The following is a 114109-nucleotide window of genomic DNA, read 5'->3' as shown; positions in this document are numbered from 1 at the left end:
TGGCGTCGAGCTGCATGCGGCGGGCCTATCGATCGAAAATTCCGATCGATATTACCGTGTTTCAGGTCGGCCCGCCAGAACCTGTAAACTTGGTTCCGGCTGGGCCTCCGGCGCCGGCTTGCGCCACGGCTCCCCCTTGAACCATGCGACGACATAAGCGGTCAGCGCCAGCAGGACGAAGCCCGTAAGGTTGACCGCTGCGGTCGTGAAGAGGGACCGCCCGAACTCGTCCAGCAACATCCCGGCGATGCGCGCCAGCACCATCGAGGTGACGAAAACCGCCAGCGCCTGCTGCCCCACCTTGCGCAGCACCGCGAAGGGCGCGGTATGTAGCAGGTGTTCCCGGCCTAGGAAGGCGCAGCGCAGCAGATAAGCAATGGCCAGGAAGTGCAGATAGCGCAGGATGCCGAAGTCCGTCTTCTCGAAGCCCCAGAGAAGCGCCGTGCTGACCTTGCCGATGATCTCGACGTTGGTCCAGATCGGCGACCAGTTCATCGCCACCATGAAGACGAGGTAGGCGGCTGACACCGCGATCAGGCGCCTGTCCGATGCCGGCGGCTTCAGCCAGCCCGAGGCGAAGGCGAAACCCGTGAAGAAAATGAGCTGCCAGCCGAAGGGGTTGAAGAACCAGGGCCGATCCGACCACCACTCCGCCGGCAGGTCGAAGCCGAACGCCCGGTTGGCCGCCCACAGCAGCGGCGGTGCCAGCAGCGCGGCGTAAGAGTGCAACCGGCGCAGCGCCATCAGGGCCGGCAGCATCGCCAGGATCGCCGTGTACATCGGCAGTATGTCGAAGTAGTTCGGCACGTAGGTCAGGCTGAACAGGCCGAACAGCCCCTGCATCGGCTCCTCGAAAAACGGGTAGAGATTCAGCTGGCCGACGTAGTCGCGTTCGAAGTACCAGCTTCCCGCCGCGACCGTGGCCGCCACGAACAGAAACAGCCCGATCTGCGCCCAGTAGATCTGCCAGCATCGGTACAGCACGCGGGCCGCACCGATAGCGAAGCCGCGGCGGACGAACATGCCGCCGAACGCCACCGCCGATGCGAAGCCGGAGCAGAAGACGAACCACTCCGCCGCGTCGGAGGGGCCGAAGCGGGCTGGTATCCAGTCGTTCCACGGGTTCGCGTGGACGTGGGCGATGAAGATGATGAACATCGCCACGCCGCGGAAGACGTCGATACGCACGTCCCGCGCCCGCCGCTGCCCGTTCGGGGCATGCTGCCCGCTTGCCGGCCGATGCACCTGGCTATCTCCCTACCCCAGTGAGACAGCGCGTAAAGTGGCGACGAACGGGCCGGAAAGCAAAGGCGACGTTTGCCTGCAGACTTATGCGTACTGCAGCGACTGTCCGACGCCGCTTGCCCGCGCCTTCTCCAGCATCGCGTGGCCCAGCGCGATGTCGGAAAGCGACAGGCCGCGATGCCAGAACAGGGTCGTCTCGTTCGCGCGCTCCCGGCCCGGCTTCTCGCCGACCGCGATCTGGCACAACTCCGCGTGCAGGTTCGCCTCGCTCAGCTTGCCGCTTTCGACATGGGCGCGCAGGGAGCCCAGCTTGCCGCCCTTGCACTGGCCCCAGTCGTCGACGACGATCTTGTCCATCACATCCGTCAGCGACAGCTCCACCGCCGACATCGTGCCGTAGGGCACGACGAAAGCCCCCGGCTTCACCCATTCGGTCCGGAACAGCGGCTCGGGCTGCGTCAGGCGCGAGGCTTCGACCATCACGTCCGCACCCTCCAGGCAGGCCTGCCAGCTGTCGACCGCACGCACCGGCTTGCCCAGATCCCGGCTCAGGCGGTCGGCGAAGCCCTGCCGGCTATCTGGGCGGCGGGAGTGGACCCGGATTTCGTCGAAATCATAGAGGCGGTCGAGAAGCCGCACGTTCCAGTACGCCGTCCCGCGCGCGCCGACATGGCCCAGCACCCTGGCCGTCTTCGGCCCCAGGTACTTCGCGCCCAGCGCGGTCAGCGCGCCGGTGCGCATCTCGGTAATGGCGGTGGCATCCAGAAGCGCGACCGGCATGCCGGTGCGCGGGTCGAACAGGTTCAGAAGCGCCATCTCCGAAGGCAGGCCCATCTTGTAGTTGTCGACGTAGTCACCGACGATCTTCACGCCAGCCAGGTTCATCGGCGCGATATAGCCGCGCAGCACGTTGAAGTGTCCGTTGAACGCCGGGTCCGGCTCAAGGTGGACGCGCGGCTCGATCACCGTCTCGCCCCGCCCCTGCGCCACCAGCCCCCTCTCAACCGCCGCCAGGATGTCGTCGTCGCTCAGCCCCAGCCCGTCGATATCGGGGCCGTTGAGATAGGTGAAACCGAGATCGTGCATACCCTCTACGCCGCCTCCCCCAAGAGTTCGGCCACCACCGTACGGTAGCCGTCCAAAACCTCGCGCTCAGCCTCGTGCCGTCGGTCCCTTACTACCCAGCGGCCGCCCGCCATGACGTCGCGCACCGGGTTCTCGTTTCCGGCAAAGACGACGGCGTCCAGCAACTGCTCGTCCGTCCGCCCCGCCAGCGTCGGAAGGCCGTCGTCCAGTACCACCAAGTCCGCCCGGTAGCCCGCCGCCAGCCGGCCTATGGGCCGGCCCAGCGCCTGCGCCCCGCCGGCCAGCGCGCCATGTACGAGCGTCGCGCCGACGGAGCCGCCGTGGGCCTCGGTCTGCAGGACATTGCGCTGCTGCGCGAACAGGCGCTGGCCGTATTCCAGCCAGCGCAATTCCTCCACCGGACTGATCGAGATATGGCTGTCGCTGCCGATGCCGAAGCGGCCCCCGGCGGCCAGGAAATCGGCGGCCGGGAACAGCCCGTCGCCCAGGTTCGCCTCGGTCGTCGGGCACAGGCCAGCAACGGCGCCAGTCGCGGCCAACCGCCGCACCTCGTCTTCCGTCGTGTGGGTGCAGTGAACGAGGCACCAGCGCTCGTCCAGCTCCGCGCCGCCGTCCAGAAGGTATTCGACCGGACGCTTGCCCGTCCATTCGTTGCAGGCGTCGACCTCTGCCATCTGCTCCGCGACGTGAATGTGGATCGGCGCGCGCGGATCGAGGCCGTTCAGCCCCGACAGCACATCGCGCAGCGTTTCCGGCGTCACGGCGCGCAGCGAATGCGGCGCCAGGCCGACTCTCACCTGCGGATCGTCGGCGGTCGCCTCGCGTACCTTGGCGATCAGGCGCAGCAGGCGTTCCGGCTCGTTCAGGAAACGCCGCTGCCCCGCGCCGGCCGGCCTGCCGCCGAATCCCCCATAGCCGTAAAGCACCGGCAGCAGCGTGCAGCCTATGCCACTGCGCCGCGCCGCCGATAGCACGCGCCAAGCCATCTCCGCGACGTCCTGGTACGGCAGGCCCTCGGGATCGTGGTGCAGGTAGTGAAACTCGCCGACCGAAGTATAACCGGCCTTCAGCATCTCGAGGTACAGCTGTGCGGCGATGGCCTCCACCTGTTCCGGCGTCAGGCTTCCGACGAAGCGATACATCACCTCGCGCCAGGACCAGAAGCTGTCCTCGCCGGCCGCGCGTTCCGCCAGACCTGCCATCGCGCGTTGGAAGGCGTGGCTGTGCAGGTTCGGGATTCCCGGCATGACGGGTCCGGCAAGCCGCTCCGCCCCGTCCCAATCGGCGCCGGGCGTGACGGCGAGCAGTTCGCCCTTGTCGTCGATATCGAGGCGGACGTCGCGCGCCCAACCATCGGGCAGAAGCGCGCGTTCGGCGAAAAGCTGCTGCATGGCGAAATCCATTGCGTCGCACTGGCGCTGGAGCTTAAGGGGGATGGTCGGTCGCCACAACCGCGCGACTGAAGGCGGATGGGCGGAACCGCGTGATTGGCCGGGCTTAGGAGGCTGCATGATGTGGGATGTACTTTGGCTGGATGCGCGCCTTGCCACGATGACGGCCGGCGGCCGGCCCTATGGCATGCTTGAGGACGGCGCGATTGCCGTGCAGGACGGTCGCATCGCCTGGATCGGCCGGCACGACGACCTTGAAGGCCCACCCGCGGCGCTGGCAAAGCAGGTGCACTGGATCGACGGCCGCTGGATCACGCCGGGCTTCATCGACTGCCACACGCACCTCGTCTATGGCGGCAATCGTGCGCGCGAGTTCGAGCAGCGGCTCGAGGGCGCCAGCTATGCCGAGATCGCGCGCGCCGGCGGCGGGATACTTTCCACCGTCCGCGCCACGCGGGAAGCGGATGACGCGGCCCTTTACCGCGACGCCGTCCCGCGCCTGAAAGCGCTGATGGCCGAGGGTGTTACGACGGTCGAGATCAAGTCGGGCTATGGCCTGGAAAGCGCGGCCGAGGCCCGTCAACTCAGCGTCGCCCGGCGGCTCGGCGAAAGCTTCCCGATCGAGGTGATCACCACCTTCCTGGGCGCGCACGCCCTGCCCCCGGAGTTCGAGGGCGATGCCGATGGATATATCTCCTACGTGATCGAGACCATGTTGCCCGACGTGGCGGAAACCGGGCTTGCCGATGCCGTCGACGCGTTCTGCGAAACCATCGCCTTCACGCCCGAGCAGACCGAACGCGTTCTGTCCGCCGCCCGGCGCCACGACCTGCCCGTGAAGCTGCACGCCGACCAGTTGTCCGACCTGGGCGGCGCGGGTCTCGCCGCGAAGTACGGCGCGCTCTCGGCGGATCATGTGGAATACACGAGCGAGGAGAGCGTCGCCGCAATGGCCAGGGCCGGTACGGTCGCCACATTGCTGCCCGGCGCGTTCTACTGCCTGCGCGAAACGCAACAGCCGCCTGTCGCCGCCTTTCGCCGGGCGGGCGTGCCGATGGCGCTCGCCACCGACAGCAACCCCGGCAGCTCGCCGGTGACGTCCCTGCTGCTGATGCTGTCGATGGGCTGTACGCTGTTCCGCCTGACGCCGGAAGAGGCGCTGGCCGGCGTCACCCGCAACGCCGCCCGTGCCCTTGGTCTTGCGGACGACCGTGGCACGCTGGAGGTCGGCAAGCGCGCCGACCTCTGTGTCTGGGATATCGACCACCCGGCGGAACTGGCCTACCGGGTCGGCTTCAACCCTCTGGCCTATGCCGTAAAGGACGGCCGCGTGCGGCAGGTATAAGACGCTGCCTACCCTTTCGCCTGCGCCAGCGCCCAGTCCCGCGCGGTCTCAAGCATGCGCCGCAGTACCGGTCGGATGCCGTCCGCCAGATCCTCGCGGAACGTCCACGGCGGCGCCTCGTCCATATAGGTCGCCTGCGACAGCTCAAGCTGGACGGCATGCGTGTTCTCGTCCGGGCGGCCATAGCTCTTGGTGATGAAGCCGCCCTTGAAGCGGCCGTCGACGACGTGGGAGATGCCGGTTTCGGCCTCCGCCTCGCGTGCCACCTCGGCAAGCCGGGTCAGCAGCCCGTCGGCGCAGGACGTGCCGCCCCGGCTGCCCAAGTTCAGATCCGGCAGCTTGCCGTCGAAAAAGCGCGGCACGTGGCTGCGGATCGAGTGCGCATCCCAAAGCACGGCGATGCCGTAGCGGTCCTTCGCCTGCAACAGCAATTGGGCCAGCGCCAAGTGGTAGGGCTGCCAGTAGTCGCGACGGCGCGATTCGATCTCCGCCTCGCCCGGTGTCTGGCCTTCGGCATAGATCGGCGCCTCTTCGAAAGTCGTCGTCGGGCACAGTTCTGTTTCCGGCGCGCCCGGATAGAGTGGCGCACCGTCGGGCGGGCGGTTCAGATCGACGACGTAACGGCTGAAGGTCGCCGCGATACGTGGAATGCTGAGGTCGTCCAGGATGTCGGCATAAAGCCGGTCTACGTGCCAGTCGGTGTCGGGAACGCCGCGCCCGGCCTCGGTCATGCGGTCGGCGACCTCTGCCGGAATCAGCGTGCCGACATGCGGCATCGATACAACGAGCGGCCCGTCGCCCTGCACGATCCGGTAGACCGACATCCTCTCCTCCCTGCTTTCGCGAAACGGCGCGCAGACTGCGCGAGGCCGGCATCGCTGTCCAGGGTGGACAATGCGGCCCCGGAGTCCAATTCATCGTCAGGAGGTCTGGATGCGGCGGTATCTTCTCTTGGCGGCGATATTCACGGCAGCTTTCGGCGGCACGGCGGTGGCCGGCATGGAGCGTTTCCTGTGGGAGAAGCGGCCACTCGTGATGACGGTACCCAGGGCGGATAACGCCGCCTATGGCCAGCAGCTAGAGGTCGTCGCAAACCACGCCGAGGGCTTTGCAGAGCGTGACATGGTGGTGATCGCCGTTGTCGGCGATGAACGCGTCGAAGTCGACGGCCGGTTAGCGGCGGACCTGAATGGCGGCGACATTCGGCGACGGCTGAATTTGCCGCAAACACGCTTCGAAGTGGTGCTCGTCGGGAAGGATGGGGCGGTAAAACGGCGCTCGACCCAGGCGATCCCGGCAAACGTGCTGTTCCAAACCATCGACGCCATGCCGATGCGTCAGCGCGAGATGCGCCGAAGCGGGGATGGCAAGCCGGATGACTAGGGCCAGGTTCCATACCAGCCCTATAAAGACATTCTCATCGGATCCGAAAGCTGGTTCAGGGCGCCCACAGGGCCGGCTGGAGCCATGGCTTCGGAACGGAAAGCTTGCCCCGGCAAGGTGGTTCGGCGCCGCGGAGGCTGATCGACTGCCATGCTCCGCGCCATTCCGCCGGCAGGGGATACGGCGGCGCGACAACAGTCTCGGGCACAAAACCCAAACGCCCGTAGTAAGCGGGGTCGCCGAGCACGTAGACGTGGGACACGCCGGCATCTTCCAGCCGTTGCAGGCCGGCGCGGACGATCGCGCTGCCGATCCCCTGTCTCTGTCGGGCAGGGTCGACGGCGAGCGGGCCCAAGAGCGCAACCTTGTCACTGCTGCCGGCAATGTCGCATCTCGTGAGGATGACATGCCCCACCAGAGTCGAGCCGATGAGGCCGGCGAGCGACGAAGCGACCTGCGCTTCCTGCAACAACGCCCTCACCAGAGGCAGCAGATCCTCGTCCGGGAAAGCGTCCCGATAGACGGCCTCGATCAAGGCCAGATCGCCCGGCACGGTCTCACGGATTTCGATGCTTTCCATCAATTCCCGCCATATCCGTCGCCGCAGCCGCTACCATCCGAGTGTTACTCGCGAAGCCGAGCTTTCGCCACTGCCTTATCACAAGCGGATCGCCTTCAACGGAGCGGTGGCAATCCGCATCTAATTGGCGGACGGCGATTCGAACAGGGCCATCGCGGACGCCGCGGGGCCCGCAAGCAATGGGAGCCGGGCGGTCCCCGGCCACAACGACGAGAATGATGCAGCGGCTACGCTCTTACCTCGAAGACACGACGCGCCGGCTGGTCCAGGCAATCGGCCGAATCAAGCGGCATCGAAACCCCTGGGTGCGACGCGGGGTGGCGGGGCTGCTCATTCTCGGCGGTTTGTTGGGCTTTTTGCCGGTGCTTGGCGTGTGGATGCTGCCGCTGGGGCTGATCATCCTGTCCGACGAGGTAAGCTGGCTTCGCCGGTTCCGGCGGCGTGTCCATGTCTGGCTGCTGGCCCGCTATCGGCGGGTGCGCAAGCCGTCATAGCCGATACACCGACAAAGTCCGCGAGGGGCAACCGGCCGGCGACAGGCATCCGCCCCCCAAAGCCACCATCGCCAGCCGGTCCTAGCGGCCCCTGCCCGCTACTCGTTCATGACCAGCGTGTAGTCGTAGCGCTGACCCGCCGCCACCTCGATGGTGTGGGTGATTGCCGCGTTGCCGTGGCGAACCTCCACCTCGTACCAGCCCTCACGCAGCATCAGGTGCGGTCGATCGTCCTTTACACTGGCAATCGTCGCGCCTTTCTTTTCGCCGCGCGCATAGCGGCGTACCTCCCACATCATCGGCGCGCGGACGGCCGGTGCACCGATACGCGGAACCAGGCTGAGCTCGACCTCGCCGGCATTCAGGTTGATCATCTGTCGCTGCGATGGAGCATCCTCGACCCGGATGTCCTGCACGCGCCGCGCCGAACCATACTCGGCAACGATGCGATATTCGCCCGGCTGCAACGCCACCTCGGCAGGAGCGGCAGCCCTGCGTGCGATCACGCCTTTCGAGCCTCCGTCGTTCAGCGACCAGATCGCGAACTTCACTTCGTCGTTGATCGGCGCCCCACCCTTGGCGATGACGGCGTCGAGCCGGACGGTGCGCGTTTGCGCCTCAGCCGGATTGATGACACCAAGGACAATGCCGGCGGCCAGCGTCGGTGCCGCGGCCACCGCCGCCACGTTGGCGGCGCGAAGGAGGACCCGCATCTTGGAAGCTCCTGTTTTTGCCCAATTTTGAACAAAAGGGTTAACAGGTATTATAATAACAGCTTGGTTATTTACAATACGTGAACAAGCGCCGCTGATGCATACAAAGGCACCGGACGCGATGGCATCGCGCCCGGTGCTTCAGGGAGGTCGACGAAGTCGACAGGGAGACGGTTGAAGCGGACTAGAACAGTCCCTCGATCCAGCCGTTTTCGTCCAGATGAATGCTATTCGCCGACGGCACGCGCGGCAGGCCTGGCATCGTCATGATCTCGCCGCAGATCACCACCAGGAATTCCGCACCGGCGGATACCCGCACCTCACGGATCGGCACCACATGGCCGGTGGGCGCGCCCTTCAGGTTCGGGTCGGTGGAGAAGGAGTACTGGGTCTTCGCCACGCAGATCGGGAAGTGGCCGTAACCCTGCTCCTGCAGCTCGCGGAATCGCTCGCGCACCTTCTTGTCGGCAATGATGTCGTCGGCGCCGTAAAGCTGCATGGCGATAGTACGCATCTTATCCCACAGCGGTACGTCGTCGCTGTAGAGCGGCGCGTACTGATCCACGCCGGCCTCGACAAGCTCGACCACCTTGTGCGCGAGCTCTTCGGTACCGGCGGAACCGTCGGCCCAGTGGCTGCAGACAATGGCCTCAACGCCAAGCTCGCGGCAGTATTCCTTCACCGCTTCCATCTCGGCATCGGTGTCCTTCGAGAAACGGTTGATGCCGACCACCGCCGGCACACCGAACATTTTCACGTTGCGCACATGGCGGCCCAGGTTGGCGCAGCCCTTGCGCACCGCCTCGACATTCTCCTCGCCGAGGTTGTCCTTGGCGACGCCGCCGTGCATCTTCAGCGCGCGAATGGTGGCGACCACCACCGCCGCGTTCGGCTTCAGGCCAGCCTTGCGGCACTTGATGTCGAAGAACTTCTCCGCGCCCAGGTCGGCGCCAAAGCCCGCTTCTGTCACGACGTAATCGCCGAGCTTCAGCGCGCTCTTCGTGGCCATGACGGAATTACAGCCGTGCGCGATGTTCGCGAACGGACCGCCGTGGATGAAGGCCGGGTTGTGTTCCAGAGTCTGCACGATGTTCGGCATCAGCGCGTCGCGCAGCAGCACGCTCATCGGGCCATGGGCCTTGAGCTGCTTGGCGGTGATCGGCTGCTTCTCGCGGGTGTAGCCGACGACGATCTTGCCGAGCTTGTCTTCGAGATCCTGCAGGTCGCGGGCCAGACAGAAGATGGCCATGACTTCCGAGGCGACGGTGATATCGAAGCCGTCCTCGCGCACGAAGCCGTTGCCGGGACCACCCTGCCCCACCGTGATGCTGCGCAGCGCACGGTCGTTCATGTCCATGACGCGCCGCCAGGCGATCCGGCGCAGATCGAAGTTCAGCTCGTTGCCCCAGTGAATGTGGTTGTCGATCAGGGCCGACAGCAGGTTGTGGGCCGAGGTGATCGCGTGGAAGTCGCCCGTGAAGTGGAGATTAATGTCCTCCATCGGCACGACCTGGGCATAGCCGCCGCCCGCGGCGCCGCCCTTGACGCCGAAGCACGGACCCACCGAGGGTTCGCGCAGGCAGATGGCCGTCTTCTTGCCGATCCGGTTCAGGCCGTCACCCAGGCCGACCGTCGTCGTGGTCTTGCCCTCGCCCGCCGGCGTCGGCGTGATCGCGGTCACGAGGACGAGCTTGCCGTCCTTCCGCCCCTCGATCGACTTGAGGTAGTCGTACGACACCTTGCCCTTGTATGGGCCGAACTCGAGAATGGCGTCGCTTGGAATGTCGATCTTCGCCGCCACGTCCTTGATGTGGTTCAGCGTCGCCGCGCGGGCGATTTCGATGTCGCTCATCTCCCAGGCGTCCTCAGTGGTTTTAGCTTCAACATAAGACGAGTGCCGGCCCCCAACCGGCGGAGGATGGCGTGCACGCTAACCTGCGCCCGGAACCTGCGATGTCCCAATACCGACGGGCATGGCAACCAAATCCGTCACGCCGCGCGACGCATGCCGCAAACCTCTAAATCTTCCGGCTTTCCGGCGGGATTCCGACCTGCCAGGACAGCCGTCCGATCTCCCGATGCAGCAGGTCGAGGTTGGAATCGCGCACCGTCGGAAGCTGGTAGCGCGCCCGCTTGACGGCGGTGTAGTCCAGCGTCCCGACGATCAGTTCCTCCCCGCCGTCGGCCTGCGCGACCGTCGTACCGAAAGGATCGATGATCCGGCTACCGCCCCAGAAGCACAGGCCTCCCTCGTTCACCGCGAGATTCGCCACGACAAGCGGCATTCCGTACATCATCGCGTAAAACTCGAGCGCGAGGCGCCAGTTGTTCGGGTTCGAGAACTCGCCGGAAACGACATCCTCGGCCGAGGCGATTGGCACCATCAACAGGGTCGCGCCGTGCACGGCAGCAAGGTGAACCAGTGCGGGATTCCAAAGGTCGGCGCAGATCATCGTCGCCGCGCGCCAGGGGGTGTGCTCCAGCCGGAAGGTTTCGATATAGCGGCCTTCGGCGTAATGCTTCTCCTCCTCCAGATGGCCATAGCTGGCGAGGTTCAGCTTACGATGGATGAACTCGATCTTGCCGTCGCGCAGCGTGATGGCGGAGTTGTGGAACTGCGCGGCCACGCCCTCCTCGACGAAGCCGAAGGTCGTCCACATCGGCCCCGTCGCCGAGGCGATCTCGTGCATCAGCGGGTGGTCCCGGTCGATGGCCAGTTCGACCGCCTGCGGGCCGACCGAATAGCCGGTCATCGATAACTCGGGGAACACAAGCAGATCGACGTCCTGCTCGCGCGCCCTGGCGATATACTCCAGATGCTTCTCCTTGTTCGCGGCGACATCGCCCAGTTCCGGCGCGATCTGCGCGACCGCAACCTTGATCTTTTCCGCATGCGCCATGGCGGCCTCCCCTTGCATCGGCGGCTCACACATGCGGGCCCGGCCCGTATGCGCGCGTGCCGATCCGCGACTTGGTTTGTCCAATCATCGTCATTCATTTCCTGAATTGCGCCAATAGCGCCGCGGCCCGTCGAAACGAAGCCAGCCGATGTCGCGTCTTGCGCATAAGGCCTCTCCGGCGGGGATTACAGATCGTCGGAAGACACCGCGACGGAAAGCGCACCGGCCGTATGCGCGGTGCGCCGGCCGGGTCGGCCACCCTGGCCCGTCAAGCAACAGTGAGGCAGAAAATGGCGCTTCCCAGCCACGTCAAATACATCGTCATCGGTGCCGGCATCCACGGCCTGTCCACCGCCTGGCACCTTGCCGAGGCGCTGGAAGCCAAGGGCAAGGGCGGCGGCGAGGATATCCTGGTCATCGACAAGACCTCGATCGCGGCCGGGGCCAGCGGCATCGCCTGCGGCGTCGTGCGCAACAACTACTATCAGCCGGCGATGCGGGAACTGATGGCGCATTCCGTTGAGGTCTGGGAAAGCGATCCGAAGGCGTTCTCCTACCATCCCGTCGGCTACATGCAGATCAGCCCGGAGAGCATGCGCGAGGACGTCGGCTCGATCTACGAACAGCAGCGCAAGATCGGCTATATTAGCGAGTTCATCGAGGGCGCGGCCGACAGCCAGAAATACATGGAAGGCATCTTCCACGACTGGCAGGCCAAGGGCATCACCTCGGTCCTGCACGAGAAGAAGGGCGGCTACGCCAACAACACGAAGTCGATGTACGGCCTGGCCGGCAAGGCGGAGGCCAAGGGCGTTCGCATCCTCACGGGCGTTGCCGTGACCGGGTTCCAGACCGGCCACAACTCCAATGCCATCACCGCTGTCGAAACCGACAAGGGCGTGATCGAGTGCGATCAGATCGTCGTCGGCGTCGGCCCCTGGGTAAAGCAGATCTGGGACATGCTGGAACTGCCGCGTTCCGTGGATATTCTGGGCCGCGACGGCCAGATGCACCGCGACATCGGCATGTGGACCTACTGGGCGCTGCAGGAAGGCACGCTCGGCGTCGATCCTGACCTGCAGAAGACCAACTCTGGCGACTTCCCGCCGGTGATCCACGTCGATACCGACGCGCCGCTCTATTCGGACGTCGACGGCTCTCTCATCACCGACAAGATGTGGGGCATCTATTACAAGCCCGACCTCAACTTCGGTGGCATTCAGGGCGGCGCCATGCCGCACAAGGTGGAGCGCGACGCCGACGAGGTGCGCGTCGATCCCTATGGCCCGGACTCGCCGGAATTCATCGTCGACGACCACTTCGCGCACTTCTGGTGCTCCGCCCTGGCGTTCTGCCAGAAGCGCTTCGAAGGCCAGATCGTGAAGTGGAAAAACGAGCCGTCCGGCGGCCTCGGCTGCTTCACGCCCGACAGCTTTCCGGTGTTCGACCGCTTCCGCGAGAACGTCTACATCATCGCCGACTCGAATCACGGCTACAAGATGATTGGCGTCGGCAAGCTGGTGGCGCAGGAGTTGGTGAACGGCGAAAGCGAACTGCTGAAGCCTTTCCGCTTCTCCCGCTACGAGAAGGGCGAGCTGCACCCGACGAGCCACAGCCCCTTCCCCTGGAGTTGAGTCCGCCGAATGACCGGTCGGGCGGTTGTGCCGTCCAGCCGGCGCGGGCATCATGCGTGGCCGGTTCCCATCGGGGGCACAAACCAAATAAAAGGGAGGAGCGGCCATGAAGCTCATGGAGCACGAGAACGTCACCGCCACCGACGTCGAACTCGAACCCTCACCCGACGGCACGATGCATCACATCCTCATCGTGCATACCAACCTGCCGCTCATCGAATCAGAGCCGAATTACGACGAAGACAAGCTGACGCAGATGCTCAAGGACATCCAGGCCTGGATGCGCGAGCACACCAGCTTCCACTGCGCCCGCATCCGTCACCGCAGTTGAGCTAGTCCGCCGGCACGTCCGCCGCTGCCCCAAGCGTGCGCGGGCGGGGCAGCGCCAGGGCGGCCGCCGCGACTGCCGCCGCCAGCGCGGCCAGGACCGCAAAGAGCATTTCGAAGCCGGCGCCGTGAAGGCCGGCAACCAGCGGAACGGCCAGTGCGCTGACCCCTAGCGATACAACGTACTTCACCGAATAGACGCGGGCGCGCCACGCGCTTGCCGCGTGCCGGGCGACAAGCGCGTCGTGGATTGGGATCTCCCCGAAAACCGAGGCCATCATGAAAAGGGCCAAAATCACCAGCGCGCCCCCCTCGCTGATGCCTGCAAGCAGCAACAGCGGGACCTGCACCGTAACCACGGCCACGAACACCGGCTTGATGGCGCGGCGGTCGATCAGCCAGCCGACGCCAATTTGCGCGAAAGCCGCGCCCGTCAGCACCACGCCCGCCAGCGCGCCCACGGTGATGAGGTCGATCGATCCGCCGCCAAGGCGCGCCTCGAACAGCTTCGGCAGGACGACTGTCGTGGCGTGGAACACCAAACCACCGGCGAACGCGGCAACCGCGAGGACACCGATCAACCGCCACTGCCCGGCACGGTCGAGCGGCTCCGCCGGCGGCGTCGGTTGCGGCTTGGCCGCCGGCCGCCCCTGGCGGCGCGCTAGGAGGAGCAGACCGCCGTAGGCAACCCCGGTCATCCCCGCCACCACGGCCGGCACGGCGAAGGCGGCACGCCAGCCGTACACCTGTGCCAGCCCACCCGCAACCAGCGGCGCGGCCGCAACGCCAAGATTCCCGAAGACGCCATTGATACCGAGCGCGCGGCCAACCTTCTCGCGGCCCTCGACCACCATCGCGATGCCGACGGGGTGGTAAATCGCGGCGAACAGGCCGATCAGGCCTAGGCCAAGCGTAAGCATCCGGGCTTCCGCCGCCACGGCCGTCACCCCGGCGCCCAACGCCAAGCCAAGGAAAAAGATCGCAAGTAGGATCTCGCGCGGCACCCGGTCGCCCAGCCAGCCCGCCGGCAGCGTGGCGGCACCGAAGGCCAGGAACGCCGCCGTCGACGGCAGTAGAAGCTCGCCGTAGGCGCCGCCGAACTCGCGTTCCAGGGCCAGCACGACGGTGGGATGCAACAGCAGGAATAGGTGCGTGTAGAAGTGGCCGAGGTTGAGAACGGCGAATCGAAGGCCGGTGGCAGGCATGGACAGAGGCTTCCCGATTTCCGTGGCGGCGGACACTCTGCCATTTCACGTTGCGGCCGGCTTGCGCTAACCCGTCCATTGATGTCGGCAATCGGCCAACCCGTCCCAGCTTTCGACGAATCGCGCCTGAATGTTCCGCGCGCGCTGGTCGCCTATGCGGGCGACTATCCGGCCGGTCATCGTACCGGGCGCCACCATCACCGGCGTCATCAGTTCGTCCACGCCATCGGCGGCGTCATGACCGTGGACACCGAGGTGGGACGATGGGTGGTTCCGCCGAACTTCGGCGTCTGGGTGCCGGCCGGCATGCCACACGAACTGACGATGCACGGAAAGGTGGCACTGCGAACGCTTTATATCGAGCCAGCCGCGCAAACCGACTTCGGCCAAGCTTGCGGCGTGCGCCAGGTACCGCCCCTGCTCCGGGAACTGATCCTGCGGGCGATGAAGCTGCCGTCGCTCTACGACAAAACCGGCAAGGACGGGCGGCTCGTCGCCATCCTCTTGGACGAGGTCGCGGACAGCCCGGAAGCTCCGCTCCACCTGCCCTGGCCGGAGGACGCCCGCGCCGCCCGCGTAGCGGGCGCCTTGCAGGATTCGCCGGAAGACGGGCGGACACTGACCCAATGGGCTCGGCGTGTTGGGGCTGGAGAACGCACTTTGGCAAGGCTCTTCGCGCGGGAAACCGGGCTGGGATTCCGCGCCTGGCGGCGGCGCCTGCGCCTCTTGCATGCGCTGCGGCGACTGGCGGAGGGCACCGCGGTGACGACCATCGCCCTGGACTGCGGCTATCAGAGCGTCAGCGCCTTCGTCGCCACCTTTCGGCGGGAATTTGGCGTAAGCCCTGGCCGGTACCTTACGAATATAGAAAAATCCGGGTCATAATGTCGTATTTGAAGAATAACCCGCAGAAATTCTAATTACGCACGGCGGCATGACGTCTTGGGTTCGAGCGAATGCTCTCACCCTTTCCCTCTTCCCAGCTTCCATGCGACCATTATCCGTTCAGGGGGAGCTGATTGGTCGTGGTCGATTTCCTGCTTGCCACCTTCGTGACCTTCTTTGTGGTTGTCGACCCGCTGGGAGTCGCGCCGATCTTCGTCGGTCTGACGGCACACGACACGGCGCAGGAGCGACGCCGGCAAGCCAAGCTTGGAACCGGCATCGCCGCGGGCGTGCTCCTGGTCTTCGCGTTGGGCGGGGAGCCGCTGCTGCGCCTTCTGGGCGTCGGCTTGCCGGCGTTCAGGATTGCCGGCGGCCTACTGTTGCTGCTGCTGTCCATCGAGATGGTGATGGCCCGCCACTCGGGCCTGCGCATGACCACGGAGAGCGAGGAGCAGGAAGGCGAGCGCAAGGCGGACATCTCGGTCTTTCCACTGGCCATCCCACTGATTGCCGGGCCGGGGGCGATCACCTCCGTCGTGCTGCTGATGGGCGCGGCCTCGGGCGACTATCTGCGCCAGGGGCTGGTGCTCGCTGTCCTGGCCGTCGTGCTGTCAATCATGCTGTTGTGCCTGCTGGCGGCGACGACGTTGATGCGTGTGCTGGGCCTTACCGGCATCAACGTGGTGAGCCGCGTCCTAGGCCTCGTCGTCGCGGCCGTGGCGGTGCAGTTCATGATCGACGGCCTGCGCACCATCGGCGTGATTGCCGGTGCGCCCGGCATCGGCTGAAACAATTTCGCGACCTCAGTAGTCTTCCGACGGCCGGGCGATCAGCGAGTACCACGCGCGCTCTCCGGCCCGCGCCTCGATCACGTGCCGGACGGTCTTGCCGGCAAAATCGACGCGCACCTCGTACCAACCGTCGGAGAGCAGGATCGTCGGCTTGTCGCCGACCGTTTGCGTGACCAAGCGCCCAGCGCCCTTGCCCGGCACGTAATGGTGCACCGACCACGTCAACGCCTCGCTGACCGGCGCCGCCCCCATGATCGGCAGCAATTCGAATGCCACCTCGCCGGCATTGAGGTTCAGCACGACTTTCTCGCGCGCGCCGGCGCCCACCTGGATATCCCGTATCGAGCGCGCGCCCTGATAGAGCACGACGACACGATACTTTCCCGGATCGAGATCCACCTTGGCGGGCGTCGCATGCCGGCGCGCCACCATCTGGCCGGGCCTTCCGCCCTCAAGTTCCCATACCGCGATCCGCGCGCCGTCCCAGAGCGCATCGCGTCCTTCGCTCACGACCGTTTCGACCCGCAGGATGCCCCGGCCCTCCGTGGCCTCGACCGGTGACTGCGGATACGCGGTGGCAGCAAGGACCGCGGCCGCAAAGGCTGCATGCTTGAGGATGGCGGTCATTGGCAGGTTCTCCCTGAAGTCGCGATAACGGTGAGTCGGCACGGCATACTATAGTGTTCCGCCCCGAGATGAGTGGCGGACTCGCCTCCATTGACTTACGCCCCGCGCGTCGCCTCGGCAACCCGCTGGGTGGACGTTCCTGCGTCGAATTCTGCATGGAGAGCGGTATCGTTGCTGCCTATATTCGTGTTGCCGGGAACCGGGGACTGCAGATGAACGCGCCGAACGACACCAAGGCCATTGCCGCCGCCAGCAGCCGAATCCGCTGGCCCTGGCTGCTGTTCGGCCATGGCTGCGTCGCCCTGGGCGCGGCGGGCGCGGTGCTGCCGCTATTGCCGACAACACCTTTCCTGCTGCTGGCCGCCTGGGCCTACGCCAGATCCTCTCCGCGCCTGCGCGCCCGCCTATACGCCCATCCCCGTTTCGGGCCAGCCTTGCGGGCGTGGCAGGAGCAAGGCGCGATCTCCCGCCGGGGCAAGACCGCCGCGGTCGTGGCGATGGCAGCGTCCTGGGCATTGGCTGTGTGGACGACGGGGCATCCGGCCGTGCCCTGGATCATGGGCGCGGTGGCGGTCTGCGTCTCCACGTTCGTCCTGTCCCGGCCGAGCCCGGTGCGCAGCCCGGCAGAGTGACAGGCCCCCTCGCCTCGCCCCCCCTACATCGGCAGGCTCTCGTCCATCGACAGCAGCGAGGCGTTGCCACCCGCGGCCGTCGTGTCGATGGTTAGCGTCCGCTCAGTCGCGAAGCGCAGCATATAGTGTGGACCGCCGGCTTTCGGTCCGGTGCCGCTGAGCCCTTCGCCGCCGAACGGCTGGACGCCGACGACGGAGCCGATGGTGTTGCGGTTGACATAGCAGTTGCCGACCTTGATCCGTCGCGAGATATGCTCGACCACGTGGTCGATGCGGGTGTGGATGCCGTGCGTCAGGCCGTATCCCGTCGCGTTGATGGCGTCGATCACCTTGTCCAGGTGCCCGCCCTGATAGCGCACGACGTGCAGAATCGGGCCGAACACCTCGCGCTGCAGGCGGTTGATCGAGTCGATCTCGAACGCCCCCGGCGCCACGAAAGTGCCGTTGGCGCACTCCGGACCCAGTTCCAGCCGGCGGATCGTCCTGGCCTGATTCGCCATCGCCTTGGCGTGACCTTCCAGCATGTCGCGCGCCTCGCTGTCGATCACTGGCCCAACGTCGGTGGATAACAGCGCGGGGTCGCCGACCTTCAGTTCGTCCATGGCACCGGCCAGCATGTTGATCATCTTGTCCGCCACATCGTCCTGCACGAACAGCACGCGCAGGGCCGAGCAGCGCTGTCCGGCGCTGGCGAAGGCGGAATAGAGGACGTCGGCCGCTACCTGCTCCGGCAGGGCGGAGGAGTCGACAATCATGGCGTTCTGTCCGCCGGTTTCGGCGATGAACGGCAGGATGGGGCCGTCACGCTCGGCCAGCTTGCGGTTGATCAGCTTGGCCGTCTCGACCGAGCCGGTGAAGGCCACCCCGGCGATGCGCGGATCGGCGATCAGCGGCGCGCCCACGCCCGGCCCGTCGCCCGGCAGCAGATGAAGCGCGTCCTGTGGCACGCCGGCACGATGCAATATCCGCACCGCCGCCGCCGCGATCAGGGGCGTCTGCTCGGCCGGTTTGGCGATGACGCAGTTGCCGGCCGCCAGCGCGGCCGAAACCTGACCGGTGAAAATCGCCAGCGGGAAGTTCCACGGCGAGATGCAGACGAAGGTGCCGCGCCCGCGCAGGTACAACTCGTTGCGCTCTCCCGTCGGCCCCGGCATCACTTGCGGCTCGCTGAAGTTCCGCTCGGCCTGGACGGCGTAATAGCGCAGGAAGTCCACGGCCTCGCGCACCTCGGCCACGCCGTCGGGAATCGACTTGCCCGCCTCGCGCGTGCACATCGCCATCAGTTCACCCATGCGCGATTCCATGTCGTCGGCGGCACGTCGCAGGATGTCGGCGCGCCTCGCGGCGGGGGTGTTGTCCCAGTCCCATTGCGCCCGCTCGGCACGGGCCAGCGCCTGCTCGATGGTGTCCTGATCGCTCCAGGTCACCTCGCCGACAACGCGCGTGTTGTCGGCGGGATCCATCACCTGCTGCGACGCCGCCTTGCCGTCGCGCCGGGCCTGTCCGCCGACAATGGGCGTCGCCTCCCAGGACTGGGCGGCGGCGCGGTCCATCTCCTTGCCCAGCGCCGCGAGCGCCTGCGGGTCGGAGAGGTCGACGCCGCGCGAGTTCACCCGCCCCTCGCCATAGAGGTCGCGCGGCAGCGGGATGCGCGGATGCCGGATCTGGGTCTGGCGCTTCACCGCCTCGATAGGGTCGGCGACAATGTCGTCGATGGGCACCCGCTCGTCCGTCACGTGGCTGACGAAGGAGGTGTTGGCGCCGTTCTCCAGCAGCCGGCGCACCAAATAGGGCAGCAGGTCCTCGTGCCCGCCGACCGGTGCGTAGATGCGGCACGGCAGGCCGTGGGCGGCCGGATCGACGACCTGGTCGTACAGCGGCTCGCCCATGCCATGCAGGCGCTGGAACTCGAAGTCGCGGCGGTTGCCGGCGGCCTCCAGCACGTAGGCCACGGTGTGCGCGTTGTGCGAGGCGAACTGCGGATAGATCGCGTCCTCCGCGTCCAGCATCCGCTGCACGCATGCCAGATAGCAGACGTCGGTGTTCATCTTGCGCGTGAACACCGGATATTCCTCCAGCCCGCGCTCCTGGCAATGCTTGATCTCGGTGTCCCAGTAGGCGCCCTTGACCAGGCGGACCATCAGCTTGCGCCCGTGCCGCCGGGCCATGTCGGCCAGCCAGTCGATCAGCGGCGCGGCGCGCTTCTGATAGGCCTGCACCGCCAGACCGAAGCCCTGCCAGTCCTTCAGCTCGGGGTCGCCGGAGATTGCCTCGATCACGTCGAGGGAGATGTCCAGGCGCTCCGTCTCCTCGGCGTCGATGCACAGGCCGATGTCGTGCTTCGCCGCCGCCAGGGCGATGTCGCGCATGCGCGGCAGCAGCTCGGCCATCACCCGCTCTCGCTTTGCGAACTCATAGCGCGGGTGCAGCGCCGACAGCTTCACCGAGATTCCCGGCGCCTCGATCGGCCCGCGTCCCTTCGCGGCCTTGCCGATAGCCTCGATGGCGGCGAGGTAGGAGGCATAGTAGTCGTCGGAATCCGCCATCGTCCGCGCCGCCTCGCCCAGCATGTCGTAGCTGTAGCGGTAGCCCTTCTTCTCGCTGGCCCTGGCGCGGTCCAGCGCCTCGTCGATGTTGCGGCCCATGACGAACTGCCGGCCCAGGATGCGCATGGCCTGCCACACCGCGCTGCGGATGAAGGGCTCGCCCGAGCGGTGGATCAGCCGGCGCAGCACGCGGGCATAGTCGCGCCGCTCCTCGCTCTCCAGCCTGACGACGCGGCCGGTCATCATCAGCGCCCAGGTGGAGGCATTGACGAACATCGATTCCGAGTGTCCCAGATGCGCCTCCCAGTCGGCGGTGGCGATCTTGTCCTTGATCAGCGCATCCATGGTCTCGCTGTCGGGCACGCGCAGCAGCGCCTCGGCCAGGCACATCAGCACGATGCCCTCCTTGGAGGACAGCTCGTACTCGTGCATGAACGCCTCGATGCCGCCGGGGTTGTGCTCGTCGCGCACGCCCTTCACCAGTTGCCGGGCGGTCTCGGCGACGCGCTCGCGCGCCTGGGCGGAAAGCTCCGCCTCGCGCAGGCGCTGGCGCACGACGTCGGCCTCCTCGGCGCGATAGGCGTCGCGTACCGCCTTGCGCAGCGCTCCGGCCTCGGCGAGTTGCGGATCGATGATCATCGCTTCTGCTCCCTGCCCCATGCATGTTCGCGGGTGCGCCTCGTCAGATATGACGATAGCAGATGGCGGAACGCATGTTTCTCTTTGTTTACGGCCATCAGCAATTTAAACTCCGATAAATCTGGTTATTGATAGATATTTCTCCTGCTATGAGCGCGAAAGATAGAGGACTTGACCACATCGATCTCGCCATCCTGCGGGCGTTGCAGGGGAATGGCCGGCTGACCAACGTGGAGTTGGCCCGCCGTGTGAACCTCAGCCCCACGCCCTGCCTGGAACGCACGCGGCGGCTGGAGCGCGAGGGCTACATCGCCGGCTATGCCGCGCTTCTGGACCGCACCAAGCTGGGCGCGGCAATGACGGTGTTCGTCGAGGTGGAACTGGACCGCACCACCCCCGACGTCTTCGACCGCTTCAAGGAGGCGGTGACCGCCCGGCCCGAGGTGCTGGAGTGCCACCTGATCGCCGGCGGCTTCGACTATCTGGTCAAGGTCGCGCTTTCCGACATGGACGCCTACCGCGACTTCCTGGGCGGCGTCCTGGTCTCCATGCCCGGCGTCAAGGCGACACACACCTACGTTGTGATGGAAGAAGTCAAGGCCACGACCGAGGTACCGTTGCCCGACGCGCCAGGGTGAGCGGTCGTCAGGGCCGCGCTACGTGCCAGACCCCGTCGACGCCGTCGCCCCGGACGTCGGCGGGCTTGGAATCGCCGACGTAGAGGTAGAGAGGCTCGCCGTCATAGGCCCACTGCCTGGAGCCGTCCGGGCGGGTAATCGGTGTAAAGCCGTCGAATCCTTCCGCCTCGCTGGACGCATGCAGCGGCGGCCAGGCGGCGGCGCAGAGTCCGGTGCAGTTCGAGGTGCCAGGGGTATCCTCGTCATAGGTATAGAGGGTCATCCCCTCCGGCCCGACCAGCACCTCGCCGACGCGCGTCTCCCGGCTTTGCCCAAGCTGCGTCGGCGCCACGCTGGGCCCGGCACAGCCGGCCAGCAGCAAGGCCACCACCGAGGCGAAAGCAACATCGCGGCCGGATTTCACGGATAGGGCTTGCATCGAATCACCTCCCGAAACCCTGGAGATCTCTCTATTCGTCCGGAATCGATAGGTGGGAAGCCGTGGCATGATTTACAGGCGGAACATGGCATTCGCGAGAATGTGATGGCGGGGGCAAGGTGCGCTCGCAAGCGACGCGGCCGAAAGTCCTGCGATGGTCGGCGTTAACCGACTCTCTGCCATCTTCCCCCCTTACCGAAAATCCCGGCTCGGATACACCACTTCCGGCCCTGGCCGCTTCACCTCGTCGGCGCGGGCGAGCGCGTTGGTAAAGCCCGGCGCCTCCAGGGCGGCGAGGCGGGCGGTCAGGTCCGTTACCCGTTCGGCCACCACGTGGATGACGAGGCCGTCGCGCTGGACCTTGCCCGTTACCGCGAGCAGGCTTCCCTGGAGGAAGGGGCGGCGGTAGGTTTCGAAGACCTTGGGCCACAGCACCACGTTGGCCACGTCCGTTTCGTCCTCGAGCGTGGCGAAGATGACGCCCTTGGCGCTACCGGGGCGCTGGCGGACCAGGACGAGGCCGGCGACCGTCAGGCGGCTGTCGTTCTCCGCCTCCCACAGCGCCTCCGCCTTGACGACGCCCTCGGCCGCCAGGCCCTCGCGCAGGAAGCTCAGCGGGTGCCGGCGCAGGGTGAGGCGCAGGCTGGCGTAGTCGTCCACCACCTGCTCGCCCGGCGCAATGGCGGGCAGCGTCACCGCCGGCTCCTCGCCCATCTCCTCGGCATTGGCGGCGGCGAAGAGCGGCAGCGGCGACTCGTCCGGCAAACCCTTCACCGCCCAGAGCGCGTGGCGCCGGTCCAGCCCCATCGAGGCGAAGGCGTCCGCCCGCGCCAGCGCCTCCAGCGCCTTCGTGGACAGCCCCGCCCGCCGCCACAGCGCCAGCGGGTCGTTATAGCCATTGCCGCGCGCCGCCTCCACCGCCCGGCCCGCCGCTTCGCCAAGCCCGCTCACCTGCCGCAGGCCCAGGCGCAGCGCCTGGCCGTCCGTGCTGTGGCCCGGATCGGCCGGCTCCAGCGTGCAGTCCCAGTCGCTGCGGTTGACGTCCACCGGCCGCACCTCCACGCCGTGCCGGCGGGCGTCGCGGACGATCTGCGCCGGCGCGTAGAAGCCCATCGGCTGGCTGTTCAGCAGCGCGCAGGCAAAGGCGGCGGGATAGCGGTGCTTCATCCAGGCCGAGACATAGACCAGCAGCGCGAAGCTGGCGGCATGGCTCTCGGGGAAACCATAGGTGCCGAAGCCCTCGATCTGCTTGTAGCAGCGCTCGGCGAAGTCGCGGTCGTAGCCGCGTTCGACCATGCCCTCGACCAAACGATCCTTGAAGTGATGCACGGTGCCGTGGCGCTTGAACGTGGCCATGGCGCGGCGCAGCCTGTCGGCCTCGCTGGGCGTGAAGCCGGCGGCGACGATGGCGATCTGCATCGCCTGCTCCTGGAATAGCGGCACGCCCAGCGTCTTGCCCAGCACCCGCTCCAGGTCGGCGCTGGGATAGGTCACCTTCTCCTCGCCGCTGCGCCGGCGCAGGTAGGGGTGGACCATGTCGCCCTGGATCGGGCCGGGGCGCACGATCGCGACCTCGATCACCAGGTCGTAGAAGTCGCGCGGCTTCAGGCGCGGCAGCATGGTCATCTGCGCCCGGCTCTCCACCTGGAACACGCCCAGGGAATCCGCCCGGCACAGCATGTCGTAGACGCCGCGCTCCCCGTGCGGCACCGAGGCCAGGTCATGGCGCCGGCCGTGATGCCGGGCGATCAGGTCGAAGCCCTTACGGATGCAGGTCAGCATGCCGAGCGACAGGACATCGACCTTGAGCATGCCCAGCGCCTCCAGGTCGTCCTTGTCCCACTCGATCACGGTGCGATCCGCCATCGCCGCGTTCTCGATCGGCACCACCTCGCTCAACGGCCCGCGCGTCATGACAAAGCCGCCGACGTGCTGCGACAGGTGGCGGGGAAAGCCCTGGATCTCGTCGATCAGCGCCAGCGTGCGCAGAAGGCGCGGGTCCTCGGGGTCGAGGCCCAGCTCCCGCACCCACTCCGCCGTACCGCCCTCCCCCTCGCCGCGGCCCCAGACACCGCCCGAAAGCGCGGCAACGGTGTCCTGGCCGAGGCCCATCGCCTTGCCAACATCGCGGATTGCCGCGCGCCGGCGGTAGCAGATCACCGTCGCCGCCAGCCCCGCGCGATCGCGGCCGTACTTGGCATAGACGTACTGGATCACCTCCTCGCGGCGCTCGTGCTCGAAATCGACATCGATGTCGGGCGGCTCACCGCGCTCGGCGCTGACGAAGCGCTCGAACAGCAGATCCAGCTTCGAGGGGTCGACCGCGGTAATGCCCAGGCAGTAGCACACCGCCGAATTGGCCGCCGAGCCGCGCCCCTGGCACAGGATCCCGCGCGAGCGGGCGAAGCGCACGAGGTCGAACACCGTCAGGAAGTACGGCGCGTAGCCAAGCTGCCGGATCAGCGCCAGCTCGTGCTCGATGGTATCGCGCACCTTCTCCGGCACGCCGCCGGGATAGCGCGCCTTCGCGCCCCGCCACGCCAGGAACGCCAGTTCCTCCTGCGGCGGGCGGGCGCGGCCGGCCGTCTCCTCCGGGTACTCGTAACGCAGTTCGTCCAGGGAGAAGTTGCAGCGGGCAACGATCTCGTCCGTCCGTGCCAGGGCGTCCGGGTGCCGCGCGAACAGCCGCGCCAGCTCCGCCGGTCCCTTCAGGTGACGCTCGGCATTCGCGGTCAGGCGCAGGCCGGCGGTGTCGATGGTGCAGCCATGGCGGATGCAGGTGAGCACGTCCAGCAGCGGCTTGCGCCCGGCGTGGTGCATCAGCGCGTCGCCCAGCGCCACCAGCGGCACGCCCGTCCGCGCCGCCAGATCGGCCAGCGCGGCCAGCCGCCGCGTGTCGCGCCCGTCCAGGCGCACTCCGGCGCCCAGGTAGCACGCGCCCGCGAAGGTCCGCGCCAGCTCCGCCAGCTTTTGCGCGAACGCCGCGCCCGGCGCCGGCGTCTCGGGCGGCACGACGATGGCGACCTGCCCCTCGGTATGGGCTGACAGATCAGCCATGTGGAGGATGCAGTTGCCCTTCTCCGCCCGCCGCCGGCCCAGCGTCAGCAGGCGGCACAGCCGGCCATAGGCGGCGCGGTCGGTTGGATAGCAGATCACCTCCGGCCCGTCGCGCGGCACGATGCGCGCGCCCACCAGCAGCGCCATCCCCTGCCGCCGCGCCGCGACGTGCGCCCGCACCGCACCCGCCAGCGTGTTGCGATCTGCCACCCCGATCGCCGTCAGGCCCAGCGCCGCCGCCCCCGTCACCATCTCCTCCGGGTGCGAGGCGGCGTGCAGGAAGCTGAAGTTCGTGGTGACGGCAAGCTCGGCGGTCATGGTTCCGTGTGGGTGATCTTCCGGTTGCACACGCCAAAAAACCCTCGATCCCCCCTCACCCAAAAACACCATGCAGATACCACTGCCCGGCGGTGCGCATGAGCCAGTAGCGCCGTCCCTCCGCCGTCTCCACGCGGAAATAGTCGCGGACTTCCGCCGCCTCCCGCCACCATTCGGGAGAGAGGCGCTCCGGCCCCTCGGCGGCGGCGGTGCGGTGGCGCAGGCGGCGCCAGCGGAACCGCGCCGGCGGATGGTCGGGCAGCAGGGCCGTCGCCTCCACCGGCTGCGGCCGAGCCAGCAGGCGCACGGGACGCGGCGGCACATCCGGCCAAGTGGCGGCATCGCGTGCGAAGGGCGGCGCGGGGCGGACCGCGCGTTCCGGCAAGCGGCTTCCATGGGGGCGCGGACGGGTGACGGTTCCCGCGCCCAGCCGGTTCTCCAGCCGGTCGATCAGGCTTGCCAGATCGCCGCCGCCTTTCGCCGGTGCCGGGCTATCCGCCGCGCGGCCCAGGCCGAGTTGCAGCGCGCTCAGCGGCTCCACCGCCGTGGCGGCCAGGGTCATCACCTCCACCCCGAAGCCAGGGTCAAGATTGTCCAGATGCTCGGCGAACAGACGCTTCAGGTGGTCGGCGTCACGGCTGGCCCGGCTGGTGCCCAGGCGCACGGGTTGCAGCGTCCCGTCCACGCGATACAGCGTCAGCTCCAGCCGCCGCGCGCCCTGCTGCGCATCCTCCAGTCGGCGGCACAGCGCGACGATCAGCTCTTCCACCATCGCCGCCAGGTCGGCGCGCACGCCGATGGGCTCGCCGAAGCCGCGCCGGACGTACAGTGGCGGAACCGGGGTCAGCGGGTCGATCGGCTCCCTGGCCCGGCCCAGCGCCTGATCCAGCCGCCGCACCACCTCGCGCCCCGCACGCGGCGCCAGCGTGGCCGTCGGCAACGCAGCCAGGTCGCCGACGGTGCGAAGGCCCAGGCGGTGCAGCAGCTCGCCCTCGGCCGCGCCAAGACGCAGGGCCACTGGCGGCAGCGGCGCCAGGACCGCGCGCTCGTCTCCCGCCGGCACGGTCAGCGTCGGACACGTGTCCGTCGTCGCGAAGCGGGCCAGCGCCCAGGCCGCGCCCGGCGTTCCGGCCATCGCCGCCCGTGCGCCCAGCCCCAGGCGGCGCAGGCGGCACACCAGATCGGCCAACATCGCGTCCTCGCCGCCGAAGAGATGGGCGCAGCCGGTCGCGTCGATCAGCACGCCCGCCGCGCCGCCGCCATCATGCGCGCCGTCCGGCGCGGTCCAGGGGCTGTAGCGTCCGCACCAGTCGGCCAGACGCCGCAGCGCCCGCGCGTCGGCGGCCGGATCGGCCGTCGCCATGCGCAGCCCCGGCAGTTGCGCCCGCGCCTCCGCCAGCGGCAGGCCCGGACCCAAGCCGGCGGCAGCCGCGCGGGCGTCGACGGCAAAGAGCACCTGCCGCCCGTTCTCTCCCGCAACCAGGGCCAGTGGCCTGGAGCAGCTTCGCGATTCAGGAGATCGCGACGCCCCCAGCCGTTGCAGCCGCTCCGTCGCGAAACGGGGCAGCCATAGCGAAATCACCCGTCGCATCGTCCCACTCCACCTCGAAATCCGCCGGATGCCCGCCGCGCACGCGCAGCAATTCCAGCCGCCAGCGCGGCCGTCCGGGCAGTGCGGCCACCGCGCCCGCCGCGCCCGGCAACGCCCCGACCCGCCAGCGCGTCGCGGCGGTGCTGGACACCTCTCGCCCGCGCGGCGCCACCGAGGGGCGCAGCAGCGACAGCGCGGTCATGCCCCCGGCCTCGGCCCCGAGTTGCAAGCGCCGGGCGGCGACGCGGTCCAACGCCCGAACCTCGCCCACCACAGCTGCCAGGTCGGAGCAGCGAAGGCCTTCCTCCATCGCCCACAGCACCGTGGCGTCGTCGCCCGCACGCGCCAGCAGCAGGCGATCCGGATGGACACCGAAGGCGGCAAGACCCGGCGGGTAGAGGTCCTGCCGCCGGGCGATCCATAGCACCGGCCCGGAAACCCGGCGCAACAGGTGTCCCAGGATCGCCAGGCAGAAGCCCGCGGCCGGGCCGTCGTCCCAGTCCGCGCGCCCGGGAACCACCTCGTGCAAAGCCGCGCGCGCCAGGCCACCGCCCGGCAGGGCATCGTCCAGCGCCGCCGCGCCCGTGGAAAGCACCGGACGACGCTCCGCCGCCTCCCCACGCTCGATCGCCCGCACCCGTTGGCGCAATCGACCCAGGCCGGGCTTGCCGCTGTCATCGCTCATCACACACCTCACGTTCGAGGTTTGTTTTGTTCTTGTTTCGTTCTAAATTCGAGATACCGGCGAGTCAAGCCGCCGCCCGCCCCCTGGACAGCCCGTGGAACCTGGGGCAGCATCGCCGCGTCATGGCGAACACCCGGCCCGATCCGATTGAAAAGACCGACACCGCCGAAAAGGCGGACCCGCTCACGCCGCATGGCGGGTTCGCGGATCTCGTCGGCTATCGAATCGGCGATTGGGAATCCGGGCACGCCGAAGTGATCCTCGATGTCGAGGCGCGGCACCTGAACCGTAGTGGCGTGGCGCACGGCGGGGTGATGTCGACGCTGATCGACGCCGCCTGCGGCTATTCCGGCTGTTACTGCACCGTGCCCGGCAACGCCCGGCGGGCGATGACGCTGCAGCTGACGACGCAGTTCCTGGGGCAGGTCCGGCACGGCGACACCCTGACCGCGACGGGCCGCGTCGTCGGCGGCGGGCGCAGCGTATTCTTCGCCGACTGCGAGGTGCGTACCGCCAAGGGCGAGCTTGTCGGCCGCGGCGAAGGTGTCTTCAAGTACCGCCGGGGCAGCGAGACGCCAGAGGGGCTGCCAGCCCGCCAGACTCACGGTTAAGGGCTTGCCTTCCCGCCCGCCGCCCCCACATGCCGGTGGTTCGCCGTCGTCACCGCCAAGCAGCGCAGGAGGCGTCGATGCCGCGCAACCGGCCCGTCACGCGCAGCGATATCGAAACTATCGTCGGCAACCTCGAAGATGCCCGGATTGCCGAGATCATTGCCAGCAAGACGACCATCGCCGAGCTCATGGAAGCCCGCCAATGGGTGCTGAGCAACGATACGCCGGGCATCCATCGCCAGCGCAGCGCGCGGGTCAATCGGTTGTGCGAGATCCTCGACAGCGCAATGCCGCAGGACGAGGACGGCTAGGGCGGCCACCGCGCATCGCGCCGGCCCGGCCTAGCGCCCGCGGAATATCGGCTTCTCCTTCGCCAGGAACGCGCGCACGCCTTCCCTGTAGTCCTCGCTGTCGCAGAGGCGGGCGGGTGCGTCCAGTTCCGCCTCGCTCAGCCGGGCCGGGTCCATCAGCCGGCGGGCAAAAGCCTTGTGTTGACGCGCGGCCAGCGGCGCGCCCGAGGCGATCCGCCGGGCCGTCGCGTAGACCTCGTCGGCCACCACGTCATCCGCCACGACGCGGGTCGCCAAGCCCTTGACGAAGGCCTCCTGCGCCGTCCAGACGCGCCCTTCCAGCAGCAACTCCAGCGCCGCCGCCCGGCCCACAAGTTCGATCAGCTCTTCCAGTTCCGGCAAGGCCAGCATGTGTCCCAGACGCTTGACCGGGATGGCGAATTGTGCGCTCTCGCCCGCGATGCGCAGGTCGCAGAACATCGCGATTTCCAGCCCGCCGCCCATGCACGGCCCCTGGATAAGAGCGACCACCGGATGCGGACAGTCGCGCAATCCATGGAACGCGGGCACCATCTCGCTGTTATAGGCGCGGGCCTGCTCGGCCGAATACCGGTGCCGTTCGAACTCGGCAATGTCGGCGCCCGCCCCGAAAGCCTCGCCGCCGGCGCCGCGCACGACAACGCAACGAAGGGAATCGTTGTGCCCCACCTCTTCCATGACCTCGGCCAAACGCCGCCACATGGCCAGGTTGCACGCGTTCCGGCGCTCGGGCCGGTTCAGGGTTACGGTGGCAATATCGGAATCGACGTCCAACAGAACAGGATCGGTCATCACAGCCTCGCACCGGTGATGGCGGACTGCTCCATACCATGCCGGCGCGGCGTTTGGAACGCGCGGGGGCGACGCCCGCAGGTCGGTTGGCCGACGCCTGCCCCGCCATCGATGACGCGGCGCGAAATCCGGCCTTCAGACGCGGGCCCGCGAAAGGTACTGCAACAGCCCCTGGACGATGATCGTCACCTGCGCCTCGCTGGTCTCAAGATCGCGTGCAATCTCGGCCCGTGAACGCCCGTCCAGTACGGCCCGGAGTACCTTCATGTCCCGACGAGAGAAATCCAGCACATTGATCATACCTAATTGGTATCTAAAAATGTCCAGTTGTCCAGACTTTTGAGAGACTCCTATACATGATTGTGATCAAAAAACAGGCTGAGGCAAAAATTCCGCCTCACATATGAATAACAAATATACATTTGTTGCCCCTGTTTATACAGCAAATATCGAATATACAGTATGGATTTTCGCTTATGAATAGAGCGGACGGGACGAATATCCCGAACTGGTATTGCGTCCCGTCAAAGACATCCCGCTTTCGCTGTAACAGTACTTCTAGCCTCCACCTGAACGTGAAACGCATGATCCTCCGCCCGTCCGAACCTCGGCTTGCATTGCAGCGCAGCGCGCGGAAGTATGGCGGTGCAGCAAGGGGACTTGAGACTGAAGGGGCGCAATCGAAGATGTCTTGTACCGACGGCACCTCGGCCGGGCGGCGGACCGGGTCCGTCAATCACGGCCGCACTCGCGTCAACCTGGCCCTGCAGGGCGGCGGGGCGCATGGCGCATTCACCTGGGGCGTGCTGGACCGGCTGCTGGAGGAGCCGGATCTGGATTTCGCCGGCATTTCGGGCACCAGTGCGGGCGCGATCAACGCCTCGCTCTTGGCCTATGGGCTCGCGCTTGGCGGCCGCACGGCAGCGCAGCAGAAACTGACGCAGTTCTGGCGCCGCATCGCCGCGCTCACAGCGATGAGTCCGATGCAGCCGACTGCCATCGACCGCTGGTTCGGATTCGGCAAGCTGCAGTTCTCTCCGGCGTATTGGGCGCTTGAACTGTCTTCGCGACTGTTTTCGCCGTACGACTTCAATGCATTCGACGTCAATCCGGTGCGCGAGACGCTGTCGCAGTGCATCGACTTCGACGTTCTCCGCGACATCAACGGACCGCCGCTTTTCATCAGCGCCACCAACGTGCGCGAGGGGCGCGTCAAGATCTTCCGCCGACCCGAGATGAGCCTGGAGGCCGTCCTGGCCTCCACCTGCCTGCCGTTCCTGCACCGCGCCGTGGAGATCGAGGGGGAGGCGTACTGGGATGGCGGCTATCTGGGCAATCCGGCCGTCCTGCCGCTCTACGAGGAGACCGACTGCCGCGACATCCTGGTGGTGCAGGTCAACCCAACGACCGTCGACGAGGTGCCGACGACCGCGCAGGACATCTTCGATCGGATGAACACCATCACCTTCAACGCCGGCCTGATGCGCGAGCTTCACGCCCTGCAGACGGCCGTGCACGAGGCGCACGAATGCGATAACGAGGAGCCGGTCCGCCTGCACCGCATCCATGGCGACGACGCCCTTCGCGGCCTCGGTGTCTCCTCGAAGCTCAACGCGGACTGGCGCTTCCTGCGCCACCTGCGCGATGTCGGCCGCGCCACGGCTGAAGACTGGCTGAGCGAGCACCGCCCCGCCCTCGGCCAGCACTCGACGCTGGAGCCGATGGCAATGTACGTTTAGGCCGCTGCCGCGGCACGGCGCGGCAAGGAGACATATTTCGACATCCAGTCTTACAATTTTTCAATGAATTTCTCTCAAATACGTTGACGTTAGAGAGAAGTTTCGACTACCGTCCACGTGCATTCACCATTCTTGCGAGGAGCCATGTGGCGCGTCTGGTGGGGCCGCCCCACGGCCCGCTTATTTAGCACCGCCTTGAAAGTCGGGTTGACCGCCGGCCTATGCACTGTCGGCTTCGGAGCGGCGGCGGCACAAATGATTTACACCCACTACCCGAAGCCGGGCGAAACCTTCGTTAACGGCTGCCTGACCCTTCCCTTGCATGCCGCCCCGACAGCTCTCAGCAAGCAGATCGGGATGGCCGAATTGGGCGGGCGCTTCGAGGTAATAGGTTTGGCGGGAGAATACGTCGTCCCGGAGTCCATGCGGCTGAGTGACTCGGACCCGATATACGCCACCGGCAAGCAAACATCCCACGAGGCCACTGCACAGACGGGGCGCGAGAAAAACGTCGCGTATGCCTGGATAGAGGTGAGGCATAAAGGTGAGGCGGCATTTGCGTCGTCGCGCTGCCTCATTGGTCCGGGTTTGTACGAACAACAAACCTTCGAGGATGCCAATCGCAAATTCAAGTCGGCACGCATGGGCTCGACCGGCAAGGGCTTCAATGTCAGGCCGGTTTTGGGCCGGGGCGGCAAGGAGATCGGCGGGAACATGGCCCATGCCGACGCCGATGCCGAAAGCCTGCGCCGGCTGATCCAGCGCCACGCCACCAGCGATCCTCATGAGGCCTTTGCAGGTTTTCGCATGCGGGGCGGCCTCGGCGAGTTCAACGCAAGGGCCGCACCCGAATGGATACTGACCAATCCCGCTGCCGACAAGCATGAGTTGAGGGAACTGCTGAAATGAGGCGCCGCGCAGGACAGCTTTGCCTGGCGGCCGCACTTGCCGCCGTCGCCAGCCTGAGTGGTTGCAAGACGATGGAAGATGCAACGGAGACAGTGAAGTCGTCGCTGGACTCGGCGTCGGAAACCCTCGACGCGAGCTTTGCCGAGATGGACAAGGATATACAGGATGAACTGGACTTCCTGGAACAGCGCATCGGACCGAGCGACGAGTATGTCTTCGGCTACAATTGGGCGGCAACGTTCCTGGGTGCGGCGCCGCTGTACAAACCCGGCCACCCTTTCAACGATTATCTCCAGAAGGTTGGCACCACCGTCGCGCTGGGCTCACACGCACCGTATTCCTACAAGGGACTCGTTTTCGCGATCCGCAATGACGACGGCTTCAACGCCGCGGCCTTTCCGAGCGGAATCATCATGATCAATCTCGGCGTTCTCCAGGCAGTTCATAGCGAGGACGAGCTTGCTGCGGTGCTGGCGCATGAGATTGCCCATCATGAGTTGCGGCACAACATGCTCAGCGTTGCCCAGGGCAAGTCACTAACCATCCTCGACGCATTGATAAAGGACGAGTCTCAGGATGGCAGCGATCTCATGGAGACTATGACCCTGGGCTACAATCGGCAGCACGAGTTGGAAGCGGACCGACGCGGAGCTGAATTACTACGCATGGCCGGCTATGACCCATACGCGCTGGTCCGGGTCTTGGAGGCCCTGGAGAACAAGAAGGGAAGCCTTGGAGGCCGCAACTACCCGAAGGCCCGCCCCGTTCTTCTCCGGAAGCATCTGCGCTTCATAGGGGCCGACACGCCGGCCGACATCCCTGATATCCGTAATGCCCGCTTCCAGAGGGCGGTCGAAGGCTTCGTGAAGCCTGGCGACGAGGCCCGCATCGCCGAAACCGCCGAAGCCAGTTCGCAAAGAGACTGACCCGGCGCACCATTCCGGCAAGCCGCATCGTCGGCGTGAATATAGGAGCACTCGCAAATGCCGGAGGGGCGACACAACGATCCGAGCGAAACGCCCGGCGTGGAGGCGTGGCTGCGCCGGCAATGGTATGTCTATCTAGTCGAACGGGCTTGGATTCCGACGAAGAGTAGGGCGGCCCTCCTTGCCAAGGGCACCCTTTCACGCCTTTTCTTCCACCGGCGACGGATCGGCCGCCACGTGGGCGATGTCCGGTACGAACTGGAAATCCCGCCACTGCGTTGGCTCGACGTGCTGCGTAGACATGTCCTGTCTGTTGCGTTCCTAACCGCGTTCGGCAGTGCCGCCATTATCATCTATCCCCAATACGAGATGAAGGCGCAGCGCGAACAGGAAATCGAGAACATGCGTGACCACTTCAAGGAGGTCGCGCAGATGATCTATTTCCGCGATGGCAACACGACCGTTGCAAAGGAGCTTATAGAGAAGGCCGAGGGATTCGACCGTCAAATCCGCGCGATGGATAGCGACCTAAAATATCTATCCGCTTTCATCGACGGGATGGACGTCGTCTACAGGTTGCTTAATCTTGATCGCCAGTTGACGAACAAGGAGCGGAACGCCGCGCATCGCGCTCTTGCGTCGGCTGAAACTCTGATCCGGATCAAGCCGGAGGCACCGGACGGCTATCTGCTGCGCGGCCAGGTCTTCATGGCGCTCGACCAACTCGAACAAGCGCGCAAAGCACTCGACACCGCATACATGAAGGCCGACCGGGAAGGCACGCCCGTACGCAAGGCGCTTGCGTCCTGGCGGATCGCGATGGTGATCGTCGAAAAGGCCCTTGAGGGAAATAGCTGGAATATCCGTGAGGCTCACGCGGCAAGAGCACTGTCCCGTTTGCATGAAGCTGTCGACATCTTTTCGGCAGTGGATGCACGTAATACGGATGATGATTACAAAACGAAGGTCGCAACGAAATGGCCTTATATGACAATCGGCAACATATATCGCGACCTCCTTTATGATTACGACAATTCGATCGAGTATCATAAGAGGGCTTTGAAAGCTGATCCGAATTTCGCCATGGGATATTTTAACCTTGGCTTGGCTTATCTCGACAAGGCGAACGAGATGCGTGTTTCCACCGCGACGAAGCTTAAGCAGACGGTCAGCAGCGGCTCGGAGAATTCGTCCGATCCAAAGTGGAAACGCGAGAATACGTATGGACTTGCCCGAAAAGCATTCAAGCAGGCAATCAGGGCAAACCCCGGACGGCGGGAAGGCTATTATGGCCTAGGCATGCTATACGGCTCGCAGAACAAATATCCGATCGCCCTTCGGTATTTCGACAAAGCCATCGCCAGGGACAAGTGCGAGGAGGCAAGCATCACTGTCAGGGCGACTTCATCCGGACAAAAAGGTTGTTACTTGAAGGCGCTCAAGTATCGCGCAATTTCAAGACTGGATATGGGTGGGGAATATGATGAAGCCCTTGCGGATCTTGACGCGGCCATCCGGATACAGCCCGACGATGCGGAGTTGTACGTCTACCGCGCTCGCCTCTATGTCCGGCAGCAAAAGCTGGCACAGGCGAAGACCGATGTCGAGTTCGCCACCGCCCTTGGTGGGGCAGGCCATATGCTCCCGCTCACCGAGGCCGAACTGATGCTTGCTTTCGGGCGCTCGGACACAGCCATCGAGAAGGCGGAAACGGCTATCAAAATCGCGCGGGAAGATCACGGCTGGCCCAGCCTGCCCGAGGCCCACGAACTAATGGCTCGCGCTCACCTGAAAGCTAAGAGAATGAAGCAGGCGCGAAAGAGCCTTGACCTCGCTGTCTCAAAAGCTAGTTACCGACCTGAACGGTTTTATCTCGCACGCGGATGCCTTCGGCTATTGGAGTCCAAAGAGAGCGCCGCACTGACGGACTTTCGCAAGGCCTTGGATTGGAACGGCACCTACCGCCCAGCAGTCTATGCGCGGCGGCTGGCAATGACAGACCTGGAAAAGTCAAATGACGATAGCCGGATCATCCTACCGACCGGTGTGAACATGACCAGCTTCTGGCGCCTTCGCGATCCCTACTACCAACTCTGCCGCAGGGCGAATGCGACCCGGGTCGCCGACGTCCCACGCTCTTCTCTCAAGCGCCACTAAAGGCGGCGCGCAGTTCACGCGCCGCGGATTTCGGATCCTCCGCCGCGCAAATGGCAGAGACGACGGCGATGCCTTCCACGCCGCTGTCCCGAAGCGCGACGGCGTTCGCGGCCGTGATTCCGCCGATGGCGACGGCGGGCAGAGCGACGCGGCGGCGCAGGGCCGCGACGCCATCGGGCCCAATGGCGCTCCCGGCATCCGCCTTGGTCCCCGTGGCGAAGGCCGGGCCTATACCGATGTAGTCGACCAGCGCGGGGTCCGCGGTCTCGGCCTCGTTCTCGTCGCCAACGGAGAGGCCCAAAACCATATGCTCGCCGACCAGCCGACGGGCATCCGCCGGCGGCATATCGTCCTGGCCCAGGTGAACCCCGTCGGCACCGGCGGCCAGCGCGACGTCCACGCGGTCATTGACGATCAGCGGCACACCGCGCGGGACGAGCAGCACCTTCAGCCGCTTCGCACGTTCCAGCATGGCCCGAGTCGACGCGTTTTTCTCGCGCAATTGCACTAGGGTGACACCTCCGGCAACGGCGGCCAGCACCACCTCTTCCAGCGGACGCGAGCCCGTATCGCCCGCGCCGACCACGAGATACAGGGAGAGGTCGGGGACTTGCCGGGTCATCCGTCGATACTCGCCATCCGCTGCAGCGTGTCTTTATCCATCGAATCCAGCGCATCCAGCAGCCGCCAGCGCAGGCTGCCCGGCCCCTCCGCGTCCACGGCGGCGCACTCGCCGGCAACGCCATAAATCGCCAGGGCATGGGTGGTGGCCTCGGTCGCGTCCGCGCAGACGGCAAGGCAGGCGGCGACCAGGCCGCTCAAAGCGCAGCCCATCGCCGTCACCCGCGCCATCATCGGCACGCCGTTGGCAACGGCGAACAAGCGCCGGCCGTCCGTGACGTAATCGATGCTGCCCGTGACCGCCACCGTGGTGCCGCATCGCGCCGCCAGCTCGCCGGCCGCGTCCAGCGCTTCCAGCGAATCGACGGAGGTATCCACGCCGCGCACGGCGCGCCCCGCCGCCACCCCGGCCAGCGCCAACACCTCCGAGGCGTTGGCGCGGATCACCGCCGGCTCCAGCTCCGCCAGCCGGCTTGCCGCATCGTTGCGGAATACCGTGGCGCCGACGCCGACGGGGTCCAGCACCCAGGGCATGCCGAGTTCCCCGGCCTTCACGGCGGCCTGCGCCATCACGTCGACGGCCTCCGAGGTCAATGTGCCGATATTGACGACCAGCGCATCCGCCGCCGCCACAACCTCGTCCACCTCCTCGGGCGCATGCGCCATTAACGGCGACGCCCCGGCCGCCAGGAGGACGTTGGCCGAGAGGTCCATCCCCACCAGGTTCGTTATACTGTGCACAAGCGGCGCCTGCTCGCGCAGGGCCGCCAACGTCCCGCCGACGTCCGCCATCCCGTCCTTCCACTCGCGCTGGCACGAAGAATTGCACAAGCGCTTCGCCGGAGAAAGTGGCAGAGCGCGTTTGCGCTGGCCATGGCAACGGCTGTAAGACATGCCTGCACGATCCGAAGGAGCCCGCATGTCCGATACGCCGCCCAGCGAAACCGCCCTCACAACGGCCCGCATCCTGATGGAAATCGACGCCGTGCTGTTCCGCCCGCACGAGCCGTTCACGCTGACGTCGGGCCGCAAGAGCCCGGTCTATGTCGACTGCCGGCGCATCATCTCCTTCCCGCGAGCACGGGCGAAGCTGATGGAGCTGGCGGTCGAGACGCTGGTAAGCGAAGCGGGATACGAAAGCCTGGACGCTATCGCGGGCGGCGAAACGGCCGGCATCCCCTTCGCCGCGTGGATCGCCGAGCGGCTTGGCCTCCCCATGGTGTACGTACGCAAAAAACCTAAAGGCTTCGGTCGCAACGCTCAGATAGAAGGTGAACTGCCCGAGGGCGCGCACACCTGCTTGGTGGAGGACCTGGCCACCGACGGCGGCTCGAAGATCAACTTCGTGGATGCGCTGACAACTGCCGGGGCCGAGGTTCGTCACGCCTTCGTCGTGTTCCACTACGGCATCTTCCCGCAAAGCACGCAGGTGCTGGCGCAGCGCGGCGTGAAGCTGCACGCGCTGGCAACATGGTGGGATATGCTGGCGGTGGCCGAGCAGCAAGGCACCCTGGATGCCGAGGGTCTGCGCGCCGTACGCGGCTTCCTGGAAGCGCCGGAGGACTGGACGCCCGGCGCGGCGTAAGGTGCCCGGCGGTCGCAAGCCAAGGCTTCGCGCATCCGGCCGTGTCGGTTACGATCCTGCCAAGACGGCACACCGACGCGAGCATGGAGCAAGCGAAAGCGATGCCACGCCTTCTTGCAACCCTGGCGGCGGCGCTGTTTTGCGCCCTGGCAACGCCCGCCAGTGCGGAACGCGGAACAGCTGGCGGGGCGGGAACGCTGACCATCGGAATCACGCAGTTTCCCGCTACCTTCCATCCCACCATCGATGCGATGCTGGCCAAGAGCTACATGCTAGCCCTCGGCCGGCGGCCGATCACCGCATACGATCCGGACTGGCGGCAGATTTGCATGCTGTGCAGCAAGCTGCCGACGATCGAGAACGGACTGGCGGAGAAAGAGGAACTGCCGGACGGCAGCGAGGGCATCGCGGTCACCTACAGCTTGCATCCGGATGCCACGTGGGGCGACGGCGAGCCGGTCACCAGCGAAGACGTGCGCTTTACCTGGGAAGTCGGCAAGCATCCGAAGTCGGGCGTCGCGGCCGGCGAGATCTACCGCCGTATCCGGGAAATCGAGATCCACGACGAGCACACCTTCACCGTCCACGTCGACCGGGTCACTTTCGACTACAACGACTTCGCGCTCTCCATCCTGCCCGCCCACCTGGAGCGGGAGGTGTTCGAGGCCGACCCGGCACAATACCGGAACCGAACCACTTTTGACGCCGAGCCGACCAATCCGGGCCTCTACTTCGGCCCCTACAGGATGGTCGAGGTGACGCAAGGCGCCCGCGCGGTGTTCGAGCCCAACCCGACGTGGTACGGGCCGGCCCCGGCCTTCGACCGGATCGTTGTGCGGGTGATCGAGAACACGGCGGCACTTGAGGCAAACCTGCTCTCTGGCTCCATCGACATGATCGCGGGCGAGCTGGGGCTCAACATCGACCAAGCACTGGCCCTGGAAAAGCGCCACGGCGAGCGATACGAGTTCATCTACCAGCCCGGCCTTGTCTACGAGCACATCGACTTCAACCTGGACAACCCGATCCTGGCCGATCGCAAGGTCCGTCACGCGCTGGCCTATGCCGCCGACCGGCAGGCGATCACCGAACAACTCTTCCAGGGCAAGCAACAGGTCGCGCACAGCAGCGTCAGCCCGCTGGATACCGTTCACACCGAGGACGTGCCGAAATATCCCTATAAGCCGGATAAGGCGGCGAAGCTGTTGGACGAGGCAGGATGGAACCGCATGAAGGGCGGCATCCGCCACAATGCGAAGGGTGAGCCGCTGCGCCTGCGCCTGATGACAACGGCTGGCAACCGCACGCGCGAACTGGTGCAGCAGGTGCTGCAAAGTCAATGGCGCCAAGCAGGCATCGACGTGCGTATCAAGAACGAGCCGGCGCGCGTCTTCTTCGGCGAGACGGTGACCAAGCGGAAGTACGGCGGCATGGCGATGTACGCTTGGCTGTCCTCGCCGGAGAGCGTCCCGCGCTCCAGTCTGCACTCCGACATGATCCCGAGCGAGGAGAACGCCTGGTCCGGCCAGAACATTCCGGGCTTCGCGAACGAGCGCATGGACGCCCTGATCGACCGGACGGAGCGCGAGCTGGACCCGGAAAAGCGCAAGAAACTCTGGGCAGAGATACAGCAACTCTACGCCAGGGAGCTTCCGGTCCTCCCGCTGTTCTGGCGGGCGCAACCTTTCGTCCTGCCGACATGGCTGACGGGACTGGAGCCGACAGGCCACCAGTTTCCCACCACACTGTGGGTCGAGGAGTGGGGCCGCAAGGCCGGCGGATGAGTACGCGCACGATCCGGACGCGAATACCTGGGCCGGAGCCGGTCGCCCGATGCTGAGCTACGTGATCCAGCGGCTGTTCGAATCGCTGCTGGTGCTGTTCGTCATGTCGTTTGTCATCTACGCCCTCATCGGCCTGATGCCGGGCGACCCAATCGACCTGATGATACAAGCCGACCCCAACCTCACACCGGCCGACCAGCAGCGGCTGAAGGCGCTCTACGGCCTCGACCGGCCGTTGGTGGAACGCTACTGGAACTGGCTTCAGGGCGCACTGCAGGGCGACTTCGGCTATTCGCGCCTCTACTCCCGACCGGTGCCGGAGGTGATCTGGCCGCGGCTCGCGAACACCGTCCTGCTTCTCGGTCTGTCGCTGCTGCTGGCCCTGCTGATCGCCCTGCCCGCCGGCGTTGCCGCGGCGACCCGGCCGGGCTCGCTGCTGGATGGCGCGGTCAACCTGACGGCCTTCGCCGGCATCTCGGTGCCGCCGTTCTGGCTGGCGATCCTGCTCATTATACTGTTCGCGGTGACGCTGGGCTGGTTTCCGGCCGGTGGAATGGGGGAGAGCGATGCCGGCATCGTCGAGCAGGCGCGCCATCTGGCCTTGCCGGTCCTGGCGCTGACACTGTCGCGGATTGGCGGAATTATCCGCTATGTCCGCGCCTCGATGATGGAGGCACTGCGCCAGGACTACGTGCGCACCGCCCGCGCCAAGGGGCTTTCGCGCCGCCGCGTCCTGATCAGCCACGCGCTGCGCAACGCGATGATCCCGGTGGTGACGATCCTGGCACTCGACATGGGCATGCTGTTCTCGGGCGCGCTCATCACCGAGACCATCTTCGGCTGGCTCGGCATGGGCAAGACCATCTTCGACGCCATCATGGGCAACGACTACAATCTCGCGCTGATGGGCCTGTTGTTCGCAACAGTGCTGACGCTGGCGGCGAACCTGTTGGCGGACCTGGCCTATGCGTGGCTGGATCCGAGGATTGCGTACCGATGAGCGGGATTGCTCGGAGGTATGGCGGGAGCCCCCTCACCCTGTCCCTCTCCCCCGACGCGGGGGAGAGGGAACGAGAATTGCGCCTGCCCTGCTACACGGCCGAGATTCCTCAATGTATCGGTTGTCGTCCCCTCGCCCCCGCTTGCGGGGGAGAGGGACAGGGTGAGGGGGCACGTCGCCGATGAGCGGGACCGCCCCTGCCCGGCTCAGCGCGGAGGCGAGCCGTGCCATCGGCCCGTCCGGATCGCCGCTCAGGCTGCTGTGGCGGCGGTTCCTGCGTCACCGGCTGGCACTCACCAGTCTGGCGGTGCTAATCGTACTGGCGGCCGCTGCCCTCGCCGCGCCGCTGGTGGAGGCCTGGACACCGCTCAACGCGACCAAGGTGGATTTGATGGCCCGCTCCGCGCCGCCGTCCTGGGCGCACCCGCTCGGCACGGACGAACTGGGGCGGGACCTGCTGCTGCGGCTGCTTTACGGCGGGCGGGTGTCGCTGGCCGTCGGCATCTCGGCGGCGTTGATGGCAGCCGTAATCGGGACCGTGATCGGCCTGGCGGCGGGCTATTTCGGCGGAACGCTGGATTCGATCCTGATGCGGATCACCGACGGGGTGATCGCCCTGCCCTTGCTGCCGCTCCTGATCGTGCTGGCCGCCGTGGATTTCACCAAGCTGGGGCTGCCGGCGGCCTTGATGGAGGGACCGCAGGGCAGTCTTTACCGTATTGTCTTCCTTGTTGCGCTTGTCGGCTGGAACACGGTGGCGCGCCTCGTGCGCGGGGCGACGCTGTCGATGAAGGCGCGGGAGTTCGTCACCGCCGCGCACGCGCTAGGCGCCGGCAACACGCGGGTGATGCTGGTGCACCTGCTGCCGAACGTCGCCTCGCCGATCATCGTCGCGACGACGCTGTCGGTGGGCAACATCATCCTGCTGGAAAGCGTGCTCAGCTTCCTGGGCCTGGGCATTCAGCCACCGATGGCCTCGTGGGGCAACATGCTCACAAACGCGCAGGAATTGATATATTCCGCGCCAATGCTTGCGGTGTGGCCCGGCCTGCTGATCTTCGTCACCGTGATGGCCTTCAACTTCCTGGGCGACGGTCTGCAGGACGCGCTCGATCCCCGGGCAGGCGAAGGCCATCAGGTGCGATAATTAGCCGTCAGTGGCTCATGATGACCGGAACGGTCATGTGCTCCAGCACGCTGCGTGTGGCACCGCCCAGCACCAGCTCGCGCAGGCGGCTGTGGCCGTAGGCGCCCATGACGAGCAGGTCGCTGCCCTCGTCGGCAAGGCGGGAGAGAATGGTGTCCCCCGCCTCGATGTCATGCACCTCCAGGTGCTGCACTTCCACCTTCACGCCGTGGCGCGCCAGGTGAAGCGCGATGTCGGCACCAGGATTCTCGCCGTGGCGGCGTTGGCTCTTCACCGGGTTGACCGCCAGCAGGTCCACCTTCTCGGCCTTTTGCAGCATTGGCAGCGCGTCGTTCACGGCCCGCGTCGCCTCGCGTCCGGCGTCCCAGGCCACCATCACCTTGCGGCCCAGCACCACGTTGCCGTTCTCCTTTGCGGCACCGATGTAGGGCACGACCAACACCGGGCGGCCACAGCCAAGCGTCACATCCTCGACGAGGTCGCGCGTGCCCTCCGGCGTATCGTCGGGGTCCACCTGCCCGAGGATGGCAAGGTCGGCGTATCGGGCGTGCATGCCCACCTCATCGGCGATGGCATTCACCGGCACGCGCGCCGTCCTGGTCTCGTAGGAGACGCCGGCACGCTTGGCCTTCTCCTCGAAGTCTTCCACCACCTCGCGGGCACGTTCTTCCTCGCGGGAGAGATATTCCCGCGTCAGGTGCTGTGGCATGTCGGCCCAGCCGGGAAGCTGGAACTCGCCCATGCAGTAGAGTGCGCTCAGGTGCGCCCCGCAGCGTGTCGCCAGTGCAAGCGCGGCCTCGATGCGCTTGGCGCAGGCCTTGGTGTTGTCGATGTGCAATAGCAGGTTCTTGTAAGCCATCTTGCTCCCCCTTCCATTCCCGCCAGTGTCCGCGGGGTCTTCAGGGAGTTTCGGCCCAGCCGCCAATCGCTTCATTGATTTTCATCAACCCGACGAGTTGCATGCGTGGCATGGGTACGGCTTTTCCGGTAACAGGCTTTAAAGGCAAAGCAACCGCTCGGGGGGCTGGGGCATGACGCAGGCAACGGAGCGCATCCATCCGGTGGTTCTGGCCGGCGGTGGCGGAACAAGGCTTTGGCCGCTGTCCCGGCAACTTTATCCCAAGCAGTTCTTCCCGCTGCTGGGCGAACAATCGCTGTTGCGGGACACCCTCGACCGCGTCGGCGACCACCAGCGTTTCGCCGCGCCCATCGTCGTTTGCAACGAAGAGCATCGCTTTCTGGTGGCGGAACAGCTTCGCGCCGGCGGCGTGAGCGGGGAGATCGTTCTGGAGCCATATGCCCGGAACACCGCGCCTGCCGCCTGCATCGCGGCACTGCACCTTGTAGAGCAGGAGCCGGAGGCCGTGATGCTGATGCTGCCCTCCGATCACGCGATCACCCGGCCCGACGCTTTCACTGACTCTCTCGCGCAGGCCGAGGCGGCGGCGCGCGCCGGCTGGCTCGTGACCCTCGGCGTCGCACCAAGCCGGGCGGAGACGGGCTATGGCTACATCCGGCTCGGCGGCGAGTTGCCCGATGTGCCTGGCTGCGCACACGTCAAGCACTTCGTCGAGAAGCCGGACAAGGCCACGGCCGAGAGCTACCTGGCGAACGGAAACTATCTCTGGAACAGCGGCATGTTCCTGATGTCCGCCCGGACGTTGTTGGACGAGATAGAAGGGCTGCGACCCGAAATCCTGGATTCCTGCCAAGCCGCACTGGCTGGTGCCGCGCGGGATCTGGACTTTCTGCGGCTCGACGCCGCTGCATTCGAGGCCAACCCCGGCATCTCGCTCGACTACGCGGTGATGGAACGCACAGCGCGGGCCGCGGTGGTATCCATGGACGCTGGCTGGAGCGACGTCGGCTCCTGGCAATCCCTATGGGAGGTGCTGGAAAAGGACGACGCCGGCAACGCGATCGCCGGGGACGTCGTCGCCATGGGCACTCGTGGCTGCCTCCTGCGCGGGGACGACCGGCTCCTCGCGGCGCTGGGCGTGTCCGATCTGGTTGTAGTGGCAACCGACGACGCGGTACTCGTCTGTCCGCGCGAGCGGGCGCAGGACGTGGGCGGGCTCGTGGCCGAGTTGAAGCAGCGGGCACGCCCGGAAACGCAGACGCACAGCCGGATCTACCGGCCCTGGGGCAGCTACCGGGATGTCGACCTCGGCCCCAACTTCAAGGTGAAGCGCCTGACGGTCGCGCCCGGCCGCCGGCTGTCGCTGCAACGCCACCGCCATCGCACCGAGCACTGGGTCGTCGTCCATGGCCAGGCGGCAGTCACCTGCGAGGGCCGGACTCTGCGGCTTGGGCCGAACGAGTCGACCTATATCCCGCGCGGCGCCGCTCACAGGCTGGCCAACCCCGGCAGCGAGCCGCTGCACGTAATTGAGGTGCAGTCGGGGGACCACTTGCACGAGGATGACATAGAGCGCCTCGACGACGCCTACGGCCGCACCTGACCAGCGCTCGCAGCAAGCTATTTTCTTGATATTTATACTACTTATTATTGTCATCTTGCGGATGGCCTTCGTTCGTATTATACAAGCCACAGCCGAGCAATATGAAAATTGCACTGTTATTCAACGTGAATTAGGAGATCGCCATGCGCTGGCTCCTTTCCATCGCCGTCGCCCTTGGCCTGGCGGCGACTGTGTCCACGGCCCAGGCGGCCTCGCCCTTGGTCGATGCCGACTGGCTGCACGACAACCTGGGGCAGTCCGACCTCGTCGTCCTTGACGTGCGCAACGCCATCGACGGCGGGTCGCGCGAGATTTACGAGCAGGGCCATATCCCTGGCGCGGTCTACAGCAACTATCTGGAGGACGGCTGGCGGGTCGAGCGCGACGGCGTGCCCGGCCAGCTTCCGCCGATTGCCGACCTTGAGAAGCTGATCGGCGGTCTCGGCATCGACAACGACGACCATGTCGTGGTCACTGCCGGCGGGACCAGCGCCCTCGACATGGGCAGCGCGACGCGCGTCTACTGGACGTTCAAGGTGTTGGGCCACGAAGAGGTTTCCGTCCTGAACGGCGGCCACAAGGCCTACGCCGCCGCCTATCCGCTGCAAACGGGCTGGAACGCGCCCGAGGCGACTGAGTTCGCCGGCCAGTTCCAGCCGCAGTATGTCGCGACCCGCGAGCAGGTGGCCAAGGCCGTGAAGTCCGGCGTCACGCTGATCGACAATCGTCCGCACGCCCAGCACATCGGCGCCAAGAAACACCCGAAGGCCGCAACGCCCGGTACCATTCCCGGCGCCAACAACGTCGAGGAAAGCAAGCTAACGGTGAATGGCGGCACCTTCGTCGACGCGGAACAGCTTGGCGCGCTATTGTCGGAAGCTGGCGTCGAAAGCGGGGGTGAGCAGATCACCTTCTGCAACACTGGCCACTGGGCATCGCTCGGCTGGTTCGCGCAGTCCGAGATCCTGGGCAACAAGCAGGCCCGGATGTACGACGGCTCGATGACCGACTGGACGAAGCATGGCCAGCCCGTCGAGGTAAAGGCGGACTAAAGGGCCTCACGACGTAAACGGACCGAAGCGATGACCGCCGCCGACACCACACTGCACGCCCCGACACGCACCGAACCGAGCCAGCCACGAATGAACCGGACGGTGATCGTGGCCGCGCTCACCCTGCTCGCGGCCGGGGCGGCCGCCGCTTTCGACGCCGCGGGACAGCGGATGGCCGTGCTGTACCTGATCGGCGGCGGCTTGGGCATCGCCCTCTATCATGCGGCCTTCGGATTCACCGGAAGCTGGCGGGCGCTGCTGGCCGACGGGCGCGGTGCGGGCGTGCGGGCACAGATGGTGATGCTAGCCGTCGCCTCGGCGATCTTCCTGCCAGCGCTGGCGCAGGGCAGCCTGTTCGGCCAGGGCGTGGTCGGCTCCGTGGCGCCCGTCGGTGTGTCCGTGATCGTCGGCGCCTTCGTCTTTGGAATCGGCATGCAGCTTGGCGGCGCCTGCGCGTCGGGGACGCTGTTCACCGTCGGCGGCGGGAGCACCCGCATGATCGTGACGCTCGTCTTCTTCCTGGTGGGATCGCTTCTTGGATCGCTACACATGCCGTGGTGGCTGCAACAGCCCAATGTAGGCGCGATTTCCCTGATGCGGGAACTGGGTCTCTGGGGCGCGCTGGCCTTGCAGTTGGCCATATTCGCGGCGATTGCAGGGGCGACCGTGTGGCTGGAACGGCGCCGCCACGGGCGGCTGCTGCCGACGAGCCCTTCCCTCGGCTTCTCCTGGCGGCGGCTGCTCGCCGGTCCCTGGCCAATGGTGATGGGCGGGTTGGCGCTCGCGCTGTTGAACGCGGCCACGCTCGCGGTGGCCGGGCATCCCTGGAACATCAGCTTCGGCTACACGCTCTGGGGCGCCAAGGCAGCAGCGGGCCTCGGCATCGATGTGGGAAGCTGGACCTTCTGGAGCTGGCCGTATCCCAAGCAGGCTCTGGAAGGCCCGGTCTTTGCCGAGACGACCTCGACGATGAACTTCGGCATCATCGTCGGCGCACTGCTCGCTGCGGGCCTCGCCGGCCGCTTCGCCCCGGCGCGGCGCATTCCCTGGAAATCGGCGCTTGCGGCCGTTATCGGCGGCGTGCTGATGGGCTACGGTGCGCGTCTCGCCTTCGGCTGCAACATCGGCGCCTACTTCTCTGGCATCGCCTCGGGCAGCGTGCACGGCTGGCTATGGCTGGTGGCGGCGCTAGCCGGAAACTGGATCGGGGTCAAGCTACGCCCCCTCTTCGACATGGCGGTCGAGCGCGCGAAGTAGCTGCCTTGCGTCAAGGCGTGTGCGCGGCCATGAAGCTGTCGACGGCAGCGCCGACGGCACGCTCGATCCGCTCGGGCGCTGGTGTTGGATCGACGGCGAACAGCGCGCGGATCTGCATGAAGCCCAGCAGCATCCCGTAGAACTGCTCGGCCGCAAGGCGGCTGTCCGGCACCCGCAGGCGGCCCTGGCCGTCCAGCTTTGACAGGTAGCACGCCAGCGTCTCGATCGCGCGACGCGGGCCCCGTTCGTAGGTCAGGCGCCCCAATTCCGGCTGGCGCGGCACCTCGGTCACGACGGCGCGGTGCAGTCCGAGCGACGACGGCGACAGCACGATATCCAGGAAATGGCGGCCGAGTTCGGTGAGAGCGGTACGCGGCGATTGCGCCGACAGTTCCTCGGCATTGAGCGACAGCAGCAGGCAGTCAGTGCGCGCGTCGACGATGGCAGCGAACAGCGCTTCCTTGCTACCGTGATGGTGGTATAGCGTCTGCTTGGAAACACCGGCCTCCCGCGCGATGGCGTCCATACTGGTCCGGCTGTAGCCGCGCGTCATGAACAGCCGCTCGGCCGCGGCCAGAATTTGCGTCTCCTTCGCTTCCCAGCGCGTTGAGCACTGCTGTGTATCCACTGTCGTCACTCGTACTCTCCCGATGGCTGCCATGCCGGTATTGTATGGCTCCCGGCAACACACTGTTGCCGCGGGCACGGCCTTGAAGTCACGGCTGGTGCAGCCATCTCCTGGTCATCCAAATTAGGGACTAGACTGTACAGTCCATTTCGAGTATCCGCCGGATGCTCGCTTGTCAAACGGAACGGATGAATCTGATGGCGCGAAGGCTTGGTGCGGCCGCGGCGATGCTCGCGGCATTTGCTTTTGGAGCGGTGGCCCTCGGTCCCGCGGCGATGCGCCCGGCGCAGGCACAAGGCCAGGGTCAGGGCGTGCCGGTGGAGGTCGCTCAGGTGACGACGGACACGGTAATCCAGGAGGCCACCGCCGTCGGCACCCTGCTCTCCAACGAATCCGTTATCATCCGCCCTGAAATCGCGGGACGCATCGTCGACATCCGCTTCGAGGAAGGCGAGCCGGTGGAGAAGGGCCAGCTTCTCTTCAAGCTGGATGATTCCGTCTATCAGGCCGAACTGGCGGACGCGGAAGCCCGGCTGGAACTCGCCCGCCGCAACATGCAGCGCGCCAGGGAGCTATTCAAAAAAGGCGCCGGCACCGCACGCAACCTGGATCAGGCGGAGTCCGAGTTCCAGACCGCGACCGCGGCGGTCGAGCTTGCCAAGGCGCGGCTTACCAAGACCACGATCGAGGCGCCCTTCGCCGGAATCGCCGGGCTGCGCAAGGTCAGCATGGGCGACTACGTCACCGCCGGCCAGGACATGGTCAATATCGAGGATATCGATCCGCTGAAGGTGGATTTCAGCATCCCGGAGCGCTATCTCGGGGCTCTTAAGATCGAGCAGACGGTGCGTGTCACTGCCGACGCCTTCCCCGGCGACACCTTCCAGGGCAAGGTCTACGCCACCGACCCGCAAATCGACACGGGCGGGCGCAGCATCCGCGTGCGCGCGCTGATCCCGAACGACGATCGCATGCTGCGCCCCGGCCTGTTCGTGCGGGTGCGCCTGCAACTCGAACGGCGGGAGAATGCAATCCTGATACCCGAGCAGGCCCTGGTGCCGCGCGGCGAGGACCGCTTTGTTTTCAAGGTGGTGGACGGCAAGGCGGCCCAGACCAAGGTCGAGATCGGACAGCGGCGCTTTGGCCACGCCGAGATTCTTTCCGGGCTGGAGCGCGGCGACATCGTCGTGACCGCCGGTCAGCTCAAGATCCGCGACGGCGCCCCGGTTCAACCGGTCAACCAGACCGGCATCCGGGATGACGCCGCTCCCGGCACGCTGGAACCCGGCGACGGCGATGACGAGGAGAGCTAGGGCATGAAGATCTCGGAGCTCTGCGTAAAACGGCCGGTCTTCGCGACCGTCCTCAGCCTTGCCATCGTGTTGGTGGGGCTTGTCAGCTACGACCGCCTGACCGTGCGCGAATATCCGAAGATCGACCCGCCGGTGGTCAACGTCGAGACCACATACGCAGGCGCCAGCGCCGAGATCATGGAATCCCAGGTGACCCAGGTCCTGGAGGAGTCGCTGGCCGGCATCGAGGGCGTGGACTTCATGTCCTCCACCAGCCGGCAGGAGCAGAGCCAGATCAACGTCACCTTCGAACTGACGCGGGATCCCGAGGGTGCGGCCGCGGACGTACGCGACCGCGTCAGCCGTGTGCGCGACCGCCTGCCCGATGAGGTGGACGAGCCGGTCATTCAGAAGGTGGAGGCCGACGCGCAGCCGATCATCTACCTCGCCTTTTCCAGCGACCAGCATTCGCCGATGGAGATCACGGATTACGCCGACCGCTACGTCAAGGACCAGCTCCAGACGCTGTCCGGCGTGGCGCAGGTGCGTATCTTCGGCGAGCGTATGTACTCCATGCGCATCTGGCTCGACCCCGAGCGGCTGGCCGCCTACGACCTGACGCCGCAGGACGTGGAGGACGCGCTGCGTCAGCAAAATGTCGAGATCCCGGCCGGCCGCATCGAAAGCCAGGAACGCGAGTTCACGATCCTCTCGGAAACCGATCTGAAGACGCCGGATCAGTTCAACCAGATGGTCCTGAAGCAGGAGAGCGGCTATCTGGTGCGCCTGGAGGACGTCGGCTATGCCGAGCTTGGCCCGCGCGACGAACGACGTGTCGTGCGCTTCAACGGCGAAAGCGCCATCGCGCTGGGCGTGGTCAAGCAGGCAACGGCCAACCCCCTTGACGTTTCCAAGGCGGTACGCGCCGCGCTGCCGCGTATCTCGGAGATCCTGCCAGAAGGCATGAAGGTCGAAGTCGCCCACGACAAGTCGGTCTTCATCGAGGAATCGATCAACAACGTCTACAAGACCATCGGCGAGGCGGTGGCACTCGTCATCGCCATCATCTTCTTGTTCCTGCGCTCGCTGCGCGCCACACTGGTGCCGCTGGTTACCATCCCCGTTTCGCTGATCGGCGCCTTCGCGCTGATGGACGTCTTCGGCTTCTCCATCAACACGCTGACGCTGCTGGCCATGGTGTTGGCCATTGGCTTGGTGGTCGATGACGCCATCGTCATGCTGGAGAACATCTACCGCCACGTGGAGCGGGGCATGCGCCCGCGCGACGCGGCGATCAAAGGGGCGCGGGAGATCGGCTTCGCGGTCATCGCCATGACGATCACGCTGGCCGCCGTCTATGCGCCCATCGGCTTCATGGAAGGCACGACCGGCCGCCTGTTCACCGAGTTCGCGCTGACGCTTGCGGGGGCGGTGATCGTCTCGGGGTTCGTTGCCCTCACCGCCTCGCCGATGATGAGCGCGCTGCTGCTAAAGCAAGAGACGCAGCACGGGCTGTTCTACCGCGTGATCGAAAGCGGACTGCGCGGGCTGACGGGTGGATATACGGCAGTGCTGCGCGGGGCATTGAAGGTGCGGCCGCTGGTGATCCTGGTCGGTCTTGCCGTGGCGGGCAGCGCTTATTTCTTCTTCAACCAAATCGATTCCGAGCTGGCGCCTTACGAGGACCAGGGCACCGTCCTGGGGGTCTTCCAGTCGCCGCAGGGCGCCACCATCGACTACACCGACAAGTGGGCACGGGAGCTTGAGGCCATCTACGCCGAGAACCCGAATATCGCGCGCTATTTCGTGGTATCGGGTTTCCCGATCGTTTCGCAGGGCGTGTCCTTCATCAAGTTGCCGCCCTGGTCCGAGCGCGACATTACCCAGCAAGACCTTGCCAAGCAGCTTCAGCCCAAGATGTTTAGTGTACCGGGCATTTTGGCGTTTCCGGTGAACCCGCCGCCACTGGGCGGAAGCTCCCGCGACAAGCCGGTCGAGTTCGTCATCATGACCTCTCAGCCCTACGACGAGTTGAAGGGCATGGCCGACACGCTGAAACTCGAGGCGGAAGAGAACCAGGGCCTGCAGAACGTGGAGTCCAGCCTCAAGCTCAATACGCCGCAGCTCAAAGTGCAGGTGGACCGCGACAAGGTGGCGGATGTCGGCGTGCCTGTGGCCGTTCTGGGCCGGACCCTGGAGACCATGATGGGCGGCCGGCAGGTGACCCGCTTCAAGCGCGAGGGCCAGCAGTACGACGTCGTCGTGCAGGTGGCCGACGTGGATCGCGCGACGCCCGACGATCTGCGCCGCGTCTATGTCCGCGGACAGAGCGGCGAGATGATCCAGCTCGCCAATCTGGTGGACGTGCGCGAAACCGTGGCACCGCAGGAGCTCAGCCACTTCAACCAGCTTCGCTCGGCCCGCATCACGGCAAATTTGGCCGAAGGTTATTCACTCGGAGAGGCGTTGACCTTCCTTGAGCAGGCAGCGCGCGCCGAACTGCCGCCCAGCGCGCAGATCGACTACGCCGGCCAGTCGCGCGAGTACAAGGAGTCGAGTGCCTCGATCTACCTAACCTTCGTGCTGGCCCTGGCCTTTATCTATCTTGTGCTCGCCGCGCAGTTCGAGAGCTTCCGCCATCCGTTCATCATCATGCTGACGGTGCCGCTGTCGATCACCGGCGGCCTGCTGGCGCTCTGGCTGGACGGCTCCACGCTGAATATCTACAGCCAGGTCGGACTCGTCACCCTGATCGGCCTCATCACCAAGCATGGCATCCTGATCGTCGAATTCGCCAACCAGGCCCGCGAGAGCGGACGCGCCGTGCGCGATGCGGTGGTCGAGGCTTGCGAACTGCGCCTGCGACCGATCCTGATGACGACCGGCGCGATGGTGCTGGGTGCCGTGCCGTTGGCCATTGCAACCGGTGCCGGGGCGCAGAGCCGTCAGGATATCGGACTCGTCATCGTCGGCGGCCTGCTGGTAGGTACCTTCTTCACGCTGTTCGTGATCCCGGTAGTCTACACCTACCTTGTCGGCGAGCGGCGGCAACCTGAGGGAGAGGCGGCCATCCCGGCCGTCGACGATACGCAGCAGCGCCGGGCGGCGGAGTAACCGCTGCCCCGCCCCTACTCACAGGCAGGTCAAGGTACCAGGCTGTGGACTACCGAACGCGACGGCCCCGCCCAAATCCGCCATCAGTCGTCGCGCTGCGTGCGCTCCAGGCGTTCGTGGCGCTCCTGCGCCTCGATGGAAAGCGTGGCGATTGGCCGGGCCTCGAGTCGCCGCAGGCTGATCGGCTCCGCCGTTTCCTCGCAGTAGCCGTAGGAGCCGTCCTCAATGCGCTGCAACGCGGCGTCGATCTTGGAGATCAGCTTGCGCTCGCGGTCGCGGGTGCGAAGCTCCAGCGAGCGGTCGGTTTCAAGCGACGCCCGGTCGGCGATATCCGGTTCCGACAAGCCGCCTTCCTGAAGGTTTTCCAGGGTTTCCGACGACTCCTGCAAGAGCTTCTCTTTCCACTGCAAAAGCTTTTGGCGGAAATATTCACGCATCGTGGCGTTCATGAAGGGCTCGTCCTCGGAGGGACGGTAATCGGGCGGCAGCGTCACCGACATCCTTGGATCCCACGCTCCCATGAAACACTGACAGTCCGGACGCGCGGGAGTATATGAATTTCGGCTCGTACCACAAGCCTCAATTCATGAAAGGCGGCGAATACATAGGCTTGTTTTTTCAGGATTTTTCTGAATCCCTATCTTTGAAGCTTCGCCAGCTCAACGCGCGCCCGCAGTTCGATCTCATCCAGAATGCCGTTAAGTTCCGGGTCATCGCTCTCTTCGCGCGCCCGTTCGACCTCGCTTGCAAGCCGGCCGATGGAGGCTTCCGACAGGCGTCCTTCCAACAGGCTGACCCGAAGTTCGTCAAGCAGATCCAGCAACCTCTCGCCGTGCTTCCGGCCCTTCTCCCGCTTTGCCAGCGAATCGGGCACCTCCTGCAAGGCGAGCAGTGCGTCCAAGCCGCCGACGGCTCCGCCGGAGGTCACACCCGCGGTTTCGCCGTCGCCAGCCGCGCCATCCAGGTTCTCGGCGAAACCGGATTGCTGTGAACCGGACGCGCGCTCCTTCCGCCGAACCGGGGAAGTGCTAGGCACGGAGGTTCGATCGATCTTCATCATCCGGCTCCCGAGAGCAGCGAATCCGGCCAATGGTCGGCAGCGTCGATGCCGCCAACCCTGCAGCGATCACGGTTAAGGCCAAGTAAATATGTCGCATGCACGATTCAAGATTCGTTAACCTTGAACACAGTAGGATGTACTTCCAATCACGTCTTCAATGACCGAAGGCGTCAAAGCACCATGGAACGCTGGATCTTCGGCACACTGATAACCCTGTCGCTCGCCGCTCCGGCAGCGCTTTTCACGTTCGACGCCTCGCGTTTGAACGAGCGTAGTGTGCCCATGCTGGACCACACCCAGAACGCCCAAGCCAGTGAAGGACCGGTCGCCGAGGCCAGGGCCGAGGGCTATCTACAAGCTGCGCGCACCCTCCTTCGTTCCGGCGACCCTGACGACCACGCCAGGGCGTGCCGCTTGATCGCACAGGCCGAACGGTCCACGCAAGAAAACGCGCTTGCGGAACTGCAAGCGCGCTGCCAGCAGGACTAAACTGCCTGCGCTCCGGGCTGAGTTACCGAAGCGGCATTCCAGGCTTGAGCAGGCGGAGCTACATCGGCTCGGCCACCCGCTCAAAGATCGAGTTCAGCGCGGGGGCAATCTCACCCACCGCACCGACAATACCCAACGCGATCAACGCGGCTATAAACGCGTATTCGATTGAAGTTGCCGCTGTTTCGTCATCAATCCACTGGGTGCAGAATGCCATCATAAGACAAACTCCTTGGCTGCCAGACTCAGCTTTATTGGTAGCCATTTAAAGTCACGTTAATAGATACAACGAAACCCCGGAAAAAGCGTCACGAATGCCGGCCCCGGCAAGATACCGCCGAGGGCGGCAAGACTTGCCGGGACCTTGGGCCGGCTTTGCCGCCCGGCAACCAGGGCCGCATCCACAAACCCCATATAAGCTCCTGAAAACGCGGAATTATTCCGTTTGGCACGATTTTCGCATCGTGCCGGACGGCGCTTACCTGCGCATTGGGAAAACGGATGAACCGCACGATGCCTCGAATGACTGGACATATCGGCCGCATCCTCCTCGCCGGGCTGCTGGCGCTGAGCGTCCTGCTTCCGGCGGGCGCGGCGGCGCAGTCGCGCATCAAGGACATCGCCGATGTGGAAGGCGTGCGCGACAACATGCTCGTCGGCTATGGCCTTGTGGTCGGCCTGAACGGCACCGGCGACGATCTGGACGACTCCGTCTTCACGCGCGAAAGCCTGATCGGCATGCTGCAGCGCCTTGGCGTCAACGCGCGTGACGAGGACCTGGACACCGACAATATCGCCGCGGTGATGGTCACCGCCAACCTGCCACCCTTCGCACGCCAGGGTACGCGAATCGACGTCAACGTCTCTGCCCTCGGCAACGCGGAGAGTCTCCTGGGCGGCACCCTGCTGGTGACGCCGCTGGTCGGCGCGGACGGCGAGGTTTACGCGGTGGCGCAGGGGCCGCTGGCGGTGGCCGGCTTCCAGGCGGGCGGCAACGCCGAAACCGTCACCAAGGGCGTGCCCACGAATGGACGCATCCCCAACGGCGCCATCGTGGAGCGGGAGATCGACTTCGAGCTCGCCTCGCTCAGCACGGTGAACCTGACGCTGCGCAACCCGGACTTCACCACGGCCCGGCGTGTGGCCACCGCAATCAACAGTTTTATCGGCGGCAAGACCGCGCAGTCGCTCGACCCGTCCACGGTTCGCGTGCAGGTGCCGGAGAATTACAAAGGCAGCACGGTCGGCCTCATCACCGATATCGAGCAGCTACCCGTCTCGCCGGACCAGATCGCCAAGGTGGTCATCGACGAGCAGTCCGGCGTCATCGTGATGGGCGAGAAGGTGCGCATCTCCACGGTCGCCATTGCGCAGGGCAACCTGACGATCCGGGTCACCGAGACGCCGCAGGTCAGCCAGCCCTCTCCCTTCGCCGAGCAGGGTGAAACTCAGGTCGTCGACCGCACCGAGGTCGAGGTTGACGAGGACGAGGAGCGCCGCATGGCCGTCCTGCCGCAGGGCGTCAGCCTGCAGGAGCTGGTCAACGGCCTGAACGCCCTGGGCGTGGGGCCGCGCGACCTGATCACCATCCTCCAGGCCATCAAGGCAGCCGGCGCACTACAGGCCGAGATCAAGGTGCTGTGATGGGCTTCTCTCCGGCAACCGGCGGCGACATTTCGCTCCTGCTGCAACAGCAGGGCCAAGCCGACAAGAACTCGGCCACCGCCGCGGCGCGGAAGACCGGCGGCGCGCCGGCGCAGCACGCCGTGCGCGAGGCCGCCGAGGACTTCGAGGCGATGTTCCTGGCGCAAATGCTGCGCCCGATCTTCGAAGGCGTCGAGACCGACGCGATGTTCGGCGGCGGCCCGGGCGAGAAAGCCTACAAGCAGTTGCTGGTCGACGAGTACGGCAAGGCGATCGCCCGCGCCGGCGGGGTCGGCATCGCAGATTCAGTGCAATCGGAAATCCTCAAGCTTCAGGAGGTCAAGTGATGACCACCGACGTTGCGGCGACACAGGCGGATTCAAGCGGACGCGTCAGCACGCTTCTGACGACCATGAGCCGCCTGATCGGTGTCCTGGAGCGCGAGATCGAGATGCTTCGCGACATGGAGCCGACTGAGATGCAGGCCCTGCAAGAGGACAAGATCGTCCTTGCTGCCGCCTACGAAAGCCAGATGCAGGCGGTTGCCGGGGACCCCGCCGCCGTCGCGGACATCGACGAGGAGCTTCGCGGCGAACTGCGGCAAACCACCTCGCGCTTCCAGGAGGTGCTGGCGGAGAACGAGCGCATGCTGCGCGCGGCGCGCCACGCCACCGACCGGCTTCTGGGCGCGATCGCGAAGTCGGTGCAGCGCCAGAAGACGCAACAGCGCGGCTATTCGGCCATCGGACGTCCACGCGCGGCGGCAGGAGCGCCCGCTTCGCCGATAACACTGGACCAGCGCCTCTAGGGGCCGCGGGAGCAGGAAGGAGCCTTCCGGGATGTCGCTCAACACGGCAATGCTGACTGCCGTATCCGGCCTTCAGGCCGCGCAGCAGCAGATGCAGATCACCTCGGGCAACGTCGCCAATGCGAACGTCGAGGGCTATTCGCGCAAATCGGCGGACCCGCAGACCCTGGTGGTCGGCACCGACAACGCCGGCGTGCGGCTCAGCACCGTCACCCGCGACGTCAATACCTTCCTCAAGCAGGAGGTGCGCCAGCAGGACACGGCGCTTTCCAACATGCGCACGCTGTCGGAGTTCCACAGCCGCATCCAGGAGCTGTTCGGCACCCTGGGAAACGACAGCACGCTCGCCAGTTCGCTGAACGATCTGCAGAGTTCGCTGGAGGCGCTGGCCAGCGAGCCGGAGAGCGCCGCGGCGCGCAACGACGTCATCGAGGCCGCGCAGGAGCTGAGCCAGCAGTTCAACCGCTTCACCAGCGAGACGCAGGCCCTTCGCGGCGAGGCCGACAACCAGATCGACCTCACGGTCAACGAGATCAACGACAAGCTGCAGGAGATCCGTGACCTCAACATCAAGATCTCAAGCGCCATCGCCACGGACGAGCCCATCGGCGAGTTGGAGGACCAGCGCGACCGCGCCCTCGCGACGCTCTCGGAATCCCTGGAGTTGCAGACCTTCGAGCGCGCCACCGGCGAGATGGTGGTCATGACGAACGAGGGCGGCCTGCTGGTCGACCGCACCGCGAACCTGTTGAGCTTCAACCCCACTGGCAACTTCCAGCCCAGCACCCCCGGCAACAGCGTTACACTGCCATCCACGGGCAACACGCTGACAGCCAGCGCCGGCGGGCGCCTGGGCGCACTGATCCAGGTACGCGACGGCACTCTGCCCGACTTCCAGGGCGACATCGATCGTCTGGCCAGCCAGATCCGCGACCAAGTGAACGAGGTTCACAACCAGGGCACCTTTGGCAACGCGCCAGGCGCGTCCGTCGCCGGCGCACGTAATTTCGTCGACGGCATGGGCAACGTCGCCGATGGCATCGCCGGCGTCTCCGGCAGCTTCCAGCTTGTGGAAACCGACGCGGCGGGCAACGTCGTCAACAACATCACCGTCGACCTGGACGCGGCGCCGCCGATTGCCGACGTCAATGACCTCGTCACCGAGATCAACAACCAGATCGGCGCGCAGGGCGGCAGCGCCACGGCTTCCTTCGCCGGCAACCAGTTCACGCTCTCGGCGGGTGGCACGGCCGGCGTTGCGCTGGATACCGGCGACGCCCGGATCGACGGCGACCTGGGCGACCGGAATTTCTCCCACTACTTCGGGATGAACGACTTCTTCCAGACGCCGAACGTCCCAAAAGACCCGGTCGCGGCCCCGTCTTCGATCACGGGCGCGGCCCAGACCATGCAGGTTCGCACGGACATCGTCGCCGACCAGGACCTCCTGGCTCGTGGACGGGTGCATACCACGGCCGGGTCCGAAGCGATCCCCGGCGGCGACGCCACGGTGACGCAGGCCCTGGGCGGCGTCTTCGAAACCACCTTCCAGTTCGCGGACCCCGGCGTCGGACCCGGCAACCTGGACGGCCGCGCGACGACGCTGTCCGGCTATGCCGGCGATGTCCTGCAGTTCCAGGCCGCCGAGACGGCGCGGCTGGAGCGCAACACCGAGTTCCAGAGCGCGCTGCGCGACGAGCTTCAGTTCCGGGCTGAATCCGAAAGCGGGGTCAACATCGACGAGGAGATGTCGAACCTTCTCAACTTCGAACAGGCCTACAACGCCTCCGCGCGGATTATTTCCACCGTGCAGGAGATGTTCGACACCCTGGCCGCGATGGCGCGCTAGGCAAGGAGGTCAATCATGACACGGATCGGTACCTTCGCGGCCAGCCAGCTCGTTCTCCAGCGCAACATGGATGCGCAGGCGAGGGCCCAGGACCTGAACATCCAGTTGGCCAGCGGCAAGAAAAGCCAGACCTACGACGGCGTCTCCACCGACGTCCGGCGCCTGGAATCGCTGGAAAAGGACCACGCCGCCAACTCGGCCTTCTCGCGGGCCATCGACCGCACCGCCTTGCGTCTGCAGGAGATGGAAAGCGCGGTCAGCGACATGCAGGACATCGCCTCGCGCTTCCGCACGGTACTGCTGCAGGCCGACAGCGGAAACAACCTCGACAGCTCGAACGTGCAGGAACAGGCGAAGCAGTTCCTCGATCAGACCGTCTCGCTGATGAACACCAAGCTGGAAGGACGTTTCCTGTTCGGCGGCTCGGCCACCAACCGGCAGCCGGTCGACCTCGGCGACGGCGGCGGCGGCCGCCTGCCCTTCAACGACGGTACGACCGGCGACATCGAAAGCGGCGCCTATTTCAAGGGCAACAGCGATGTCCTCTCGGTCCGCGCCGACGAAGGTGTCACCATCGACTACGGCATCACCGCCGACCCGAGGGAGGACACCGGCTTTCACGACCTGATCAAGGCGCTGAGCCGCGTGGCCGACCCGCGCCAGTCGCTGGGCGAGGAGGTGGAGAACGCCATCCGCGACCTCTCGGGCGCGGTGTTGGCATTCGAGTCCGGCTCCACCGCGATCACCGACCCGGCCGCGACGCTGGTGCCGGCCGTTGCGACGGCCGGCACGCTGCAGCTTGTCGACAGCGGCGGGGCGACCAGCACCATCAACTACGATCCAGCAGTCGATTCCCTTGAGGATGTCGCTGCCCGGATCAACGACACCAACGCAGCGGACGCGCGCGTCAGCTTCCGCAACGGCGCCGCCCATCTGCAGATCTTCTCGAACAGTGGCGGCACGCTGAATGTAACGGAAACCGGTGGCGGCTCGCTGATGGGCGACCTGGGCCTCACCCAGAACGGCCGGATCGAGCCCGGCGCGATCCAGCGTCTTGCCGACACCCGCGCCGACATCGGCAGCACCCGCGATGTCCTGGAGCGGACAAGCAACCGCCTCGCCGACGCCCAGGTCAACATCGAGGACAACATCAGCGGTATCGAGAACGTCAACGTGACCGAAGCGGTCACGCAGCTCAGCCAGGAGCAGACGACGCTCGAAACCTCGTTTGCCGTCACCGCGCGCCTGTCGCGCATCAGTCTTATGAACTTCCTCAGGTAATCGACGCCCTTAAGGAGGACCAGCGATGTCTCCCAGCCACAGCCAAGTCGCCCTTGCGGAGCGCACCCCGGACGACACGCCGGCCGACAACGTGGCCGTTATCGACACCCGCTTCGGCCGCTTCGAGGTGGACCTGGACAAGACCATCAACATGTCCCAGGGCCCGATCGGCTTCGCCGCCCTCCGGCGCTTTGCCCTACTGGACGTTCCGGGAGCCGAGGCCGGCGGCTTCAGGCTGTTCCAGTCGCTGGACGACGCGGGCGTGAGCTTCATTGTCCTGCCGTACGCCGAGGAAAGCGGCGCCATCGATCCCGCCGACCTCGACGCGGCCTGCACGATGAATGCCGTCCCGCGCGAGAACGCCGCCTTCCTGCTCATCGCCACGGTGCGGCGCGACGACGATGGTGGCGCCGTGACGACCGTCAACATGAAGGCGCCGCTGCTGATCGATACCGTGCAACGGGCCGCGCGCCAGGTGATCTTCTCCGACCAGCGGTACTCGACGCGGCAGCCGCTGATCTGACGGCGCCGATATTCGACGAGAACGACAGGGGCCCCGGCTATGACGGCCGGGGCCCCTTTGCTCGCCTGGAATGAGGAGGAGAAATACCGGCGACGGGCCTTCTAATCCGCCGCCGTCACGATGCCGAGGCGAAGCATATTCCGCAGCTTGCCGCGGCCCAGGCGCACCAGAAGCTGCTCGATCTGTCCTTTGGCAAGGCTGTTCAACGGCACTGACTTGCCACTGACCGTCACCTTTTCATCGCGCTCGGCGAACCGCTGAACCAGTACGTCCGCCGCGCCGCCGCGCCCAGTCTCCAGCCAGGCCCAAACGCCGAATGCCTCCAGCGGTCCAAGCCAGATGGCCGCGCCGCCGGTCGCCTCCGCCACCATCTGGTTGCCGCGGAATTCCGCGATTGAATTGTCGAGCAAGATGCGGTTCATCGCCAGCGGCATAGACAGGCGTTCCGGTACGTCTCGCCAATCCGCGTCGTAGATCGTCTTGCGGCACAGGAAGTATTCGCCCGTCGCGTACAGCCGGTGGGCGGCTGTGATGAGGGTCTCGTCGCTGACCGGCTCCGGCATCTCGACCTCGCGCGGCGTGCGCGCGGCGCCGTCGAACCCCGCGATCAGGCGGTCGTAGCCGGGACCTTCCAGCGTGATTTCCCGGTCGCCGGGCGCGGTCAGCTTGCGGCTGGCCGCGGCGGCCGGCCGACGGCAAAGCATCCGCACGTCGTCCAGAAGGAACGCCTTGGCGCCTTCCGGATCGGGTTCGCCCCCCATCACGAAGACATCGCGGCGGTTTCGTTCGTTCCGCGTGAAGTCCGTCAATAGCTCCCGCGTCTGTCGGTCCTCGACACCGCGCAGGACGGAAAGCTGCTGCGTGCCGACACTGAGTTCCGGGTCGTTCAGCCGAACCGCCGCGCGGCCGCCGAACACAAGCCCGGCCGATGCCATCTCGTCGCACATCTCGGTGACGAAGCGCGGCTTGAAACCGCTGGCGAGCGCGTTGTGGGCGAAGTGATCGACCCGATGCTCGTTACGCTGCCAGTCCTGCAGGTAGCCCCGGACGGCCCGGCGGGCGGTCTCGTGCTTTTGCAGGTAGCCCATGCCACCGCCGGTCAGTTCCTCCAGCAGCCGCAAGGCGCGCGTGGCGCGTTCGTGGCTGGAGCCGCCGGTGTCGGGCACCAGCGCCTGCATCAGCTGCCACATCGGGACGACCGCGATCATCCCCGGCATGCACATGTACTCGACATAGAAGAGGCCGCCCGGACGAAGATGGTCCGCCAGGAACCTATGGACGGCGGACAGCGGATCGCCCTCCAGCCACGAGTAGATGCCGTTCATGCCGATGAAGTCGAAGCTCGGCAGATCGTGCCCGGCCAGCTCGGTGAACGATGCCTGGACGAAGCGGACGTTGGAGAGACCGGCCCTCTCCGCCCACTCCCGCGCGTGCGCGATATGGCCTTGGTTGAAGTCAATGCCGACGAACTCGGCCTCCGGATAGACGGCGGCCAGCGCGTTCAGCGTCGTGCCGTTGCCACAGCCAAGGTCGCAGTACCGGAAATGGCCCTCCGGACGAGGCGGGTTGAAGCCGTTGAGGGCGGCGATATAGGCCATGCGCGGCGGCGACTGCTCCTGGATCACACCGGATCGGAACGGCACGTCGTCGGCGTAAAAGCCGCCGCCCTGCGGGGATTCGGCATCGTGGCCGTCCGCGGAAACGTCAAAGATGTCCATGATGTCGGTCCGCCTGCTCTAGTTCTCGTCGGATGCGCTGATACCAAGCTCGTCCAGCATCTCGCCGATATAAGGGGCGTAGGGCTTCCACTTCTTGACGGACTGCTTGTAGATCGGCTGGCGCACCTGCCAGACGCTGGCCGTCTTGATGTCGCGCTTCTGCTCGTTGAAACGCAGGCAGGCGTCGTCCCATTCCAGGCCACAAAAATCGATCAGCTCGCGGGTGACGCGCTCCTGATCCTTTACAAGCTCCTCGTACTGCACCTCGTAGAACTTCACCGGCAGCACCTTGCGCCAGTGCGCCATGATCCGCTGATACTGCCGGTGATGGTGGCCGACATCGGCCAGGTTCGTGCTGTAGGCGTGCGGCATGGCGAAGTTCTGCCGGAAGCACGACAGACAGGTATCCACCGGATCGCGCATGCAGTGGATGATCCGCGCGTTCGGGAACATCAGCGCGATCATGCCGACGTTCATGAAATTATGCGGCATCTTGTCGGTCACACGGATGGGATTCTCACCCGCCAGTTCCTTCAAATGCTCAAGGTACTTGTCGGCAAATTCGCGGATCTGCTCATCGCCGAGGTCAGGCACCCATAGAGGATATGGCTTCTGACCACCATCAGCCATCAAGGCCCTGGTGTGCCCGCTCAGCAACTCGTTCATCTTTGGCAGTTCGCCAGCGCCGAAGGCTTGGGGATGACTCGAGACGATCTGCTCGGTCAGCGTGGTACCCGAACGCGGCATGCCTACGATGAAGACGGGCCGCTCGCTGTCGCTGCCAAGCCCTTTACGCGCCTCGAAGAATTCGAGGGTGAAGATGTTCTCGTTGGCCTGAATGATCTTTTCCGCCTGATCACGGTTATATATGTGCCCCTGCGCCTTCAACTCGATGCGGCGAAGTTCGTTTGCGGCCTTGTAATAGAAGGTCGCGCGCTCCGGCGAATTGAGCTGATCGAAGACACCGCCCAATGCGTAATTATAGGCCATCAAATCAGATTTCGACGTGGTTTCCTGCGCTTCCAACCGCGAAAGGATCACCGCCACGTCGTCCTCTTCCGAGATATCCTTCTTGATCGAGTAGAGGTTGTTGAAAAGCCCGCCTTCCTGCTGCAGCTTGCCGAAGGCCTTGTCGAAGTGCTCGATTGCCGCTTCGAAATTGCCGTGGGTCTTCTCCACCGACGCCAGCATTGAATGGGCACTCGGCAGGTCGGGGTTCAACTCCAGTGCCCTGCGGCAGAGTCTTTCGGCCTCGTCCATATCGTCCTGGCGGAAGGCGATCGCTGCCAGGTCGCCGTAGAACTTCGCCACCTTCGGCGCAAGCTCGATGCACCGCTCAAGGTAGGTGCGTGCCTCTCCGTGCCTACCCTGCTGAATGCACACCGCAGCCTTGCCACTAATGGCGCCAACATCATCCGGATTCTCTTCAAGGACAGTGTCGAAAAAGAAATCCGCGTCCTTCGGACGTTCCACCTGAATCAACGCTGTGCCCATGCTGAGCAAGCTTTCACGGTTGCCCTCGTCAACCTGCAGCGCTTCGGCGAAGTAGGCGACGGCATCCGCGCCCCGCGCCCGCTGCAGCAGCCATTGGCCGACCGCATGCAACGCCTGAATGCGCTCCACGCCATGTTCTTCGGCCTCACTCAGGCGCGCCAAGCTGTCTTTGAGACGGCCTGCGCGAACCAGGGCGAAAAGGTAGTTGAGCCACGTCTCCGAATGACCCGGCCGGGTCTTGAGAGATTTCTCGTAATGGGTAACGGAGGCTTCGAAATCACCGCTATCGGATAGCAAGTTGCCAAGATTTCGATGGATCGCCGGGGAATTGGGATCGAGCCTCAAGGCCGCTCTCAAAGTCTCCTGCGCGTCCCCAGCCTGCCCCATCGCCCGGTAGGCGACCGCCAGATTAAGGTAATGCTGCGCGCGCGTGGGATCGATCTTGATGGCCTCGCGAAGCCGTGCCGCCGCCTCTTCATGGTTTCCCTGACGGTGAGCCAGTATCCCGTCCATCTGCCGCACGTCCGCATTTCCGGGCAAATCGACGCGCAACTCATCCAGCAGTTTGCCTGCCGCCCCGAGCTTTCCGGTTTCAAGCGCCTTCTGGCAATCCAGCAGCTTCCGATGGATCCCCGCCGCCTTCGGGTCCGACGGCCGTGCAATGGTCTGTGCATTGGGGTCGCGGGTCGAAGACAGGAGCTCGGCTCGCTTGCTCATAGAATATGTCCCTTTGGCTGAAACGGCTGGGATGCGCCGCGCAATCATGATGCGTCCCGGCAAACAACCGGTTTATGGCTCAAAGTCTCAAGGAACTTAGTAAACAATCGGTTAGCCGGGAGCCGTCGGAATTGCGGGCAATATTTGCCCACCCTGCAAAAAGCCCCCGGCGTTTTTTGCCGATGACCCTCACGCCCCTCTCATCGCCCAGCCCCGCCGCACCGGTGCGGATGGCGCTGCTTTTCCGGGGAAACCGTTGATGAATTGCAGGGTCCGGTGCTGCCGGGAAAACGGCTTCGACAACTTGGCACGAGATTTGCGTCGTTCGGCCTGCCGCGTCCTATTGGGCCGGCCCGTGGTGGAGAAGGACATCTCGCCACGGACGACAAAGCACTCCAAGTAGGAGATCGAACCATGGCTTTGAATATCGTTTCGAACTTTGCCGCCAACGTCGCACAGCGTCAGTTGGCCTCCGCCAACGACGCCGCCACCGAGTCGGTGGCCAAGCTTTCGGCCGGTAAGCGTGTGCTGGCGGCCAAGGACGACGCGGCGGCTTCGGCCATCTCGGCCCGTCTTTCGGCGGAGATCAACGGCCTGAAGCAGGCCAACGTCAACGCCGGCCAGGCGTCCTCGCTGTTGCAGATCGCCGACGGTGCGTTCTCCAACACGCAGGACATTCTGACCCGGATGAAGTCGCTGGCCGTGCAGGCCGGTTCCGACCAGCTCTCCGATACCGAGCGCAGCTTCCTGGACCAGGAGTTCCAGGCGCTTTCCTCCGAAATCGAGCGTATCGCCCAGGACACCGAGTTCAACGGCACCAAGCTGGTCAACGGTGATGTTGACGGCAACGTCAATCTGAACACCGGCGGCACCGCGATGGTGACGTTTGCCACCACGGGTGGCGGTACTGGTACCGTAACCCAGGCCTCTCTTGCGCAGGCGGGCCTGCAGGCTGTCGACGCCATGGGCGTGCAGCTTGCCACCAGCAACGCCGAGGTGGCCAATGCCACGGTCGGCCCGGTTCAGACCGGCACGCTGAATTTCAATACCGGCAACGGCACCTTCATGCTGTCCGGCGTCAACGTCATGACGACGGGTGGTGCCTCGACGACGGCCAACTTCACGGGCACGCTGGTCGATGCCTCCGGCAGCGCCATCACCGGCACGCCGGCCCTGACGATGGATGCCCAGGTGCAACTCATGGGCAGCGCCACAAACGTCGCGGGCACCATCACGGTGAGCATCGGCACCGCCTTTGCGCCGACCACGACTGGCGCGGTTGCCTCCAACGTCATCCTGTCGGGCGAGGAAACCAGCGAGTTCAACTTCAAGGTTGGCACCGGCACCAATGCTTCCGAGGACGAGATCAGCGTCAGCATCGGCAGCATCACGCAGTCCGCGCTTGGCATTGATGGGCAGAGCATCGATTCCAAGGCGAACGCCGATGCCGCCTCCGACGCGCTTTCCCAGGCGATTGATACGCTGCAGGAGAAGCGCTCCAACGTCGGTGCGTCGCAGAATCGGCTCGACTTCGCCGCGAACAACGTCCAGGTCTCTGTGGAGAACCAGGAAGCGGCCCGGTCCGAGCTGGAAGACCTCAACGTGGCCAGCGAGATCACGCAGTTCACCTCGCAGCAGCTCCTGGTCCAGGCCGGCACCTCGGTGTTGGCGCAGGCCAACCAGCTGCCGCAGAACCTGCTGTCGCTGTTCCAGTAAGCTTGCCAGGACTGTGGGAGGGGCAATTTCCGCCCCTCCCCTTTCCCGGCCCGGCGCCCGCGCTTCTTATTAACGCGATTCCTCCCGAGACATTTGTTAGGTGATAACGGGCGGCGCCGACGGAGACAGATGTCATGGAAGTCGGACAAATCAGCAACTTGGCCAATCAGGCCATGCCGGAGCGCCGCAGCGTCGGCCAGACGCCCGCCGCGACCAATGCGGCCACACGCGGCCAGACGAACCTCGCCCGCGCCCTTGTGGCGGACGACATCAGCGACGCCGGGCTCCCGGCCAAGGACCTGAAGCTCTCTGTCGACCGCGACCTGGAGCGGGTCGTCGCCCGTGTCGTCGACAGCGAGAGTGGCGAGGTCATCCGCGAGGTTCCGCCGGAAGAGCTTGTGGAACTGGCGAAGACCTTGCGCGCCCTGATGGGGCAACTACTGGACAAACGCGCCTGATACGGGCGGGAGGCGAGGATGGAAGTCTTCAACGCCGACAATCTGGTCACCGACAACGGCCGCGTCCGCTTTTCCGGCTTCGGGTCGGGCATCGACTTCCAGGCCGCGGTCGACGGCATCATGGAGGCCCGGCGCATCCCGGTCGACCGGCTGGAAACGACGATCGAGGACAACACGGCGCAGATCGACGCGCTGAACGACCTGCAGGCGCGGCTGCAAACGCTGGAAGAGGCGGCCGCCAAGCTGCGCGGCGCGGTCAGCTTCGATTCCGCCAACGACGTGTTCAAGGCGCGCGAGGCCTTCGCCTCCGCCAGCCGCAGCGACGGCCAGATCCCCTCGCAGGCGACCAGCATCCTGACCGCGAACGTCACCAACGATTCTCAGCCGACGAACCATAAGATCGAGGTGCTGCAGACCGCGCAGGCGCACAAGATCGGCAGCGATGCGGTCGCCGACGCCAGTGCCGGCCTGGCCTTCAGCGGCGGTGCCGGCACCTTCGAGGTGAATGGGCGCGCCATCGATGTCGCCGACGGCGACTCGCTGCTGGATGTCCGCGACAAGATCAACAACGCCAACACCGGCGACAACGCCAGCGGCGTCAGCGCCAGCGTCGTCACCGTGTCGTCCAGCAAGAACGTTCTGGTTCTGACCGCCGACGAGACCGGCCAGGAGATCGCGCTGAGCGAAACCGCCGGTTCACCGTTGCAGGACCTGGGTATCTTTGCCAACGCGGCCGGCGATCTGAAGAACGAGCAGCAGGCGGCGCGCAACGCCGTGTTCCGTGCCGACGGCCTCAGCGACGGCAGCGTCTTCGGGTCCGGTTCCGTCGGCGACGCATCGCAGGACGTCGCCACCGCCTTCGGCTTCCCCGCCGGCAACGTGACCATCGAATTCGACGACGCCGGCAACCCGGACGCGCCCTCGCAGATTACCTTCGATACCGGCGCGACCAGCCTTAACGAACTGGCGACCCTCATCAACGACACCGCGGATGCGAACGCGCGCGTGGTGACGGAAAACGGCCAGTCCCGGCTGGAGATCAACTCGGAATCCGGCGACACGCTGAGCGTCACCGACGTCGCCGGCACCGCGGCGGCCGACATGAACATCGCGGTGGACGACGCCATCACGCGTTCCACCAACACGGTGGACGACCTGTTCCGCGGTGTGACGTTGAACCTGCTTGCGGCCGAGCGCGGCACCACCATCGACCTGGAGATCGAACAGGACGAGGATGCGGCCCGTGCGGCCATCACCGACTTCGTCGACTCCTTCAACAGCGTCAAGCAGTTCATCAACGCCCAGCGCCAGGAAGTCGGCCTGGAGGATCAGGCCGAGGAGACCATCGGCGTGCTGCGGGGCGAGCCGATCCTGTCCGACGTGGAATCGCGCCTGAGCCGTGTGCTGGCGCTGGGCGCTCAGAACGTATCCGGCGGCATCGAGGTGCTGGGCCAGATCGGCATCGACTTCGTCGAGAACTCCAGCCTCTCCGACAAGACGCTGGAAGACACGCTGACGATCGACGATTCGGAGCTGAACGAATCGCTGCTGAACGACTTCGACGAGGTTCGAGACCTCTTCCGGTTCAACTTCACATCGTCCAGCACCAACGTCACGATGCTGAACTTCACCGGTGACACGCAGCCGGCGGGCAGCGACTATACGCTGGACATCGTCACCGACGGCAGCGGTAATCCAACGGCCGCCAGCACGATCAACGGCGTGGCGGGATCGGTGGAGATCGACGGCAACCGCCTCATCGCCACCGACAAGACCGGGGCGCAGGGGCTGACCCTGCTGTTCAACGGCAACGCCGACGAGACGCTGACCTTCAACGTCAGCACCGGCGTCGCCTCGGAAATGTTCTTTACCTCGGACCGGCTGGGCGACGAAACCGACGGTACCATCGAATCCGAGATTGACCGCCTGCGCGAGCGCAACGACAACGCCGAAGAGCGGATCGACACCCTGGAACGCCGGCTCGAATTCCAGCGCGGGAACCTCCTCGATCAGTTCATCCGCATGGAAGAGGCGCTGCAGAGCCTGGAGAACGCGCGCCAGCGGCTGGAGGAACTGACGAAGACGCTGGACCCAAGCAGCGGAAATTAACCTGATATTCAACCCAAACACGTAGTTTCGTATTCAGACCGAACAGCCGGGAGGCCGTTGATGTACGGAAACGCTGCGCACGCTTATCGCGCACGCCAGGTGCAAGGCGCGACACCCGTTCAGCAGGTGGCAATGCTGTACGACAGGGCCATCGCCTCGCTGCGGGAAGCCATTGACGCCATCGAACAGGGCGACATCGAGCGGCGCTGGCGGGCGAACAACCGCGCCGTTGAGATCATCTCGGCCCTGATGAGCGGCCTGGATATGGAACAGGGCGGCGAGATCGCGCAAAATCTGAAGCGGCTTTACACCTTCCTGCTACGCCGCCTTGGCCAAGTCGACTTGAAGAACGATCCGCAGCCGGCGCGCGAGGCTATCGACATCCTCGACCCGCTGCGCCAGTCCTGGCACCAGCTCTCCCGTACCAACGGCCAGCCGCAGCAAGCCGACAGCGGCGACGGTGCGGCCGGGACACTGCCGCAGCCGCAGGACGGGACACACCAGCCGCTGAATCTCGCGACCTGACGCCGCACCGCGGCCTTTTACGAGGGACAGTACCGCCCCGGCCGACCTTCGGCCGGGGCGGTTGCTTTTTCCCGGTACGCGCGCAAGGGCGGCACATGCTGCCGCAATATGGCAGCAAGATTTGCCGGTAGCCGCGAAACCCCGCTTCCCCGCTATTTTTATTTCGGTTTTTCAGTTGTTTATCAGGCTGTTCGGGATTGGCACGCAGGTTGCATCAAGGGGTCTGTTCGGTCGGCTATATGGCCGGCCGTGAGAACAAGAGGACAAGTGCAGCGCTATGGCACAGCCAATACCAGTTGCCACGGAACCGACGGCCCGCGCCAGCGAGCCGCGCCGCGCCAAGCAGGACAGCGGCGAGGACAATGGCTTCGCATCCATGCTGGCGCAGAGCAACCGGTCGTCGGACAAAGCGCCTAAACAGGACACAGCCGGCAAAGCCAGTGCGTCGGAGTCCGACACGGCCCGCGATAGCCAGGACAAGGCCGGGCGTGACGCGCAGAGGTCCGCGCAGGATCGCAATGCCGCAAAGGCGGGTGCCGCCAAGGGCGATCAGCGTGGCGAGGTCGAGCAAAAGGCCCAGGCGGCAAACCGTCCCGGCAAGGAAGGCAGCAAACAGCCCACGGCTCTGAGCGCATTGGCGGATGCCGATGCAGCACGCGATTCCAAGGCAGCGGATTCCAAAGTCGCTCAATCCGCCGCGGCCGAGACCACGGCCACGCGCAAGCAGGCGGCGGAAAATCTGCGCAACGCCCAGGCGACCCGCGCAGCCAACGACGGCAAGACGCGGGCAACAGGAACCCAGGCCGAAGCAGCCAAGGCATCCGACGCGAACGACCGAGGCACTGGGGCGGCCGCAAACAACGCCCGTTTCAGCGCCCAGCGCGTCTCCGTCTCGGTGACACAGCCGGGCACCACCACACCCGCCACAACGCCGCTCAGTGGGGAAACGGCCATCGCCGCGCAGTTCGCCGCGAACGCCGAGGCTGGCCGCGTCGAAGGCGGCACCGGGGCGAACAAGTCCGCACGCGGCGAACGTCAGGGGCAGGCAGGCCAAGCCCGCAGGGACATGACCGCCGGACAGGCGGACGCCGCTTCTCAGGTCAAGGCCAGCCAGACGCAGCAACCCGAGCGCGTGAACCCCGTCCAGCAGATGCAAGCCGAGGCCACCGCCGCACGTCACGTGAGCGAGACGCCGCCCACCTCTACATCCGCCCAGAGCGGCGATGCCCAGGCCACCGCCGGCGCCGCCAGCACGACGAACCAGGGCTTCGACCCGGTGCTTCAAGGTACCCACGGCACGACGCCAGGCATCCAGGGAGCGGAAGCCGCCGGACGTGCCGCCGAGGCGCAGGCGCCAAACCACGCTCGAACGCCTGCGCCCCTGCCCGTCCAGGAACAGGTGGCCGTGCAGATCCAACGCGCCGCGGGTCAGGGGCAGCAGCGCCTGAACATCCGCCTGCACCCGGCGGAACTCGGCCGCATCGAGGTCAAGCTCGACGTGGGCGATGATGGCGCGGTCCGCGCGGTGCTGGCCGTCGACAAGGCGGAGACGCTGGACATGCTCCAACGCGACACGCGCGGCCTGGAAAAGGCCCTGCAGAATGCCGGTCTGAAGACGGACGGCGGCAGCCTCAGCTTCAACCTTCGCGGCGAGCAGGGCGGCCAGGATCAGTTCGGGAATGGTGGCGGCAACCACCATCACGGTACTTCGCCAGCCGGTCTTGGAAGCGAAGAAGGCAGCGTGCCGGAAACCGTTGCCGATGTTCCCCCATCACTGCGGCTGTCCGACGACGGCCTCGACATCCGCGTCTAGTTAGGAGGCCAAGCCAATGGACGTGCAAGCAACCAGCGGCGCCGAGGCCCAGCAGGCCCAACAGAAGAACGGCCTCAACGGCACCCAGAAGCTGGCGGACGATTTCGACGCGTTCCTGAATCTCCTGGTCACCCAGCTCAAGAACCAGGATCCGCTGGAGCCGATGAAGTCGCAGGAGTTCACCAACCAGCTCGTACAGTTCTCCGGCGTCGAGCAGCAGCTCGCGACCAACGACAAGCTGGATAGCCTGGTCGACCTTCAAAACGGCAGCCGGGCCGGCTCGGCGGTGAATTACATCGGCCGCGAGATCGAGGCGGCAGGCAACCAGCTCAGCCTGCAGGACGGCAGCGCCAGCTTCGCCTACGAGCTGAACGACAATGCCGCTGGCGCGGTGATCCAGATCGCCAACGGCGAAGGCAACGTCGTGCGCACGCTGGAGGCCGAAACCACCGCCGGACGTCACGAGATGACCTGGGACGGAACCGACGAGGACGGCAACGCCCTCCCGGACGGGGCCTACACCATGAACCTCCTGGCCGTCGACGCGGAGAACAAGACCGTGCAGGGCACTACTAGCGTGTTCGGCCGTGTGACCGGCGTCGAGACGTCGGGCGACGGCGTTCTTCTCAACATCGGCGACATCGGTGTCGACCTGAACAAGGTGAAAGCAATTCACGAGACCAGCGGCCAGAGCGCCTAGCGCGGCCGTGCCGATGCCGCCGGTCAGGGAAGAAGACGGCGGCAGACAACGCCTGAAGGCGAAAGGAGAGCGGATATGAGCATCTTCGGGGCGATGGAATCGAGCGTTTCCGGTCTGAGGGCGCAGTCGAACGCGCTCGGCATGATCTCGGACAATATCTCGAACGTGAACACGGTTGGCTACAAGGAAACCCGGGCAGCCTTCTCCACCCTGGTGACCCAGTCAGCGACGAAAACCAGCTTCGACCCCGGTGGCGTGCGCTCGCAGCCGCTGCAACAGGTGGACAAGCAGGGCCTTCTGCAGTCCTCGGACAGCAAGACGGACGTCGCGGTTTCCGGCAACGGCTTCTTCGTTGTCAACGAATCGGCCAACCCTGCCGTCGGCGACGACGTCATGTTCACCCGTGCCGGACAATTCGCGACCGACAAGGACGGGAACCTGGTGAACTCCGCCGGATTCTTCCTGCAGGGCTGGCCCATCGACGCGCAGGGCAACCTGCCGGCGGCCCAGGAATCTCTGAACAGTCTGCAGACGGTGAACGTCGCCGGGTTGAGCGGCCTGCCGCGCGCCACCGATTCGATCGAATTGGGCGCCAACCTGCCCGCCACCGATCCAATTGGCCAGAACCGCTCGATGACGGTGCAGGTTTTCGACAGCCTGGGCACCGCCCACAACCTGGACTTCACCTACACCAAGACCGCCGCGAACCAGTGGGACGTAACCGTCGACCAGCCCGTTCTCTCCAGCGATCCCACCGGGCCGGCCAGCGGTCAGTTCGACGACGGCGGCGGCGCCCTGACGAATCAGATCCAGGCGACCATCACATTTGCGAGCGACGGCTCGGTCAATACCATCACGACGAATACGGCCGGCTACGACATCACCAACCTGCAGATCGACTACAGCGATCCGGGTGCCGGCAACGCCACCGGCGCAACGACGACGACCGTCGCCACCGACTTGGGCAACCCGGGCGCCAACGAATTCGATGCCCTGACCCAGTTCGACAGCGGCTTCGCGGTCAGCAAGATCAACCAGAACGGCCTGCGGTTCGGCAACTTCACCGGCGTCAACATCGATGATGAAGGCATTGTCACCGCGATCTTCGACAACGGCCGCCGCCGGGATCTGTTCAAGCTGCCGGTCGCGACCTTCAACAATCCGAACCAGCTCGAAGCGCGCAGCGGCAACGCCTATCTCCGCACCAACGAATCGGGCGAGGTCCTGCTGAACGAGGCTGGAGTCGGCGGCGCAGGCGCCATCGCCCCGTCCTCGCTGGAGGGCTCGACCGTCGACCTCGCGACCGAGTTCACCGACATGATCACTACGCAGCGGGCCTATTCCGCGGCAACCCGGGTGATCACGACCTCGGACGAGATGCTGCAGGAACTGACGCAGACAGCGCGCTAACGCGTCCCGCTTCTTGCTCTCCGCGGCGCCCGGCGGCCCCTGAAAGGCCGCCGGGCTTGTCGTGTTTGCCGGACATGGGCGGACAGCCGCACCTCCCCGCGTCGGCGTTTTCTTAACACTTCCGCTTTAACCCTCCCGTTTAGGCGTTTGTTAAAGCGCCAACCGTAGCGTGTACGAAAGTGGTGCAGGCAACAGAACTGCAATGGAGTGGTGTTTTCGATGCCGTCCGAAAGTCCAGGTAGGCCGTCAGTCATAGGCCCGGCAGGTGAACCCATGACCATCGACGATTTGCCGCCGCCGAACACCAAGCGATGGGTCGTGCGGCGAAAGGCGGAGGTCGTCGCAGGCGTCCGCGCCGGCCTCATCAGCTTGGAGGAAGCCTGCGAGCGTTACAGCCTTTCAGTTGAGGAGTTTCTTTCCTGGCAGCGTCTGATCGAGAGCCACGGTATGCGTGGCCTGCGAACCACCCGGTTGCAGGACTATCGCCGGAACCCGGGAGACGACCTGGAGTTTGAGGCGGCGCAATAGCCTCGCCAAGCCCCCTCGTGTGCCGCCTCAAGGCCGGGCCCCTTCTTGGGCCCGGCCTCCTGGGATAAGGGGTCTTCGCCTCGAATCCTGAACGAAATCGAGAAGATTGTCTCAAAAGCGGGCAATTTCTGCCGCAAGACTGGGCAAAAATTTCCTCTCGTTAACGACGCTTTTACCCGCACGGACCTAGCGTTCTTCGCGAGCCGAAACGCCGATTCCCGAATGCGGCCTTTGGGCGCTTGAACGAACCTGGCGGGAAACAACGCGTGAACAGCTTCATCGACACGCTGAAGAGTCTCGGGCCGACGCGTCTTGCGGCAATGGGGGCGGTGGCCGCGGGAATCATCGCCTTCTTCATCTTCATGACCAGCCAGCTCGCCTCCGACGAGATGGCGCTGCTGTACGGCGACCTGGACGCGCGCGACAGCGGGGAGATCACCGCCCAGCTCGATCAGATGGGCATCCCCTACCAGCTTGGCGCCGACGGGACGGAAATCCACGTGCCCGAAAGCGATGTCGCTCGGATTCGCCTGGAGATGGCCGAGCAGGGCCTGCCGAACGGCGGCTCCGTCGGCTATGAGATCTTCGATGAAACCAGCGGGCTGGGCACGACGAACTTCGTTCAGAACATCAATCACCTGCGCGCGCTGGAAGGTGAGCTTGCGCGCACCATTCGCTCGATCCAGGACGTGCAGCAGGCCCGGGTGCATCTCGTCCTGCCCCGGCGCGAGCTCTTCAGCCGCGACCGGCAGGAGCCCAGCGCCTCCATCGTCCTTCTGATGCGCGGAAGCACCCGCCTGGGCAAGAAGCGGATCCTGGGCGTTCAGCACCTTGTCGCCTCCGCGGTGCCAGGACTGCAGCCGAACCTCGTCTCCATCGTCGACCAGCAGGGCACGCTGCTGGCGCGCGGCGGCGAGGGCGACGACCTGCTCGGCGGCAACCTCAGCCCGCAGGAGATGCGCGCCAACTACGAGCAGCGCCTGGCGCGCACACTGGAGCAGCTTATCGAGCGCTCCGTCGGGCCCGGCAACGTCCGCGCCGAGGTCTCGGCCGAGATGAACTTCGACAGGGTCACGGAAAACCAGGAGATCTTCGACCCGGACAGCCAGATCGCCCGTTCGGAGCAGATCGTCGAGGAGACCGAGAGCGAGGTCGATACCGAGGGCGAGGACGCCGTCACCGTCGACAACAACCTCCCCAACCCGCAGGCCCAGGGCGGCCAGACTTCGTCCAGCCAGAGCCAGGCCGAGCGGACCGAGGAGACGATCAACTACGAGATTTCGAAGACGGTGACGACGCATGTCCGTCAGGCCGGCAAGGTCGACCGCCTCTCGGTCGCGGTGCTGATCGACGGCCGCTACGTGACCGACGCCAACGGCGAGCGGGTGTACGAGGAGCGCTCGGCGGAGGAACTGCAGCAGCTTGTTTCCCTTGCCCGCTCGGCCGTCGGCTACGACGAGGAGCGCGGCGATCAGGTCGAAGTCATCAACATGCGCTTCGCCAACCCCGCGGAGGAACTGACGCCGGCCGAGCCGACGACCATCCTGGGCCTGCGCGAGGAACAGCTCATGCGGGCGGCGGAGCTAATCGTCCTTGGCATCGTCGCCGTGCTGATCCTGTTGCTGGTGGTGCGGCCGCTGGTCAGCCGCCTGCTCGATGCCTCCCTCGCCCAGCCCGCCGCCGCCGGGGCTGGCGCGGGTGGCGGGGATCCGATGCTGAGCGACCAGAGCGAGGCCTATCCGCAACTGGCCGGGCCGACGAGCGTGCCGACCACCCAGGCGGCCAGCAACATTCCGGACTTCGGCGCCGATGACGATGAAGAGGAAGGCGAGCAGCTGATCGACCTGAACAAGGTGGAAGGCCGCGTGCGCGCCTCCTCGGTGCGCAAGATCGGCGAAATCGTGGAGAACCACCCGGAAGAGGCGGTCTCCATCATCCGCAACTGGCTTTATCAGCAACAGGGGTGAGCTGAGCCGTCATGGCTATGCGTTTGCGCGAGGATTACCGCTCTCTATCCGGCCCGGACAAGGCCGCGCTCTTGATGATGTCCGTCGGCGAGGAAAACGCCGCGCGGCTGTTCGCGCTGATGGACGACGAGGAGATCAAGGAAGTCTCCCAGGCCATGGCGAACCTGGGCAGCGTCACCTCCAACCTGGTCGAACGGCTGTTCACCGAGTTCGCCGAACAGCTCTCCTCCACCGGCTCGCTGGTCGGCAACTTCGACAGCACCGAGCGCCTGCTCCTGAAGGTCATGAGCAAGGAGCGGGTCGACCAGATCATGGAGGAGATCCGCGGGCCTGCCGGCCGCACCATGTGGGACAAGCTCGGCAACGTAAACGAGCAGGTGCTGGCCAACTATCTGAAGAACGAGTACCCGCAGACGGTGGCCGTCGTGCTCTCGAAGATCAAGCCGGACCATGCCGCGCGGGTACTGGCCCTGCTGCCCGAGGGGTTCGCGATGGAGGTCGTCATGCGCATGCTGCGCATGGAGGCGGTCCAGAAAGAGGTTCTGGACGACGTCGAGCGCACCCTGCGCAACGAGTTCATGAGCAACCTGGCCCGCACCTCCCGGCGCGACGCGCACGAGTTGATGGCGGAAATATTCAACGGCCTCGACCGCCAGACCGAGACCCGCTTCCTGTCCTCGCTGGAAGAGCGCAACCGCGATTCCGCCGAGCGGATCAAGCAGCTCATGTTCACCTTCGAGGACCTGGACAAGCTCGATCCCGGCAGCATCCAGACGCTGCTGCGCGCGATCGACAAGGACAAGCTCTCCGTCGCGCTCAAGGGCGCGTCGGAGGATCTGCGCAACCTGTTCTTTTCCAACATGTCGGAGCGCGCCGCGAAGATCATGCGCGAGGACATGGAGGCGATGGGCCCCGTACGGCTGCGCGACGTCGACGAGGCCCAGACCGAGATCGTGCAGCTTGCCAAGGAGCTTTCCAACCAGGGCGAGATCGTCATCGCGGACAACAAGGGCGAAGACGAGCTTGTCTACTGATTAACCGATCGAGCGAAGCGTTGTTGCACCAGAGCCCAGAGAACCGCATGGCCGCAAGGCACAAGTTCCTGTTCGAAAAGGATTTCGACGAGGAAACGGAGTTCTTCGACGAGCCCGAGTTCGCGTCCGGTCCCATGCTTGGCGAGGGCGCGGGCACGGCCGTCGAGGAAGAGCCGGAGCCGGAACCGGAAGCCCCGACCTTCTCGCAGGAAGACATCGACGCCGCGCGCGAGGAAGGCTACCGCGCCGGCCATGCCGAGGGACTGGAAACCGGCCGCGCCGAGGCAACAGCGGCGGCGGAACAGGCTAACGCCGATGCGCTCGACAGGTTGAGCCAACGTCTTGAGGAATTGAGCGCACAGGTGCGGGGCGCTGCCGAACAGCGGTCCAGCGAATCCCTCGAAGTTGCGCTGAGCCTGGTGCGCAAGCTGTTTCCCGCCCTCACCCGGCGGCATGGACAGTCGGAGATTGAGACGCTGATAGTCGAATCGCTGGAGCGCCTGCGCGAGGAACCGCGCGTCGTCGTCCGCGTGGCCGATGCACAGCTCGACGCCCTGCGCGAGCGCATCGACGGCCTTGCGGCGAAAAGCGGATTTGCCGGCAAGGTCGTGCTTCTCTCGGATGAGGACCTGGCACCCGGCGACGCCCGTGCGGATTGGGCGGACGGCGGCGCCGAGCGGGACACCGCCCGACTTTGGCGCGAAATCGAGAACGCCGCGGCCCGGGCGTTGGGGGCGGACCGCGCGGCCGATACCCTCGCCGACAGGGCCGCCAGCGACAACGGTGCACACGAAACGGCCGGGCAGACCGATGGAAACGGCCCGGCCACGACCGGCGAGACGGACCCCGCGAGCGGTCCCGAAACGGGCGAAACCGCGAACACCCCGGATCGCCGGAGCGCCTAGAGCGCACACGCCACCACGGAGGACGAGATGGCGGACGAGAAGGACAACCTCGAACTGGCCGACATGGACAACGAGGCGGCGCAGGTGCCGGAAAACGCCGAAAACGGTCAGAGCGACGACCAGGAGATGGAAAAGCCGCCGACCAACGCCAAGGAACTGGAAGCTGTCTACGACATTCCCGTCCAGGTCTCGGCGGTGCTTGGCAAGTCGAACATGCAGGTCAGCCAGCTGCTGAAGCTTGGCCGCGGCGCCGTTGTGGAGCTTGACCGCAAGGTCGGCGAGGCAATCGACATTTACGTCAACAACCGGCTCGTGGCCCGCGGCGAGGTGGTCGTCGTCGAGGACCGCCTCGGCGTCACGATGACCGAGATCATCAAAATGGACCGCTCATAAGGGCGCGAGCCGCGCCGGCAAGGGGACAATGGATGGCCAACGCCTCGACAGCACAAGCGACAGCCCGCGGCCGGAGGCAACAGGGCGCCACGGCACAGCCGGAAGGCGGCAGACTGGACCTGGCGACCATCCTGGGCGTCGTCGGCGCCTTTGCGCTGATCATAGCGGCGATGGTCCTGGGCGGCACGCCGGGTGCGTTCGTGGATGCACCGGCGATGCTGATCGTCCTGGGCGGCAGCTTCATGACCACGACGATCTCGTTCTCGTTGGGCGAGGTGATCCAGGCCCAGAAGGTGATGCTGAAGGCGGTCGTTTATCGCAACCGCGAGCCCGCGCAGGCGGCGATGCAGATGATCGGTCTGGCCGACACCGCCCGAAAACAGGGCACGCTGGCGCTGGAGAACCGCGAGCGCGAGTTCCGCGGCGAGCCGTTCCTGGCCCGGGCCATGCGGCTGGTGGTCGACGGCACCCCTGGCGAGGAGGTCGAGCGCATGATGCTGCGCGAGCTGGAGGCGACGATGCAGCGTCATGACCGGGCAACCGGCGTGCTGCGCCGCGCCGGCGAGGTCGCGCCCGCGATGGGCCTGATCGGCACGCTGGTGGGTCTGGTGCAGATGCTGGGCAACCTGGAGGACCCGGCGACAATCGGCCCGGCAATGGCCGTGGCGCTGCTGACCACCTTCTACGGTGCGGTACTGGCGCACATGGTCTTCCTGCCCGTTGCCAACAAGCTGGAGCGCAACTCCAACGTTGAGGCAATGGTCAACCAGGTTTACGCGCAGGGCGCCGCTTCGATCGCCCGCCAGGAAAACCCGCGTCGCCTGGAAGCGCAGCTCAACACGATTCTGCCGCCCGCTGATCGGGTGCGCTATTTCGACTGAACGCGGCAAGCGTAGGAGTTAGGACGATGCGACTACTCATCGTCGGTTCGCTGGAAGGTCATATCGCCACCGCCGGCCAGATCGCCCTCAAGAAGGGCGCCAAGGTCGCGCATGTCGACGACACGCCGCAGGCGCTTGAAAGCCTGCGTTCCGGCCAGGGCGCGGATCTCGTCATGGCGGACGTCTCGTTGGACGTCGGCGAGTTGATAGACGCGCTCCAGGACGAGCGCATCTCGGTGCCGGTCATCGCCTGCGGCATCGGCAACGACAGCCGCGCCGCGGTGGACGCAATCAAGGCGGGCGCGAAGGAGTATGTCCCCCTGCCCCCTGACCCGGAGATGATCGCCGCCGTCCTCGCCGCCGTGGCGGAGGAAGCCACCTCCTTCCTCAGCCGCGACCCGGCGATGGCCCGGGTGCTGAAGCTGGCCGAGCGCGTTGCCCCATCCGAGGCCAGCGTGCTGATTACCGGCGAAAGCGGTACCGGCAAGGAGGTCATGGCCCGCCACATCCACGGCAAGTCGAAGCGGGCGGACAAGCCGTTCATCTCCGTCAACTGCGCGGCGATCCCCGAGAACCTGCTGGAAAGCGAGTTGTTCGGCCATGAGAAAGGCGCGTTTACGGGCGCCGTCGCGCGCCGCGTGGGCAAGTTCGAGGAGGCGAACGGCGGCACGCTGCTGCTGGACGAAATCTCGGAAATGCACCCCCGCCTGCAGGCCAAGCTGCTGCGCGCGATCCAGGAGCGCGAGATCGACCGGCTGGGCGGAAGCAAGCCGGTCAAGGTGAATATCCGGCTGCTCGCGACATCGAACCGCGATCTTGAGGAAGCGGTGCGCGACGGCTCGTTCCGAGAGGACCTGTATTTCAGGCTGAACGTCGTCAATGTCGCGCTGCCACCGCTGCGCGACCGGCCCAAGGATGTCGAGGTCCTGGCCGAGCACTTCACCAGGAAATATGCCGAGGCCAACGCCCTGCCTGCCCCGGAGATCGATGACGAGGCGCTGGAGCAACTCAAAACCTGTCCCTGGCGGGGCAACGTGCGAGAGCTGGAGAACACCATCCACCGCGCCGTGCTGCTGGCCGCCGACGGATGCATCACGCCGGATACCATTCTCCTCAAGAATGCGGGCGCGACAGAGGCAACAAAGGCGGCCTCGGGAACGGAGCGCACTGCCGGCGCCACAGCCGGCAGCGAAACTGCGTCCAGTCATCACGGCGACAGCGAACGGCACGGCCTGGTGGGTCGGACGGTTGCCGACGTCGAACGCGACCTCATCCTGAACACGCTTGAGCATTGTCTCGGCAACCGTACGCACGCCGCAAACATCCTGGGCATCTCGATCCGCACGCTGCGGAACAAGCTTCGCGCCTACAGCCAGGAGGGCATCCGAGTGCCTGCCCCTGGCGAGGCGGACCGAGCAACGGCGTGAGACCGGCGCCGCGAAAGGCAGCGGACCCTGTAGATGGCCGATAGCAGCAACACCGGCGGCGCCAGCCTGGCGGGATCGATACCCGGACGCGCGCTCGACAGCCTGCGTCGCGGGGACATCGCGCTGGCGCTGGGCGTGGTGAGTATCCTCGTCGTCCTTATCATGCCGATGCCGTCGTGGATGCTGGACGTGTCGCTGGCGCTGTCGATGACACTCTCCGTCCTCATCCTGATGACTGTCCTGTTCATCCACCGAGCGCTGGACTTCAGTTCGTTTCCAACTGTCCTGTTGATCGCGACGATGCTGCGCCTGGCATTGAACCTGGCCTCCACCCGGCTGATCCTGGCGCACGGCCACCAAGGGACAGACGCCGCCGGCCAGGTGATCCAGGCATTCGGCGGTTTCGTGATGGCGGGCAACTTCGTCATCGGCATCATCGTCTTCGGCATTTTGGTGATCGTGAACTTCATCGTCATCACCAAGGGTTCCGGGCGTATCGCCGAAGTCTCCGCCCGCTTCAGCCTGGATTCCATGCCCGGCAAGCAGATGGCGGTCGACGCCGACCTCTCCGCCGGGCTGATCGACGAGCAGGAGGCCAAGCGCCGCCGCAAGGAGCTGGAGGACGAAAGCAACTTCTTCGGCGCGATGGACGGTGCGGCCAAGTTCGTGCGCGGCGATGCGATCGCCGGCCTGCTGATCACCTTCATCAACGTGATCGGCGGGATGATCATCGGCATCGCCCAGCAGGACCTGTCGTTCTCGGCCGCCGCGCAGAGCTATACCCTGCTGACGGTCGGCGACGGACTGGTTTCCCAGATACCCGCGCTGATCGTGTCCACCGGCGCCGGCCTTCTGGTTTCCAAATCCAACAACGTCGGCTCGGCCGACAAGGCGCTGTTCGGCCAGCTTGGCGCCTATCCGCGCGCGCTTGGCCTGTCGTCGTTCCTGACGTTCTCGCTGGCGCTGCTGCCGGGAATCCCGATGCTGCCCTTCCTGCTGCTTTCGGCGACGGCGGCGGGGCTGGCCTGGATGAGCCACAGGCGCAACGCCGTCGCCGAAGTGCAGGCGGCCGAGCAGTCGCAGCAGGCGGCCCAGGCCGCCCAGGCGGAAAAGGAAGAGCCGATCGCCAGCGCCCTTGCCATCGACGAGGTGCGCCTGGAGCTGGGGTATGGCCTGCTCAGCATGGTGAACAAGGAGGGCGCGCGCCTCACCGACCAGATCAAGGCGCTGCGCAAGCAACTGGCGCAAGAGATGGGCTTCGTCCTGCCCTCTGTCCGTATCCAGGACAACCTGCAGCTTCCCGCCAACAGCTATGTCCTGCGCATCAAGGAGATCGAGGCGGGGCGCGGCGAGTTGCGTGCCAATATGCTGCTGGTGATGGACCCGCAGGGCCAGGACATCCCGCTGACCGGCGAGAAGACGACCGAGCCCACGTTCGGGCTGCCCGCCATGTGGGTCGGGGAACAGCAGCGCGAGGAGGCACTTTTCCGCGGCTACACGGTGGTCGATCCGCCGACCGTGATCACCACCCACCTGACCGAGATCATCAAGGATAACATGGCCGAGCTGTTGTCCTACGCCGAGACGCAGAAGCTCCTGGACGAGCTGGACAAGGACCAGCAGAAGCTGGTGGCCGACCTGGTACCGAACTCGATCACAGTGGGCGGTCTGCAGCGGGTGCTGCAGAACCTTCTGAACGAGCGGATCTCGATCCGCGACCTCCCGGGCATCCTGGAGGCTGTCTCGGAGGCGACGAGCTACACCCGCAACGTCACCGCCATCACCGAGCACGTGCGCGCACGCCTGGCCCGGCAGATCTGCAACGACCACACCGGCGAGGGCGGATATATCCCGATCCTCGCGCTCTCCCCGCACTGGGAGCAGGCATTCACCGAGGCGATCGTCGGGGACGGCGAGGACAAGCAACTTTCAATGGCGCCCTCGCAATTGCAGGAATTCATTAATGCCGTTCGGCAAAGCTTCGAGCGGCAGGCCATGATGGGTGAGCTGCCGGTGCTGCTGACCAGCCCCGGCATCCGGCCCTACGTGCGCTCCATCGTCGAGCGGTTCCGGCCGCAAACGTCGGTGCTGTCGCAGAACGAGATACACCCCAAGGCGCGCATTAAGACGCTAGGACAAATCTGATCCGAGGCCCTGAGCGGACATGCGGCTGAAAACGTTCATCGCGGATTCCCTGCCCCAAGCCATGGAGCAAGTGCGCGAGCGCTTGGGCGACGAGGCAATCATCCTCTCGACCGAGGACGATCCCGAGGGCAACGGGGTCCGCATCACGGCGGCCCTGAATGAGGAGCTGGAAGAACCCGGCATCTTCGACGGGGACGACGGCCTCGATGCCTTCAACCGGCTGAGCGAGGCGCTGGAGTATCACCGCGTCCCTGTCGGTCTGTCGGACCGCCTGATGACGGCCGCGGGCAATATGGACGGCGGCACGCCTACGATGGCGCTGGCAAGCGCACTGGACCTGGAACTCCGCTTCATGCCGCCGCCGCAGGGGCCGACCGAACGGCCACTGTTGCTGCTGGGGCCGCCGGGCGCCGGCAAGACGGCGACAGCGGCCAAGCTGGCCGCGCAGGTTCGCGTGCGCGGCAAGAAGGCAACCTTGATCACGCTCGACACCGGCAAGGCCGGCGGGCTTGCACAGGTGACCGCGTTCACCGAGGCCCTGGGCGCCGAATTGCGGGAAGCCCGCGACGCCGAAAGCCTGAAACGGGCGGTGTCCGCCTGTCCGGATAACCACTTCGTCGTTATCGACGCCATCGGGGCCAGCCCGTTCGACGGCGACGCCATGCGCGAGACCGCTGACTGGCTGGAACTCAGCGGCGCCGAGGGAGTCCTGGTGCTGCAGGGTGGCGGCGATCCCCTGGAATCCGCTGAGTTTGCCATTGCCTACGCGGAGGCCGGCGCCCAGCGCCTGATCGCAACCAAACTTGACGCGACCCGACGCCTTGGCGGCGTTCTGAGTGCCGCCCACGCTGCGGACCTGACCCTGATGGGCCTCGGGACCGCGCCGACCATCGGCGGCGGACTCCGCCCCGTAAACCCAGTCCAATTGTCCAAGCTGATACTGCCGGAAGAGGCGGGCGACGAGCCGGAGCTAACCTCTCCCGCCGTGGCGAATGGAGCCGGCACATGACCCAACAAACACCAACAATAATATCGCGGCAGCAGAACATGCAGGTGCGGCGCAAGATCCTCGCCGTCGCCTCCGGAAAGGGCGGCGTCGGCAAGACCTGGTTCTCGATCACCTTGACACATGCCCTGGCCAGGGCCGGCCACCGCGCGCTTCTGTTCGATGGCGACCTGGGGATGGCGAACGTCGACGTACAGCTTGGTCTCGATCCGGTCCACGACATGACACGTGTCATCACCGGCCGTCTTGCCATGGCGGACGCGATACACGAGGTGACCGAGGGCGGCTTCGCTGTCCTGGCCGGCCGTTCGGGCTCCGGCGGCCTCGCCACGATGACACCGCGGCAGGCCGACAGCCTGGGCCGCGCACTTAGCGCGATCGCCCCAAACTATGACCGGGTCATCCTCGACCTTGCCGCGGGTATCGACGGCACGGTACGCGCGCTGGCCACACACGCCGGGGTGGGCATCGTCGTCGTGAACGACGAGCCGACGTCGATGACGGATGCATACGCCTTCATCAAGATCACCAAGCAGAAGCGTCCCGATACCAACCTGCGCGTGGTCGTCAACCAGGCGCGCTCGCACAGCGACGGCGAGCGGACCTACGGTGCGCTGCGCAAGGCGTGCGAGAGTTTCCTGCATATCGAGCTGCCGCTGCTCGGCGTTGTGCGGCGAGATCCGTGGGTCAGCGAGTCAATCCGCCGGCAAACCCCGCTTCTGGCCCGCAACCCGAACGCACCCGCCGCCCAAGACGTCGAAGCCATTGCCGCCAACCTTCTGGAGCTCGAACAGGCATGAGCGGTGTCCTCCCCTATCGCGGCCACGCCCCGCCGGTGGATCCCTCGGCGGAAGCCACGCAACGGATTCCCGCCTACGTGCGCGAGGCTCCGCCGGGCCTTCGCGCCGCGCCCGGGACCACGCTCCGGGCAACGGTTATCGGCCATGACAGCCAGGGGCATCTCCTCGTGCGCAGTACCGACGGTGTCCTTGCGCTGTCCACGCATATCCGGCCGAGGCAGGGCAGCACCGTCGTCATGCAGCTTCGCCCGGTCGGCGCCCAGATCCAGGCCTATATCCTTCAGGTGATTGAGGCGAACGGCGCGGCCTCAGCTCCAAATATGCCCGCGGCCGGTCAAGCAGGGACGGCTTACCCTGGCGACGGTGACGAGGCGGCCGCGTTGACCCGCATCTGGCCTGCCTTGAACGAAGCGATAAAGGCCCTCGAATTCGGTTTCCGGGCCGGCAGTCCCGACGACGGCTGGCCATCCTTACTGCCAAGATCCGGGCCGACGCTGGCGGCCGGCATGCTGGCAATGATCGCGGCCCTGCTGCGCGGCGACGCCCGAGATTGGCTTGGCGCCGGTCTGCGTCGCGCTCTTGCCCAGGCCGGACGCGACGACCTTGCCCAGCGGCTAGAGAACGACTTCGCCAAGTTGAGCCGCCTTGCCCGCACCGACTCCGCCGATTGGCGAGTGTTCGTGCTGCCCATCCTGACCGGCGGGGCCGTCCGGCCACTGCGCCTTTTCCTGCGGCCACCCGACGACAGTGGCGACAGCCGGGTCGCGCGCCGCTTTATCGTCGAGGCGGAACTGCCGCAACTCGGACCGCTGCAACTGGAAGGGCTGATCAACGGCAATCGCCTGGAGTTGATCCTGCGAAGCTACGCACCGCTTTCGGACACGCTGCGCGATGACCTCCGCGCCGCGCACGAGCGGGCCGCGGCTCTTGGCGGACTGTCGGGACGGCTGCGTTTCGCGGCCGACACAAGCTGGAAGTTCCTGCCGGTTCCGCAGGCCGAAAGCGGCACCCACGGCGTCGTCATCTAATTGAGCTTTCGATCAGGACGCGCCGTTATCCTGGTCGCTGCTTCTGCGACGATGAAGCTGGGTGCCAAGCTCATCGAGCGTGGCCTGTTCCGTGCGAAGTTGCCTCCGGCGCGCGCGCTCGTCCTGGCTGGTCTTCGCCAGTTCGTATTTTTTCAATTCACGGAAGGCGTCGGCAAGATCGTCGCGCGCGGCCTCGACCTCGCGGTCGATGTCCTCGATGGATTTTTGCAAACGCGTTTTTCTGGCCAGTTCGGCCTCTAGAAAGTTGGAGAATGCAGGCCGCGCCGATTCGTCCTGCGCAGCGATTTCACCCTCCTTGGCCAGGCCCTCGTCAAGGCGCTCCAGGTCGGCGCGCAGCCGCTCGCTGAGACGCTCCAGGTCCGTCAGTTTCTGCCGCTTCTCGTCCAGCCGCCAGCGGCTGATGCGGACAAGCTGCTCCAGCGGCTTCATTCACCGCCCCCGCCGTTCCGGCGCGCCTTGCGCCGGGCCGGACGCGGCTTCTGTTGCGCTGGCTGGGCCGAGGCCTCGCCGCCAGCCTCGTTGGCGCCAGCGTCGGCATTTCCCTCAGTCGTCGCGGCACCAGTCTGCCAAGGCATGTCGAGCGCGGCGGCCAGCTGTGCATAGCCGTCCTCAATACCTGCGCGCTCGGACTTGTCCTGACCGAGGAAAGCTTCCAGGCGCGGATTGTAGTGAATCGCCTGATCGACTTGCGGATCGCTGCCCGCCTTGTAGGCGCCGATGCGGATCAGCTCACCCATGTCCTCATAGGTCGACAGCAGTCGCCGGGCCTGGGTGATCAGCTCGTTCTCCGCCTTGGAATTGCAGGCCGGCATGGTCCGCGAGATCGAGCGCAAGAGGTTGATGGCCGGATAACGTCCGCGCTCGGCGATACCGCGTTCGAGCACGATATGTCCGTCCAGGATGCCGCGCACGGCGTCGGCCACCGGCTCGTTATGGTCGTCACCCTCCACCAGCACGGTGAACAGGCCGGTGATCGATCCCTTGTCGGTGCCGGGGCCGGCGCGTTCCAGTACCTGCGGCAACTCGCCGAAGACGGAGGGCGTATAACCCTTGCTGGCCGGCGGCTCGCCAGCCGCAAGGCCGATCTCGCGCAGCGCCATGGCAAAGCGCGTCACCGAGTCCATGAGGCAGAGTACGTCGCGGCCACGGTCTCGGAAATACTCCGACAGCGCCATCGTCAGATATGCGGCCTGCCGACGGGTTGGCGGCGGCTCGTCGGAGGTCGCGACCACGACGACCGAGCGCGCCAGACCTTCCGGCCCCAGTTCGTCCTCCAGCCACTCCTGCACCTCGCGCCCGCGCTCGCCGATCAGGCCGATCACGTTGACATCGGCGGCCGTATAGCGCGCCAGCATCGAAAGCAGCACCGACTTGCCGACGCCGGAGCCTGCGAAGATGCCCATGCGCTGTCCGCGGCAGCATGTCAGGAAAGTGTTGATGGCCCGAACGCCGAGATCGATCTTGCCACCGACGCGCCCGCGCCCGTGCGCCGGCGGCGGCGCGGCGCGCAGTGGGTAGGCATCCCGCCCCTGCGGCAGCGGGCCCTTGCCGTCGATCGGCTCGCCGAGCGCGTTGACGACCCGGCCGAGCCAGGCGTCCGTCGGACGGACGGTGGGTTCCGCGACCGTCAGCTCCGCCTTGCAGCCAAGCCCCACACCCTGCAACGACCCGAATGGCAGCAGCAGGGCCCGGCCATGACGGAAGCCGACAGCCTCGCAGGGTACGCGCCGGCCGCCGCGCGCAATCACGTCGCAGCGTCCGCCAATGGAGAGTACACGGTCCAGGCCGGCGACCTCGACCAGCATGCCAAGCACGGAGGACACGCGGCCGTACTGCCGCTCCGCGGGAAGCTGCTCAACCTCGTCCAGGAAGATTTTCAGCGCTGGCGTCCCCGTCAACGGCCCTTTCCCCGCCATCCGTACGGCCCTGCCTGGGCTTCGGCGCGAAGTGTGGGGCGGACGACTTTAAGGATACGTAAAAATCGCGATATCAACTCTTCATTAACGAACCTTTCCGATATTGGTTAATAGGGTTAGCCTATCGATCGCGAGCGATATGTACCGTTGGAGGGAGAGGCTATGCGTGTCCTCCTCGTCGAAGACGACAGCGCCATGGCGCAGAGCATCGAAACGATGCTCAGGTCTGAAAACTACATCTGCGACGTCACCGATATGGGCGAGGACGGCCTGGAGATCGGGAAGCTTTACGACTACGACATCATCGTCCTCGACCTTATGCTGCCGGATATCGACGGCTATGAGGTTCTGCGGCGGATGCGGGCGGCGAAGATCGAAACGCCGATCTTGATCCTTTCGGGCCTGTCCGGCCTGGACGACAAGATCAAGGGGCTGGGCTTCGGGGCCGACGACTATCTCACCAAGCCCTTCGACAAGCGGGAACTGATCGCCCGCATCCAGGCCATCGTCCGCCGCTCAAAGGGGCACTCGGATTCCATCATCAGCACCGGCAAGTTGGCGGTGAACCTGGATGCCCGGACGGTGGAGGTGCAGGGACAACCGCTACATCTGACCGGCAAGGAATACGGCATCCTGGAACTGTTGTCCCTGCGCAAGGGGACGACGCTGACCAAGGAGATGTTCCTGAACCATCTCTACGGCGGCATGGACGAACCGGAGTTGAAGATTATCGACGTCTTCGTGTGCAAGCTGCGCAAGAAGCTGGCCAACGCCACCGGCGGCGAAAACTATATCGAAACCGTCTGGGGGCGTGGCTACATGCTGAGAGACCCTTACGAGGAGCGGCCCAGCACGGACGACGCCAAACCGGAATCGGCCGAAGGCCCGCGCGGCGGCAGCAAGGCCAAGGAGACCGAGAAAACCGCTGCCACGGCGTAGTGTTTTTCAACGGTCGGGCTTGCGCAAAGGCTGGCGGCGCGCCGCTGCACGGCTCTGTCAGGTGCCCGACGCGGCGACTGTGGTCGGTGCATCCGCGCGGCCGTACAGGCCACGTTGTTCCGGAATCGTGCGAAAGTGGTCGGAAACCCCCAGCACGGTTTCCGCGCCGCCCAGCGTCAGGTAGCCGTCGCCAGCCATGGCCTTCGCGACCTTGGCAAGAACCTGGGCCTTCGTCGCCTGATCGAAGTAGATCAGGACGTTGCGGCAGAAGACGACGTCGAAACGGCCCGCCGCCGGCGGCTCGCCCAGTAGGTTGTGCTCGCGGAACTGCACCATGTGGCGGATTTCTTCCTTGACCTGCCACTGGTCGCCGCGCTGATCGAAGTACTTAGCGAGAAGCTGGATAGGCAGCCCGCGCTGCACCTCCAGTTGCGAATAGATCCCATCGCGCGCCCGCTTGAGAATCGCCCGCGATATATCGGTACCCAAGATTTCGATGTTCCAGCCCTCGAGCCGCGCCCCCATTTCCTTCAGGATCATGGCAAGCGAGTAGGGCTCCTGCCCGCTGGAGCAAGCTGCGGACCAGATACGGATACTGCGGCTCGTGCTGCGTGCGGACATGAGTGCCGGCAGCACGAATTCGCGGAACTGATCGAACGGCTTGTTGTCGCGAAAGAAGAACGACTCGTTGGTTGTCATCGCCTCGACAACGTCGTCCAGCAGCCGCGCATCCGCACCGCTGCCCTCGCGCCGCGCCAGCGCGCGGATCAGCGCGTGAACATCGACGTACTGCCACTGGCGCGCCACCGGGCCTAGGCGGCTTTCGGCCAGATACGCCTTGTCGCTTCCAAGGACGAGACCGGATCGTCCGTGCAGCAGGGCGGCCAGCTTTTCGAAATCCTGCGGGTTCATGCTGCCGATCTCACCGCGATCTTGCGGATCTTGGGGGCAATTTCGGCCAGCGGCAGCACCGCCGACACCAAGCCGGCGCGGGTTACCGCGCCGGGCATCCCCCATACGACCGACGTTTCTTCGTCCTGGGCAATGACGTGGCCGCCGGCCTCGACCACGATGCCGCACCCCTTGCAGCCGTCGCTGCCCATACCGGTGAGAATGACCGCCAGGATCCGGCTGCCATAGACGTCCACCAGGCTGCGCAGCATCGGATCCACGGAAGGCCGGCAGAAATTCTCCGGCGGCGCATCCGAAAGACGAAGGTAGAGGCCCCCGCCCCTACGCTCGGCCAGCATGTGATGCCCGCCGGGGGCGACATAAATCTTGCCGCCCACCAATGGCTCGCCATCCTTCGCCTCGCTACAGGGCATCGAAGTCTGCCTTGCGATATGCTCGGCAAGCAGCGCCGTGAAGGTCGCCGGCATGTGCTGGGTTATCAGGATCGGCTGGGACACGGGGTCGAGCCCGCCCAAAAGTTGGAACAACGCCTGCGGCCCGCCCGTCGAAGAGCCGATGGCGATCACTTGCGGCGGCAGGTCCGGCGGTGCCCGGCGTACAGTGGCCTTACCGGCACTTGCCACGACCGGCTTCGGCTTGGAGACGTTCACCCCGGGCCGGCTGCGCACGTCCCTAGCCGATGCCAGCGGCGGGCTGCCTGCGGCCTTACGGCGCGCGGCGCCCAGCGCCTTCACCTTGCTGCGAAGCTCTTCCTGGAAATCCGCCTTGGAATGCAGGCCGCCCGTGCTGGGTTTGGCGACATAATCCGCCGCCCCGGCGTTAAGCGCCCGGATCGAGACGTCGGCGTTCGCCTTCGTCAGCGTGGAAGCCATGATGACCTGGACGCCGGGCTGGGCGCGCAGCAGTTTCGGCAGCGCCGTCAGACCATCCATGACCGGCATCTCGATGTCCAGAACGACGACATCGGTCTCATGGCGCTGCAAGGCCTCGATCGCGCGCTGGCCGTTACCGACCGAGGCAACGACGCGCATCTCGGGGTCCTGCTCGATAAAGCGCGTGACCAGCCCGCGAACGACGGCGGAGTCATCGACCACCATCACCCTGTAGGGCTCTCCCCCGCCACGACCGCCGGGTTCGCGGCCGCCGTCGGCCCGTGTCATGTCATAACAACCCTGTCTGGGCGAACTTCGTTTCCACGATTTCGCTATCGAATGGCTTCATGATGTATTCATTGGCGCCCGCACCCAGCGCTTCCTGTATGTGCGCCATGTCGTTCTCGGTCGTGCAGAACACCACGACCGGCCGCTCGCCGTCCGCCATGGCGCGCAGAGCGCGCAGGAAATCGATTCCCGACATGACCGGCATGTTCCAATCGAGCAGGATGACATCGGGCATGCTTATCCTGCATGCCTCGATCGCCTCCTGCCCGTTCACGGCTTCATCGATGGCGAAATTGAGACCCTCGACGATCTTGCGGGCGACCGTGCGGACGACCTTGGAATCGTCCACGATCAAGCATCGCTTCATGAACCGGCCTCTGGCATTCAAGCGGCCTGCGCACCGTCGTAATCGAGCAGCCGCTCGACATCGAGAACCACCATCAGCTTGTCCTTGAGCCGATAGATCCCCTCGGAGAATTCTCGGAACTTGGGATCCAGCGTCGGCGGATTGCGGCCGAAGTCCTTCGCGTGAAGACTGAGCACCTCACCAACGTCGTCGACCATGAGGCTATAAAGCTCGCCACCGTGATCGACGACGATGGACATGTTCTCTCCCTCGTCCGCACGCGAACGCAGACCCAGGCGAAGTCGCACATCCACCGCCGTCACGATGCGCCCGCGCAGGTTCAGCGCCCCCGCGATCTCTGGCGGCGCGAGTGGAATGCGGGTGATATCGCCGTCAGCCAGGACGTCCTGCACCTGCAACACCGGGATACCGAAAAGCTGGTCGGCAATGGTGAACGTCACATAGTCGCTGGAACCTCCCCGGCCGGCCTTGTGGGCGAAGTTCTCGTTGGCGGTCTCGGTCATGCGGCACCTCGTGTTTCGGCGAAGTCGCCGTTCAGCGTTTCATGCAGGGTGTCGAGAAGCGTCTCGCGGTCGAACTTCGCCACGTAGTCGCAGAATCCGGCTGCGCGGCCACGCTCCATGTCCTGCGGCGAAGCATGCGAGGAGAGCGCCACCAGCGGCGTGCGCGACCAGCGGGTCTTGCCGCGCAGCGTCTCGGCCAGCTCGTAGCCGCTCATGCCCGGCATCTCGATGTCCGAGACGATGACGTCGAAGTCCTCGCCCGAATCGCAGAGTCCCAGTGCGGCATCCGCACTCTCGGCCGTGGTCACCTCGTAACCGGCAACGTCCAGCAGCGGGGCCAGCAGGTTCCTGAAGAACGGGCTGTCGTCGATCAACAGCACCCGCTTGCCGTCGCCCGCGCCGTCGCCCTTGCTGGCTTCGGAATGGAACCAGTCGCTGAACGCCTGCGTCAGGTAATAGCCGGCGTCGATCACGTCGGTTGCCTTGCCGGCGATGACCGCGCTGCCGAGATAGCCGGGACGCTCCCCGGTCAGCTCGATGCGCATCGGCTCCTCGACGATATCGACGATCTCGTCGACCACCAGCCCCATGGAACGCTCGCGGTCGGTGAACACCAGGACCGGGCGCTTGCCTTCGCCCTCCAGGCCATGGGCGCTTTCCATCTCCACCAGCGGCATGAGCTGACCGCGGTACTGCACCACGCGCTGCCCATTGGAGGTTTCGACGTTGGCCATGTCGACCTCCTCCAGACGCGCCACAAGGCCGAGCGGCACGGCCTTCGGCGAGTTGTCGCCGGAGCGGAACACCAGCATCGCCACATCCTCTTCGTCGCGTTCCTGGGTGCGCTTGGCGATGTCCGTTTCCTCGCCCTCGGCCAAGGTAAGCTCGCCGCTTGCAGATGCGATGCCGTTGGGATCCAGGATCATCACCACGCGACCGTCGCCCAAGATGGTGTTACCGGAGAACAGCGGGATGTTGCGCAGGATCTTGGCGACCGGCTTGACCACGATTTCCTCGGTATCGAACACGCGGTCCACAATGATGCCGAAGCTGTAAGTGCCCACTTGGCTGACGACGATGAAGCCGTCGGTTTCCTCGCCGGTATCCGCGTCATGACCGGAGCCAGCCTCCGCCGTCTCTTCTTCGCCCGCGCCCAGTCCAAGCAGTTCGCGCAGGTTGACCAGCGGCAGCAGGCGATCGCGCAGGCGAAGGACCGGCGTATCCTTGATCCGCTCGATGGCGTTGTCGCTGCCACCCTTCACACGCACCAGTTCCACCACGGAAAGCTGCGGCATGGCGAAGCGTTCTCCCGCACACTCGACGATGAGGGCGGACACGATGGCCAGCGTCAGCGGGATCTTCACCGTGAACTTCGTCCCCTCGCCCTCGCGGGAGGACAGTTCAATGGTCCCGCCGATCTGCTCGATATTGCTGCGCACGACATCCATGCCGACGCCGCGGCCGGAAACGGCGGTCACCTGGTCGGCGGTAGAGAAGCCGGGCTTGAAGATGAACTGGAGGATCTGCTGCTCGGACAGGCCGGCAACCTCGGATTCGGATGTCAGGCCATTGCGGATCGCCTTGTTCTTGATCTTCTCGACATTGAGGCCGCGGCCGTCGTCGGCGATCTCGATGATGATGTGCCCACCCTCGTGGAAGGCGTTGAGCGCGATCGTCCCGATTTCCGGCTTGCCCGAATTCAGGCGGTCGCGCGGCTCTTCAAGGCCATGGTCGGCGGAATTCCGAACCATGTGGGTCAGCGGATCCTTGATGAGCTCCAGAACCTGCCGGTCGAGCTCGGTATCCTCCCCCTTCATTTTCAGCTCGATCTTCTTGTCGAGCTCCTGAGCCAGGTCGCGGACGATGCGTGGCAGCTTCGACCAGGCGTTACCGATCGGCTGCATGCGGGTCTTCATGACCCCTTCCTGCAGTTCGGAAACGACGTGGTTCAGGCGCTGCAGGGGCGCGGCGAACTCGCTCTCGCGCTGATTGCGGAGGATTTGCAGGAGCTGATTGCGGTTCAGCACCAGCTCTGAAACCGTCGTCATCAGGTTTTCGAGCAGTTCGACGCTGACCCGGATCGACTGGTTCGCCACGTTCGATTCACGCGCCCCCTCCCGCTCGGCAGGCGCCTTCGGCTGGCACGGCGAGCCGGCACTCTCCGCCGCGGGCGCGGGCGCCGGCGCCGGTTGGGCGGCAGCCTCGGGCTGGGATTGAGTCGCTTCCCCGGCCTCAGCCTCTGCAGCCGGCTGGTCAGGCGTCCGCGCCGCCGTCGTCTGTTCCGCCACCTCAGCGGTTTTCGCCTCGACGCCGTCGTCCATGGCGGGCCATTCCACCTCAGCATCTTCACCAATGTCCGGCTTGGCCGGCACCGGGTCGGCGGCAGCCTCCCACTCACCTTCAGGCGCCTTACCCTCGGCAATCTCGACAAGGTTCTCCAGCCGGGCGATCAGTTCCGCGTCGTCGCCCTCCGGCTCGGCCTCCGTCTCTTCCAGCGAAGCAAGGATCTCGCGGATCTGGTCGAGGCATTCCAGCACCATCGACACGCGCTCGGCATTGATGGTCAGCTCCCCCTCACGCACCTTGCCGAGAACCGTTTCCCCGGCGTGCGCGACCGCCTCAAGGCGCGGCAGGCCGAGGAAGCCGCAAGTTCCCTTGATGGTGTGCATGACCCGGAAGATATTATCGAGAAGGTCCGGCGAATCGGGGTTCTGCTCCAGCTTGACCAACTCCGTATCGAGAAGCTGGAGGCTCTCGTTCGTTTCGGTCAGGAATTCGCTTAGGAGGTCGTCCATGTCCGCCCCTGCGTGTCGTATGATTCTGGCGCCGGACCGCAAAACCACGTGCATCGAAGCCCGACATTCGATGTCGAAGCTGGATATTCACAGAAATTGATTAAAAGAGAGTTGACTACGGCCCCAGTCACCGCCTCCTCCTTGCTCCGGCCGCCGCCTTGCGCTATCCGCGAAGTGTCGGCAATGACCCTGTTATGAGGAGACCAGCAATGCCGCTCTGGCGCTTTGTCCCGGTTGCCAGCCGCAACGACAGCCATTGGCAGGACCGGCGCATCTGGCACGGTCTGATCGTCCGCGCACCCTCGGCGGCGATGGCCCGGATTCTCGCCGAACGCGCCGAAGAGCGTGAGAGCCGCGGCGCCATGGGCAACGAGACGCACAGCTACCGTGGCGGCTTCGCCGACGCCAACCTTTACTGGGTCCAGCGGCTCTCGGACGACGAGGCACGGAAGTACGGCGGCGAGGCCGGGGAGATCGGAGTCGTCGACCCCGGCACTTACGAGGAAACCACGCTGTCGGTGGAGTACGGCCCGACGATGGTCCGCCGCGGCCGAGGCCCGGCGAGTCGCGAGGCCGCGAAGTAAACCGACCGCCGCGGCTGGTAGAAGGACGCGCTGGCGCCCATGTGGGACTGCGTGGCGTCCATGAACCGAAACATGTCGCACCAGCGGCAGCCGCGACGGCGGTGAAAAGCGCTTCATGGCGGCCGACGCGCCGTGCGCCCACGGCGGTCCTTGAGTGACAACGCCGCAGCCACGCCAGCACGCGCCGGAGGAGAGCGCCACGATGACCCAGACCGTCGTCACATCGCACAAGAAGAAAGTCGTAATCGGGTTCGACCAGCCGTTCTGCATCATCGGCGAGCGGATCAATCCGACAGGCCGGAAGAAGCTGGCCGCGGAGATGGCGAGCGGCGACTTCTCCACCGTTGAGCGGGATGCCCTCGCCCAGGTTCAGGCCGGCGCCAGCATGCTCGACGTCAACGCCGGCATCCCGCTGGCCGACGAGCCGGAGATCCTGGCCCAGACCATCAAGCTGGTGCAGGAACTGACCGACGTGCCGCTGTCGATCGACTCCTCGATCGTGAAGGCGTTGGAACGCGGCCTGGAAGTCTATCAGGGCAAGGCGCTGGTAAATTCGGTCACCGGCGAGGAGGAGCGCCTGGAAGAGGTGCTGCCGCTGATCAAGAAGCACAACGCCGCGGTCGTCGCCATATCCAACGACGAAACCGGCATCTCCGAGGACCCCGACGTCCGCTTCGCGGTGGCGAAGAAGATCGTCGAGCGTGCGCAGGACCATGGCATCCCCAAGGAGGATGTCGTCGTCGACCCGCTGGTCATGCCCATCGGGGCGTTGGGCAACGCCGGCAAACAGGCCTTCCATATCCTCAACCGCCTTCGTAACGAGCTAGGTGTCAACAGTACCTGCGGCGCCTCCAACGTCAGCTTCGGGTTGCCGAACCGGCACGGGCTTAACTCGATCTTCCTGGCGATGGCGGCGGGGGCCGGCATGACCTCGGCAATCATGAACCCCCTGCACGAGCCGGAAATGACGGGCGTGATGGCGGCCGACGTGCTGATGGGCGTGGACAAGGACTGCCTGCGGTGGATTAAGAAGTTCCGCGAACCCACGCAGGCGGCTGGCGAAGGCGGCGAAGGGCGGCGCGAACGCCGGCGGCGCCGGGCCGGCGCTTAAGCGGCCACAGCGACGGGGGACCGGCGCCGGCGGCGACTTTAACGAGTTGAGGTAGTCATGGCGGATGATGTCCTGATCGTCTTCACCCCCTCCGGCCGGCGCGGCCGCTTCGAGAAGGGGACGACCGTCCTGCAGGCCGGCCGCCAGCTCGGTGTCGACATCGACTCCGTGTGTGGCGGCCGTGGCCTATGCGGGCGCTGTCAAGTAAAGGTTGCCGAGGGCGATTTCGCCAAGCACAACATCAAGTCGCGCGCCGACCACGTCAGCCCCTGGAACGAGGTCGAGCAGCGCTACCACGAGAAATCCCGCAAGGGCGTCAAGCCGGGACGCCGCCTGTCCTGCCAGGCGCGGATCCTGGACGACGTCGTCGTTGACGTTCCCGCCGACAGCCAGGTTCACAAGCAGGTCGTGCGCAAACGGCCGGAAGTGCGCGACATCGTGCTCGACCCGGCGGTGCGCCTGCACTACGTCGACGTCGAGCAGCCCGACATGCACAAGCCCAGCGGTGACCTGGAACGTCTGCTGAAGTCGCTGCGGGAGCAGTGGGACCTGACGGAGCTGGAGGATGCCGACCTTCGCCTTCTGCAGAACCTTCAGAAGGCGCTGCGCGATGGCGCGTGGAAGGTCACCGTCGCCGTGCATCGCGGCAAGCGGCTGACGGCGGTCTGGCCAGGCTTCCACGACCGGGCGTTCGGCGTGGCGATCGACATCGGCTCCACCACCATCGCGGCGCATCTTTGCGATCTGGCCTCGGGCGAGGTGCTGGCGTCGAACGGGATCATGAACCCGCAGATCCGCTTCGGCGAAGACCTGATGAGCCGTGTGTCCTACGTCATGATGAATCCCGGCGGCGACGCCGAGATGACGGCGGCGGTGCGCGAGGCCATAAACGACCTGATCGCGGAGACCGCCGAGGAGGCCGGAGTCTCGCCGGAGGAGATCCTGAACGCGACCTTCGTCGGCAACCCCATCATGCATCACCTGTTGCTGGGCATCGACCCGACGGAGCTTGGCGGCGCCCCCTTCGCGCTGGCGACGAACAGCGGCATGACGCTGTGGGCGGAAGAGCTGGGCGTGCGGATCCATCCCGACGCGCGTGTCTACGTCCTTCCCTGCATCGCCGGGCACGTCGGCGCGGACACCGCCGGTGTCGTGCTGTCGGAGACGCCGCACCTGTCAGACGATATCGTGCTGGTCGTCGATGTTGGCACGAATGCCGAGATCGTCCTGGGCAGCAAGGACCGGCTTCTGGCCGCATCCTCCCCCACCGGGCCGGCGTTCGAAGGCGCGCAGATCTCTTCCGGTCAGCGCGCCGCATCCGGCGCAATCGAGCGGGTTCGCATCGATCCCGAGACGCTTGAGCCGCGCTTCAAGGTGATCGGCTGCGACCAGTGGTCGAACGAACCGGGCTTCGAGAAGAAGGTCAAGCGCCTGGGCGTCACTGGCATCTGCGGCTCCGGCATCATCGAGGTGCTGGCCGAGATGTACCTCGCCGGCATCATCACACCCGACGGCACCATCGACGGCGCGATGGCGGCCAAATCGGACCGCGTGCAGCAGGACGGCCGCACATGGTCCTACCTGCTACACGCCGGCGAACCGGAGATACGCATCACCCAGAACGATGTGCGCGCCATTCAGCTTGCCAAGGCGGCGCTTTACGCCGGTACGCGGCTGCTGATGGATCACCTCGGTATCGAGAGCGTCGACCGCATCGTGCTTGCAGGGGCTTTCGGCGCGCACATCGACGTCAAGTATGCGATGGTCCTGGGCCTGATCCCGGACTGCAACCTGGAGAAAGTCACCTCGGCCGGAAACGCCGCCGGGACCGGTGCACGCATCGCTCTGCTGAATCAGAAGGCACGCGACGAGATCGAAAACGTCGTCCGGAAGATCGAGAAGATCGAGACTGCCGTTGAGCCGCGCTTTCAGGCGCATTTCGTCGAGGCAATGAGCTTCCCGCACGCCACCGCGCCCTACCCCATGCTGCGCAAGGCCGTACCCTTGCCGGCGCCGAAAAAGGCGGCGCAGCCCGACGGCGACGAGGGTGGTGGCCGACGCCGCCGCCGGCAACGCTCGCGTCAGCAGGCGGAGTAGTTGGGCGCTTCCCTCCACCCCAAGCGTAAGAGCCCCTTCCCCCTTACAATCTTACAATCCAACAGGCCCTGGCAGTACCAGGTGCAATTCCGTAGGCTGCACGGCGTATGATATCGGATCGATGCCGAACCTCCCTTGAGGTTATCCCGGCATCGTTATCCATACGCTTCCTATCAGCCAGCCCGAACCTTGGTCAGGAAAGTTTCCACTTCCTGGTTCAAGTCTTGCGCAACCTCGGTCAATTCGTCCGAAGTGGAGAGAACCGCCTGTACCATTTCGCCCGTCTGCTGGGCGCCATTCGTGATGTCGGTGACGCGCTGGCTCACTTCCTGGGTGCCCTTGGCGGCTCTGTCGAGGCTGCTCGAAATCTCGGAGGTCGCACTGTTCTGCTGTTCCGCGCTTGATGAAGCGTGAGCAACGGCCTCATTGATCTCGTTGATGGTCCTGCTGATCGCCTCGATTGAATCGACGGTAAGCTCCGACACGTTTCGAATGTCGTTGATTTGACCGCTGATATCCTCGGTTGCTTTCTGTGTCTGGTTTGCCAGGGACTTCACCTCATTGGCGACGACCGCAAAGCCCTTGCCGGCTTCGCCGGCGCGGGCCGCCTCGATCGTCGCGTTCAAGGCAAGCAGGTTGGTCTGCTCGGCAATGTCCTGGATAAGTGTGACGACCGCTCCGATCTTGTCGGCGGATTGCTTGAGGTTTTGGACCGTACTGCTGGTTTCCTTTGCCCGTGAAACTGCGTCGGTCGCCTTTTGGGAAGACTCGTGGATCTGCCGCGTGACCTCGTGCACCGATGCCGATAGCTCTTCGGTCGCCGACGCAGTGGATTCCACGTTTGTCGAAACCTCCTCGGCGTGCCCCGCGGCCCCCGTAGCGTCGCTCTGGGCATGCTTGGCACGTTCGGAAAGGTTCCTAGCGTTATCCCGTACTTGGTTGCTGCTCTCGGAAACGCGATAAACGATATGCGCCACCGACTGTTCGAAGGTATCAGCGAGTTCTTGCATCGCACGGCGCCTTTCCGTGCGCAACTGCTCATCAGCCTGCTCTTGCTCCAGGCGTTCCTTCTCGAGCGCATTGTCCCGGAAGACGCGGCAGGCCTCCGCCATATTGCCGATCTCATCCTCGCGTTGCGCCGCAGGAATCTCGACATCGGTGTCGCCATCGGCAAGGCGCCGCATCGCCTCGGTCATTTTCTGCAGCGGCGTCAACAGTACACGGCCGAGCGTCAGTGACAGGGAAACAGCGACAACGACGGTCAAGACAGCGAAGATGATACCGGTTATTGCCAGACCTTCCTTCTGGGCACCTGCAATAGTCGCCTCGATCACGTCGCCCGCTTCGCTTCGGCGCTCTGCCGCCGCTTCGGTGAGCCGGCCCCGCGTATCTTCCACCGTTTGGCCGAACCGGGTGCTGGCTTGCTCCACAAACGTGCGATTTGATGCCAGTTCGTTTTCGGCCGTCGCCTTGGCCTGCTCCAACGCCTCCGTGGTGTAGAAGATTTCCAGGCTGCCTACGCGCTGCAGCTTGTCCTTGATCTCCCCTTCGATATGAGCTGTCTGCTTCTTAGCGCCCTCGTCGAACTTACCTATCTCGGCAAAGACATTGCCGCCCTCCTCCACAGCGCGCACCCCGACGACAGCGTCCAAGCTGACGATGCCAGCAAGGATCGTCTTCGCATCGGCCTCGTTGAAGGTCCACATGGGGTGTACCAGCATCGGTGCACTTAAAGTGACGATGGTATTCAACTGGCGATTGAAGGCCTCGTTCTGTGCATCGATCGTACGCCCGCCGGAGGCCTCGATCGCCTTTAGCAGGCGGCCCATCGTCTCGTCCTGCACCGCTTCGAGGTCTTGGAAGGAACTGCTCACCTGTTTCCGCGCGGCCTGCGATGTCTGCTCCTGCAGATCGATGGTGCGGTTGCCCAGCGCCTGAAGCGTGGACATCTGCTGCTGAAGGGCTACGCCAAATCCCGCGGCCAGCACGATTGCCAGAATGGGAATGGTGATAAGGAGAACGCGCGCCTTAACGCTATTTTTTGCCGAACGCATATCCCGGATCTCTCCGTCGCTTGACAAACCAATCGTGCCGGATGCTCGTGCCAGGTAAGGGGGAGGTCGGTTGCGGGACAGTCTCGAGCGGTCCCGCAACCACTGCCCTCATACAAAACGCAACGAGGCGAGGCCTATTCCGCCCAGTCGCTTACGCCATACTTGTCGAGAACTTCCTGAAGTTCGCCGCTCTCTCGCATACGGCGAACGCCCTCGGTCCACAGTCGGGCGTATTCCTCGGCGTTGCCGGCTTTCATGCTGAAGCCGAGATACAGCGGCACAGCCTCGCCGATTGTGCCGGCAAACCTGAAGCTTTCTTTCATGCCCATCTGGTCGATGTTGTAGCCAAGCACATTCGCGCCATCGATCGCGAAATCGGCACGGCCCGAGGCAACCATTTTGAGGTTACGCTGCAAGGCGCCGTCTCCCTGATTGACGACCTGCTGGCCTTCGTTGCTACGTTGCCACTCCATGAAGCGGTCGCCATAGTTGTATCCGGCAACGACCGCGACGGTGCGCTCGCCAATTGATTCGATGCCGTCGTACGACCAGCCATCGTCGGCATCGGTAACGGCCTTGATCTCATAACTCGTCAGCGGCTCTTCAGGGAGGACCATCTGCTCGGTTTCCGGCTGAAAGCTGACAGCGATAACGCCATTCACCTTGCCGCGGGCGCCCATCTTTAGAGCTCGTTGCCAAGGGTTGTTGACGTATTTGATAGTGTGACCCTCGCTCTCATAAATACGCTTTGCGAGTTCCACGACATAGCCGGGCGCGTCACTGCCAGGCTCGCAGTTGTAGGGGCACCATTGATCGGCAGTTATCGTGATTTCATCTGCGCTCGCCTGTGTCGCCAAGCCGAGGATCGCAGTTAGCCCGGCGGCGATACCGAAAGTCTTGCGCAACACTTTGAAGTCCCTCCCTTTCGTACAGTCCAATTGGGCGTCATAGCTGTTTCGCGCGTCCTTATGGGGCACGCTTTCCGCCGCATAGGACACACGAAACTTCGGATAAGCCGCCACCTACATCACATACGAGAACTTTATGATGTATTAACAACTAACTTGCGTGGACACCTTTTCGGAGGGTATCGAAAGATTTCCTTTCGCAATGCCGGGCGGAGCCAGGACGGCAGTTGTGTGCGTTCGCGGCACACTCGAACAGCTCGCTGATGAAATGCGCCCCACGAAGTCCAGGACCGCATTGGGCCAAGCGTCAGAAACGGGAGTGGTCGCAGCCGTGGGGTGTTTCCCTCTGCAGCTATGATAAGAGTTGCCGCCCGGCTGCTACCTCTCATTGCGCCTTATCTTAAAGCAGGTTGTTCACGGCCTTGTCACCGCCCCTCTGCCTCGCGCAAACGGAATCTTCCGTTCGCCCGCAACGGTCGTTGCCGTGGCGGGAGCGCTCCGAACCGGGCGTGTGTTTAAGTTCCATTTCTTCCGCCGCCATTTCTGGAAAAGCCTCCGGTTCGCTCAACTCTTCAACAAATCTGTCAATCAACTGTTCGTCAACACTACCCATGCAATAGATATGGGCATAGTTTCGCCATTCACCTCGTCGATCAGGTGACGGAACATACTGTGTCGACAGCGAGTACGTCGAAGTGATCGCATCATTTGGCTTGCGGAAAAGGATCGACAATGACAGCGGCGAGCGCTGTACCCAGAGATCGAATTGCAGGACGTCGCTTAATTCCCGCAATCGCCGTTCGGCGTACTCTGCAATACGCTGGCAATGCAGGATGCGTTCGACCTGGGCGTCATACGACATGACGGCGGCATACCACCACAGCAACAGCGGCGAGAGGCCGTTTCGCGAGCCCGCGAAAGTGGTATCGGGGGCGCCGATATAATCCGGATCCTCGGGTGGCTTGATCAAGTACTTCCGCTTGGTCATGTATATTCCAGTCGGCCACGGCGTTCCCGGCCATTTGTGCCCGCTCATCACCAACGAATGAATGTAAGGCAGCCGGAAGTCGAAGACCGGACCACGCTGCGCCGTTTCTCCAGCGTGATAGGCCATCTCAAGAAACGGTAGGTAAGCAGCTCCCAGCGCACCATCGACATGGATCCAGAACCCGGTGCGCCAGTCCCAATGCGCGGGATGCGCCGGATCCGCCCAGACTCGGCGCTGCGCCAAGCCATGGCGCCGGAAGATCGGCATCAGGCGCTTGCCAATATCGTCAACTGGATCGTGCGCTCCCTTGAATGTAGTACCGACGGTAAGGACGAGCAGGATGGGATGGCCGCGTGCCGCGAAGAATTCGACAAGCGTTTCGAGCTTGTCGATATCGACAACTCCACAGCCTACCGGGTGCGCGCCATCCGGGCCCAACGACGGTACATTCAGAGGCCAATGCCCGTCCTCTGTGATCGGGCATTGCCCCGGATATTCCGCTGCTCCCACGTCACCGTAGGCAGGAATCTCCATCGCTCGCAACGCCTTGAGTATCGAGTAGTGGCGATCTTCCGAGAAGAATGCGATAGGGCGAAAGGCATTCGGATTGTCGATTGTGTGATCCGCCCCTGCCGTCTCACCACCCAGTTCCCGATCGGGAACCTTTTGACCACCTTCGTGAAGCGGCCTGCCCTTCAGGTAGTCGCGACCCTGTAGAAGGCTGTAGAGATTGCCCTCCGTCGAGCCCATGCTGAGTACATAACCCCAGTGCGAATCAGGATCTTTCGGGTCACTGGGCCATCTCGCGTTCCATAGGGACGCGTAGTAATCCAGGACCGCACACTCGGCGAACTTGGTATTCTTACCCAAACTTCCTGAAATAAAGGGGTCGCCAATGTTGTTCAATAGAGTGTTCATGTATCTGGAGAGATGGGTCTGGAAATCCACATCCAGAAATACGGACTGATTTTGCTGGCCAAGATATGTCTCAGCATAGAGCTCTTCGTGCGTTTCCACCCGCAAGAGCGCGCGCTTTCGTTCAGCTTCGGTCAGGGCCCTTGGTAGTAGCTGCAGGTCCGTCGAGTCGAGTAATTCGACCTTGAGCCCCCCATAAATATCATTCGGATCTGCCTGCGGCGGAGATACAAAGTATTTATCACCCTTTTTTGCAAGTGTAGGGATTTGTTCCTGCCACCCTTTTCTATTTGGTCCATATGGAACAACATTCTGGTTGTTTACGTCTTTATACATACCTTCCTCCGATGTTATTTCACACATCGAGCGGATCTACCTTAGATTGTAATTCTATGGCGAAGTACCCGTTTTGACAAGCAACCATTTGGCTTGTCCGTGAGCACATTTCAGATTATAATGCCGCGCGTGGTCCGCCGGTTATGCCAAATTAGCGCCGGCAATTTCACTTGCTGCGTGTATAAATTGCACGTTAGTTTTTTTGGCGCCGACGAACTGGGATTACGGGTTGTCCCTTGCCGTAGGTTACGGCACGGATATGAGCCGATGATTGTTCGTGTCTTTGGACATAATGGCTCGGCTGAACCTGCATAGATTTACGGCAGCTGTGTCCGCTATATCGAATTTTCGATATTTAGATGAATTTAGATAATTAATGACAATTTTCTACTTTGTATATGCAGCCTTTGCATGATGTGTTACAGATATTATTTAATAAAATTCACAACATCGCATTGAAGATGGTAGAATCCAGCATTCAGATGCTGCAGTGCAGGCCAAGAGAGGCGGAAATGACAATGTGCCAGAAATTGCATCCTCTGAGGATTACGGCATGCCTTAGTGCGGCCATGCTCGCCTTTACCGCGCCGTCGGCTGTCGCAGGCGGGCTATCCGGAATTCAGCCAAACGAGGCTTTTACCGGTGGCTTCGCCGGAATCGAGGTGCTCGAAACGTCCGAATTGGCCGCGCACCGCGGCGCCGGCATCTCATTCGGCACCTTTTTTCAGAACATCATCAACGCAACCGGGGGCGAAAGCCGGACGCTCGTGGTCCTGAACGGTCGCGACCCAGTGCCAGATAGCGGCCCCGGCGATCTGTCTTCCACGGACACGGTCACAACGGCGACCCGCACGCAGAGCGGGACAGCAACCGTAACACGGACCAGTAGCAGCACCACCAGCACTACGACGAGCAGCATGACGATCACCAGGAATTGACCGCGCGGCAGTGCGGCCGCGTCGATGCTTGCGACAATCAGCCCCGCGTGCCGCCCGCCATGTCCCGCTCCTCGGCGGCGGCGCGCGGGCCGAAGCGCTGGATGACACGCCCCATCGACAGGCCCTGGACGACGATCGAGAATATGACCACGGCGTAGGTGGCCACAAGGATAGTCGCCTTGTGCGGGCCATCGGGCAGCGAGAGCGCGAGCGCGACCGATATACCGCCGCGCAGCCCGCCCCACACCAGGATCGGCACCGCACCACGCGTAAAGGTCCGGCGGAAGCGCAAGAGGCTTACCGGAACCACAACCGCGGCCGCCCGGCCCAGCAACACCAGCGGTATCGCCGCCAAGGCCACCGGCGCGATCTCCGTCCGGAACGGAATGGCCAGCACTTCCACGCCGATGAGCAGGAACAACGCGGCGTTCAGGATCTCGTCCACCAAGTGCCAGAAGTTCTGCACGTGTGTCCTGGTGGTCTCGCTCATTCCCAGGCGCATACCACGATTGCCGATAAAGAGGCCGGCGATGACCACGGCGATCGGCCCGCTCATGTGCAGGCCTTGCGCCAGCGCATAAGCTCCCATCACAAGCGCCAGGGTCAGCATCACCTCCAGCACGTACTCGTCCAACCCGCGCAACAGGTGGCACACGCCCAAGCCCGCCAGCGCGCCCAGCACGGCACCGCCGACTGCCTCCTGGGCGAACAGAAGCAGGACCTGCGTCGCGTCCACGCCCTCTCCGCCATGTCCCTGTCCAAAGGCGATTGCCACCAGCACCAGGAACAGCACCACGGCGACGCCATCATTGAACAGGCTTTCGCCGGCGATTTTCGTTTCCAGGCTCTCGGGCACACGATGCTGCTTCAGCAATCCCAGCACCGCGATGGGATCGGTCGGGCTGATAAGCGCGCCGAACACCAGCGCCACGGCGAAGGGCACGCCGGCCAGCCACCAGAACCCCAGCGCCACCAGTGCCGTGGAGATCAACAGGCCGACGGTCGCCATCGACAGGACGATCCAGCGCTGTCCGGCGAGGGACGACATATCGACATGCAGCGCCCCGGCGAACAGCAGGAACCCCAGCATCCCGTTCATCAGCGCGGCGTAGAAATCGATCCCGCGAACCAATGCCCGCGCGTCCTCCGCCAGCGTCGTGGCCGGCAAAAGCGCATCGAGCGCGATCACGGCCAGGGAAGCGCCCAGCGCAATGACAACCAGCCCTATCGTCGTCGGCAGCTTCAGCGTGACGTGGTTCAGATACCCGAAGCCGGCGGCGAGCACGATGAGCAGCGCGGCGATCTGGAACACGGTCATCTTCGGCGCCTTCCTTTTGGTGCCGGGAAGCCTAGCGGACAGGGCCCAGGCTAATGCGCCAGATCGGGTTTCCCGGCTACTCACGCCACGGCCTGCGTAAGAACGCCGTGAACCGACTCCTGGAGGCCGGCTGCGCCACGGCTCAGGTCGCGGCCGTGACGGGTCAGACGTTGCAAATGGTCGAACACTACGCCGCGCAGGTGAACCAAGCCCGCCTAGCCGACGAGGCAATCCGGAAACTTATAGAGAACGAGGGCAGCCGATAGTTTGCAAAACCACACCGATTTTGCAAAACCTTTCAGTCTCGAAACCGCCGGAAACCCGCAGAAAAGGTGGTGGGCCAGGAAGGACTCGAACCTTCAACCTGCCGATTAAGAGTCGGATGCTCTGCCAATTGAGCTACTGGCCCGCTGATGCCGGGCGTAGATAGCAACTTCGCAACGGTTTGTGAAGGGCCGCGACAGCGCATTTTCAAGAAATTCCGCCGGCCTCCCGCTGTCGGCCGTCAATCCGCATCGTCCAGGCCACGGCGGGGGATACGCACGTCGCGGTGAACGTAGACCGCCATCGTCAGCCCAAGCGAGGTCATGACCGTCAGCATCGCCGTCCCGCCATAGGAGATCAGCGGCAGCGGCACGCCTACGACGGGAATCAATCCCATCACCATGGCGATGTTGATGAAAACGTAAAGGAACATGTTCGCCGTCAGCCCCAGGGCCAGCAGCCGGCCGAAGTGGTTGCGCGCGCGCAGGCTGATCGCGAAGCCGTAGATCAGGACGATGGCATAGAGGCCCAGCAGCGCCAGGCCGCCCAGCATGCCGAACTCCTCGGCCATCATGGTGAAGATGAAATCCGTCTGCTTTTCCGGCAGGAAGTTCAGGTGGCTCTGCGAACCCTGCAGGAAGCCCTTGCCGAACATACCGCCGGCCCCCAGGGCAATCTTGGACTGCATGATATGATAGCCGCTGCCAAGCGGATCCGACTCCGGATTGAGGAACGTCAGCACCCGCTGCTTCTGGTAGTCGTGCAGGAATTGCCAGGCCACCGGAATCGCCGCCCCGGCAACCCCCAGGATAACGGCAAACTTCCACAGGCGCACGCCGGCAGCGAAGAAGATCGCCCCCGCGACCATCATCAGCATCAGGGCCGTGCCCAGGTCCGGCTGGTTCAACACCAGGCCGACCGGCGCGGCAATCGCCAGAAGCGGCGGGATCAGCCGTGTGGGCCGGCCGATATCCTCCTCCGAAACGCCGTGGAAATAGCGTGCCAGTGCCAGGACGATTGCGACCTTCATGACTTCGGACGGTTGAAGCTGGATCACCTTCAGGTCGATCCAGCGTTGCGCGCCCATGCCGATTGTCCCCATGACCTCGACCGCGACCAGCAGGGCAAGCGCGCCGAAGTAGATGAACCATGTCCAGCGGAACCACATTCGGATGTCGACCAGCGCCACGCCGACCATCAGCACCAGACCGCCGCCGAAACGCACGGCCTGGCGCGACGCCCAGGGGTCGTAGGAGCCGTTGGCCGCCGAGTACAGCATCACGCAGCCGACGGCCGCCAGCACCGAGACGACGAACACCAGGCCCCAGTTCACCTGCAGCGCCTTTTGCGCCAGGGTCATCTCCGGGTTTCGGCGCAGTCCTTGCGTCTGCATGCGCGCTGTCCGTTCCCCTAGGTCTCGGTTCCCGCCGGCTTGCCGGCCACCTGCGCGGGTGCGCCGCGGCGGGCCGGGTCGCGGCGCTGCGTCTCGACCAGCACATCGCGCACGATCGGTGCCGCCGTCGTGGAACCGCCGCCGCCGTGCTCCACCACGACGGCACAGCAGTAGCGAGGCTTGTCCACTGGCGCAAAACCAACGAAAAGCGCATGGTCCCGCCGGCGCCAGGGCAAATCCTCGTTCTTGATGACGCCCTGCCGTCGCTCGGCCATGGTGATGCGACGCACCTGCGCGGTGCCGGTCTTGCCGGCCATCTCCCAGCCTTCCTGGCGGATGCGCTTGCCATAAGCGGTGCCGCCCTTCTCGTTGACGACGGCATCCATCCCCGCGCGCACGACGTCGAGGTGTGGCAGCGGCACTTCCAGGTCCGGAAAGGCGCGCTCGACGACCGGGGTCACGTCCTCGTCCCGGCCTGAAAGCCCGTGTGCCAGGTGCGGCCGCACGGCCTTGCCGCTGGCCAGACGCGCGGTCATCACCGCAAGCTGCAGGGGCGTCGTCAGCACGAAGCCCTGTCCGATGGCGGCGACGAGCGTTTCGCCCCCCTGCCACGGTTCGCCGATATAGGCGCGCTTCCACTCCTTCGTCGGCACCGTCCCGCCACGCTCGCCCGGCAAGTCGATGCCTACCGTCTCGCCCAGGCCGAAACGCTTGGCCATCTCCGCGATGCGGTCGATCCCCACGCGCCGGGCCAGCTCGTAGAAGTACACGTCGCAGGAGTTCTTGATCCCCTCGACCATGTTCAGCTTGCCGTGGCCCCAGCGCCGCCAGCAATGGAAGCGCGCATTGCCCAGCTTGTAGAAGCCGGGGCAGTACACCTCGTGCCCGGCGCCGATACCCGCTTCCAGCGCCGCCAGTGCCACCACCATCTTGAAGGTGGAGCCGGGATTGTACAGTCCGCCGATGGCCTTGTTGGTCAGCGGATGCTGCGGGTTATTGACCAGGGCGCGCCACTCGCTGTTGGAGAGGCCGAAGTTGAAGGCATTGGGGTCGTAGCTGGGCACGCTGCCCATTGCCAGTACATCGCCGGTTTCCACGTCGAGGACGATGGAGGATGCGCTCTTTTCCCCCGACAGCCGCCGCTGCACGAAGCCTTGAAGTTCGCCATCCAGGGTCAGGATCAGGTCGCTGCCGGGCTGGCCTTCCTCACGTTTCAGTTCGCGGATGGTCCGGCCCACCGCGTTGACCTCCACCTGACTGGTGCCGGCCGACCCGCGCAGTTTCTCGTCATAGCGTTTTTCCAGACCGCTCTTGCCGACACGGAATCCCGGCAGTTCCAGCAGCGGGTCGCCGGTCAGCTCGTGCTCCGCCACGGCGGCGACGTAGCCCAGCACGTGCGCCATCTCGGCGCCGTGGGGATAGTGCCGCGTCTGCCCGACGTCGATCGAGATGCCGGCAAGGTCCGGGGCATTCACCTCGACCTGACTCACTTTCTCCCATGACAGGTTCTCGCGCACCGTCACCGGCACGAAGGCGCGTTTCTGCCGGACCTCGCGCAGGATGCGCTCGCGGTCGCTTTCGTCGATGGGGATAATCCGCGTCAGCCGGTCCAGGGTCGTCGTCATGTCGTTGGCCTGCTCGGCCACCAGCAGGACACGGTAGTTCTGGTTGTTCACGGCGAGCGGCGCGCCGAAGCGGTCGAGGATGCGCCCGCGCGGCGGCGGCAGCAAGCGCAGCGAGACCCGGTTGTCCTCCGCCAGTGTCGCGTACTTCTCGCCCTCGACAACCTGCAGGTAGTACATCCGCCCCGCCAGCAGGCCCAGCAGCGCAAGCTTGCCGCCACCCAGCATCAGGGCCCGGCGGGAGAATGTCTTGAACCGGCCGTGATCCTCGTTGAGCAGGGCCATCGTCGCTCCGTCGCGAAACCTCGTTTTCCGCCGCCGACACCCGAAGCCGGCGGCTAGGTGCGCAGCATGCTTCGCTGAACCTGTACGAACAGCCACGCCAGCGGCGGATAGGCTGCCACCGTGGTCATGAACTGAAACGCCGCCGGACGCGCGTCGACCAGCGTCCCCGCCAGCAGCGCGTTCAACAGCCAGGACAGCGTGCAGGCGCCCAGTGCGATGACGGCGAATCCGAACCAGATCACCATGAAGCTGCGCGACATGAAGAAGCGGCGCTGAGACACCACGGCAACATGCACCAGCAGCAGCACCAACACGCCCACACCGAGCGCGGTCCCCGCGGCCAGATCGTGGAACAGGCCCACTGCGAAGACGGCAGCCGCCGGCATAAGGTCCGGGCGGTGCACCGACCAGTAGTACACCGCGATCAGCGCCAGCCACGGCACCACAGGCGCCAAGTCGGGCAGATGCAGCGGCACCATCCCCACCATGACCAGCGCCAGCGTCAGCAGCGTCGGGGTGATCTGGCGGGCAATCAGGTCCAGCCGCTGCCAGACCGTCAGTTTCACCGTGGCGCCCCCGTCGCCGCCGCGATCCGTGCGCTATAATCATCTTCCCGCGTCATCAGGATTCCCGGCATGCCGTAGTCCACCACGCGCAAGTATTCCATGCGGTTCCAGTCAGCGAAAGGCCGGACGCGGACGCCATGCTCGCCGGCCTTGACGATCTCGCCCACCGGCAAGCCGGGTGGGAATACGCCGCCATGGCCCGAGGTCACGATCCGCTGACCCACGGCCACCTCCGCCTCTTCGGGCAGGTAGACGAGCTTCGGCCGATCGGAGTTGTCCCCCGCCAGGATGCCGCGTTGCCGGGTGCTTTCGATGACGACCGGAATCCGCGAGTTGATGTCGGTGATCAGGAGAACACGCCCGCTCGTGCGGCCAACCTCGGCCACGCGGCCGGCAAGCCCCTCGCCCGTCAGCGCCGCTTGGCCCTTGGCAATCCCGTGGTTCGTCCCGGCGTTGATCAGGACCGAGCGCACGAAGGCGCCGCCGCTGTCGGCGATGACGCGACCGGTGACATAGTCTGTCTGCGGCTCGGGAGCCATGTCGAGAAGCTGAGCCAGCGCCGCGTTCTCGGCCTCCAGCCGGCGGGCAACAAGCTGCCAGTGCTTGAGTCGCGCGTTCTCTTTCCGCAAAGCGGCGTTTTGCGCACGCAGGACGGCAAGCTCCCGCCCCTCCCGGAGGACGTCGGCGACCGTTGCGACAGGTCGCGATGCCGCGTCGAGGATAGGTGCCACCGCGTCGACGACGGTCGTGCGCGCGCGCTCCACGAGAATGCCGTCGGCCTTGCCAACCAACATTAGAGCGAAGGCACCGCCAACAAGCAGCAGGAAGGCAAAGCGATGCAACCATGCCCTGACGGGCGTGGTCAGATCCTCCAACGGTCGCATCGGTCGTTTCACTCAGGTCCTCCCCAAGCCCGGACCTGTTCCTCGGAACTAATTTTTACTGCGACACCTTCTCGGATTCTACTGTGCATTCGTTAAGAAAGAAACAGCGAACCCGACCATCGCACTGAAAAAATTGGTTAAGACGAGCCCCACAACATCAGTACATCGTGATCAGCACGTTCTTCAGCGTCTTCATTTCTTCAAGGCACCTTCCCGTGCCCAGTGCGACGCAAGAGAGCGGATCGTCGGCTATGGAAACCGGCAGGCCGGTGGACGCCCGCAGGACGTAGTCCAGGTTGCCCAGAAGCGCGCCGCCGCCGGTCAGTACGATGCCCTTGTCCACGATATCCGCGGCCAGCTCCGGCGCGGAATGCTCCAGCGCGACCTTCACCGCCTCGACGATGGCACCGACCGGTTCGGCCAGCGACTCGGCGATCTGGCGCTCGGAGATGACGAGTTCCTTGGGCACGCCGTTCATCAGATCGCGGCCCTTGATCTCCATCGTCCGGCCCTCCTCCCCGTGCTCGGGCGGGCAGGCGGAGCCGATCTGCTTCTTGATGCGCTCGGACGAGCCTTCGCCGACCAGAAGATTATGATTGCGCCGGATATAGGCGATGATCGCCTCGTCCATCTTGTCGCCGCCCACGCGGACCGAGCGCGAGTAGACGATGCCGCCGAGCGACAGCACCGCGACCTCGGTGGTGCCACCGCCGACGTCGACGACCATGCTGCCCGTCGGCTCGGTCACCGGCAGGCCGGCGCCGATCGCTGCGGCCATCGGCTCCTCGATCAGGAACACGCGGCGCGCGCCCGCGGCCTCGGCCGACTCCTGAATGGCGCGGCGCTCCACCGCCGTCGAGCCCGAGGGCACGCAGACGATGCACTGCGGCGAAGCAAAGCTGCGCCGGTTATGCACCTTGCGGATGAAGTGCTTGATCATCTCCTCGGCGACCTCGAAGTCCGCGATGACGCCATCGCGCAGCGGCCGGATCGCCTGGATGTTCCCGGGCGTTCGCCCCAGCATCATCTTGGCTTCGTCGCCGACGGCGAGAACCTGTTTCTTGCCCTTGGCCTCGGCGATCGCGACAACCGAAGGCTCGTTGAGGACGATGCCGCGACCCTTGACATAGACCAGCGTGTTCGCGGTCCCCAGGTCGATCGCCATGTCGGCGGAGAGAATGCCGAGGAGACGGGAGAACATTGTGCGCGGAAACCCCTTACCCACTAAATATGCCACGGTGGGCGCTGTTGGGTGACTAACGGCCCACGGTGGCGATTTCAAGGCATTTGTGGCGGATCGCTCCGCCGTGGACGCGGCATCCGCGGCAGCGCCCGGCCGTCCCCTGGCCGGGCGCCGTTCGCATCGTGCTAGGCGGACATCACGTCCGGTCCGGCCGCCTCCTGGGAGGTTGCCGTCTTCTCTCGCTTCACCATCAGTTTGTTCAAGGCGTTGATGTAGGCCCGGGCCGACGCGACCAGCGTGTCATAGTCCGCGCCCTGCCCGTTCACGGTCCTGTCGTTCTCCGCCAGACGCACCGTCACCTCGGCCTGCGCGTCCGTACCCTCGGTAACGGCGTGGACCTGGTAGAGCTCCAGCGTCGCCTCGTGCGGCCACAGTTCGCGGATCGCGGCGAAGGTGGCGTCCACCGGTCCCGAGCCCTCGGTCTTCGTGTGCTTGCGTTCGCCCTCGATCTCCAGCTCCAGATCGGCCGTCTGCGGGCCGGTCGTGCCGCATTGGATGCCCAGCGAGACGAACTTGATATGATCGTTGTGCCGCAGCACGGCGTCGTCGATCAGCGCGATCAGGTCGTCGTCGAAGACTTCCTTCTTGTGATCGGCCAGATCCTTGAAGCGCTTGAACGCGTCGCCCAGCTCGTTGTCGTTCAGCTCGTAGCCCAGTTCCTGAAGCTTGCTCTTGAACGCGTGCTTCCCGGAATGCCGGCCCATGACCAGCGTCGAGCGGGTCAGCCCGACCGACTCCGGCGTCATGATCTCGTAAGTCTGGGCGTTCTTCAGCATGCCGTCCTGGTGGATGCCGGCCTCGTGGGCGAAGGCGTTCTTGCCGACGATGGCCTTGTTCGGCTGCACCGCGAAGCCTGTGATCCCCGCCACCTGCCGCGAGACGCGGGTAATGTAGTGGGTGTCGACGCCGCAGTCATAAGGCATCACATCGTGACGGGTCTTGAGCGCCATCACGACCTCTTCCATCGCGCAGTTGCCGGCGCGCTCGCCGATACCGTTGACGGCCACCTCGACCTGCCGCGCGCCCGCGCGCACCGCCGCCAGCGAGTTCGCCACCGCCAGGCCCAGGTCGTTGTGGCAGTGCACCGACAGGATCGCCTTGTCGATGTTGGGCACCCGGTTGCGCAGCATGGCGATCAGGTCGTGGAACTCCTCCGGCACGGTGTATCCAACCGTGTCGGGGATGTTGATCGTCGTCGCCCCGGACTTGATCGCCGACTCGACACAGCGGCACAGGAAATCGTGCTCCGTCCGCGTGCCATCCTCCGGCGACCATTCGACGTTGTCGGTCAGGTCCCGCGCGTATGAAACGCTGTCGATCACGGCCTGATGCACGTCGTCCGGCTCCATCTGCAGCTTGTACTTCATATGCAGCGGAGAGGTGGACAGGAAGGTGTGGATGCGCGGCCGGCGCGCGTGCTTGACCGCCTCCCAGCAGCGGTCGATGTCGCTCTGCCGCGCGCGGGCCAGGCCGCAAATCTGCGCGTTCTTGGCGTGCTTGGCGATCTGGGTGACCGCCTCGAAGTCGCTGGTGGAGGAGATGGGGAAGCCGCCCTCGATGACGTCGATGCCCATCTCGTCGAGGGTCTTGGCGACCGACAGCTTCTCCTCCGGCGTCATGGAACAGCCGGGCGACTGCTCCCCGTCGCGCAAGGTGGTGTCGAAGATTACGACCCTGTTCTGTTGGCTGGCCGATTGATTTTCAGTCATGGTCCTTCACGTGTCCTTCCCGGATCGGTGACGTTCAGCCGATGCACGACGCATCGACGGCACACCGGGGTGCTGTCCTTCCTTTTTTCTCCCCTGAACGCCTGCACCCCGACGGCGCGCGGCAGCGCTCAGGGGCGAATAAGGAGGAGAAGGCCGTCACCAAGGAGAAGGTCGAGCGACAGGGTCGGGATGCCGCCACCGGCAGTGGCGGAGAGGATCGGATCAATGCGGGTCGAGTCGGACACCATCTGTGTCACCGGAGATCGCGCGTCCTGTTCATCCGTGTCGCTTGGCGGCGGCGAAGGTACAGCCGATACCGTCCGTGCCGCAAGTCCCAGCGTTTTACCTTCCCACGGTTCTTGCGGCAAGTATCAATGTAAGACGGTTAATGGAAAGTTGAAGCCGCATACGGATTGCATCGTCTCGCCTTGCTCACGCCTGGCGTGCCTTTGCCAGCGCCGCCTCGCGGATGTCGCCAAGCGTCCGCGTGGTGGAAATCGCCTCCGGGTCGATGCGCAGTTCCAGGACTGCCGGCTTGCCGGACTCCAATGCACGCTCGAACGCCGGCGCGAAGGCCTCCGTGGTTTCCACGACCTCGCCATGCGCGCCGTAGGCATGGGCCAGTGCCGCAAAGTCGGGATTGGTGAGACCTGTCCCGCTGATCCGGCCCGGATACTCACGCTCCTGATGCATGCGGATCGTGCCGTACATCGAGTTATTGACCACAATAACCACGATCGCCGCCCCGTGGTGTACGGCCGTCGCGAGTTCCTGTCCGGTCATCAGGAAGCAGCCGTCCCCAGCGAAGGCCACGACGGGACGATCCGGCCGCGTCAGCTTGGCCGCCACCGCCGCCGGCACGCCATAGCCCATCGAGCCGGAGGTCGGCGCCAACTGACTGCGATAGGCGCGGTAGCGGTGATAGCGGTGCACGAAACCGGCGTAGTTGCCGGCGCCGTTGCACACGACCGCCTCGGCCGGCAGACGCTCGCGCAGCCACGCCATGACTTCCGCCATCTGTACGGGGCCCGGCACCGGCTGCGGCGTTGACCAGTCGAGATAATCGGCATGCGCCCGCGCCGCTTCTCCCGCCCAGGCCGGATGGTTGATCGGCGGCATCTCTCTCACCGCCGCGGCGAAGGCGGGCGTGGCTGCCTGGATCGCCAGGGCTGGCTGGTAGACGCGGCCAAGCTCTTCCGCGCCGGGATGCACATGGACCAGCGTCTGCCGGGGCACCGGCGGCTGCACCAGCGTGTAGCCCGCCGTCGTCATCTCGCCCAGACGCGCGCCGACGACCAGCAGCAGGTCGGCTTCGCGGACCCGTTCGGCCAGCTTGGGGTTCGGGGCGATCCCGACATCGCCGGCGTAGCAGCCGTGGGCGTTGTCGAAGTAGTCCTGACAGCGGAAGGAACAGCCGACCGGCAGGTCATTCGCCTGGGCGAAGGCCTCCATATCGGCCTTGGCCTGCTGGCTCCACCCGCCGCCGCCGAGCAGCACGAACGGCCGTTTCGCCCTACTCAACCGCTCGCGCAGCTCTGCCATCTCCCCGGCGCCCGGATAAGCGCGCACCGGTCGGCAGGCGGGAACGTCGGCGACCACGGTCGATTCCGTCAGCACATCCTCCGGCAGCGCCAGAACGACAGGTCCCGGCCGCCCGGCCATCGCCGTGTGGAACGCGCGGCTGACGTATTCCGGGATACGGGCCGGATCGTCGATCTCGGCGACCCATTTGGCGAGCTGGCCGTACATGCGGCGGTAGTCGATCTCCTGGAACGCCTCGCGGTCGCGCATGCCGCGCCCCACCTGGCCAATGAACAGGATCATCGGCGTCGAGTCCTGAAAGGCGACGTGAACGCCGGAGCTGGCATTCGTCGCGCCCGGCCCACGCGTGACGAAGCAGATGCCGGGCTTTCCGGTCAGCTTGCCATAGGCGTCGGCCATCATCGCCGCGCCGCCCTCCTGCCGGCAGACGGTGAGGGCGATCTCCGGCGCGTCGTGCAGCGCGTCAAGCGCGGCGAGGTAGCTCTCGCCCGGCACGCAGAATGCACGGTCAGCGCCGTGGATGCGCAACTGGTCGATCAGGATCTGCCCGCCGGTGCGCGGGCCGTTGGCCTGGGCCATGCCTCCGCTCCTGTCGCTTTGCCGCCACCGCGCTTAGCATACGGCCACGGAACGCGCCAGGGCGAGCATTGCCGGCGGCGGAAAGACGCGCCATCTTGCCGGCATGTTTCGCGCCCTCGCCGTTTTGCTTGTCGCCTCGATCTGGTCCTTTCAGGTCGTTTCGGCCGAGTTGCCGCCTGTCCCCTCGGACTGGCGGAGCGAAGTTTTCGCCGATCACCCGCTGACCGGCTCACTGTGGAATGCTGCCAGCGGCACCCGCGCCACGCCGGCCGAGCTTGCCGAGGCCGGGGCGGCTGCTGATTTCGTGCTGCTGGGCGAAAAGCATGACAATCCGGACCACCACCGGCTGCAAGCATGGATGGTGGAAGCGCTTGCCGCCCTGGGCGCCCGGCCCGCTGTCGCTTTCGAGATGATCGACGCGGACCAGGCGGACGCCCTGCAAGACCATCTGGCGGCGCGCCCTCGCGACGCCGCCGGCCTCGGCCCCGCCATCGGCTGGAAGGAACGGGGCTGGCCGGACTGGGAAATCTATGAACCCGTCGCCGCCGCCGCGCTGCGAGCCGGCCTGCCCGTCCGCGCCGCCGACGTAGCCCAGCCGCTTCAGCGCAAGGTCGGACGCGAGGGCCTGGCCGCGCTGGCGGAGAGACGTGTGCGGACACTTGGCCTGGACCGGGACTTGCCCGAGGCGTTGCGGGCCGACCTCCGACAGGAACTGGTGGAATCCCACTGCAACATGCTGCCGGACGAAGCCATCGCCCCGATGGCGAAGGTGCAGCGGCTTCGCGACGCCGCCATGGCCGAAAGCCTCGTTTCCGCCGCCAAGGAAGGCGTGGGGCAGGCTGTCCTGATCGCCGGCAACGGCCACGTTCGCGGGGATCGGGGCGTTCCGTGGTATCTGCGCGACCGGCTGGCTGAGCCCAAGGTGCTGACCCTGGCGATCCTGGAAGTGCGGGAGGGTGAGACCAACTGGCGGTCCTACATGTCTGTCGCTCACGGCGATGCGCCGCCGGCCTTCGACTACGTCTGGTTCACCCCCCGCGTCGACAACGAGGACCCCTGCGAAAAGTTCGCCGACCAGTTCAGGAACTAGACGACATGTCCGTCACGGGGGCGGGTGGCCCGCCTCCAGGTGTGCTGAGATACGTGGGTTGCACCGGCGGGTGCCGAGCCACAAGCACAGTGGAGACGGACCATGGA

At 65.2% G+C, this 114109-nt stretch carries 100 protein-coding genes, 1 tRNA gene and 1 pseudogene (1 of these 102 cut by a window edge); 56 read left to right on the top strand and 46 right to left on the bottom strand.

Translation table 11 applies throughout. The features are described 5' to 3' along the window. The 4 genes from DRB17_RS00510 to DRB17_RS00495 form a co-directional block, all read right to left on the bottom strand. Positions 1 to 16, bottom strand: the 5' end (the start) of a protein-coding gene (locus tag DRB17_RS00510; RefSeq protein ID WP_114580211.1) for a LysR family transcriptional regulator. It extends 857 nt beyond the left edge of the window; only the first 16 of its 873 coding nucleotides appear in the window; the start codon lies at positions 14 to 16; its stop codon lies off the left edge, out of view. A gap of 35 nt (positions 17 to 51) precedes the next feature. Further along, positions 52 to 1245 carry an OpgC family protein gene (locus DRB17_RS00505; RefSeq protein ID WP_114580210.1) on the bottom strand — a complete coding sequence of 398 codons (1194 nt, stop codon included), beginning with the start codon at positions 1243 to 1245 and terminating at the stop codon, positions 52 to 54. An 84-nt stretch (positions 1246 to 1329) separates the two neighbouring features. Continuing rightward, the gene (locus tag DRB17_RS00500) at positions 1330 to 2331 is read right to left on the bottom strand and encodes an ornithine cyclodeaminase family protein (RefSeq protein WP_114580209.1); all 1002 of its coding nucleotides are present in this window, start codon (positions 2329 to 2331) and stop codon (positions 1330 to 1332) included. A 5-nt stretch (positions 2332 to 2336) separates the two neighbouring features. Further along, complete coding sequence (locus DRB17_RS00495; RefSeq protein WP_114580449.1) at positions 2337 to 3722, bottom strand: formimidoylglutamate deiminase; 1386 nt, start codon at positions 3720 to 3722, stop codon at positions 2337 to 2339. A 118-nt stretch (positions 3723 to 3840) separates the two neighbouring features. On the opposite strand from DRB17_RS00495, the gene hutI reads away from it, so the two are divergent. After that, entirely contained in the window at positions 3841 to 5067 is a 1227-nt protein-coding gene (gene hutI, locus DRB17_RS00490) for an imidazolonepropionase (RefSeq protein ID WP_114580208.1), read from the top strand. A gap of 8 nt (positions 5068 to 5075) precedes the next feature. On the opposite strand, the gene hutG is transcribed toward hutI, so the two are convergent. Continuing rightward, complete coding sequence (gene hutG / locus DRB17_RS00485; RefSeq protein WP_114580207.1) at positions 5076 to 5891, bottom strand: N-formylglutamate deformylase; 816 nt, start codon at positions 5889 to 5891, stop codon at positions 5076 to 5078. Between the two features lie 109 nt (positions 5892 to 6000). Here hutG and DRB17_RS00480 point away from each other — a divergent pair, with 109 nt between their 5' ends. Next, the gene (locus DRB17_RS00480) at positions 6001 to 6450 is read left to right on the top strand and encodes a DUF4174 domain-containing protein (RefSeq protein WP_206607738.1); all 450 of its coding nucleotides are present in this window, start codon (positions 6001 to 6003) and stop codon (positions 6448 to 6450) included. A 55-nt stretch (positions 6451 to 6505) separates the two neighbouring features. On the opposite strand, the gene DRB17_RS00475 is transcribed toward DRB17_RS00480, so the two are convergent. After that, on the bottom strand, positions 6506 to 7030 hold the full coding sequence (locus DRB17_RS00475; protein WP_114580205.1) for a GNAT family N-acetyltransferase: 525 nt from the start codon (positions 7028 to 7030) through the stop codon (positions 6506 to 6508). 215 nt (positions 7031 to 7245) lie between these two features. On the opposite strand from DRB17_RS00475, the gene DRB17_RS00470 reads away from it, so the two are divergent. After that, positions 7246 to 7524, top strand: coding sequence for a hypothetical protein (locus DRB17_RS00470; protein WP_206607758.1), 279 nt, complete (start codon positions 7246 to 7248; stop codon positions 7522 to 7524). A gap of 98 nt (positions 7525 to 7622) precedes the next feature. Here DRB17_RS00470 and DRB17_RS00465 read toward each other — a convergent pair whose 3' ends face one another. The 3 genes from DRB17_RS00465 to DRB17_RS00455 form a co-directional block, all read right to left on the bottom strand. Continuing rightward, the gene (locus DRB17_RS00465) at positions 7623 to 8237 is read right to left on the bottom strand and encodes a hypothetical protein (RefSeq protein ID WP_114580204.1); all 615 of its coding nucleotides are present in this window, start codon (positions 8235 to 8237) and stop codon (positions 7623 to 7625) included. A gap of 184 nt (positions 8238 to 8421) precedes the next feature. Further along, the gene (locus tag DRB17_RS00460; protein WP_114580203.1) at positions 8422 to 10089 is read right to left on the bottom strand and encodes a formate--tetrahydrofolate ligase; all 1668 of its coding nucleotides are present in this window, start codon (positions 10087 to 10089) and stop codon (positions 8422 to 8424) included. 166 nt (positions 10090 to 10255) lie between these two features. After that, positions 10256 to 11137, bottom strand: coding sequence for a nitrilase-related carbon-nitrogen hydrolase (locus DRB17_RS00455; RefSeq protein ID WP_114580202.1), 882 nt, complete (start codon positions 11135 to 11137; stop codon positions 10256 to 10258). Positions 11138 to 11427: 290 nt separating this feature from the next. Here DRB17_RS00455 and DRB17_RS00450 point away from each other — a divergent pair, with 290 nt between their 5' ends. After that, positions 11428 to 12771 (top strand): NAD(P)/FAD-dependent oxidoreductase, encoded by a 1344-nt coding sequence (locus tag DRB17_RS00450; protein ID WP_114580201.1) that lies wholly within the window; start codon positions 11428 to 11430, stop codon positions 12769 to 12771. Positions 12772 to 12877: 106 nt separating this feature from the next. Then, entirely contained in the window at positions 12878 to 13102 is a 225-nt protein-coding gene (locus tag DRB17_RS00445; RefSeq protein WP_114580200.1) for a hypothetical protein, read from the top strand. Position 13103: 1 nt separating this feature from the next. Here the strand turns inward: DRB17_RS00445 and DRB17_RS00440 are convergent, their stop codons facing one another. Then, a complete protein-coding gene (locus DRB17_RS00440; RefSeq protein WP_114580199.1) occupies positions 13104 to 14303 on the bottom strand; it encodes an MFS transporter in 1200 nt (399 codons plus the stop codon). An 81-nt stretch (positions 14304 to 14384) separates the two neighbouring features. On the opposite strand from DRB17_RS00440, the gene DRB17_RS00435 reads away from it, so the two are divergent. Next, positions 14385 to 15188 carry an AraC family transcriptional regulator gene (locus DRB17_RS00435; RefSeq protein WP_114580198.1) on the top strand — a complete coding sequence of 268 codons (804 nt, stop codon included), beginning with the start codon at positions 14385 to 14387 and terminating at the stop codon, positions 15186 to 15188. Positions 15189 to 15328: 140 nt separating this feature from the next. Then, a complete protein-coding gene (locus DRB17_RS00430; protein WP_114580447.1) occupies positions 15329 to 15976 on the top strand; it encodes a MarC family protein in 648 nt (215 codons plus the stop codon). 15 nt (positions 15977 to 15991) lie between these two features. Here the strand turns inward: DRB17_RS00430 and DRB17_RS00425 are convergent, their stop codons facing one another. Then, a complete protein-coding gene (locus tag DRB17_RS00425; RefSeq protein WP_114580197.1) occupies positions 15992 to 16606 on the bottom strand; it encodes a hypothetical protein in 615 nt (204 codons plus the stop codon). Between the two features lie 212 nt (positions 16607 to 16818). On the opposite strand from DRB17_RS00425, the gene DRB17_RS00420 reads away from it, so the two are divergent. After that, on the top strand, positions 16819 to 17238 hold the full coding sequence (locus DRB17_RS00420) for a YbaN family protein (protein WP_114580446.1): 420 nt from the start codon (positions 16819 to 16821) through the stop codon (positions 17236 to 17238). Between the two features lie 23 nt (positions 17239 to 17261). Here the strand turns inward: DRB17_RS00420 and putA are convergent, their stop codons facing one another. Then, on the bottom strand, positions 17262 to 20423 hold the full coding sequence (gene putA, locus DRB17_RS00415; protein WP_114580196.1) for a bifunctional proline dehydrogenase/L-glutamate gamma-semialdehyde dehydrogenase PutA: 3162 nt from the start codon (positions 20421 to 20423) through the stop codon (positions 17262 to 17264). A gap of 149 nt (positions 20424 to 20572) precedes the next feature. On the opposite strand from putA, the gene DRB17_RS00410 reads away from it, so the two are divergent. Next, positions 20573 to 21061, top strand: a complete 489-nt coding sequence (locus DRB17_RS00410; protein ID WP_114580195.1) for an Lrp/AsnC ligand binding domain-containing protein — start codon at positions 20573 to 20575, stop codon at positions 21059 to 21061. A gap of 7 nt (positions 21062 to 21068) precedes the next feature. Here the strand turns inward: DRB17_RS00410 and DRB17_RS00405 are convergent, their stop codons facing one another. The 4 genes from DRB17_RS00405 to DRB17_RS00390 all read right to left on the bottom strand — a co-directional run bounded on the left by DRB17_RS00405 (position 21069) and on the right by DRB17_RS00390 (position 27130). After that, positions 21069 to 21479 (bottom strand): COG4315 family predicted lipoprotein, encoded by a 411-nt coding sequence (locus DRB17_RS00405; RefSeq protein WP_114580194.1) that lies wholly within the window; start codon positions 21477 to 21479, stop codon positions 21069 to 21071. Between the two features lie 192 nt (positions 21480 to 21671). Further along, entirely contained in the window at positions 21672 to 24854 is a 3183-nt protein-coding gene (locus DRB17_RS00400; protein WP_114580193.1) for an error-prone DNA polymerase, read from the bottom strand. Between the two features lie 55 nt (positions 24855 to 24909). Next, positions 24910 to 26445, bottom strand: coding sequence for a Y-family DNA polymerase (locus tag DRB17_RS00395; protein WP_114580192.1), 1536 nt, complete (start codon positions 26443 to 26445; stop codon positions 24910 to 24912). Further along, positions 26366 to 27130, bottom strand: coding sequence for an ImuA family protein (locus tag DRB17_RS00390; protein WP_114580445.1), 765 nt, complete (start codon positions 27128 to 27130; stop codon positions 26366 to 26368). The genes DRB17_RS00395 and DRB17_RS00390 overlap by 80 nt, the downstream gene beginning before the upstream one ends. A 32-nt stretch (positions 27131 to 27162) precedes the next feature. Here DRB17_RS00390 and DRB17_RS00385 point away from each other — a divergent pair, with 32 nt between their 5' ends. After that, complete coding sequence (locus tag DRB17_RS00385) at positions 27163 to 27741, top strand: PaaI family thioesterase (protein ID WP_241503694.1); 579 nt, start codon at positions 27163 to 27165, stop codon at positions 27739 to 27741. A gap of 77 nt (positions 27742 to 27818) precedes the next feature. Further along, positions 27819 to 28052 carry a hypothetical protein gene (locus DRB17_RS00380; RefSeq protein WP_114580190.1) on the top strand — a complete coding sequence of 78 codons (234 nt, stop codon included), beginning with the start codon at positions 27819 to 27821 and terminating at the stop codon, positions 28050 to 28052. A gap of 30 nt (positions 28053 to 28082) precedes the next feature. On the opposite strand, the gene DRB17_RS00375 is transcribed toward DRB17_RS00380, so the two are convergent. Next, on the bottom strand, positions 28083 to 28862 hold the full coding sequence (locus DRB17_RS00375; protein WP_114580189.1) for an enoyl-CoA hydratase/isomerase family protein: 780 nt from the start codon (positions 28860 to 28862) through the stop codon (positions 28083 to 28085). Positions 28863 to 28997: 135 nt separating this feature from the next. Beyond that, positions 28998 to 29162, bottom strand: coding sequence for a LuxR C-terminal-related transcriptional regulator (locus tag DRB17_RS00370; RefSeq protein WP_114580188.1), 165 nt, complete (start codon positions 29160 to 29162; stop codon positions 28998 to 29000). 386 nt (positions 29163 to 29548) lie between these two features. Between DRB17_RS00370 and DRB17_RS00365 the strand changes: the two genes are divergently transcribed. From DRB17_RS00365 to DRB17_RS00350, 4 genes are all read left to right on the top strand, one after another. Continuing rightward, entirely contained in the window at positions 29549 to 30601 is a 1053-nt protein-coding gene (locus DRB17_RS00365; RefSeq protein ID WP_114580187.1) for a patatin-like phospholipase family protein, read from the top strand. Between the two features lie 144 nt (positions 30602 to 30745). Then, positions 30746 to 31510 (top strand): hypothetical protein, encoded by a 765-nt coding sequence (locus DRB17_RS00360; RefSeq protein WP_114580186.1) that lies wholly within the window; start codon positions 30746 to 30748, stop codon positions 31508 to 31510. Further along, entirely contained in the window at positions 31507 to 32436 is a 930-nt protein-coding gene (locus tag DRB17_RS00355; RefSeq protein WP_114580185.1) for a M48 family metallopeptidase, read from the top strand. The genes DRB17_RS00360 and DRB17_RS00355 overlap by 4 nt, the downstream gene beginning before the upstream one ends. Before the next feature lie 57 nt (positions 32437 to 32493). Next, positions 32494 to 34593, top strand: a complete 2100-nt coding sequence (locus DRB17_RS00350) for a tetratricopeptide repeat protein (protein ID WP_114580184.1) — start codon at positions 32494 to 32496, stop codon at positions 34591 to 34593. On the opposite strand, the gene thiE is transcribed toward DRB17_RS00350, so the two are convergent. Together thiE and thiM are read right to left on the bottom strand one after the other, a co-directional pair. Then, positions 34580 to 35215 carry a thiamine phosphate synthase gene (gene thiE, locus DRB17_RS00345; RefSeq protein WP_114580183.1) on the bottom strand — a complete coding sequence of 212 codons (636 nt, stop codon included), beginning with the start codon at positions 35213 to 35215 and terminating at the stop codon, positions 34580 to 34582. The genes DRB17_RS00350 and thiE overlap by 14 nt on opposite strands. Then, positions 35212 to 36006, bottom strand: coding sequence for a hydroxyethylthiazole kinase (gene thiM / locus DRB17_RS00340; RefSeq protein ID WP_114580182.1), 795 nt, complete (start codon positions 36004 to 36006; stop codon positions 35212 to 35214). Before thiM ends, thiE begins: the two co-directional genes overlap by 4 nt. A 127-nt stretch (positions 36007 to 36133) precedes the next feature. Here thiM and DRB17_RS00335 point away from each other — a divergent pair, with 127 nt between their 5' ends. The 4 genes from DRB17_RS00335 (at position 36134) to DRB17_RS00320 (ending at position 40730) form a co-directional block, all read left to right on the top strand. Then, the gene (locus DRB17_RS00335) at positions 36134 to 36799 is read left to right on the top strand and encodes an orotate phosphoribosyltransferase (RefSeq protein WP_114580181.1); all 666 of its coding nucleotides are present in this window, start codon (positions 36134 to 36136) and stop codon (positions 36797 to 36799) included. Between the two features lie 101 nt (positions 36800 to 36900). After that, positions 36901 to 38583 (top strand): peptide ABC transporter substrate-binding protein, encoded by a 1683-nt coding sequence (locus tag DRB17_RS00330; protein WP_114580444.1) that lies wholly within the window; start codon positions 36901 to 36903, stop codon positions 38581 to 38583. Positions 38584 to 38632: 49 nt separating this feature from the next. Beyond that, a complete protein-coding gene (locus tag DRB17_RS00325) occupies positions 38633 to 39583 on the top strand; it encodes an ABC transporter permease (RefSeq protein ID WP_114580180.1) in 951 nt (316 codons plus the stop codon). A gap of 181 nt (positions 39584 to 39764) precedes the next feature. Then, complete coding sequence (locus tag DRB17_RS00320; RefSeq protein ID WP_114580179.1) at positions 39765 to 40730, top strand: ABC transporter permease; 966 nt, start codon at positions 39765 to 39767, stop codon at positions 40728 to 40730. Between the two features lie 7 nt (positions 40731 to 40737). Here the strand turns inward: DRB17_RS00320 and DRB17_RS00315 are convergent, their stop codons facing one another. Then, positions 40738 to 41589, bottom strand: a complete 852-nt coding sequence (locus DRB17_RS00315; protein ID WP_161958650.1) for a universal stress protein — start codon at positions 41587 to 41589, stop codon at positions 40738 to 40740. Between the two features lie 172 nt (positions 41590 to 41761). Between DRB17_RS00315 and DRB17_RS00310 the strand changes: the two genes are divergently transcribed. From DRB17_RS00310 to DRB17_RS00300, 3 genes are all read left to right on the top strand, one after another. Continuing rightward, complete coding sequence (locus tag DRB17_RS00310) at positions 41762 to 43192, top strand: mannose-1-phosphate guanylyltransferase/mannose-6-phosphate isomerase (protein ID WP_114580177.1); 1431 nt, start codon at positions 41762 to 41764, stop codon at positions 43190 to 43192. Between the two features lie 143 nt (positions 43193 to 43335). Beyond that, positions 43336 to 44244 carry a sulfurtransferase gene (locus DRB17_RS00305; RefSeq protein WP_114580176.1) on the top strand — a complete coding sequence of 303 codons (909 nt, stop codon included), beginning with the start codon at positions 43336 to 43338 and terminating at the stop codon, positions 44242 to 44244. Positions 44245 to 44334: 90 nt separating this feature from the next. Then, positions 44335 to 45501 carry a YeeE/YedE family protein gene (locus tag DRB17_RS00300; RefSeq protein WP_114580175.1) on the top strand — a complete coding sequence of 389 codons (1167 nt, stop codon included), beginning with the start codon at positions 44335 to 44337 and terminating at the stop codon, positions 45499 to 45501. Positions 45502 to 45511: 10 nt separating this feature from the next. Here DRB17_RS00300 and DRB17_RS00295 read toward each other — a convergent pair whose 3' ends face one another. Further along, complete coding sequence (locus DRB17_RS00295) at positions 45512 to 46138, bottom strand: TetR/AcrR family transcriptional regulator (protein ID WP_161958649.1); 627 nt, start codon at positions 46136 to 46138, stop codon at positions 45512 to 45514. 188 nt (positions 46139 to 46326) lie between these two features. Here DRB17_RS00295 and DRB17_RS00290 point away from each other — a divergent pair, with 188 nt between their 5' ends. Together DRB17_RS00290 and DRB17_RS00285 are read left to right on the top strand one after the other, a co-directional pair. Beyond that, positions 46327 to 47442 (top strand): efflux RND transporter periplasmic adaptor subunit, encoded by a 1116-nt coding sequence (locus tag DRB17_RS00290; protein ID WP_161958648.1) that lies wholly within the window; start codon positions 46327 to 46329, stop codon positions 47440 to 47442. A gap of 3 nt (positions 47443 to 47445) precedes the next feature. Further along, entirely contained in the window at positions 47446 to 50535 is a 3090-nt protein-coding gene (locus DRB17_RS00285; RefSeq protein WP_114580172.1) for an efflux RND transporter permease subunit, read from the top strand. Between the two features lie 83 nt (positions 50536 to 50618). On the opposite strand, the gene dksA is transcribed toward DRB17_RS00285, so the two are convergent. Continuing rightward, positions 50619 to 51035 (bottom strand): RNA polymerase-binding protein DksA, encoded by a 417-nt coding sequence (dksA, locus tag DRB17_RS00280; RefSeq protein WP_114580171.1) that lies wholly within the window; start codon positions 51033 to 51035, stop codon positions 50619 to 50621. A gap of 137 nt (positions 51036 to 51172) precedes the next feature. Then, positions 51173 to 51592: a flagellar assembly protein FliX gene (locus DRB17_RS00275; protein ID WP_161958647.1), complete on the bottom strand. Its 420-nt coding sequence runs from the start codon at positions 51590 to 51592 to the stop codon at positions 51173 to 51175. A gap of 183 nt (positions 51593 to 51775) precedes the next feature. Here DRB17_RS00275 and DRB17_RS00270 point away from each other — a divergent pair, with 183 nt between their 5' ends. Further along, on the top strand, positions 51776 to 52084 hold the full coding sequence (locus tag DRB17_RS00270; protein ID WP_114580169.1) for a hypothetical protein: 309 nt from the start codon (positions 51776 to 51778) through the stop codon (positions 52082 to 52084). 58 nt (positions 52085 to 52142) lie between these two features. On the opposite strand, the gene DRB17_RS00265 is transcribed toward DRB17_RS00270, so the two are convergent. Continuing rightward, entirely contained in the window at positions 52143 to 52304 is a 162-nt protein-coding gene (locus tag DRB17_RS00265) for a Flp family type IVb pilin (RefSeq protein WP_206607737.1), read from the bottom strand. Between the two features lie 302 nt (positions 52305 to 52606). Here DRB17_RS00265 and DRB17_RS00260 point away from each other — a divergent pair, with 302 nt between their 5' ends. From DRB17_RS00260 to fliW, 6 genes are read left to right on the top strand one after another with little or no spacing between them, the layout of a single operon-like run. Continuing rightward, complete coding sequence (locus DRB17_RS00260) at positions 52607 to 53728, top strand: flagellar basal body P-ring protein FlgI (protein WP_114580168.1); 1122 nt, start codon at positions 52607 to 52609, stop codon at positions 53726 to 53728. Beyond that, a complete protein-coding gene (locus DRB17_RS00255) occupies positions 53728 to 54075 on the top strand; it encodes a rod-binding protein (RefSeq protein ID WP_114580167.1) in 348 nt (115 codons plus the stop codon). The genes DRB17_RS00260 and DRB17_RS00255 overlap by 1 nt, the downstream gene beginning before the upstream one ends. Continuing rightward, entirely contained in the window at positions 54075 to 54536 is a 462-nt protein-coding gene (locus tag DRB17_RS00250; protein ID WP_114580166.1) for a hypothetical protein, read from the top strand. Before DRB17_RS00255 ends, DRB17_RS00250 begins: the two co-directional genes overlap by 1 nt. 31 nt (positions 54537 to 54567) lie before the next feature. After that, the gene (gene flgK, locus DRB17_RS00245) at positions 54568 to 56385 is read left to right on the top strand and encodes a flagellar hook-associated protein FlgK (protein WP_114580165.1); all 1818 of its coding nucleotides are present in this window, start codon (positions 54568 to 54570) and stop codon (positions 56383 to 56385) included. Positions 56386 to 56400: 15 nt separating this feature from the next. Continuing rightward, a complete protein-coding gene (locus DRB17_RS00240) occupies positions 56401 to 57666 on the top strand; it encodes a flagellin (protein ID WP_114580164.1) in 1266 nt (421 codons plus the stop codon). 25 nt (positions 57667 to 57691) lie between these two features. Beyond that, positions 57692 to 58189 (top strand): flagellar assembly protein FliW, encoded by a 498-nt coding sequence (gene fliW, locus DRB17_RS00235; RefSeq protein WP_114580163.1) that lies wholly within the window; start codon positions 57692 to 57694, stop codon positions 58187 to 58189. 101 nt (positions 58190 to 58290) lie between these two features. Here the strand turns inward: fliW and DRB17_RS00230 are convergent, their stop codons facing one another. Further along, positions 58291 to 59907 carry a class I SAM-dependent methyltransferase gene (locus tag DRB17_RS00230; RefSeq protein ID WP_114580162.1) on the bottom strand — a complete coding sequence of 539 codons (1617 nt, stop codon included), beginning with the start codon at positions 59905 to 59907 and terminating at the stop codon, positions 58291 to 58293. An 18-nt stretch (positions 59908 to 59925) separates the two neighbouring features. After that, positions 59926 to 62118, bottom strand: coding sequence for a tetratricopeptide repeat-containing sulfotransferase family protein (locus DRB17_RS00225; RefSeq protein ID WP_161958646.1), 2193 nt, complete (start codon positions 62116 to 62118; stop codon positions 59926 to 59928). 414 nt (positions 62119 to 62532) lie between these two features. Between DRB17_RS00225 and DRB17_RS00220 the strand changes: the two genes are divergently transcribed. From DRB17_RS00220 to DRB17_RS00135, 18 genes are all read left to right on the top strand, one after another. Then, positions 62533 to 63834, top strand: a complete 1302-nt coding sequence (locus tag DRB17_RS00220; protein WP_114580160.1) for a flagellin N-terminal helical domain-containing protein — start codon at positions 62533 to 62535, stop codon at positions 63832 to 63834. A 134-nt stretch (positions 63835 to 63968) separates the two neighbouring features. Continuing rightward, complete coding sequence (locus DRB17_RS00215; protein WP_147274767.1) at positions 63969 to 64292, top strand: flagellar protein FlaG; 324 nt, start codon at positions 63969 to 63971, stop codon at positions 64290 to 64292. Between the two features lie 18 nt (positions 64293 to 64310). Further along, a complete protein-coding gene (gene fliD / locus DRB17_RS00210; RefSeq protein ID WP_114580158.1) occupies positions 64311 to 66401 on the top strand; it encodes a flagellar filament capping protein FliD in 2091 nt (696 codons plus the stop codon). A gap of 60 nt (positions 66402 to 66461) precedes the next feature. Next, the gene (gene fliS / locus DRB17_RS00205; RefSeq protein WP_114580157.1) at positions 66462 to 66926 is read left to right on the top strand and encodes a flagellar export chaperone FliS; all 465 of its coding nucleotides are present in this window, start codon (positions 66462 to 66464) and stop codon (positions 66924 to 66926) included. A gap of 277 nt (positions 66927 to 67203) precedes the next feature. Beyond that, on the top strand, positions 67204 to 68739 hold the full coding sequence (locus tag DRB17_RS00200; RefSeq protein WP_114580156.1) for a flagellar hook-length control protein FliK: 1536 nt from the start codon (positions 67204 to 67206) through the stop codon (positions 68737 to 68739). Positions 68740 to 68755: 16 nt separating this feature from the next. Continuing rightward, the gene (locus DRB17_RS00195) at positions 68756 to 69439 is read left to right on the top strand and encodes a flagellar hook assembly protein FlgD (protein WP_114580155.1); all 684 of its coding nucleotides are present in this window, start codon (positions 68756 to 68758) and stop codon (positions 69437 to 69439) included. A gap of 75 nt (positions 69440 to 69514) precedes the next feature. Then, positions 69515 to 70849, top strand: a complete 1335-nt coding sequence (gene flgE, locus DRB17_RS00190) for a flagellar hook protein FlgE (RefSeq protein ID WP_114580154.1) — start codon at positions 69515 to 69517, stop codon at positions 70847 to 70849. Positions 70850 to 71068: 219 nt separating this feature from the next. After that, a complete protein-coding gene (gene sciP / locus DRB17_RS00185) occupies positions 71069 to 71377 on the top strand; it encodes a CtrA inhibitor SciP (RefSeq protein WP_114580153.1) in 309 nt (102 codons plus the stop codon). A gap of 266 nt (positions 71378 to 71643) precedes the next feature. Continuing rightward, complete coding sequence (gene fliF / locus DRB17_RS00180) at positions 71644 to 73344, top strand: flagellar basal-body MS-ring/collar protein FliF (protein ID WP_114580152.1); 1701 nt, start codon at positions 71644 to 71646, stop codon at positions 73342 to 73344. A gap of 11 nt (positions 73345 to 73355) precedes the next feature. Beyond that, complete coding sequence (gene fliG, locus DRB17_RS00175; RefSeq protein WP_114580151.1) at positions 73356 to 74378, top strand: flagellar motor switch protein FliG; 1023 nt, start codon at positions 73356 to 73358, stop codon at positions 74376 to 74378. 47 nt (positions 74379 to 74425) lie between these two features. Next, complete coding sequence (locus tag DRB17_RS00170; protein WP_114580150.1) at positions 74426 to 75283, top strand: FliH/SctL family protein; 858 nt, start codon at positions 74426 to 74428, stop codon at positions 75281 to 75283. Between the two features lie 126 nt (positions 75284 to 75409). Then, positions 75410 to 75676, top strand: coding sequence for a flagellar motor switch protein FliN (gene fliN, locus DRB17_RS00165; RefSeq protein ID WP_421778276.1), 267 nt, complete (start codon positions 75410 to 75412; stop codon positions 75674 to 75676). A gap of 32 nt (positions 75677 to 75708) precedes the next feature. Further along, positions 75709 to 76557 carry a motility protein A gene (locus tag DRB17_RS00160; RefSeq protein WP_114580148.1) on the top strand — a complete coding sequence of 283 codons (849 nt, stop codon included), beginning with the start codon at positions 75709 to 75711 and terminating at the stop codon, positions 76555 to 76557. Positions 76558 to 76583: 26 nt separating this feature from the next. Beyond that, on the top strand, positions 76584 to 77984 hold the full coding sequence (gene flbD, locus DRB17_RS00155) for a sigma-54-dependent transcriptional regulator FlbD (protein ID WP_114580147.1): 1401 nt from the start codon (positions 76584 to 76586) through the stop codon (positions 77982 to 77984). A gap of 33 nt (positions 77985 to 78017) precedes the next feature. Further along, positions 78018 to 80129 (top strand): flagellar biosynthesis protein FlhA, encoded by a 2112-nt coding sequence (flhA, locus tag DRB17_RS00150; RefSeq protein ID WP_114580146.1) that lies wholly within the window; start codon positions 78018 to 78020, stop codon positions 80127 to 80129. Between the two features lie 19 nt (positions 80130 to 80148). Beyond that, positions 80149 to 81138 carry a flagellar biosynthesis protein FlhF gene (locus DRB17_RS00145; RefSeq protein WP_114580145.1) on the top strand — a complete coding sequence of 330 codons (990 nt, stop codon included), beginning with the start codon at positions 80149 to 80151 and terminating at the stop codon, positions 81136 to 81138. Next, positions 81135 to 81935 carry a MinD/ParA family protein gene (locus DRB17_RS00140; protein ID WP_241503693.1) on the top strand — a complete coding sequence of 267 codons (801 nt, stop codon included), beginning with the start codon at positions 81135 to 81137 and terminating at the stop codon, positions 81933 to 81935. The genes DRB17_RS00145 and DRB17_RS00140 overlap by 4 nt, the downstream gene beginning before the upstream one ends. Then, positions 81932 to 82963, top strand: coding sequence for a hypothetical protein (locus DRB17_RS00135; protein WP_114580143.1), 1032 nt, complete (start codon positions 81932 to 81934; stop codon positions 82961 to 82963). The genes DRB17_RS00140 and DRB17_RS00135 overlap by 4 nt, the downstream gene beginning before the upstream one ends. Positions 82964 to 82975: 12 nt before the next feature. Here DRB17_RS00135 and DRB17_RS00130 read toward each other — a convergent pair whose 3' ends face one another. Next, positions 82976 to 83413, bottom strand: a complete 438-nt coding sequence (locus DRB17_RS00130; RefSeq protein ID WP_114580142.1) for a flagellar FliJ family protein — start codon at positions 83411 to 83413, stop codon at positions 82976 to 82978. Continuing rightward, entirely contained in the window at positions 83410 to 84858 is a 1449-nt protein-coding gene (gene fliI, locus DRB17_RS00125; RefSeq protein WP_421778275.1) for a flagellar protein export ATPase FliI, read from the bottom strand. The genes DRB17_RS00130 and fliI overlap by 4 nt, the downstream gene beginning before the upstream one ends. Before the next feature lie 204 nt (positions 84859 to 85062). On the opposite strand from fliI, the gene ctrA reads away from it, so the two are divergent. Beyond that, on the top strand, positions 85063 to 85839 hold the full coding sequence (gene ctrA / locus DRB17_RS00120) for a response regulator transcription factor CtrA (protein ID WP_114580140.1): 777 nt from the start codon (positions 85063 to 85065) through the stop codon (positions 85837 to 85839). A 57-nt stretch (positions 85840 to 85896) separates the two neighbouring features. Here the strand turns inward: ctrA and DRB17_RS00115 are convergent, their stop codons facing one another. From DRB17_RS00115 to DRB17_RS00095, 5 genes are read right to left on the bottom strand one after another with little or no spacing between them, the layout of a single operon-like run. Continuing rightward, positions 85897 to 86751, bottom strand: coding sequence for a CheR family methyltransferase (locus DRB17_RS00115; RefSeq protein ID WP_114580139.1), 855 nt, complete (start codon positions 86749 to 86751; stop codon positions 85897 to 85899). Then, positions 86748 to 87911, bottom strand: coding sequence for a protein-glutamate methylesterase/protein-glutamine glutaminase (locus DRB17_RS00110; protein ID WP_241503691.1), 1164 nt, complete (start codon positions 87909 to 87911; stop codon positions 86748 to 86750). Before DRB17_RS00110 ends, DRB17_RS00115 begins: the two co-directional genes overlap by 4 nt. A gap of 1 nt (position 87912) precedes the next feature. Next, positions 87913 to 88278 (bottom strand): response regulator, encoded by a 366-nt coding sequence (locus DRB17_RS00105; protein WP_114580138.1) that lies wholly within the window; start codon positions 88276 to 88278, stop codon positions 87913 to 87915. 17 nt (positions 88279 to 88295) lie between these two features. After that, positions 88296 to 88781 carry a chemotaxis protein CheW gene (locus DRB17_RS00100; protein ID WP_114580137.1) on the bottom strand — a complete coding sequence of 162 codons (486 nt, stop codon included), beginning with the start codon at positions 88779 to 88781 and terminating at the stop codon, positions 88296 to 88298. After that, positions 88778 to 91576 carry a hybrid sensor histidine kinase/response regulator gene (locus tag DRB17_RS00095; protein WP_114580136.1) on the bottom strand — a complete coding sequence of 933 codons (2799 nt, stop codon included), beginning with the start codon at positions 91574 to 91576 and terminating at the stop codon, positions 88778 to 88780. Before DRB17_RS00095 ends, DRB17_RS00100 begins: the two co-directional genes overlap by 4 nt. A gap of 209 nt (positions 91577 to 91785) precedes the next feature. On the opposite strand from DRB17_RS00095, the gene DRB17_RS00090 reads away from it, so the two are divergent. The 3 genes from DRB17_RS00090 to DRB17_RS00080 all read left to right on the top strand — a co-directional run bounded on the left by DRB17_RS00090 (position 91786) and on the right by DRB17_RS00080 (position 95368). Then, positions 91786 to 92160, top strand: a complete 375-nt coding sequence (locus tag DRB17_RS00090) for a hypothetical protein (RefSeq protein WP_114580135.1) — start codon at positions 91786 to 91788, stop codon at positions 92158 to 92160. Between the two features lie 202 nt (positions 92161 to 92362). Beyond that, on the top strand, positions 92363 to 93271 hold the full coding sequence (locus tag DRB17_RS00085) for a methyltetrahydrofolate cobalamin methyltransferase (protein WP_114580134.1): 909 nt from the start codon (positions 92363 to 92365) through the stop codon (positions 93269 to 93271). Between the two features lie 57 nt (positions 93272 to 93328). Beyond that, the gene (locus tag DRB17_RS00080; RefSeq protein WP_114580133.1) at positions 93329 to 95368 is read left to right on the top strand and encodes an ASKHA domain-containing protein; all 2040 of its coding nucleotides are present in this window, start codon (positions 93329 to 93331) and stop codon (positions 95366 to 95368) included. A gap of 173 nt (positions 95369 to 95541) precedes the next feature. Here DRB17_RS00080 and DRB17_RS21055 read toward each other — a convergent pair. The 3 genes and pseudogenes from DRB17_RS21055 to DRB17_RS00065 all read right to left on the bottom strand — a co-directional run. Then, positions 95542 to 96585 (bottom strand): annotated as a pseudogene (locus DRB17_RS21055) (methyl-accepting chemotaxis protein); the annotation flags it as partial. A 971-nt stretch (positions 96586 to 97556) separates the two neighbouring features. Beyond that, a complete protein-coding gene (locus DRB17_RS00070) occupies positions 97557 to 98330 on the bottom strand; it encodes a substrate-binding periplasmic protein (RefSeq protein WP_161958645.1) in 774 nt (257 codons plus the stop codon). 400 nt (positions 98331 to 98730) lie between these two features. Then, on the bottom strand, positions 98731 to 100569 hold the full coding sequence (locus DRB17_RS00065; protein ID WP_161958644.1) for a PLP-dependent aminotransferase family protein: 1839 nt from the start codon (positions 100567 to 100569) through the stop codon (positions 98731 to 98733). A 398-nt stretch (positions 100570 to 100967) separates the two neighbouring features. Here DRB17_RS00065 and DRB17_RS00060 point away from each other — a divergent pair, with 398 nt between their 5' ends. Beyond that, positions 100968 to 101507 (top strand): hypothetical protein, encoded by a 540-nt coding sequence (locus DRB17_RS00060; RefSeq protein ID WP_114580129.1) that lies wholly within the window; start codon positions 100968 to 100970, stop codon positions 101505 to 101507. Between the two features lie 37 nt (positions 101508 to 101544). Here the strand turns inward: DRB17_RS00060 and DRB17_RS00055 are convergent, their stop codons facing one another. Continuing rightward, positions 101545 to 102825, bottom strand: coding sequence for a cation:proton antiporter (locus DRB17_RS00055; protein WP_114580128.1), 1281 nt, complete (start codon positions 102823 to 102825; stop codon positions 101545 to 101547). Between the two features lie 53 nt (positions 102826 to 102878). Between DRB17_RS00055 and DRB17_RS00050 the strand changes: the two genes are divergently transcribed. Beyond that, positions 102879 to 103091, top strand: coding sequence for a hypothetical protein (locus DRB17_RS00050; RefSeq protein WP_114580127.1), 213 nt, complete (start codon positions 102879 to 102881; stop codon positions 103089 to 103091). A gap of 67 nt (positions 103092 to 103158) precedes the next feature. On the opposite strand, the gene DRB17_RS00045 is transcribed toward DRB17_RS00050, so the two are convergent. The 8 genes from DRB17_RS00045 to DRB17_RS00010 all read right to left on the bottom strand — a co-directional run bounded on the left by DRB17_RS00045 (position 103159) and on the right by DRB17_RS00010 (position 112912). Continuing rightward, positions 103159 to 103234 (bottom strand) — tRNA-Lys (locus DRB17_RS00045). Positions 103235 to 103330: 96 nt separating this feature from the next. After that, a complete protein-coding gene (rodA, locus tag DRB17_RS00040) occupies positions 103331 to 104482 on the bottom strand; it encodes a rod shape-determining protein RodA (RefSeq protein WP_114580126.1) in 1152 nt (383 codons plus the stop codon). Between the two features lie 17 nt (positions 104483 to 104499). Further along, a complete protein-coding gene (mrdA, locus tag DRB17_RS00035; protein ID WP_114580125.1) occupies positions 104500 to 106389 on the bottom strand; it encodes a penicillin-binding protein 2 in 1890 nt (629 codons plus the stop codon). Positions 106390 to 106442: 53 nt separating this feature from the next. Continuing rightward, entirely contained in the window at positions 106443 to 106955 is a 513-nt protein-coding gene (gene mreD / locus DRB17_RS00030; protein ID WP_114580124.1) for a rod shape-determining protein MreD, read from the bottom strand. Further along, on the bottom strand, positions 106952 to 107851 hold the full coding sequence (gene mreC, locus DRB17_RS00025) for a rod shape-determining protein MreC (protein WP_241503690.1): 900 nt from the start codon (positions 107849 to 107851) through the stop codon (positions 106952 to 106954). Before mreC ends, mreD begins: the two co-directional genes overlap by 4 nt. A gap of 145 nt (positions 107852 to 107996) precedes the next feature. Continuing rightward, positions 107997 to 109040: a rod shape-determining protein gene (locus DRB17_RS00020; RefSeq protein ID WP_114580122.1), complete on the bottom strand. Its 1044-nt coding sequence runs from the start codon at positions 109038 to 109040 to the stop codon at positions 107997 to 107999. 167 nt (positions 109041 to 109207) lie between these two features. Further along, complete coding sequence (locus DRB17_RS00015) at positions 109208 to 110791, bottom strand: 2-isopropylmalate synthase (protein WP_114580121.1); 1584 nt, start codon at positions 110789 to 110791, stop codon at positions 109208 to 109210. Between the two features lie 432 nt (positions 110792 to 111223). After that, on the bottom strand, positions 111224 to 112912 hold the full coding sequence (locus DRB17_RS00010) for a thiamine pyrophosphate-binding protein (RefSeq protein WP_114580120.1): 1689 nt from the start codon (positions 112910 to 112912) through the stop codon (positions 111224 to 111226). Positions 112913 to 113015: 103 nt separating this feature from the next. On the opposite strand from DRB17_RS00010, the gene DRB17_RS00005 reads away from it, so the two are divergent. Further along, entirely contained in the window at positions 113016 to 114002 is a 987-nt protein-coding gene (locus DRB17_RS00005; RefSeq protein WP_114580119.1) for a ChaN family lipoprotein, read from the top strand. Positions 114003 to 114109: the final 107 nt, after the last annotated feature.

It is taken from the genome of Ferruginivarius sediminum (assembly GCF_003344765.1).
Taxonomy (GTDB): domain Bacteria; phylum Pseudomonadota; class Alphaproteobacteria; order Kiloniellales; family Rhodovibrionaceae; genus Ferruginivarius; species Ferruginivarius sediminum.
The sequence above is the reverse complement of the archived record's forward strand: the minus strand, read 5'-3'. Positions and strand labels throughout refer to the sequence as shown.

Coding starts and splice junctions, on each gene's coding strand:
- DRB17_RS00500 (WP_114580209.1), bottom strand. CDS start 2,331: ATGCACGATCTCGGTTTCACCTATCTCAACGGCCCCGATATCGACGGG.
- DRB17_RS00495 (WP_114580449.1), bottom strand. CDS start 3,722: ATGCAGCAGCTTTTCGCCGAACGCGCGCTTCTGCCCGATGGTTGGGCG.
- hutI (WP_114580208.1), top strand. CDS start 3,841: ATGATGTGGGATGTACTTTGGCTGGATGCGCGCCTTGCCACGATGACG.
- hutG (WP_114580207.1), bottom strand. CDS start 5,891: ATGTCGGTCTACCGGATCGTGCAGGGCGACGGGCCGCTCGTTGTATCG.
- DRB17_RS00480 (WP_206607738.1), top strand. CDS start 6,001: ATGCGGCGGTATCTTCTCTTGGCGGCGATATTCACGGCAGCTTTCGGC.
- DRB17_RS00475 (WP_114580205.1), bottom strand. CDS start 7,030: ATGGAAAGCATCGAAATCCGTGAGACCGTGCCGGGCGATCTGGCCTTG.
- DRB17_RS00470 (WP_206607758.1), top strand. CDS start 7,246: ATGATGCAGCGGCTACGCTCTTACCTCGAAGACACGACGCGCCGGCTG.
- DRB17_RS00465 (WP_114580204.1), bottom strand. CDS start 8,237: ATGCGGGTCCTCCTTCGCGCCGCCAACGTGGCGGCGGTGGCCGCGGCA.
- DRB17_RS00460 (WP_114580203.1), bottom strand. CDS start 10,089: ATGAGCGACATCGAAATCGCCCGCGCGGCGACGCTGAACCACATCAAG.
- DRB17_RS00455 (WP_114580202.1), bottom strand. CDS start 11,137: ATGGCGCATGCGGAAAAGATCAAGGTTGCGGTCGCGCAGATCGCGCCG.
- DRB17_RS00450 (WP_114580201.1), top strand. CDS start 11,428: ATGGCGCTTCCCAGCCACGTCAAATACATCGTCATCGGTGCCGGCATC.
- DRB17_RS00445 (WP_114580200.1), top strand. CDS start 12,878: ATGAAGCTCATGGAGCACGAGAACGTCACCGCCACCGACGTCGAACTC.
- DRB17_RS00440 (WP_114580199.1), bottom strand. CDS start 14,303: ATGCCTGCCACCGGCCTTCGATTCGCCGTTCTCAACCTCGGCCACTTC.
- DRB17_RS00435 (WP_114580198.1), top strand. CDS start 14,385: ATGTCGGCAATCGGCCAACCCGTCCCAGCTTTCGACGAATCGCGCCTG.
- DRB17_RS00425 (WP_114580197.1), bottom strand. CDS start 16,606: ATGACCGCCATCCTCAAGCATGCAGCCTTTGCGGCCGCGGTCCTTGCT.
- DRB17_RS00420 (WP_114580446.1), top strand. CDS start 16,819: ATGAACGCGCCGAACGACACCAAGGCCATTGCCGCCGCCAGCAGCCGA.
- putA (WP_114580196.1), bottom strand. CDS start 20,423: ATGATCATCGATCCGCAACTCGCCGAGGCCGGAGCGCTGCGCAAGGCG.
- DRB17_RS00410 (WP_114580195.1), top strand. CDS start 20,573: ATGAGCGCGAAAGATAGAGGACTTGACCACATCGATCTCGCCATCCTG.
- DRB17_RS00405 (WP_114580194.1), bottom strand. CDS start 21,479: ATGCAAGCCCTATCCGTGAAATCCGGCCGCGATGTTGCTTTCGCCTCG.
- DRB17_RS00400 (WP_114580193.1), bottom strand. CDS start 24,854: ATGACCGCCGAGCTTGCCGTCACCACGAACTTCAGCTTCCTGCACGCC.
- DRB17_RS00395 (WP_114580192.1), bottom strand. CDS start 26,445: ATGCGACGGGTGATTTCGCTATGGCTGCCCCGTTTCGCGACGGAGCGG.
- DRB17_RS00390 (WP_114580445.1), bottom strand. CDS start 27,130: ATGAGCGATGACAGCGGCAAGCCCGGCCTGGGTCGATTGCGCCAACGG.
- DRB17_RS00380 (WP_114580190.1), top strand. CDS start 27,819: ATGCCGCGCAACCGGCCCGTCACGCGCAGCGATATCGAAACTATCGTC.
- DRB17_RS00375 (WP_114580189.1), bottom strand. CDS start 28,862: ATGACCGATCCTGTTCTGTTGGACGTCGATTCCGATATTGCCACCGTA.
- DRB17_RS00370 (WP_114580188.1), bottom strand. CDS start 29,162: ATGATCAATGTGCTGGATTTCTCTCGTCGGGACATGAAGGTACTCCGG.
- DRB17_RS00365 (WP_114580187.1), top strand. CDS start 29,549: ATGTCTTGTACCGACGGCACCTCGGCCGGGCGGCGGACCGGGTCCGTC.
- DRB17_RS00360 (WP_114580186.1), top strand. CDS start 30,746: ATGTGGCGCGTCTGGTGGGGCCGCCCCACGGCCCGCTTATTTAGCACC.
- DRB17_RS00355 (WP_114580185.1), top strand. CDS start 31,507: ATGAGGCGCCGCGCAGGACAGCTTTGCCTGGCGGCCGCACTTGCCGCC.
- DRB17_RS00350 (WP_114580184.1), top strand. CDS start 32,494: ATGCCGGAGGGGCGACACAACGATCCGAGCGAAACGCCCGGCGTGGAG.
- thiE (WP_114580183.1), bottom strand. CDS start 35,215: ATGACCCGGCAAGTCCCCGACCTCTCCCTGTATCTCGTGGTCGGCGCG.
- thiM (WP_114580182.1), bottom strand. CDS start 36,006: ATGGCGGACGTCGGCGGGACGTTGGCGGCCCTGCGCGAGCAGGCGCCG.
- DRB17_RS00335 (WP_114580181.1), top strand. CDS start 36,134: ATGTCCGATACGCCGCCCAGCGAAACCGCCCTCACAACGGCCCGCATC.
- DRB17_RS00330 (WP_114580444.1), top strand. CDS start 36,901: ATGCCACGCCTTCTTGCAACCCTGGCGGCGGCGCTGTTTTGCGCCCTG.
- DRB17_RS00325 (WP_114580180.1), top strand. CDS start 38,633: ATGCTGAGCTACGTGATCCAGCGGCTGTTCGAATCGCTGCTGGTGCTG.
- DRB17_RS00320 (WP_114580179.1), top strand. CDS start 39,765: ATGAGCGGGACCGCCCCTGCCCGGCTCAGCGCGGAGGCGAGCCGTGCC.
- DRB17_RS00315 (WP_161958650.1), bottom strand. CDS start 41,589: ATGGCTTACAAGAACCTGCTATTGCACATCGACAACACCAAGGCCTGC.
- DRB17_RS00310 (WP_114580177.1), top strand. CDS start 41,762: ATGACGCAGGCAACGGAGCGCATCCATCCGGTGGTTCTGGCCGGCGGT.
- DRB17_RS00305 (WP_114580176.1), top strand. CDS start 43,336: ATGCGCTGGCTCCTTTCCATCGCCGTCGCCCTTGGCCTGGCGGCGACT.
- DRB17_RS00300 (WP_114580175.1), top strand. CDS start 44,335: ATGAACCGGACGGTGATCGTGGCCGCGCTCACCCTGCTCGCGGCCGGG.
- DRB17_RS00290 (WP_161958648.1), top strand. CDS start 46,327: ATGGCGCGAAGGCTTGGTGCGGCCGCGGCGATGCTCGCGGCATTTGCT.
- DRB17_RS00285 (WP_114580172.1), top strand. CDS start 47,446: ATGAAGATCTCGGAGCTCTGCGTAAAACGGCCGGTCTTCGCGACCGTC.
- dksA (WP_114580171.1), bottom strand. CDS start 51,035: ATGTCGGTGACGCTGCCGCCCGATTACCGTCCCTCCGAGGACGAGCCC.
- DRB17_RS00275 (WP_161958647.1), bottom strand. CDS start 51,592: ATGAAGATCGATCGAACCTCCGTGCCTAGCACTTCCCCGGTTCGGCGG.
- DRB17_RS00270 (WP_114580169.1), top strand. CDS start 51,776: ATGGAACGCTGGATCTTCGGCACACTGATAACCCTGTCGCTCGCCGCT.
- DRB17_RS00265 (WP_206607737.1), bottom strand. CDS start 52,304: ATGATGGCATTCTGCACCCAGTGGATTGATGACGAAACAGCGGCAACT.
- DRB17_RS00260 (WP_114580168.1), top strand. CDS start 52,607: ATGACTGGACATATCGGCCGCATCCTCCTCGCCGGGCTGCTGGCGCTG.
- DRB17_RS00255 (WP_114580167.1), top strand. CDS start 53,728: ATGGGCTTCTCTCCGGCAACCGGCGGCGACATTTCGCTCCTGCTGCAA.
- DRB17_RS00250 (WP_114580166.1), top strand. CDS start 54,075: ATGACCACCGACGTTGCGGCGACACAGGCGGATTCAAGCGGACGCGTC.
- flgK (WP_114580165.1), top strand. CDS start 54,568: ATGTCGCTCAACACGGCAATGCTGACTGCCGTATCCGGCCTTCAGGCC.
- DRB17_RS00240 (WP_114580164.1), top strand. CDS start 56,401: ATGACACGGATCGGTACCTTCGCGGCCAGCCAGCTCGTTCTCCAGCGC.
- fliW (WP_114580163.1), top strand. CDS start 57,692: ATGTCTCCCAGCCACAGCCAAGTCGCCCTTGCGGAGCGCACCCCGGAC.
- DRB17_RS00230 (WP_114580162.1), bottom strand. CDS start 59,907: ATGGACATCTTTGACGTTTCCGCGGACGGCCACGATGCCGAATCCCCG.
- DRB17_RS00225 (WP_161958646.1), bottom strand. CDS start 62,118: ATGAGCAAGCGAGCCGAGCTCCTGTCTTCGACCCGCGACCCCAATGCA.
- DRB17_RS00220 (WP_114580160.1), top strand. CDS start 62,533: ATGGCTTTGAATATCGTTTCGAACTTTGCCGCCAACGTCGCACAGCGT.
- DRB17_RS00215 (WP_147274767.1), top strand. CDS start 63,969: ATGGAAGTCGGACAAATCAGCAACTTGGCCAATCAGGCCATGCCGGAG.
- fliD (WP_114580158.1), top strand. CDS start 64,311: ATGGAAGTCTTCAACGCCGACAATCTGGTCACCGACAACGGCCGCGTC.
- fliS (WP_114580157.1), top strand. CDS start 66,462: ATGTACGGAAACGCTGCGCACGCTTATCGCGCACGCCAGGTGCAAGGC.
- DRB17_RS00200 (WP_114580156.1), top strand. CDS start 67,204: ATGGCACAGCCAATACCAGTTGCCACGGAACCGACGGCCCGCGCCAGC.
- DRB17_RS00195 (WP_114580155.1), top strand. CDS start 68,756: ATGGACGTGCAAGCAACCAGCGGCGCCGAGGCCCAGCAGGCCCAACAG.
- flgE (WP_114580154.1), top strand. CDS start 69,515: ATGAGCATCTTCGGGGCGATGGAATCGAGCGTTTCCGGTCTGAGGGCG.
- sciP (WP_114580153.1), top strand. CDS start 71,069: ATGCCGTCCGAAAGTCCAGGTAGGCCGTCAGTCATAGGCCCGGCAGGT.
- fliG (WP_114580151.1), top strand. CDS start 73,356: ATGGCTATGCGTTTGCGCGAGGATTACCGCTCTCTATCCGGCCCGGAC.
- DRB17_RS00170 (WP_114580150.1), top strand. CDS start 74,426: ATGGCCGCAAGGCACAAGTTCCTGTTCGAAAAGGATTTCGACGAGGAA.
- fliN (WP_421778276.1), top strand. CDS start 75,410: ATGGAAAAGCCGCCGACCAACGCCAAGGAACTGGAAGCTGTCTACGAC.
- DRB17_RS00160 (WP_114580148.1), top strand. CDS start 75,709: ATGGCCAACGCCTCGACAGCACAAGCGACAGCCCGCGGCCGGAGGCAA.
- flbD (WP_114580147.1), top strand. CDS start 76,584: ATGCGACTACTCATCGTCGGTTCGCTGGAAGGTCATATCGCCACCGCC.
- flhA (WP_114580146.1), top strand. CDS start 78,018: ATGGCCGATAGCAGCAACACCGGCGGCGCCAGCCTGGCGGGATCGATA.
- DRB17_RS00145 (WP_114580145.1), top strand. CDS start 80,149: ATGCGGCTGAAAACGTTCATCGCGGATTCCCTGCCCCAAGCCATGGAG.
- DRB17_RS00140 (WP_241503693.1), top strand. CDS start 81,135: ATGACCCAACAAACACCAACAATAATATCGCGGCAGCAGAACATGCAG.
- DRB17_RS00135 (WP_114580143.1), top strand. CDS start 81,932: ATGAGCGGTGTCCTCCCCTATCGCGGCCACGCCCCGCCGGTGGATCCC.
- DRB17_RS00130 (WP_114580142.1), bottom strand. CDS start 83,413: ATGAAGCCGCTGGAGCAGCTTGTCCGCATCAGCCGCTGGCGGCTGGAC.
- ctrA (WP_114580140.1), top strand. CDS start 85,063: ATGCGTGTCCTCCTCGTCGAAGACGACAGCGCCATGGCGCAGAGCATC.
- DRB17_RS00115 (WP_114580139.1), bottom strand. CDS start 86,751: ATGAACCCGCAGGATTTCGAAAAGCTGGCCGCCCTGCTGCACGGACGA.
- DRB17_RS00110 (WP_241503691.1), bottom strand. CDS start 87,911: ATGACACGGGCCGACGGCGGCCGCGAACCCGGCGGTCGTGGCGGGGGA.
- DRB17_RS00105 (WP_114580138.1), bottom strand. CDS start 88,278: ATGAAGCGATGCTTGATCGTGGACGATTCCAAGGTCGTCCGCACGGTC.
- DRB17_RS00100 (WP_114580137.1), bottom strand. CDS start 88,781: ATGACCGAGACCGCCAACGAGAACTTCGCCCACAAGGCCGGCCGGGGA.
- DRB17_RS00095 (WP_114580136.1), bottom strand. CDS start 91,576: ATGGACGACCTCCTAAGCGAATTCCTGACCGAAACGAACGAGAGCCTC.
- DRB17_RS00090 (WP_114580135.1), top strand. CDS start 91,786: ATGCCGCTCTGGCGCTTTGTCCCGGTTGCCAGCCGCAACGACAGCCAT.
- DRB17_RS00085 (WP_114580134.1), top strand. CDS start 92,363: ATGACCCAGACCGTCGTCACATCGCACAAGAAGAAAGTCGTAATCGGG.
- DRB17_RS00080 (WP_114580133.1), top strand. CDS start 93,329: ATGGCGGATGATGTCCTGATCGTCTTCACCCCCTCCGGCCGGCGCGGC.
- DRB17_RS00065 (WP_161958644.1), bottom strand. CDS start 100,569: ATGTATAAAGACGTAAACAACCAGAATGTTGTTCCATATGGACCAAAT.
- DRB17_RS00060 (WP_114580129.1), top strand. CDS start 100,968: ATGCAGCCTTTGCATGATGTGTTACAGATATTATTTAATAAAATTCAC.
- DRB17_RS00055 (WP_114580128.1), bottom strand. CDS start 102,825: ATGACCGTGTTCCAGATCGCCGCGCTGCTCATCGTGCTCGCCGCCGGC.
- DRB17_RS00050 (WP_114580127.1), top strand. CDS start 102,879: ATGCGCCAGATCGGGTTTCCCGGCTACTCACGCCACGGCCTGCGTAAG.
- rodA (WP_114580126.1), bottom strand. CDS start 104,482: ATGCAGACGCAAGGACTGCGCCGAAACCCGGAGATGACCCTGGCGCAA.
- mrdA (WP_114580125.1), bottom strand. CDS start 106,389: ATGGCCCTGCTCAACGAGGATCACGGCCGGTTCAAGACATTCTCCCGC.
- DRB17_RS00020 (WP_114580122.1), bottom strand. CDS start 109,040: ATGTTCTCCCGTCTCCTCGGCATTCTCTCCGCCGACATGGCGATCGAC.
- DRB17_RS00015 (WP_114580121.1), bottom strand. CDS start 110,791: ATGACTGAAAATCAATCGGCCAGCCAACAGAACAGGGTCGTAATCTTC.
- DRB17_RS00010 (WP_114580120.1), bottom strand. CDS start 112,912: ATGGCCCAGGCCAACGGCCCGCGCACCGGCGGGCAGATCCTGATCGAC.
- DRB17_RS00005 (WP_114580119.1), top strand. CDS start 113,016: ATGTTTCGCGCCCTCGCCGTTTTGCTTGTCGCCTCGATCTGGTCCTTT.